Source organism: Marinibium conchae, from assembly GCF_015595035.1.
Taxonomy (GTDB): domain Bacteria; phylum Pseudomonadota; class Gammaproteobacteria; order Enterobacterales; family Alteromonadaceae; genus Glaciecola.
Genome location: NZ_JADNRN010000002.1, coordinates 749,730 through 865,072, shown reverse-complemented (window position 1 = coordinate 865,072; position 115,343 = coordinate 749,730). Strand labels below are relative to the sequence as shown.

General features: G+C 42.3%; 123 protein-coding genes, 1 tRNA gene and 1 pseudogene (2 of these 125 cut by a window edge). 19 read left to right on the top strand and 106 right to left on the bottom strand.

Annotation, left to right across the window (positions count from 1 at the left end; all coding sequences use genetic code 11):
* The 11 genes in view from secY to rplN are tightly spaced (at most 15 nt apart) and all read right to left on the bottom strand, a layout consistent with a single transcriptional unit that may run on beyond the window.
* Positions 1–321: the start of a preprotein translocase subunit SecY gene (secY, locus tag ISG33_RS11570; protein ID WP_195733730.1), read on the bottom strand. It extends 990 nt beyond the left edge of the window; 321 of the gene's 1,311 nt are visible here — the first part of the coding sequence; the start codon lies at positions 319–321; the stop codon falls past the left edge of the window.
* A 5-nt stretch (positions 322–326) separates the two neighbouring features.
* The gene (gene rplO, locus ISG33_RS11565) at positions 327–761 is read right to left on the bottom strand and encodes a 50S ribosomal protein L15 (protein WP_195733729.1); all 435 of its coding nucleotides are present in this window, start codon (positions 759–761) and stop codon (positions 327–329) included.
* 3 nt (positions 762–764) lie between these two features.
* Positions 765–947 (bottom strand): 50S ribosomal protein L30, encoded by a 183-nt coding sequence (gene rpmD, locus ISG33_RS11560; RefSeq protein WP_195733728.1) that lies wholly within the window; start codon positions 945–947, stop codon positions 765–767.
* A gap of 6 nt (positions 948–953) precedes the next feature.
* Positions 954–1,457, bottom strand: a complete 504-nt coding sequence (gene rpsE / locus ISG33_RS11555; protein ID WP_195733727.1) for a 30S ribosomal protein S5 — start codon at positions 1,455–1,457, stop codon at positions 954–956.
* A gap of 9 nt (positions 1,458–1,466) precedes the next feature.
* A complete protein-coding gene (gene rplR, locus ISG33_RS11550) occupies positions 1,467–1,820 on the bottom strand; it encodes a 50S ribosomal protein L18 (RefSeq protein ID WP_195733726.1) in 354 nt (117 codons plus the stop codon).
* A gap of 12 nt (positions 1,821–1,832) precedes the next feature.
* Positions 1,833–2,366, bottom strand: a complete 534-nt coding sequence (gene rplF / locus ISG33_RS11545; protein WP_195733725.1) for a 50S ribosomal protein L6 — start codon at positions 2,364–2,366, stop codon at positions 1,833–1,835.
* A 12-nt stretch (positions 2,367–2,378) separates the two neighbouring features.
* Complete coding sequence (rpsH, locus tag ISG33_RS11540) at positions 2,379–2,771, bottom strand: 30S ribosomal protein S8 (protein WP_195733724.1); 393 nt, start codon at positions 2,769–2,771, stop codon at positions 2,379–2,381.
* Positions 2,772–2,783: 12 nt separating this feature from the next.
* Positions 2,784–3,089 (bottom strand): 30S ribosomal protein S14, encoded by a 306-nt coding sequence (gene rpsN / locus ISG33_RS11535; RefSeq protein WP_195733723.1) that lies wholly within the window; start codon positions 3,087–3,089, stop codon positions 2,784–2,786.
* Positions 3,090–3,100: 11 nt separating this feature from the next.
* Positions 3,101–3,640 carry a 50S ribosomal protein L5 gene (gene rplE, locus ISG33_RS11530; protein ID WP_195733722.1) on the bottom strand — a complete coding sequence of 180 codons (540 nt, stop codon included), beginning with the start codon at positions 3,638–3,640 and terminating at the stop codon, positions 3,101–3,103.
* Positions 3,641–3,655: 15 nt separating this feature from the next.
* A complete protein-coding gene (gene rplX / locus ISG33_RS11525; RefSeq protein ID WP_195733721.1) occupies positions 3,656–3,970 on the bottom strand; it encodes a 50S ribosomal protein L24 in 315 nt (104 codons plus the stop codon).
* Between the two features lie 12 nt (positions 3,971–3,982).
* Positions 3,983–4,351, bottom strand: coding sequence for a 50S ribosomal protein L14 (gene rplN, locus ISG33_RS11520; RefSeq protein ID WP_110427993.1), 369 nt, complete (start codon positions 4,349–4,351; stop codon positions 3,983–3,985).
* A gap of 457 nt (positions 4,352–4,808) precedes the next feature.
* On the opposite strand from rplN, the gene ISG33_RS11515 reads away from it, so the two are divergent.
* Positions 4,809–7,031 carry a sulfatase-like hydrolase/transferase gene (locus tag ISG33_RS11515; protein ID WP_195733720.1) on the top strand — a complete coding sequence of 741 codons (2,223 nt, stop codon included), beginning with the start codon at positions 4,809–4,811 and terminating at the stop codon, positions 7,029–7,031.
* A 69-nt stretch (positions 7,032–7,100) separates the two neighbouring features.
* Here ISG33_RS11515 and rlmB read toward each other — a convergent pair whose 3' ends face one another.
* The 5 genes from rlmB to ISG33_RS11490 all read right to left on the bottom strand — a co-directional run bounded on the left by rlmB (position 7,101) and on the right by ISG33_RS11490 (position 12,043).
* On the bottom strand, positions 7,101–7,841 hold the full coding sequence (rlmB, locus tag ISG33_RS11510; protein ID WP_195733719.1) for a 23S rRNA (guanosine(2251)-2'-O)-methyltransferase RlmB: 741 nt from the start codon (positions 7,839–7,841) through the stop codon (positions 7,101–7,103).
* 2 nt (positions 7,842–7,843) lie between these two features.
* On the bottom strand, positions 7,844–10,261 hold the full coding sequence (gene rnr / locus ISG33_RS11505; protein ID WP_195733718.1) for a ribonuclease R: 2,418 nt from the start codon (positions 10,259–10,261) through the stop codon (positions 7,844–7,846).
* An 89-nt stretch (positions 10,262–10,350) separates the two neighbouring features.
* Positions 10,351–11,016 carry a DUF1707 and DUF2154 domain-containing protein gene (locus tag ISG33_RS11500; protein WP_195733717.1) on the bottom strand — a complete coding sequence of 222 codons (666 nt, stop codon included), beginning with the start codon at positions 11,014–11,016 and terminating at the stop codon, positions 10,351–10,353.
* A gap of 32 nt (positions 11,017–11,048) precedes the next feature.
* Positions 11,049–11,246: a hypothetical protein gene (locus ISG33_RS11495; protein WP_195733716.1), complete on the bottom strand. Its 198-nt coding sequence runs from the start codon at positions 11,244–11,246 to the stop codon at positions 11,049–11,051.
* Between the two features lie 209 nt (positions 11,247–11,455).
* Entirely contained in the window at positions 11,456–12,043 is a 588-nt protein-coding gene (locus ISG33_RS11490; protein ID WP_195733801.1) for a tetratricopeptide repeat protein, read from the bottom strand.
* 311 nt (positions 12,044–12,354) lie between these two features.
* Here ISG33_RS11490 and ubiD point away from each other — a divergent pair, with 311 nt between their 5' ends.
* The 4 genes from ubiD (at position 12,355) to ISG33_RS11470 (ending at position 17,045) form a co-directional block, all read left to right on the top strand.
* On the top strand, positions 12,355–13,821 hold the full coding sequence (gene ubiD / locus ISG33_RS11485; RefSeq protein WP_195733715.1) for a 4-hydroxy-3-polyprenylbenzoate decarboxylase: 1,467 nt from the start codon (positions 12,355–12,357) through the stop codon (positions 13,819–13,821).
* 115 nt (positions 13,822–13,936) lie between these two features.
* Positions 13,937–14,644: an NAD(P)H-flavin reductase gene (gene fre, locus ISG33_RS11480; protein WP_195733714.1), complete on the top strand. Its 708-nt coding sequence runs from the start codon at positions 13,937–13,939 to the stop codon at positions 14,642–14,644.
* Between the two features lie 183 nt (positions 14,645–14,827).
* Complete coding sequence (locus ISG33_RS11475) at positions 14,828–16,183, top strand: M28 family metallopeptidase (protein WP_229333563.1); 1,356 nt, start codon at positions 14,828–14,830, stop codon at positions 16,181–16,183.
* Positions 16,184–16,238: 55 nt separating this feature from the next.
* Positions 16,239–17,045, top strand: a complete 807-nt coding sequence (locus ISG33_RS11470; RefSeq protein WP_195733712.1) for a transporter substrate-binding domain-containing protein — start codon at positions 16,239–16,241, stop codon at positions 17,043–17,045.
* 42 nt (positions 17,046–17,087) lie between these two features.
* Here ISG33_RS11470 and ISG33_RS11465 read toward each other — a convergent pair whose 3' ends face one another.
* From ISG33_RS11465 to alr, 5 genes are all read right to left on the bottom strand, one after another.
* Positions 17,088–18,344: a DEAD/DEAH box helicase gene (locus ISG33_RS11465; RefSeq protein ID WP_195733711.1), complete on the bottom strand. Its 1,257-nt coding sequence runs from the start codon at positions 18,342–18,344 to the stop codon at positions 17,088–17,090.
* Between the two features lie 254 nt (positions 18,345–18,598).
* A complete protein-coding gene (locus tag ISG33_RS11460) occupies positions 18,599–19,768 on the bottom strand; it encodes an acyl-CoA dehydrogenase (protein ID WP_195733710.1) in 1,170 nt (389 codons plus the stop codon).
* Between the two features lie 133 nt (positions 19,769–19,901).
* Entirely contained in the window at positions 19,902–20,378 is a 477-nt protein-coding gene (locus ISG33_RS11455; RefSeq protein WP_229333550.1) for a DUF2846 domain-containing protein, read from the bottom strand.
* Between the two features lie 101 nt (positions 20,379–20,479).
* On the bottom strand, positions 20,480–21,478 hold the full coding sequence (locus ISG33_RS11450) for a glucosamine kinase nucleotide-binding domain-containing protein (protein WP_195733709.1): 999 nt from the start codon (positions 21,476–21,478) through the stop codon (positions 20,480–20,482).
* Positions 21,479–22,558, bottom strand: a complete 1,080-nt coding sequence (gene alr, locus ISG33_RS11445; RefSeq protein ID WP_195733708.1) for an alanine racemase — start codon at positions 22,556–22,558, stop codon at positions 21,479–21,481.
* 112 nt (positions 22,559–22,670) lie between these two features.
* Between alr and ISG33_RS11440 the strand changes: the two genes are divergently transcribed.
* From ISG33_RS11440 to ISG33_RS11420, 5 genes are all read left to right on the top strand, one after another.
* Positions 22,671–24,287 (top strand): sodium:solute symporter, encoded by a 1,617-nt coding sequence (locus ISG33_RS11440; protein WP_195733707.1) that lies wholly within the window; start codon positions 22,671–22,673, stop codon positions 24,285–24,287.
* Complete coding sequence (gene murQ, locus ISG33_RS11435) at positions 24,280–25,245, top strand: N-acetylmuramic acid 6-phosphate etherase (protein ID WP_229333549.1); 966 nt, start codon at positions 24,280–24,282, stop codon at positions 25,243–25,245. The genes ISG33_RS11440 and murQ overlap by 8 nt, the downstream gene beginning before the upstream one ends.
* Before the next feature lie 173 nt (positions 25,246–25,418).
* The gene (locus ISG33_RS11430) at positions 25,419–26,837 is read left to right on the top strand and encodes a M14 family zinc carboxypeptidase (RefSeq protein WP_195733706.1); all 1,419 of its coding nucleotides are present in this window, start codon (positions 25,419–25,421) and stop codon (positions 26,835–26,837) included.
* A gap of 113 nt (positions 26,838–26,950) precedes the next feature.
* Complete coding sequence (locus tag ISG33_RS11425; protein ID WP_195733705.1) at positions 26,951–29,578, top strand: serine hydrolase; 2,628 nt, start codon at positions 26,951–26,953, stop codon at positions 29,576–29,578.
* 12 nt (positions 29,579–29,590) lie between these two features.
* On the top strand, positions 29,591–30,967 hold the full coding sequence (locus ISG33_RS11420; RefSeq protein WP_195733704.1) for a Na+/H+ antiporter NhaC family protein: 1,377 nt from the start codon (positions 29,591–29,593) through the stop codon (positions 30,965–30,967).
* Here ISG33_RS11420 and ISG33_RS11415 read toward each other — a convergent pair.
* From ISG33_RS11415 to ISG33_RS11395, 5 genes are all read right to left on the bottom strand, one after another.
* The gene (locus ISG33_RS11415; RefSeq protein WP_195733703.1) at positions 30,964–31,407 is read right to left on the bottom strand and encodes a VOC family protein; all 444 of its coding nucleotides are present in this window, start codon (positions 31,405–31,407) and stop codon (positions 30,964–30,966) included. The genes ISG33_RS11420 and ISG33_RS11415 overlap by 4 nt on opposite strands.
* Before the next feature lie 110 nt (positions 31,408–31,517).
* Positions 31,518–33,011 carry an aldehyde dehydrogenase family protein gene (locus ISG33_RS11410; RefSeq protein WP_195733702.1) on the bottom strand — a complete coding sequence of 498 codons (1,494 nt, stop codon included), beginning with the start codon at positions 33,009–33,011 and terminating at the stop codon, positions 31,518–31,520.
* A gap of 161 nt (positions 33,012–33,172) precedes the next feature.
* On the bottom strand, positions 33,173–34,471 hold the full coding sequence (locus tag ISG33_RS11405; protein WP_195733798.1) for an adenylosuccinate synthase: 1,299 nt from the start codon (positions 34,469–34,471) through the stop codon (positions 33,173–33,175).
* 76 nt (positions 34,472–34,547) lie between these two features.
* Complete coding sequence (locus ISG33_RS11400) at positions 34,548–34,742, bottom strand: DUF2065 family protein (protein ID WP_195733701.1); 195 nt, start codon at positions 34,740–34,742, stop codon at positions 34,548–34,550.
* A 12-nt stretch (positions 34,743–34,754) separates the two neighbouring features.
* Positions 34,755–35,615 carry a thioredoxin family protein gene (locus ISG33_RS11395; protein WP_195733700.1) on the bottom strand — a complete coding sequence of 287 codons (861 nt, stop codon included), beginning with the start codon at positions 35,613–35,615 and terminating at the stop codon, positions 34,755–34,757.
* Between the two features lie 154 nt (positions 35,616–35,769).
* Here ISG33_RS11395 and ISG33_RS11390 point away from each other — a divergent pair, with 154 nt between their 5' ends.
* From ISG33_RS11390 to ISG33_RS11380, 3 genes are all read left to right on the top strand, one after another.
* Positions 35,770–36,081, top strand: a complete 312-nt coding sequence (locus tag ISG33_RS11390) for an Mpo1-like protein (protein ID WP_195733699.1) — start codon at positions 35,770–35,772, stop codon at positions 36,079–36,081.
* Between the two features lie 27 nt (positions 36,082–36,108).
* On the top strand, positions 36,109–36,885 hold the full coding sequence (locus ISG33_RS11385) for a phytanoyl-CoA dioxygenase family protein (RefSeq protein ID WP_195733698.1): 777 nt from the start codon (positions 36,109–36,111) through the stop codon (positions 36,883–36,885).
* 101 nt (positions 36,886–36,986) lie between these two features.
* Complete coding sequence (locus ISG33_RS11380) at positions 36,987–37,901, top strand: dienelactone hydrolase family protein (protein WP_195733697.1); 915 nt, start codon at positions 36,987–36,989, stop codon at positions 37,899–37,901.
* A gap of 76 nt (positions 37,902–37,977) precedes the next feature.
* On the opposite strand, the gene ISG33_RS11375 is transcribed toward ISG33_RS11380, so the two are convergent.
* The 14 genes from ISG33_RS11375 to ISG33_RS11310 form a co-directional block, all read right to left on the bottom strand.
* On the bottom strand, positions 37,978–39,069 hold the full coding sequence (locus ISG33_RS11375) for a PQQ-dependent sugar dehydrogenase (RefSeq protein ID WP_195733696.1): 1,092 nt from the start codon (positions 39,067–39,069) through the stop codon (positions 37,978–37,980).
* Between the two features lie 75 nt (positions 39,070–39,144).
* Positions 39,145–39,612 carry a Dps family protein gene (locus tag ISG33_RS11370; RefSeq protein ID WP_195733797.1) on the bottom strand — a complete coding sequence of 156 codons (468 nt, stop codon included), beginning with the start codon at positions 39,610–39,612 and terminating at the stop codon, positions 39,145–39,147.
* Between the two features lie 79 nt (positions 39,613–39,691).
* Positions 39,692–40,168 (bottom strand): copper chaperone PCu(A)C, encoded by a 477-nt coding sequence (locus tag ISG33_RS11365; protein WP_229333548.1) that lies wholly within the window; start codon positions 40,166–40,168, stop codon positions 39,692–39,694.
* A gap of 71 nt (positions 40,169–40,239) precedes the next feature.
* Positions 40,240–41,811 (bottom strand): leucyl aminopeptidase family protein, encoded by a 1,572-nt coding sequence (locus ISG33_RS11360; protein ID WP_229333547.1) that lies wholly within the window; start codon positions 41,809–41,811, stop codon positions 40,240–40,242.
* A gap of 164 nt (positions 41,812–41,975) precedes the next feature.
* Positions 41,976–42,051: transfer RNA gene (locus ISG33_RS11355), tRNA-Thr, on the bottom strand.
* Positions 42,052–42,138: 87 nt separating this feature from the next.
* Complete coding sequence (locus tag ISG33_RS11350) at positions 42,139–43,278, bottom strand: 5-(carboxyamino)imidazole ribonucleotide synthase (protein ID WP_195733694.1); 1,140 nt, start codon at positions 43,276–43,278, stop codon at positions 42,139–42,141.
* Positions 43,275–43,766, bottom strand: coding sequence for a 5-(carboxyamino)imidazole ribonucleotide mutase (gene purE / locus ISG33_RS11345; RefSeq protein ID WP_195733693.1), 492 nt, complete (start codon positions 43,764–43,766; stop codon positions 43,275–43,277). Before purE ends, ISG33_RS11350 begins: the two co-directional genes overlap by 4 nt.
* Before the next feature lie 140 nt (positions 43,767–43,906).
* A complete protein-coding gene (locus ISG33_RS11340; RefSeq protein WP_195733692.1) occupies positions 43,907–45,220 on the bottom strand; it encodes an amidohydrolase in 1,314 nt (437 codons plus the stop codon).
* Positions 45,221–45,470: 250 nt separating this feature from the next.
* Positions 45,471–45,908, bottom strand: coding sequence for a hypothetical protein (locus ISG33_RS11335; protein ID WP_195733691.1), 438 nt, complete (start codon positions 45,906–45,908; stop codon positions 45,471–45,473).
* A gap of 72 nt (positions 45,909–45,980) precedes the next feature.
* A complete protein-coding gene (locus ISG33_RS11330; protein ID WP_195733690.1) occupies positions 45,981–51,029 on the bottom strand; it encodes a DUF4132 domain-containing protein in 5,049 nt (1,682 codons plus the stop codon).
* Positions 51,030–51,263: 234 nt separating this feature from the next.
* Entirely contained in the window at positions 51,264–51,785 is a 522-nt protein-coding gene (locus tag ISG33_RS11325) for a GNAT family N-acetyltransferase (protein WP_195733689.1), read from the bottom strand.
* A 78-nt stretch (positions 51,786–51,863) separates the two neighbouring features.
* Complete coding sequence (gene rho, locus ISG33_RS11320; protein WP_195733688.1) at positions 51,864–53,129, bottom strand: transcription termination factor Rho; 1,266 nt, start codon at positions 53,127–53,129, stop codon at positions 51,864–51,866.
* A gap of 309 nt (positions 53,130–53,438) precedes the next feature.
* Complete coding sequence (locus ISG33_RS11315; RefSeq protein ID WP_195733687.1) at positions 53,439–54,176, bottom strand: RES family NAD+ phosphorylase; 738 nt, start codon at positions 54,174–54,176, stop codon at positions 53,439–53,441.
* Positions 54,173–54,547: an MbcA/ParS/Xre antitoxin family protein gene (locus tag ISG33_RS11310; protein WP_195733686.1), complete on the bottom strand. Its 375-nt coding sequence runs from the start codon at positions 54,545–54,547 to the stop codon at positions 54,173–54,175. The genes ISG33_RS11315 and ISG33_RS11310 overlap by 4 nt, the downstream gene beginning before the upstream one ends.
* A 240-nt stretch (positions 54,548–54,787) precedes the next feature.
* Here ISG33_RS11310 and ISG33_RS17235 point away from each other — a divergent pair, with 240 nt between their 5' ends.
* A complete protein-coding gene (locus ISG33_RS17235) occupies positions 54,788–55,282 on the top strand; it encodes a prepilin-type N-terminal cleavage/methylation domain-containing protein (protein ID WP_195733685.1) in 495 nt (164 codons plus the stop codon).
* A gap of 39 nt (positions 55,283–55,321) precedes the next feature.
* Here the strand turns inward: ISG33_RS17235 and ISG33_RS11300 are convergent, their stop codons facing one another.
* The 8 genes from ISG33_RS11300 to trxA all read right to left on the bottom strand — a co-directional run bounded on the left by ISG33_RS11300 (position 55,322) and on the right by trxA (position 60,701).
* Entirely contained in the window at positions 55,322–56,080 is a 759-nt protein-coding gene (locus ISG33_RS11300; protein WP_195733684.1) for a hypothetical protein, read from the bottom strand.
* 92 nt (positions 56,081–56,172) lie between these two features.
* Positions 56,173–56,553, bottom strand: a complete 381-nt coding sequence (locus ISG33_RS11295; protein ID WP_195733683.1) for a VOC family protein — start codon at positions 56,551–56,553, stop codon at positions 56,173–56,175.
* 153 nt (positions 56,554–56,706) lie between these two features.
* Positions 56,707–56,979 (bottom strand): RHS repeat domain-containing protein, encoded by a 273-nt coding sequence (locus ISG33_RS17305; RefSeq protein ID WP_370545308.1) that lies wholly within the window; start codon positions 56,977–56,979, stop codon positions 56,707–56,709.
* Positions 56,980–57,592: 613 nt separating this feature from the next.
* On the bottom strand, positions 57,593–57,769 hold the full coding sequence (locus ISG33_RS11285) for a hypothetical protein (RefSeq protein ID WP_195733681.1): 177 nt from the start codon (positions 57,767–57,769) through the stop codon (positions 57,593–57,595).
* Positions 57,770–58,233: 464 nt separating this feature from the next.
* Complete coding sequence (locus ISG33_RS11280; protein ID WP_195733680.1) at positions 58,234–58,437, bottom strand: hypothetical protein; 204 nt, start codon at positions 58,435–58,437, stop codon at positions 58,234–58,236.
* Between the two features lie 227 nt (positions 58,438–58,664).
* A complete protein-coding gene (locus ISG33_RS11275) occupies positions 58,665–59,762 on the bottom strand; it encodes a tetratricopeptide repeat protein (RefSeq protein ID WP_195733679.1) in 1,098 nt (365 codons plus the stop codon).
* Between the two features lie 6 nt (positions 59,763–59,768).
* Positions 59,769–60,191 carry a hypothetical protein gene (locus tag ISG33_RS11270; protein WP_195733678.1) on the bottom strand — a complete coding sequence of 141 codons (423 nt, stop codon included), beginning with the start codon at positions 60,189–60,191 and terminating at the stop codon, positions 59,769–59,771.
* Between the two features lie 183 nt (positions 60,192–60,374).
* The gene (trxA, locus tag ISG33_RS11265) at positions 60,375–60,701 is read right to left on the bottom strand and encodes a thioredoxin TrxA (RefSeq protein WP_195733677.1); all 327 of its coding nucleotides are present in this window, start codon (positions 60,699–60,701) and stop codon (positions 60,375–60,377) included.
* A 99-nt stretch (positions 60,702–60,800) separates the two neighbouring features.
* Here trxA and rhlB point away from each other — a divergent pair, with 99 nt between their 5' ends.
* The 3 genes from rhlB (at position 60,801) to ISG33_RS11250 (ending at position 64,211) form a co-directional block, all read left to right on the top strand.
* Positions 60,801–62,108, top strand: a complete 1,308-nt coding sequence (rhlB, locus tag ISG33_RS11260) for an ATP-dependent RNA helicase RhlB (RefSeq protein WP_195733676.1) — start codon at positions 60,801–60,803, stop codon at positions 62,106–62,108.
* 11 nt (positions 62,109–62,119) lie between these two features.
* The gene (locus ISG33_RS11255) at positions 62,120–63,628 is read left to right on the top strand and encodes a Ppx/GppA phosphatase family protein (RefSeq protein WP_229333546.1); all 1,509 of its coding nucleotides are present in this window, start codon (positions 62,120–62,122) and stop codon (positions 63,626–63,628) included.
* Positions 63,629–63,758: 130 nt separating this feature from the next.
* Entirely contained in the window at positions 63,759–64,211 is a 453-nt protein-coding gene (locus tag ISG33_RS11250) for an acyl-CoA thioesterase (RefSeq protein ID WP_229333545.1), read from the top strand.
* Between the two features lie 18 nt (positions 64,212–64,229).
* On the opposite strand, the gene ISG33_RS11245 is transcribed toward ISG33_RS11250, so the two are convergent.
* From ISG33_RS11245 to ISG33_RS11050, 40 genes are all read right to left on the bottom strand, one after another.
* Positions 64,230–64,562 (bottom strand): hypothetical protein, encoded by a 333-nt coding sequence (locus tag ISG33_RS11245; RefSeq protein WP_195733675.1) that lies wholly within the window; start codon positions 64,560–64,562, stop codon positions 64,230–64,232.
* 28 nt (positions 64,563–64,590) lie between these two features.
* Complete coding sequence (locus ISG33_RS11240) at positions 64,591–65,298, bottom strand: hypothetical protein (protein WP_195733674.1); 708 nt, start codon at positions 65,296–65,298, stop codon at positions 64,591–64,593.
* Between the two features lie 137 nt (positions 65,299–65,435).
* Positions 65,436–66,191 (bottom strand): hypothetical protein, encoded by a 756-nt coding sequence (locus ISG33_RS11235; protein WP_195733673.1) that lies wholly within the window; start codon positions 66,189–66,191, stop codon positions 65,436–65,438.
* A gap of 403 nt (positions 66,192–66,594) precedes the next feature.
* Complete coding sequence (locus ISG33_RS11230) at positions 66,595–66,948, bottom strand: SEL1-like repeat protein (protein ID WP_195733672.1); 354 nt, start codon at positions 66,946–66,948, stop codon at positions 66,595–66,597.
* A gap of 9 nt (positions 66,949–66,957) precedes the next feature.
* Positions 66,958–67,089: a hypothetical protein gene (locus ISG33_RS17170; RefSeq protein WP_255528886.1), complete on the bottom strand. Its 132-nt coding sequence runs from the start codon at positions 67,087–67,089 to the stop codon at positions 66,958–66,960.
* Positions 67,090–67,502: 413 nt separating this feature from the next.
* Complete coding sequence (locus ISG33_RS11225) at positions 67,503–68,195, bottom strand: hypothetical protein (RefSeq protein WP_195733671.1); 693 nt, start codon at positions 68,193–68,195, stop codon at positions 67,503–67,505.
* A 13-nt stretch (positions 68,196–68,208) separates the two neighbouring features.
* Positions 68,209–68,370 (bottom strand): hypothetical protein, encoded by a 162-nt coding sequence (locus ISG33_RS17355; RefSeq protein WP_498043313.1) that lies wholly within the window; start codon positions 68,368–68,370, stop codon positions 68,209–68,211.
* Positions 68,371–68,548: 178 nt separating this feature from the next.
* Positions 68,549–68,878: an RHS repeat protein gene (locus ISG33_RS11215; protein WP_255528889.1), complete on the bottom strand. Its 330-nt coding sequence runs from the start codon at positions 68,876–68,878 to the stop codon at positions 68,549–68,551.
* Between the two features lie 14 nt (positions 68,879–68,892).
* Positions 68,893–69,753: a hypothetical protein gene (locus ISG33_RS11210; RefSeq protein ID WP_195733668.1), complete on the bottom strand. Its 861-nt coding sequence runs from the start codon at positions 69,751–69,753 to the stop codon at positions 68,893–68,895.
* 269 nt (positions 69,754–70,022) lie between these two features.
* Positions 70,023–70,880: a hypothetical protein gene (locus ISG33_RS11205; protein WP_195733667.1), complete on the bottom strand. Its 858-nt coding sequence runs from the start codon at positions 70,878–70,880 to the stop codon at positions 70,023–70,025.
* 201 nt (positions 70,881–71,081) lie between these two features.
* Entirely contained in the window at positions 71,082–71,504 is a 423-nt protein-coding gene (locus ISG33_RS11200; RefSeq protein ID WP_195733666.1) for a hypothetical protein, read from the bottom strand.
* A 229-nt stretch (positions 71,505–71,733) separates the two neighbouring features.
* Positions 71,734–72,405 carry a hypothetical protein gene (locus ISG33_RS11195; RefSeq protein WP_195733665.1) on the bottom strand — a complete coding sequence of 224 codons (672 nt, stop codon included), beginning with the start codon at positions 72,403–72,405 and terminating at the stop codon, positions 71,734–71,736.
* A 9-nt stretch (positions 72,406–72,414) separates the two neighbouring features.
* Positions 72,415–72,849 (bottom strand): hypothetical protein, encoded by a 435-nt coding sequence (locus tag ISG33_RS11190; protein ID WP_229333543.1) that lies wholly within the window; start codon positions 72,847–72,849, stop codon positions 72,415–72,417.
* A gap of 278 nt (positions 72,850–73,127) precedes the next feature.
* Positions 73,128–73,565, bottom strand: coding sequence for a hypothetical protein (locus ISG33_RS11185; RefSeq protein WP_195733664.1), 438 nt, complete (start codon positions 73,563–73,565; stop codon positions 73,128–73,130).
* Positions 73,566–73,631: 66 nt separating this feature from the next.
* Entirely contained in the window at positions 73,632–73,985 is a 354-nt protein-coding gene (locus ISG33_RS11180) for a hypothetical protein (protein ID WP_195733663.1), read from the bottom strand.
* Positions 73,986–74,135: 150 nt separating this feature from the next.
* Complete coding sequence (locus ISG33_RS11175) at positions 74,136–74,624, bottom strand: DUF4304 domain-containing protein (RefSeq protein WP_195733662.1); 489 nt, start codon at positions 74,622–74,624, stop codon at positions 74,136–74,138.
* A gap of 89 nt (positions 74,625–74,713) precedes the next feature.
* The gene (locus tag ISG33_RS11170; protein ID WP_195733661.1) at positions 74,714–75,016 is read right to left on the bottom strand and encodes a PIN domain-containing protein; all 303 of its coding nucleotides are present in this window, start codon (positions 75,014–75,016) and stop codon (positions 74,714–74,716) included.
* Positions 74,985–75,470, bottom strand: coding sequence for an RHS repeat-associated core domain-containing protein (locus ISG33_RS11165; RefSeq protein ID WP_195733660.1), 486 nt, complete (start codon positions 75,468–75,470; stop codon positions 74,985–74,987). The genes ISG33_RS11170 and ISG33_RS11165 overlap by 32 nt, the downstream gene beginning before the upstream one ends.
* 140 nt (positions 75,471–75,610) lie before the next feature.
* On the bottom strand, positions 75,611–76,054 hold the full coding sequence (locus tag ISG33_RS11160; protein WP_195733659.1) for a hypothetical protein: 444 nt from the start codon (positions 76,052–76,054) through the stop codon (positions 75,611–75,613).
* 433 nt (positions 76,055–76,487) lie between these two features.
* A complete protein-coding gene (locus tag ISG33_RS11155) occupies positions 76,488–77,348 on the bottom strand; it encodes a leucine-rich repeat domain-containing protein (RefSeq protein ID WP_195733658.1) in 861 nt (286 codons plus the stop codon).
* Between the two features lies 1 nt (position 77,349).
* A complete protein-coding gene (locus ISG33_RS11150) occupies positions 77,350–77,568 on the bottom strand; it encodes a hypothetical protein (protein WP_195733657.1) in 219 nt (72 codons plus the stop codon).
* A 327-nt stretch (positions 77,569–77,895) separates the two neighbouring features.
* Entirely contained in the window at positions 77,896–78,672 is a 777-nt protein-coding gene (locus ISG33_RS11145) for a hypothetical protein (RefSeq protein ID WP_195733656.1), read from the bottom strand.
* A 245-nt stretch (positions 78,673–78,917) separates the two neighbouring features.
* On the bottom strand, positions 78,918–79,691 hold the full coding sequence (locus ISG33_RS11140; RefSeq protein WP_195733655.1) for a hypothetical protein: 774 nt from the start codon (positions 79,689–79,691) through the stop codon (positions 78,918–78,920).
* A gap of 390 nt (positions 79,692–80,081) precedes the next feature.
* Positions 80,082–80,834, bottom strand: a complete 753-nt coding sequence (locus tag ISG33_RS11135; RefSeq protein ID WP_195733654.1) for a hypothetical protein — start codon at positions 80,832–80,834, stop codon at positions 80,082–80,084.
* Between the two features lie 814 nt (positions 80,835–81,648).
* The gene (locus ISG33_RS11130) at positions 81,649–81,990 is read right to left on the bottom strand and encodes a hypothetical protein (protein ID WP_195733653.1); all 342 of its coding nucleotides are present in this window, start codon (positions 81,988–81,990) and stop codon (positions 81,649–81,651) included.
* Positions 81,991–82,169: 179 nt separating this feature from the next.
* Entirely contained in the window at positions 82,170–82,535 is a 366-nt protein-coding gene (locus ISG33_RS11125) for an ankyrin repeat domain-containing protein (protein ID WP_195733652.1), read from the bottom strand.
* Positions 82,536–82,547: 12 nt separating this feature from the next.
* The gene (locus tag ISG33_RS11120; RefSeq protein WP_195733651.1) at positions 82,548–82,841 is read right to left on the bottom strand and encodes a hypothetical protein; all 294 of its coding nucleotides are present in this window, start codon (positions 82,839–82,841) and stop codon (positions 82,548–82,550) included.
* A gap of 160 nt (positions 82,842–83,001) precedes the next feature.
* Positions 83,002–83,397, bottom strand: coding sequence for an RHS repeat-associated core domain-containing protein (locus ISG33_RS11115; RefSeq protein WP_195733650.1), 396 nt, complete (start codon positions 83,395–83,397; stop codon positions 83,002–83,004).
* 642 nt (positions 83,398–84,039) lie between these two features.
* A complete protein-coding gene (locus ISG33_RS11110; RefSeq protein ID WP_195733649.1) occupies positions 84,040–84,576 on the bottom strand; it encodes an Imm42 family immunity protein in 537 nt (178 codons plus the stop codon).
* A complete protein-coding gene (locus ISG33_RS11105) occupies positions 84,573–85,943 on the bottom strand; it encodes an RHS repeat-associated core domain-containing protein (protein ID WP_195733648.1) in 1,371 nt (456 codons plus the stop codon). Before ISG33_RS11105 ends, ISG33_RS11110 begins: the two co-directional genes overlap by 4 nt.
* 253 nt (positions 85,944–86,196) lie before the next feature.
* Positions 86,197–87,060 carry a leucine-rich repeat domain-containing protein gene (locus ISG33_RS11100; RefSeq protein ID WP_195733647.1) on the bottom strand — a complete coding sequence of 288 codons (864 nt, stop codon included), beginning with the start codon at positions 87,058–87,060 and terminating at the stop codon, positions 86,197–86,199.
* A gap of 9 nt (positions 87,061–87,069) precedes the next feature.
* Positions 87,070–88,368: an RHS repeat-associated core domain-containing protein gene (locus tag ISG33_RS11095; RefSeq protein WP_498043314.1), complete on the bottom strand. Its 1,299-nt coding sequence runs from the start codon at positions 88,366–88,368 to the stop codon at positions 87,070–87,072.
* Between the two features lie 300 nt (positions 88,369–88,668).
* Complete coding sequence (locus ISG33_RS11085) at positions 88,669–89,613, bottom strand: leucine-rich repeat domain-containing protein (RefSeq protein ID WP_195733645.1); 945 nt, start codon at positions 89,611–89,613, stop codon at positions 88,669–88,671.
* Positions 89,610–91,466 carry an RHS repeat-associated core domain-containing protein gene (locus ISG33_RS11080; RefSeq protein ID WP_195733644.1) on the bottom strand — a complete coding sequence of 619 codons (1,857 nt, stop codon included), beginning with the start codon at positions 91,464–91,466 and terminating at the stop codon, positions 89,610–89,612. Before ISG33_RS11080 ends, ISG33_RS11085 begins: the two co-directional genes overlap by 4 nt.
* Before the next feature lie 48 nt (positions 91,467–91,514).
* Positions 91,515–92,012 carry a hypothetical protein gene (locus ISG33_RS11075; RefSeq protein ID WP_195733643.1) on the bottom strand — a complete coding sequence of 166 codons (498 nt, stop codon included), beginning with the start codon at positions 92,010–92,012 and terminating at the stop codon, positions 91,515–91,517.
* Complete coding sequence (locus ISG33_RS11070) at positions 92,009–92,374, bottom strand: hypothetical protein (protein ID WP_195733642.1); 366 nt, start codon at positions 92,372–92,374, stop codon at positions 92,009–92,011. Before ISG33_RS11070 ends, ISG33_RS11075 begins: the two co-directional genes overlap by 4 nt.
* A gap of 173 nt (positions 92,375–92,547) precedes the next feature.
* Complete coding sequence (locus ISG33_RS11065) at positions 92,548–93,054, bottom strand: recombinase family protein (protein ID WP_255528888.1); 507 nt, start codon at positions 93,052–93,054, stop codon at positions 92,548–92,550.
* Positions 93,055–93,394: 340 nt separating this feature from the next.
* Positions 93,395–93,823: a hypothetical protein gene (locus ISG33_RS11060; RefSeq protein WP_195733641.1), complete on the bottom strand. Its 429-nt coding sequence runs from the start codon at positions 93,821–93,823 to the stop codon at positions 93,395–93,397.
* 3 nt (positions 93,824–93,826) lie between these two features.
* Positions 93,827–94,069, bottom strand: coding sequence for an EndoU domain-containing protein (locus tag ISG33_RS17300; RefSeq protein ID WP_370545318.1), 243 nt, complete (start codon positions 94,067–94,069; stop codon positions 93,827–93,829).
* A gap of 78 nt (positions 94,070–94,147) precedes the next feature.
* Entirely contained in the window at positions 94,148–95,542 is a 1,395-nt protein-coding gene (locus ISG33_RS11050) for a polymorphic toxin-type HINT domain-containing protein (protein ID WP_195733639.1), read from the bottom strand.
* On the opposite strand from ISG33_RS11050, the gene ISG33_RS11045 reads away from it, so the two are divergent.
* Positions 95,525–95,686, top strand: coding sequence for a hypothetical protein (locus ISG33_RS11045; protein WP_195733638.1), 162 nt, complete (start codon positions 95,525–95,527; stop codon positions 95,684–95,686). The genes ISG33_RS11050 and ISG33_RS11045 overlap by 18 nt on opposite strands.
* Here the strand turns inward: ISG33_RS11045 and ISG33_RS11040 are convergent.
* The 14 genes and pseudogenes from ISG33_RS11040 to prlC all read right to left on the bottom strand — a co-directional run bounded on the left by ISG33_RS11040 (position 95,670) and on the right by prlC (position 108,698).
* Positions 95,670–96,113 (bottom strand): hypothetical protein, encoded by a 444-nt coding sequence (locus tag ISG33_RS11040; RefSeq protein ID WP_195733637.1) that lies wholly within the window; start codon positions 96,111–96,113, stop codon positions 95,670–95,672. The genes ISG33_RS11045 and ISG33_RS11040 overlap by 17 nt on opposite strands.
* A 24-nt stretch (positions 96,114–96,137) precedes the next feature.
* Positions 96,138–96,779 (bottom strand): annotated as a pseudogene (locus ISG33_RS11035) (RHS repeat-associated core domain-containing protein); the annotation flags it as partial.
* Between the two features lie 78 nt (positions 96,780–96,857).
* Complete coding sequence (locus ISG33_RS11030; protein WP_195733636.1) at positions 96,858–97,457, bottom strand: lytic transglycosylase domain-containing protein; 600 nt, start codon at positions 97,455–97,457, stop codon at positions 96,858–96,860.
* 180 nt (positions 97,458–97,637) lie between these two features.
* On the bottom strand, positions 97,638–98,960 hold the full coding sequence (locus ISG33_RS11025; RefSeq protein WP_370545316.1) for an MFS transporter: 1,323 nt from the start codon (positions 98,958–98,960) through the stop codon (positions 97,638–97,640).
* 52 nt (positions 98,961–99,012) lie between these two features.
* Complete coding sequence (locus tag ISG33_RS11020; RefSeq protein WP_195733635.1) at positions 99,013–99,456, bottom strand: SirB2 family protein; 444 nt, start codon at positions 99,454–99,456, stop codon at positions 99,013–99,015.
* A gap of 142 nt (positions 99,457–99,598) precedes the next feature.
* A complete protein-coding gene (locus ISG33_RS11015; RefSeq protein ID WP_195733634.1) occupies positions 99,599–100,336 on the bottom strand; it encodes an oxygen-binding di-iron domain-containing protein in 738 nt (245 codons plus the stop codon).
* A gap of 26 nt (positions 100,337–100,362) precedes the next feature.
* The gene (locus ISG33_RS11010; RefSeq protein WP_195733633.1) at positions 100,363–100,857 is read right to left on the bottom strand and encodes a hypothetical protein; all 495 of its coding nucleotides are present in this window, start codon (positions 100,855–100,857) and stop codon (positions 100,363–100,365) included.
* Positions 100,858–101,129: 272 nt separating this feature from the next.
* Positions 101,130–102,758, bottom strand: a complete 1,629-nt coding sequence (gene ubiB, locus ISG33_RS11005) for a ubiquinone biosynthesis regulatory protein kinase UbiB (protein ID WP_195733632.1) — start codon at positions 102,756–102,758, stop codon at positions 101,130–101,132.
* 1 nt (position 102,759) lies between these two features.
* Positions 102,760–103,428 (bottom strand): ubiquinone biosynthesis accessory factor UbiJ, encoded by a 669-nt coding sequence (locus tag ISG33_RS11000; protein ID WP_195733631.1) that lies wholly within the window; start codon positions 103,426–103,428, stop codon positions 102,760–102,762.
* On the bottom strand, positions 103,429–104,313 hold the full coding sequence (gene ubiE, locus ISG33_RS10995) for a bifunctional demethylmenaquinone methyltransferase/2-methoxy-6-polyprenyl-1,4-benzoquinol methylase UbiE (RefSeq protein ID WP_229333540.1): 885 nt from the start codon (positions 104,311–104,313) through the stop codon (positions 103,429–103,431).
* A 128-nt stretch (positions 104,314–104,441) separates the two neighbouring features.
* Positions 104,442–105,374: a hypothetical protein gene (locus tag ISG33_RS10990; protein WP_195733630.1), complete on the bottom strand. Its 933-nt coding sequence runs from the start codon at positions 105,372–105,374 to the stop codon at positions 104,442–104,444.
* Positions 105,367–105,945: an ABC transporter ATP-binding protein gene (locus tag ISG33_RS10985; RefSeq protein ID WP_195733629.1), complete on the bottom strand. Its 579-nt coding sequence runs from the start codon at positions 105,943–105,945 to the stop codon at positions 105,367–105,369. The genes ISG33_RS10990 and ISG33_RS10985 overlap by 8 nt, the downstream gene beginning before the upstream one ends.
* On the bottom strand, positions 105,946–106,578 hold the full coding sequence (locus ISG33_RS10980) for a DNA-3-methyladenine glycosylase I (protein WP_195733789.1): 633 nt from the start codon (positions 106,576–106,578) through the stop codon (positions 105,946–105,948).
* An 89-nt stretch (positions 106,579–106,667) separates the two neighbouring features.
* On the bottom strand, positions 106,668–108,698 hold the full coding sequence (prlC, locus tag ISG33_RS10975) for an oligopeptidase A (protein ID WP_195733628.1): 2,031 nt from the start codon (positions 108,696–108,698) through the stop codon (positions 106,668–106,670).
* A gap of 210 nt (positions 108,699–108,908) precedes the next feature.
* On the opposite strand from prlC, the gene gorA reads away from it, so the two are divergent.
* Positions 108,909–110,258: a glutathione-disulfide reductase gene (gene gorA, locus ISG33_RS10970; protein ID WP_195733627.1), complete on the top strand. Its 1,350-nt coding sequence runs from the start codon at positions 108,909–108,911 to the stop codon at positions 110,256–110,258.
* A 32-nt stretch (positions 110,259–110,290) separates the two neighbouring features.
* On the opposite strand, the gene ISG33_RS10965 is transcribed toward gorA, so the two are convergent.
* From ISG33_RS10965 to ISG33_RS10950, 4 genes are all read right to left on the bottom strand, one after another.
* Positions 110,291–111,346 (bottom strand): 2-dehydropantoate 2-reductase, encoded by a 1,056-nt coding sequence (locus tag ISG33_RS10965; RefSeq protein ID WP_370545307.1) that lies wholly within the window; start codon positions 111,344–111,346, stop codon positions 110,291–110,293.
* 34 nt (positions 111,347–111,380) lie between these two features.
* Positions 111,381–112,490, bottom strand: a complete 1,110-nt coding sequence (locus tag ISG33_RS10960; RefSeq protein ID WP_195733626.1) for a DUF2855 family protein — start codon at positions 112,488–112,490, stop codon at positions 111,381–111,383.
* A 74-nt stretch (positions 112,491–112,564) separates the two neighbouring features.
* Positions 112,565–114,634 carry a hypothetical protein gene (locus tag ISG33_RS10955; RefSeq protein WP_195733625.1) on the bottom strand — a complete coding sequence of 690 codons (2,070 nt, stop codon included), beginning with the start codon at positions 114,632–114,634 and terminating at the stop codon, positions 112,565–112,567.
* Positions 114,635–114,808: 174 nt separating this feature from the next.
* A protein-coding gene (locus tag ISG33_RS10950) for a hypothetical protein (protein ID WP_229333538.1) crosses the window boundary here: on the bottom strand, positions 114,809–115,343 show its 3' portion. It continues 323 nt past the right edge of the window; 535 of the gene's 858 nt are visible here — the last part of the coding sequence; its start codon lies off the right edge, out of view; its stop codon occupies positions 114,809–114,811.

Genomic DNA, 115,343 nt, shown 5'->3' with positions numbered 1-115,343 from the left:
ACCTTCTTTTTTAAGCTCCATCAATGGAGGGTACATATGCGATAGCAACTGCACAATAATTGAAGCTGTAATGTAAGGCATTATCCCTAATGCTAGTACTGAGGCTCTCTCAAGAGCACCACCAGAGAACATATTCATCATCTCTACAATGGTGCCTTTCTGTTGCTCAAACAATTGAGCTAACACGTTGCCATCGATACCAGGGATAGGCACATACGAACCCAGCCTAAACACGATAATAGCTCCAAGAACGAACAACAAGCGCGACTTAAGTTCACTTAGTCCGCCACCCGCTCCTGGATTTAGTCCTGGTTTTGCCATTTAGCTTATTCCTCTACTTTACCGCCAGCCGCGTTAATCGCTTCAAGCGCACCTGCAGACACTTTGATACCACTTAAAGTAACAGGACGGTTGATTTCGCCACTCTTCATCACTTTTACAAACAGGATCTCTTTCTTGATGAGACCAGCTGCTTTCAAAGTTTCTAAAGAAACGATATCGCCTTCTACTTTAGCAATTTCACTAAGTGTCACTTGATCAGATACGAACGACTTACGTGACGTAAAACCGAATTTCGGTAAGCGGCGTTGAATTGGCATTTGACCACCTTCAAAACCTGGCTTAACAGACCCGCCTGAACGAGACTTTTGACCTTTGTGACCACGACCACCAGTTTTGCCTAAGCCAGAACCGATACCGCGACCTACGCGCTTACCTGAATGTTTTGCTCCTTCGGCAGGAGCTAGAGTGTTAAGTCTCATGTCTTACTCCTCAACTATCTCAACCATGTAATGTACACGGTTGATCATGCCACGAACTGACGGAGTATCTTCCAACTCACGTACTTGTCCGATTTTACGTAAACCTAAGCCAACAAGTGTTGCTTTGTGCTTAGGAAGACGCCCGATTGAGCTTTTAGTTTGCTTTACTTTAATCATCTTAGACATGTTCGATTACCCCAAAATATCTTTGACTGACAAACCACGTTTCGCAGCAACCTTCTCTGGAGAGTTCATCTCTACCAAAGCATTGATTGTTGCACGAACAACGTTAATTGGGTTTGTAGAACCGTAGCATTTTGAAAGTACGTTCTGAACACCAGCTACTTCAAGTACTGCACGCATTGCACCACCGGCAATGATACCAGTACCTTCTGATGCTGGTTGCATGTAAACTTTAGAGCCTGAATGACGACCTTTAATAGGATGCTGTAAGGTGTTGCCGTTTAAATCAACGTCAACTAAGTTACGGCGAGCCTTTTCCATTGCTTTTTGAATCGCAGCAGGTACTTCACGTGCCTTACCGTAACCAAAACCAACGCGGCCATTGCCATCGCCAACCACTGTCAAAGCTGTGAAACTAAAGATGCGACCACCTTTAACAACTTTTGATACGCGATTTACAGCGATTAACTTTTCTAACAAGTCACCCTGTTGTTGAACTTCTACTTTAGCCATTTTAAACTCCTAGAACTGAAGGCCGGCTTCACGAGCGGCCTCAGCCAGTGCTTTCACACGACCATGATATTTAAATCCACTTCTATCGAAGGCAACTTGCTTAATGCCTTTATCGATAGCACGTTCTGCGATCGCTTTACCTACTGCCGCTGCTGCCTCTGCGTTGCCTGTAGCTTTCAAAGAACCTTTAAGGTCTTTTTCTACAGTAGAAGCTGCTGCCAATACTTCAGAACCACTTGGAGCGATTAACTGAGCATAGATGTGGCGAGGTGTACGGTTAATAACCAAGCGATGTGCACCTAACTCACTGATTTTCTTACGGGCGCGAGTTGCGCGACGTAAGCGAGCTGATTTCTTATCCATCGTATTACCTACCTACTTTTTCTTAGCTTCTTTACGACGCACAGTTTCATCTGCGTAACGAACACCCTTACCCTTATAAGGCTCTGGTGGACGGTATGCGCGGATATTCGCTGCAACCTGACCTACAACCTGCTTATCGGTGCCTTTAACAACGATTTCAGTTTGTGTAGGGGTTTCTACGCTGATGCCTTGTGGCATTTCGTAGACGACAGGGTGAGAAAAGCCCAACGTAAGGTTTAGTTTGCTACCTTGTGCCTGAGCACGGTAACCAACACCATTAAGTTGAAGTTTCTTTTCAAAACCATCAGTAACACCAACTACCATTTGATCTAACAATGCGCGAGCCGTACCAGCTTGAGCCCAATTATTAGCGAAACCTTCACGAGGAAGTGCTTTTAACTGACTCTCTTCTTGTACAATTTCAACAGCATCATTAAATATACGAGTTAATGTACCTTTACTACCTTTTACTGTGACTTCTTGGCCGGCGATTTTAATTTCAACGCCAGATTTGATGTCGACAGGTGCTTTTGCTATACGTGACATATTATTCCCCTGTTACGCTACATAACCGATGATCTCACCACCCATGCCAGCTTTACGCGCTGCACGGTCAGTCATCACACCTTTTGAGGTAGACACGATAGCAATCCCGAGTCCGCCCATCACTTTTGGCAACTCATCTTTTTTCTTGTAGATGCGTAAACCAGGACGGCTAACTCGTTCGATTGTATCAATTACTTTTTTACCTTCGAAATATTTCAAAGTAACTTCTAAAGTAGGCTTTACACCTTCAGTTACTGAGAAACCTTCTACATACCCTTCTGCTTCAAGTACTTTTGCGATTGCAACACGTACTTTAGACGAAGGCATAGAAACCGAAACTTTTGAAGCCAATTGGCCGTTACGTAATCGGGTAAACATATCTGCGATTGGATCTTGCATGCTCATAGTCTGCTCTCCTTACCAGCTGGCTTTTTTAAGGCCAGGGACTTCACCACGCATTGCAGCTTCACGAAGCTTAATACGAGAAAGACCAAATTTGCGAAGGAAACCATGTGGACGACCCGTAATGCGACAACGATTATGTTGACGCGACGGTGACGAATCACGTGGCAGTTTTTGCAGCTTAAGAACAGCATCCCAACGCTCTTCTTCAGAAGCGTTAACGTCACTGATTATCGCTTTAAGCGCTAATCGTTTCGCTGAATACTGTTTTACCAGCTTGGCACGTTTTGCTTCGCGTGCCTTCATTGATTCTTTTGCCATAACCCTACACCTTATTTTCTAAACGGGAAGCTGAACGCGCTTAAAAGAGCGTGTGCTTCGTCGTTAGTATCTGCACTGGTAGTGATAGTAATATCCATACCGCGTACTTTATCCACTTTATCGAAATCGATTTCAGGGAAGATGATTTGTTCACGAACACCCATGCTGTAGTTGCCTCGACCATCGAAAGATTTCGGGTTAAGACCACGGAAGTCACGGATACGAGGAATAGTGATTGAAATTAATCTCTCAAGGAATTCCCACATACGTTCGCCACGTAGGGTTACTTTACAGCCAATCGGATAACCTTCACGGATTTTGAAACCCGCTACAGATTTTCTAGCAACAGTGACAATTGGTTTTTGACCGGCAATCGCTGCCATATCAGCTTGCGCTGCTTCAAGAACTTTTTTGTCTGCTACTGCTTCACCTAAACCCATGTTTAGAGTGATTTTTTCGATCCGAGGGACTTGCATAACGCTTTTGTATCCGAACTGCTTAGCAAGTTCAGCTACTACTGTTTCTTTATAGAAATCATGCAGTTTCGCCATCGTACTCTCCACTAATTATACTAAGTCGCCGTTAGACTTAAAGAAACGAACTTTCTTCTCATCTTCAACACGGAAACCAACGCGATCAGCTTTACCCGTTGCAGGGTTAACTAACGCGACATTAGACACATGAATGGTTGCTTCTTTCTCAATGATACCGCCAGGCTGCTCAATCTGAGGATTGGCTTTCTGGTGTTTCTTGATGATGTTCACACCTTCAACTACTAAACGGTCGTCAGACGCAAGAACTTTCAAGACTTTGCCTTGTTTTCCTTTGTCTTTACCCGCTAATACGACTACTTCATCATCACGACGAATTTTTCTAGCCATTATCGTGACTCCTTAAAGTACTTCTGGGGCCAATGAGATGATCTTCATGAATGAATCTCCACGAAGTTCTCTTGTGACCGGGCCAAAAATACGCGTACCAATTGGTTGCTTGTTTGCATTAAGCAAAACAGCTGCGTTGTTGTCGAAACGAATGGTTGAACCATCTGCGCGACGAACGCCTTTTCTAGTACGCACCACCACTGCATTCAGAACGTCACCTTTTTTAACTTTACCGCGAGGAATTGCTTCCTTCACAGTAACTTTAATGACGTCACCGATATGTGCATAACGGCGATGCGAGCCACCAAGAACCTTAATACACTGAACCCTGCGAGCTCCCGAGTTATCGGCAACATCCAGGTTAGTTTGCATTTGGATCATGTTTAGTGCTCCGCTGTTAAATATTATGACTCATATGAGCCCCTAAGCTGCTATTTCGCCATTGATTTCAAAAGAAATTTTAGAAAAAATAGACCACACCCCCACAAAAAGGGCGCGAAACTATAACAGAAAATAAGCACGAACGATAGTTTAATTTTAACTTCGAGGGCTTTAGCTGCTCGCTTCGTGAAGGAATCCAATTTTGTTTCGATTCTCCCTGTGACTAGATATATGGAGACGATGCATGAAAATACAATCACGACTCTCTATTCAATCCAAATTAGCCAATGTTGTTAGGTGTATTTCCCATCGTATTCACCTAACCACATTAAATAGCTCAAGAGTTTCGCGCTTCATCGTCATGATTTGCAAGGAAGTGTAAAGTACCGGTAAAGATGCTTTGGCTTAGTGACAATTCTAGTTAGTGTGTGTTACGAACCAATAGCTAGGAATATCGATGCAATTCACCCTCTCACTATTATTTAGAACATTGGCAGTCGCGGCACTCGCGATATTTTTCTTACAAGCTTGTGGTGGGGGCAGCTCGCCTGCCAATAATGGAAGTACTGAGCTTATTGATACGCCCCCCTCGCAAGAAGAGCCTATCAGTTCGATACCCAAGAATATTCTATTGATTATCTCGGATGACCAAGGCTTGGACGCTTCATCACAGTATGATTTGAGTAATGACACTCCGATAACGCCACACATCAATGCGCTGGCAAGTAACGGATTGGTGTTCGAAAATGCGTGGGCGACACCCGCATGTACTACTAGCAGAGCGAGCTTATTAACCGGGCTTTATCCACATAATTCAGGGGTAAGCTACGTACCAGCCGTGCTTGCAACTGAACATCAAACCTTGCCGCAATTGCTCAAGCAGCACACTGAAAGCGAAGAGTATCAATCCGCCGTTTTTGGAAAGTGGCATTTGGCAGGAGGAAGTGATGAGCCAAGTCACCCTGAAAGTGTTGGAATCGAGTATTACGCTGGTAATTTATTTAATATGGATGACTACTATAACTGGGAACTTACCATCAATGGAAACACGACAGTCAGTAATGAATATCATACGAGCAAAGTAACCGACCTAGCTATTGATTGGATATCACAACAGAGTACTCCTTGGTTTGCTTGGCTTGCTTATTCAGCCCCTCACAGCCCTTTTCATCTCCCACCAGAAGCCCTTCACAGCCAAAATTTGAGCGGTAGTGCCGATGATATCAGCCAGAACCCTAGAAAATATTATTTGGCTGCGATAGAAGCAATGGACAGCGAGATTGGTAGGCTCATCGAGTCTTTAAGCATCGAAGATCAAGAGAATACCTTAATTATATTCATCGGCGACAACGGCACACCACAGAGAGTGGTTGATACCGAAGCCTATTTAGCTGACCATGCAAAGGGGACATTATATGAAGGAAGTTTAGCGGTTCCCTTAGTCGTTAGTGGCGCCGGTGTGAGTCGGGTCGGAGAGCGAGAAGCACAACCAGTAGTAATTACAGATCTTTTTGCGACAATCGCCCAAGCAGCGGGCGTGACTCATACGAGAATCAACGATAGCAATAGCTTTTATGAGTTACTATCAAATAGCGCAGTCACACTTGCTCCTTTCATCTTTACCGAGTTTGAATCAGCTCAAGTGACCGGCGCAGCGGTGCGATCCAATGATTACAAACTGATACGATTTGCTAATGGCGAAGAGGAATTTTATTCGTTGCGAGACGATAACAAAGAAGAGCAAAACATACTGCAAAGCGATAACACTCTTGTCCAAGAGGAGTTGCTTGCACACCGAGTATTTCTCGAAAGCATAATACCTAGTCAAGACGTTACCAGCATCGATATTACTAATGCGGTGCTCTCTAATACCAGTGGCGATTGCGCTGACTACCTATCAACTTATCGTTCTACAGCAAGCGACATCGGCAGGAATCTAGACTTTTCTGGTGCACTAAGCATTAGCATTAGCGACACTGAGTGCTTTTTCGAAACCAACGCTATACCAAATCATAATTTCAATGATGGTTCTGAAAGCTTTCCGAATCCAGTATCTGAACAAAACGATATATTTAGAATCACCCGTTCACCAACTCTCGCCGCAAACAAAACTGCTTTGAGCTTGAGCATTGATAACGCAATACTTCTCAATGGTGTGAAGGTAGATATTATTGCTGCAGCTTGCTTTGGTGTGGGTAATGGTAAAGTTGGTTGCAATGATATGTCGCAACCATGGCGCTACGATCCCATGCATTCAGCAAATGGCTTTAGAGTCGATTCTCATCATGCCCATGCTCAGCCAGATGGCACCTACCATTATCATGGTTCCCCAATGGCTCTTTTTGTTGATAACAATAGTGAAGTTTCCCCCGTGATTGGTTTCGCTGCTGACGGTTTTCCAATTTATGGGCCCTACTTTATGAGTAGTGAAGGAGTTATTAGGAAAGCGCAAAGTAGTTACGCATTAAAAGTCGGGGAAAGACCCAGCGGGGATGGGCAGCCTGGTGGCAATTATGATGGAAGCTTCAGAGATGATTACGAGTTTGATGCAAACTTAGGTGACTTGGATGAATGCAACGGCATGACCCGTGATGGAAAGTATGCTTACTATCTTACCGACACCTTCCCCTATGTACTGGGTTGTTTTTCAGGAACAATAAACGATAGCTTTAGAAAATAAGTTATGAATTAGGAGCCAAGCTTGGCTTGGCTTTACATCATACTAATAGCTGTGACCAATTTACGTACTTTAAGCTTGGTTTTGACGCAGAATTTCGTATAAACAGATACCTGTGGCTACCGACACGTTGAGGCTCGAGACCGAGCCGGCCATGGGAAGCTTTATTAAGTCATCACAATTTTCGCGCGTTAGCCTACGCATACCTTTACCTTCTGCCCCCATGACCAAAGCGGTCGGGCCAGTTAGCTTACAATCGTAGATAGACTGATCAGCTTCACCGGCGGTACCAACTATCCAAACACCGGCTTCTTGCAAGGTTTTCATGGTGCGAGACAAATTCGTTACCTGAATGAGTGGTATTACCTCGGCAGCGCCACACGCAACTTTTCTGACTGTGGGTGATAAGGCTGCACTTTTATCTTTTGGTACAATCACAGCATGCACACCCGCGGCATCCGCCGTGCGCAAACAAGCCCCTAAGTTATGCGGGTCAGTAACGCCATCTAACAATAACAAAAAGGGAGTTGATTGCTTTTCAAGAATGCTATCAAGGTCGCTTTCGTCGAGTATCTTACCTGGTTTTGCACGAGCAAAAACGCCCTGATGTTGTTCGCCTTTAGCTTTATCATCAAGAGTTTTACGTTGGCAAAATTGTATGCTGATCCCGTGTTTACGAGCTTGATTAATAATATGAGTGAGGCGCTCGTCATCGCGTCCCTTAAGCACAAACAACTCAATCACACGCTCAGGCTCTCGATCAATTATCGCGGTCATTGCGTGCAGACCGTAAATGTGTTCTTGCTGAGCCATGCCTATCTCCGTTGTTTGTTCTTAGATACTTTGGTGCCCTTGCTCTTGGGGCCGTTTCTTTTGCGGCCAGCACTCGGCTTCGCTTTACCTTTATTCTTCGGTGGTGTTTTACTCGGCGCTTTGGTCTCGGGGGTAGCCTTTCCAGTGTCTTTTGCCTTCGCCGTTTTTTTACTCTTCGCTCCAGCGCTCTTCTTTGCTGACTTTTCGCTGCGTTTACGAGGCTTTTTGAGCTTTCCACGAACCTTCGTTGTGCCCTCGATAAGAAGATCGATTTTTCTATCATCTAAATTAACGCCAGCAACTTTAATCTTAACTTGGTCGCCAAGATGATATACCAAGCCTGCGCTTTCTCCGACTAAGCACTGTTTTTGCTCATCAAAGTGATAATAATCACTTGGAAGTGCGGTGATATGCACAAGGCCGTCGATTTGGAATTCGGTAATTCGAACAAACAAACCGAAGTTAGTTACTGAGGCGACAACACCGTCGAACACGTCGCCAACGTGATCTTGCATGAACTCACATTTGAGCCAATCCGATACGTCTCGTGTTGCATCGTCCGCTCTGCGTTCGGCCATTGAGCATTGTTCGCCAAGTTGCTCTACTTCATCGATGGAGTACGACTTACCACCGGTTTTAGATTTACGGCCTTTTTGCGCATCAACTATCGCTTTGATCGCCCGATGTACAACCAAGTCGGGATACCGGCGTATTGGAGACGTAAAGTGTGCATAAGCTTCAAGGGCTAGCCCAAAGTGACCTACATTATCAGGCGCATAAACCGCTTGTTTCATCGAACGCAATAACATGGTTTGAATAAGCTCTTTATCGGGTCGGTGCTGAATTTTTTTCATCACCGATGTAAAGTCGGCTGGCGTTGGCACTTCGTTAACCGTGAATGGAATGCCTACTTCAGCCAAATAACTTTTAAAAGTCGTTAACTTATCTTCATCAGGTTTGTCGTGAATTCGAAATAGTGCCTCTGCTTTATTCTTCTCAATAAATTCTGCGGCACACACATTCGCCATAATCATGCATTCTTCAATTAGCATATGTGCTTCATTACGCTCTATAGCAATAATGTGCGAGATTTTGCGCTCGGCATTGAAAACAAACTTACTTTCTATTGTCTCAAATTCAATTGCACCACGGCTTTGTCTAGCACTTTTTAGTGCCTTATAAAGCGTATGTAAATCCTTGAGATAGGAAACATGTTCTTTATATCTTTCATTGAGGGTTTCGTCGCCCTTCAGTATGCCCCAAACCTTATTGTAGGTGAGTCGCGCATGTGAGCGCATCAGTGCTTCATAAAATTCGAATTCTTGTAGCTTGCCATGAGCCGAAATGGTCATTTCGCATACCATGCACAAACGGTCAACGTCGGGGTTTAAGGAGCATAGTCCGTTCGATAATACTTCTGGAAGCATGGGAATCACTTTTTCCGGGAAGTACACTGAAGTTGCCCTGTTCTGAGCTTCAGCATCCAATGCTGTACCTATTTTTACGTAGGAGCTGACGTCTGCTATTGCTACCCAAAGTTGGAAACTACCATCATCGTTTGGTCGGCAATAAACCGCGTCATCGAAGTCTCTTGCGTCTTCACCGTCAATAGTAACTAAAGGTAGCTGTCTTAAATCAACTCGTCCTTGCTTGGCGGCTTCTGGCACTTCTTCAGCCAAATTAGCAACCTGCTTCGAGACTGCCTTCGGCCAATTGTGGGGAATATCAAAATTGCGCAAGGCCATCTCAATTTCCATACCCGGGGCCATATGCTCACCCAATACTTCGGTAATTTTACCGATGCCATTCACTTGTCGGCGTGGTCTTTGCGTAAGCTCGACAACCACAACATGGCCCTGACGAGCACCATTTCGTGCTTCAGGTGGAATGATAATTTCGTGGCAAATACGATTATCATCAGGAATAACAATCGACACACCTTGTTCCATAAAAAAACGACCCACAATAGGGTCTTTTCGTGGTTCAAGTACTCGATTTGGACGAAATTCGATGCGACCTCTGCGATCTGTTCCACTTTGTATACCTTCAACGATATCGTCGTGGATGAGTGTTTGCATCTGTGCTTGGTGTATGAACAAGTCTTTTTCTGTATCGGAATGCTTCAAAAAGCCAAAACCATCTCGGTGCCCGATCACTCGCCCACGTATCAGTTCCGCAGCTTTTTGGACTTCGTATTTTTTCTCTCGCGTAAATTTTACTTGCCCTTCTCTTTCCATAGCGCGAAGTCGGCGTTGTACGCCAATTCGGCTATCTTCGTCTTCTGCATTTACTAGTTTGCAAATATCTAGGAAGGAAAGTGAGGTTTCAGCTGAGGAGAGTGTTTCTAGGATATATTCACGGCTTGCGACCGGATTTTCGTATTTTTCTTGTTCTCTGGAGAAATGTGGATCTTTAGACATTCATTCTTATCGTTATTAAATTCTTTCGTAGTATAGCAAGTTATTCATGACAAGTCTGTGACAATTATTTTAATGGGTGAAAGACAAGCCTAACGCGGCTTGTCATCGGAAAATAGTGTCTTCATTTGGTTTGCAAATGCAACAAACTTCTCTTTTAAGTTGGTTTTTAATTTTACGTTTACACCGCTCATTAACATTATGCCTTCAATTGTAATCGTTGGTGCGTTCTTGCCTGCCAATGAAGGTGCTTTGTTGTCTATGCCAGCCATAATACATACCGATTTACTCACCACGTTAATATCCTCGGAAACGAAAATATCCGTCCCTCCCCAAAGGCTATATACTTTTATTTTAGTATTGGGGGAAGAAAAACGTGCATCGGTGAAATCTAGTTTGGCACCACCGCATAAACAAAACACTCGAATTTCTTTAGGAACTACCCACTGACCCGCGCGGTCGGAGCCTCCCAGAATGTTGACCATAGTGTCAACTTCTTCGGTCTCATCACTGTCGGTTACATAATTGACCGCAAATTTCTGTTCTTTTTGATGTTTGATCACCTCGTCGGTAGGTCGGGAATCCAAATCAGCAATCTGATCCATCATTTGCTGATTTGTCGTTGATGCAATTACTGCATCGAGCCGTCTTTCAAATGCCTCATTTGAAATAATACTGTGACTGAAGTTATGTACTAAAATGTCAATCACTTCTTCTTTAACCTGCTCACTGGGTCGATCTTCAATTGCAACGGGCATTATCATCTCCTTATTTTTAGTTCGGCAACAACTTAGCTTCTGGCTCGGTTATCGGAAAGTGGTGCTAATAGCATATAAAATATCCAAGCAAACCACGAGATAAATAGCATCGCAAGCACCCAGGCCACTTTCTCACCGCCACTTGTTCTTGATGATACGCAAATGGCGATCACAGGAATGGCCCACACTATGGCGATTGGAATGAAAAACAAAAAACTAATAATTTCCATCTGACTCTCCTCAAACAACACAACAATCAAATGCCGTGCTTAAGTAGCGCGTTAATTGCGCCACTAAAACACAAACATTTACTATAGATTAGTATTAGCAAAGAAATTGCAAGGGGAGTGCCAACTATTAAATCGTTGTAAAACAGATAGTTAATTATTTACCCAAACATTGCGACTGAGTGCTTTAGTCAATTTCACTAAATAATGGTTTAATTGATGAGAGGTTTTCGGGCATTTCGCACGGCACGAGGGTGCATCAAGGCTTCCAACTCACCCATGTACATCGCAATACGTTGGTGCGTTCTGCGGTCATCTGTGATGGCGTTATAAAGCCAGTGGTAGAGATCTTCAAAATCATAAGGGCTGCCGTAACCATCAATGAATAATTCGGCAAGTTGCATTTGCGCCTTTAAATTACCAAGCGCTGATGCTTCGCGTAAATAAATTACTGCACGCTTTTTATCTTCTTGAACTAACTTTCCAACCGAGTGATAGCGGCCTAACTGCTCTAACGCGGCGGCTAAGCCTTGCGCCGCGGCCTCACGCATATAGTAGATTCCGCGTTTCGGTTCAGCATCAACACAAACACCCCAAGCTAGCATGTCGCCCCACAAAAATTGATACGCGGGAACACGCAGTACTTCAGCTCTCGCTTCAATATCTTGCACAAGTTGGCACCGGTCAGCAACAACTCGCTCGAGGTGTTCGTTGGCATTGATCAGTCTAATAAGCTCATCTTGCTTATAAATTTGAACGGCTTCTAACTGCTGCGCATGGACTTTGCCGAAACCGAACATGGCAACAAACACAGTGCTGAACAGAGTAATCGTTAAGAAGTTTATGAGCGTTCTAAGTGCCACGGCTGAGCCTCTTGGATCAAATTTTCGTTATATGCTGATATCGACAAGTTTACCAAAAAGTAAATAGTGAATTTATGTTAAATTTGTCGTTTTGCGTATGGTAAATAACACGCTGTTGTTGATCAAAGTCGCCTAGCAAACAGTAAGGACTAAGTCGGAACTAACAGTATTAAGTAATTATTCACTACTTTGCTACAATGTAGTTTGACGATGTGGCATCTAACCTAGATCTAACCCATGGAGTATTGATGAAATACAAAGATCTGCGTGACTTTATTGACCAACTTGAAAAGATTGGTGAGCTTAAACGAGTATCGATGGAAATAGATACTGAGCTTGAAATGACTGAAATAGCGGATCGAACGCTTCGGGCTGGCGGCCCAGCCATACTTTTTGAAAACCCTAAAGGCTCAAACATGCCAGTACTGGCTAACCTTTTCGGTACACCCAAGCGTGTAGCCTTGGGCATGGGCCAAGACTCAGTAGAAGCACTTCGTGAAGTGGGCAAGTTACTCGCCTTTCTAAAAGAGCCCGATCCCCCTAAAGGTTTAAAAGACCTGTGGAGCAAAATTCCAGTATTCAAGCAAGTACTGAATATGCCAGCGAAAGTGGTCAAAAAAGCGGCTTGCCAAGAAAATGTCATTAGCGGAGACGACGTTGATTTAGGCAAGCTACCTATACAGAGGTGTTGGCCCGGCGATGCGGCCCCTCTCATTACTTGGGGTTTGTCGGTAACTCGTGGGCCTCACAAAAAACGTCAGAATCTAGGAATTTATCGTCAGCAAGTTATCGCAAAAAATAAGGTAATAATGCGCTGGCTATCACACCGAGGTGGTGCCTTGGACTTCAAAGAATGGTGTCAGGAACATCCTGGTGAAAATTATCCTGTATCAGTCGCCTTAGGAGCAGATCCCGCCACAATATTAGGAGCAGTGACACCTGTGCCAGATACTCTATCTGAGTATGCTTTCGCCGGTTTATTGCGCGGTGATAAAACTGAAGTTGTCCAAAGTATTTCCAACGACTTACAAGTGCCGGCGAGTGCTGAGATTGTTTTAGAGGGTTACATTGCACCCGGCGAAACCGCGCCTGAAGGGCCATACGGCGACCACACGGGTTATTACAACGAAGTAGATGAATTCCCTGTGTTTACCGTGACACACATTACACACCGCAATAACCCCATCTATCATAGCACCTACACAGGCAGACCACCTGATGAACCAGCCATATTAGGCGTTGCGCTAAATGAAGTTTTTGTGCCTATATTACAGAAGCAATTTCCTGAAATTGTCGACTTCTATCTTCCGCCAGAAGGTTGCTCATATAGAATGGCGATAGTCACGATGAAGAAGCAATATCCTGGGCATGCTAAACGCGTGATGATGGGAGTCTGGTCTTTCTTACGTCAGTTTATGTACACAAAATTTGTTATTGTTTGTGATGACGACGTAAACGCACGCGATTGGAATGACGTTATTTGGGCAATTACCACTCGGATGGACCCAGCTAGGGACACTACCTTAGTTGAAAATACGCCGATTGACTATCTCGACTTCGCCTCGCCAGTTTCTGGGCTTGGCTCGAAGATGGGGATGGATGCAACGAATAAATTGCCTGGGGAAACTGACAGGGAATGGGGTGAACCCATCGTGATGGATGATGCCGTAAAGCAACGCGTTGATGAGATTTGGGATGAATTAGACCTGATGTAACTCAGGAATTTTCATAAGCGCTGAAAAAATAAATATTAAATAGAGTTCGATAGCTTCCCAAGCAATAGTTTAAGACACTTAGGAAGCTGTTATTAAAAAGGTATCAAGGATATTCATGAAAGTAGTAAATTGCACAGTTAAAAGCATCGAATCGTTAACCACAATTGTGCACAAGGTAGTGTTAACCCCGCAAAGCGACATTACGTTCAAAGCAGGACAATACTGCCAAGTAGTGATGGGGCCAGAGGATAAACGCCCTTTTTCAATAGCAAACCCGTCGCATGAGCTAAGTTATATTGAGCTCCACATTGGTGCAGACCCGGTGAATACTTATGCCTACGAAGTACTTGAAAAATGTAGGCAAGAGGGTGAATTAGCACTTGAGGTTGCACTTGGCGATGCCTTTTTAAGGGAAGACGAGAAGCCAGCAATCGTAGTTGCAGGGGGAACGGGCTACTCTTATGCAAAATCAATTGTGTACACTTGTTTACACGAGCAACCGAAAAGAAAGATCAGCTTGTATTGGGGAGCTAAAAACGCCCAGGATCTTTATGAAATACAAGAGCTTACTGCGCTATCGGCCTTACATGAAAACTTCAGCTTTCATCCTGTGATAGAAAACCTCGATTCCATTGAAAACGATACATGGCACGGGCACATTGGCTTTGTGCACAAAGCCGTTATGAAAGATTACCCGCAACTAACAGGCAATCAAGTGTATAGTGCAGGTCGCTTTGAAATGTCGGCAACAATTCGAGATGAATATTTACCGATTGGCTTAGATAGGAATGACTTATTTGGCGATGCCTACGCATTTATCTAAGCCGCTAATGATGATAGTAGTGCAGTAAACATTTATGCCAAGCACTACGACTCAGTATCAAGCTGAGCCTTATAAAAATAACAACAATTAAGGGAATATATGAAAAGCTCATATTATACTTTACGAAAGGTATCACTTGGCCTCATTACTGGCAGCTTGGTATTTGCTGCGACAACAGCATCGATGTTGAGCAGCAAGGCTGTGCAAGCCATTGAAAATACATCGACCTCAGCGCTTCAATTTACCGACCAAACAGACCTGCACAATATCGCTCAGGCAATGTCTGCCAAGCGAATAGAAACAGACATTCGGACCTTAGTGAGCTTCGGCACTCGTCATACCCTTTCTGAAACCGAGTCTGATGTTCGTGGAATTGGCGCAGCGCGTCGGTGGATTAAAAGCGAATTTGATAAAATTTCCGCCGAGTGTGGTGGTTGTTTAGAAGTGTTTTATCAGAGCCAAGTAATATCTGGGGAACGAAGAATTCCGAACGCAACTGAAGTTGTGAATGTTATTGCGATACAAAAAGGCACAAGCGACCCTACTCGCTATGTGATGATGAGCGGCGATATTGATTCGAGAGTATCAGACGTAATGGACTTTAGCTCAGATTCTCCCGGCGCCAATGATAATGCATCTGGTGTTGCTGGTACTCTGGAAGCCGCAAGAGTGCTGAGCAAGTATAAATTTCATGGCAGCATCGTATATGCAGCACTCTCAGGTGAAGAGCAAGGATTATTTGGCGGGAAAATATTAGCCGAACACGCCCAGAAAAATAATTGGCGCTTAAAAGCTGTTTTAAATAACGACATGATCGGCAACATTGAAGGCGTTAACGGCGTGATCAATAACACCACCGCTCGAATTTTTGCTGAAGGTACACGCCAAACAGAAAGTGCAGAAGAAGCTCGGTTACGCAGATTTACCGGTGGTGAGGTTGATAGCCCATCACGTAATCTAGCGCGTTATATCGATCTGATGGCCGACCGCTACATAGCAAACCTCGACACAATGGTCATTTACCGCCTTGACCGTTTTCGTCGGGGAGGTCACCACCGCCCCTTCAACGATTTAGGATATGCTGGCGTTCGAATCATGGAGACAAACGAAAACTACAACCGTCAACATCAAGACTTGCGCACTGAAAACGGCATCGTATACGGTGATACTATTGACGGTGTAGATTTTGACTACGCAGCAAAACTAACAGCACTCAATGCAGTCTCTTTAGCAGGCATGGCAAATGCCCCGACACCACCCGCAAAAGTAAGTATTTCGGGTGCGGTGCAACCATCAACCACCTTAAGTTGGGCTGCAGCTGATGCAGATCAAAACCCCCAGCTTAAAGGCTACAAAATATATTGGCGACTAACCGATGCCCCGCAATGGCAATATAGTAAATACGTCGGCAAGGTAACTGAAGCTACTCTTGAAAACGTAGTGATCGACAACTATTTTTTTGGCGTGGCGAGTGTTAGCGAAGATGGTTATGAGAGTCCTGTTGTATATCCAGGTGCTGCCGGCGCTTTTGGCGAATAAACCAAAAGCCTAAGTAGTTTCGTATAAGATGTTATCGAAATAAAAGGGTATCAACATGACATTAAGTTTGGTGAAGGGAAAGTATTGGTCGCTGCGAGTTTGCGCACTGTTTTGCTTAATGTTGACTGGTGCTAGCACTGCTCAAGCAGAGTCATTGCAACTTGTAGGTAATAAAGTAGCTACGTACATAGATGAGCATGAGTTACCTGCTCGACAAATGGATTTGGTTAAGGCCGCGTTTACTGAATCGGACGTTAACATCACAGCAACTACTCAAGCCTGGTCTGGAAGTGGTCTTAAATCAGGCCGCTTCAAGGGCTATATTGATCATTACTCATTAAATGATACCAAAGATAATTACCTATATAGCGAACCCTATATGAAAGTTGATCTGCACGTAGTATCGCGAGATAAGCGTGCTGAAAAAGTTGTTCGGCTAGAGCAAATGTACCGTGAACGAGTAGGCATAGAAAATCGATTTGCTAACACCGATGCGTTGCGAGCAGAACGAAATGTTCGCTGGGCGAGAGGCCCATCGTTTTTCGATACAATAAAACAACTTGCCGAATACCGTGTTGATTTTCTGCTCGTAGACAAGCGCATGGCAAATGAAATGAATAAACTGCTGGTAGCTGCTGGAGAAAAGCCCATTTACATCTCGAAAGTGGCAATCATCTCGATAGATGTTAGCTTGGCGATGAACGCTAACTATGCTGGCGCGGCCGACGCCATCACAGAATTTAACAACGGCATAATGCTGTTGAAAGAGAGCTCAAAGCTAGCTGAAATTATGGACGAAGGTATCGAGCGGCCAAGCTTGCTTGATGAAAACATTTACGATGAGATGATTACTCGCTGGTAGTGAACACTCACTCTGTGCAAATTGGGGCTATAAAAATGGAAATCAAGAACGCTTGCTAGACTTCTTCCTTCTTACTTTATTGCCAGTAATTTTTGTTTTGCTGGCTTTATTAGTTTTACTAGCTCGATGATTTTTAGAAATACTTTTAAGCAGACTTTGACGGTCACTTACTTCGAAACCTTTCTTCACTACTCGCTTAATCGAAGCGCCAATAAGGGCTTCGATTCGACTAACCGTTCTTTCTTCTTCTCTGCTTACAAAGGAAATTGCGTTGCCTGAATTGCCCGCTCTGCCAGTTCTACCTATTCGATGAACATAGTCTTCAGGCAAATACGGAAGATTATAATTCACTACGTGATCAAGCCCCTGAATATCAAGCCCTCGAGCCGCAACCTCAGTCGCGATAAGCACTTGCAACTTCGCCGATTTGAAATCAGCTAATGCGCGTCGTCGTGAACCTTGGCTTTTATCACCATGACAAACGGCAGCATCTATTTTGCTTTGTTTAAGCGCTGCCATAAGCTTGTCGGCTTGATCCTTGGTGCTCGTAAATACGAGTACTTGAAACCAATTATGCTCTTTCAATAAGGCTTTAAAGAGATCGATTTTACGCGACTCCTCTACCGGATACATAATATGGTTCACAGTGTCAGCGGTAGCGTTTGCTTTGCTCACACGGATTTCTTGGTGGTTATTTAATATTTGATGGCAAAGTTCATTTACCGCTGGCGCACTGGTTGCCGAACACAATATGGTTTGGCGCTTTTGCGCAGTGTGTTGCATTATTTTACTTACATCGGAAATGAAACCCATATCGAGCATTCGATCAGCCTCATCTAAAACGACGTACTCAGCATTGCTAAGCGTTAGGTTATTCAACGCCATGTGCTCAAGTAAACGTCCTGGCGTAGCGATCAAAATATCAGTCCCCTGCCTTAGCTTGCTGCTTTGTCCACCCAATTTAACGCCACCGTATACCGCACTTACACTCAGGTCAGTAAACTGAGCATATTGACCAACCGTGAAAGCTAGTTGTTCTGCAAGTTCACGCGTCGGAGTTAGTATGAGCGCTCTGGGGCTTGCTCCAAGCCTTTCTTTTGGTTCATCCAACATTTGTTGCAGTATGGGTAAGGCAAATGCTGCTGTTTTACCCGTGCCGGTTTGTGCATGCACTAGCAAATCTTTACCACGACGAGCAGAGGGAATCGTCTTTTCCTGAACACGCGTCATATGTACGTAGTTACATTCACTGAGAGACTGCTCTAACCTGGGGTCTAAATCGAGAGATGAAAATTTCATGTTGTATCCTGTGTAGCGGGTTTTCTGTATTTTGGTAGTTTGTTAGATCAATAAGTCAAAACAGCCCCAGACTACAGTTGGAAAAAGCGAGCGCGGAATATACCTTATTACGCAACATTTTGTGCGACTAAATACATTGATTAACATAATTCGTTTCCGGTAAACATATCAGTAATCGTACTCGTTTTGCAAAAATGAGACTTAGCATGAGCTGCCAAGCCTGCGAACTGTTGTCCTTTGCACTATATGTCTACTTAGAAAAAAGCTTGTAAACCTGTTTGGGCCCGGCCTAATATCAAGCCATGTATATCGTAAGTCCCTTCATAGGTATTAACAGTTTCAAGATTTATCATGTGTCGGATAACATGAAACTCATCGCTAATACCATTCCCACCATGCATGTCTCTGGCTTGTCTTGCTACATCTAGTGCCTTTGAGCAATTATTGCGTTTCACCATCGATATCATTGTTGGCTCGAAGGCGCCCTCATCTATCAAGCGACCTACTCGCAATGATGCCTGTAGTCCGAGGGTTATTTCAGTTTGCATATCCGCGAGTTTCGCTTGAAAAAGTTGGGTTTGAGCGAGCGGTCTATTAAATTGTTTTCGGTCAAGCCCATACTGTCGAGCTGCGTGCCAGCAAAACTCTGCAGCCCCAAGCACCCCCCACGAAATACCATAGCGTGCCATATTTAAACAACTGAATGGGCCTTTCAGACCAGATACTTTGGGTAGAATTTGCGCATCAGCTACAAATACCTCGTCCATCACGATTTCACCCGTAATTGATGCTTTTAATGACTGCTTACCTTTAATTTTTGGCGCAGACAAGCCCTTCATACCCTTCTCTAATATAAATCCGTGTATCTTGCCGCTTTCTTCTAATTTGGCCCAAACCATGAACACATCTGCAATGGGAGAATTGGTGATCCACATTTTACTACCACTTATGGAATAGCCACCCGAGACCTTTTTTGCTGAGGTTTTCATTGCAGCAGGATCGGAGCCAGCATCAGGTTCAGTTAAGCCAAAACAGCCAATCCATTCGCCGCTCGCTAGCTTGGGCAAATATTTGTCTTTTTGTTCTTCGCTACCAAATTGAGCAATAGGATGCATTACTAACGAAGACTGAACACTCATCGCGCTGCGATAGCCGCTATCAACGCGTTCAATTTCGCGAGCAAGCAAGCCATACGACACATAATTTATACCTGCGCAGCCATAGCCCTGAATAGTAGAGCCAAGAAAACCAGCCTCACCCATTTTTCGCATAATGGTTTTATCAAAATGCTCATTCCTATTTGCCATTAAAATACCCGGCATGAGTTCACTTAGAGCAAACTCTCTTGCCGAACGCTGCACTAAGCTTTCCTCTTCGCTGAGTTGCGTCTGAAGAAGGAGTAAATCATCCCAATGGCTAAGCATAAATTGCCTCGATGTCTTTATTTTATAGATAGGTGGACTTTTGCTAACGCTTATTCCTATCTTAGATTTAAAATAGGCAAAAAAAAAGAGCCCAACACAAGGTGCTTAGCTCTTTCATGTTCATAAATAAAAGCTACTTTTCAGTTTTTATCACTGTACCAAGGCTGTTGGTCTTAACGTGATACTTTCCTTCATACTCTTGTAGCTTGAATAAGCTATTGCGAGCCATAATAATACCCATCTGCGGCTCTTGCTGAATGAAAATAATATCACCAGCTTCTGCGCTTATGTTAGTTTCAGCCCAGTTTTCGGCTTTTGATAGTATTTGATGTTCGCCCGGCTCGACAAAAAAGTAAATGTACTGGCTAGAACGGGTATAACCCATTTCAGACTCAGCTTCTTTGTCGTTTACGAATACGTTAAAACGAATTAAACCACCAAGTGATGATGGGCGCACAACGTAGACTACAGCTTTGCCTTCTGGCGGTAGGTGAGGAACTTCATATCCTGCCACAGCTGCTTGCATTTTTTCAGGAGAAGGCAAACTTGCACAACCACCTAAAGCAAACGCCACAACAAGTAATGCCAAAAAGCCTTTAAAATTTTTCATATATCTTCCTTAATTTTGTATTTGTAGGCACAAAAAATACGTGCCCTAAAACAGATCATAAAAGATAAACAAGAATTGAACAATAAGCCGTAAAGTATTGCTCACCGAAATCGCCTCGATCCGTCCTCTAGCCTGAGATACAAAAAAGCACCATATTCTGCGCAATACTCTGGCTGACAAATGGAGATATTTAATTGTTGCGATACAAGCTTTTGATATACATAGGATAAACCACCAGTCATAAAAACTGAACGTCCTTTGTGTAATTCATTTGCCTTTATAATATGGGTGAGATAATCAGCACCTTGGCCAATAAGACTTGTCGCGAGCTCGCTTCCGTTTTCGAACAATTTTACAACAACTGGGGCTAACTCTGCATAGTCTTTCGCTTGTTTTGAAGACCAAATAGCGACAACTTCCTTAGCCGCATTACGATTGTTAGCAATACCCATGGCAGCTAAGAGCTGCTCAGTGAAAAACACATCTGTTAGTATTCCGTCTAGTGTTTGTAGCAACAATCTAATGGCATGCAAGCCTAAAAACGCCCCACTTGCGTCGTCTCCCAAGCGAAAGCCATGCCCTCCATATTGAATAAGCTTAGCGGTATTGCGGTTTACTGAAGAGTGAGGCAATAACTGCCCATGACGTTGCCCATGAAAGTGCCCTATCACCGAGCCTGTACCCACAATAATTAAAACGCATTCTTCACCTTTATTAGCGGCTAAGCACGCGGCCTCTAGATCACTAATCAGTGTAAAAAAGTGATATTGCTGATCAAGCTCAAGTGATTTTTGCGCTTCTAAATATTGTGCAAAATTACCTTGTGCAATACTGGTCTCAGCACCTGCACAGGCAGCACAAACCATTATTCGATTTTTACTTAAGTGTTCATACCCTCTAAGTCGTGCCGATGTGATTAGCTCATTCAAGACGAACTCGATATTATGAATTGCCGAGTTAAAGTCAGAGAATACATTTGCTGGCCCAGCTAAAGCTTCAGTAACAACAACCCCACTTGCGGTATACAAAATACCTTTGCATTTTGTGCCACCGGCATCGATACCTGCATACAACAATTCGCTTGAGTCATGCGTGCTCATTTAACGATAAACTCTCGGAACCCTTGCCGATACGCGGGTCATGAGCTCATAAGCTATTGTACCTACAAACTTAGCAACATCATTAATATTGAGTTTTTCACCCCACAATTCTACTCGTGTGCCTACCTCAACCGTATCGAGATCGGTAACATCGAAGGTAAGCATATCCATCGAAACTCGACCAACCAGTTTAGCGATATGCCCGTCGAAATAAGCTGGTGTTCCTGAAGGTGCGTGTCGAGGGTAGCCATCAGCATAACCCAGTGCAACGGTTGCAATTCTACTTGCTCTTTTCGCCACCCATGTAGCACCGTAGCCAACAGCTTCACCTTCATCAATCTCTCTGATGGCAATTACCTGAGACTCCAATGTCATTACGGTTTTCAAATTCGGCACAATTTGTTTGTTTTCAAATGGAGAGCTGCCGTACAAAGAGATACCCATGCGGTTATAATCTAGCGCAGCGCTGGGAAGGGCAATATTGCCAGCAGAGTTAGCAATAGAGAAATGTTGATGTCTATTTGCCATCAGTGTCAGAAATGATTGAGTTCGCGTTAAAGCATCGTCAATCTCGGGTTCGTCAGCTCTCGCTAGATGCGTTGTTATAACGGTATTTGCAGAAAATATGTGAGGATAAGCTTTGGCCAGCTCATCATACTCTGCGCACGGAAGTCCTAGTCTATGCATGCCCGTGTCGAATTTTACCCAATGACGGTCGTCAGTTAGCTCACCGTTTTCAATGCGTTTGTTTACCCAATTGAGTTGTTGTTCCAGATGTAACATCCACACTACATTCAAATGCTTAGTTAGCTCACATTCGTGTTCTTCATGTGGCCCTTGCAAAACAAGAATGGGGGACTCAATGCCAGCCTCTCTTAGCTCAAACACTTCGTCTAAAAACGCGACCGCAAACATACTGGCTTTAGCATCCAGTTTTTTTGCAACTTCCACAGCGCCATTGCCGTAAGCATTTGCCTTAACAACGACGACTTGCTTGCTGTTCGGCGCATGCGCGCACATCGCTTCATAATTGTCTTCGAGAGCACTCAAATTAATAATTGCTCGAGTTTGTCTGGCCAAAAATCACTCCCTTTCTTTCAAGTCAAGATACTAAGCTATTGCGACTTGTTTTTCACCCTGAATAATGGGTTAATGAATCACATAAATAGATAATAAAAATAACAACATTACTATGATTGACCAGTTCTCATTAATAGATTGGCTCATTTTTGCAGCTTACGCACTAATCCTTATTGTTAGCGGCTATATTTATAATCGTCGAGCGGCTACTGCAAACGACTACTTCCTGGGTGGTAAGTCAATGCCAATGTGGGTTGTAGCCATTTCTGTACTGGCTACCTCGCAAAGCGCAGCGACTTTTTTGGGTGGCCCAGACCAAGGATATCGTGGTGATCTTAGTTACCTAGCTACAAATATTGCTGGCTTCATTGCAGCCTTCTTTGTTGCCGCGTTCTTAATGCCGAAGTTCTATCAGCACAAAGTTTATACAGTATATGAGCTACTGGCTCAGCGCTTTGGAGACAGTGCAAAATATCAAGCCGGCTTGGTATATCTTATGGGAAGGTTATTTGCCAGTGGCGCTCGTTTATACATGGCTGCTATCGCCATCGCTATGATCTTATTTGGTGATATTGAGGCATCTAGCGTCATAATATCCATCATTCTTATCGCTACAATTGGTTTGCTATATACAGCTTACGGTGGTATTAAAACGGTTATTTACAGTGATGTAATCCAGTGTTTGGTGTATGTGAGTGCTGCCTTACTGGTACTAGGCTATCTGCTTTACAGTATTCCTGCAGACTTGAGCAGTATAATTGCTGCACTTGAATCTCCTGTCGATGGCTCGGCGTCTAAGCTCACCTTTATTAACTTTTCACTCGACTTTTCACCCTCGGGCGTATTTGGCTTTTGGTCAATCATCACCGGCTTTGTGCTACTCAATATTGCAGCATTTGGTATGGATCAGGACGTTACCCAGCGCATGCTTACCTGCAAAGACTCAAAGCAAGCAACCAAAGCCTTAACCTCATCTATTATCATGGGGATACCGGTTGTGCTTATTTTTGTCATTATTGGTATGTTGCTGTATGTCTATTACCAGCGCCCAGACCTGATGAGTGCCGCAGTGGCAAACGGCGAGGCACCAACACCGGAGTTTGTTGGACAAACCGTTACAATATTTATGTATTACGTTCTTACCGACCTTCCCAACGGGATCAAGGCTATTGTTACCATTGGTATCATTGCGGCGGCCTTATCCACTCTTAACTCAGGCTTAAACTCAATGTCGTCGGTTGCCGTGCAGGATATTTATCGAGGACTCATGCAACGTAAGGGTAAGCATTTGAGTGAAGAGCAGATGGTCTATGCTGGCAGAATCAGCATGATAATTGTTGCTCTTTGCTTAAGCGCAATGGCCGCATTGTGTTTTTATTGGCAGCAACACAGTGATATGCCACTTTTAGCTTTTGCTCTTAGCGTGATGATATTTTCATATAGCGGTTTATTGGGTGTCTATTTTACTGCGTTATTTAGCGAGCGTGGTTCACCAACATCAATACTTTTTGCCCTGATTATCGGCTTTCTCATTCCTGTTCTAATGCAACCCTACATTATGACCATTTATCTTCCTGAGCAATATCACTTTAGCCTCGGTTTTTCATGGCAACTCTTAATTGCAAGTACTGTTGCTACATGCATATGTTTACTAGGAAATAAGCGTATTCCTTCTGATGCAGACTCTGCGAAAAGCACAAGCTCGAAAAAGGATGCGTCTCATGCCTAAGTATGCGAAAACCCCCATTGATAAAGCGCAAATTGCAGCCGTAACACCGAATAAACTAGGCGCAATTGGTACGGAAACTCGAAATAACCTGTCGAATAACATTGATTTAATGACAACAGAAGAGATGCTTAGACTTATTAACAGCGAGGATGCAAAGGTTGCTTTGGCCGTGGAAAAAGCCATCCCCGACATCACTAATACTGTCGACCTTGCTGTTACGTCACTACAAATAAATGCACGAGTGATTTATGTAGGTGCAGGAACAAGCGGCCGCTTAGGTATCTTAGACGCTGTTGAATGTAGGCCAACATTCAGTGTTGATGATAATATTTTTGTTGGACTGCTTGCTGGCGGCGAGAAGGCATTGATACATGCGGTGGAAGGCGCCGAGGATAATGCTCAAGCCGGCGCAAACGATCTTGCTAGCATCAATCTTTGTGAGGATGATCTCGTGATTGGTTTGGCGGCTAGTGGCAGAACACCCTACGTAATTGGTGCTATAGACTATGCCAACAGTCTAGGCTGCAACACAGCATGTATAATCTGTAGTCCAAATGGAGAACTATTAAAGCACGCCAAAGTAGGCATAGTCGCTGATGTTGGTGCAGAGGTACTTACCGGGTCAACTCGCATGAAATCGGGAACAGCGCAAAAGCTCATATTAAATATGATCAGCACGGCGAGCATGATTAAAATGGGTAAGAGCTTCGGGAATCTTATGGTTGATGTAAACGCCACCAACGACAAACTAGTTGCTCGCGCGCAAAGCATTGTAATGCAAGCAACGGATTGCGACGTAACGCTCGCTAAACAAGTACTTTTAAAATCAGACAATAACGCGAAATTGGCAATTCTTAGCATCCTTACAGATAGCGATATTGATACCTGTAAAAATTTACTTAAACAAGAAAATGGCTTTTTAAGACAGGCCTTAGCGCAAGTAAAGCTTAGGCGCTAAAAATTCGAAGCTGTATAAAAAGCCCTATTTTTCATAGACTAAGACTTTAGCGACACAAAAAGTCATACGTGGCACTGTGTAAAATTAAGTGCTCTTTTTTGCGTATTTATACTTGCTTAATAAAAAAGCAAAGCATAGATTGGTATTACAATTCGCGGCTTCATATAGAGGGAATGATGGCAACCGACGAAAATTCTATATATACCGATTTACGACATTATCAGTTACCTGAGCTCAACAAACAAATACTAAGGCCCGACGATATACAAGTACATTTAGCTGATTTAAGCGCTAGGAAAAAGCTTCGCTCTGGCGTTATCGGGCATTCATTTCTAAATCAAGATATTACTCAATACTCGATTGGTCATGGCCCACTTACTATCTGTGCTTGGAGCCAAATGCATGGCGATGAGGCGACTGCAACCGCTGCTTTGCTCGATTTCTTGAACTTACTCACTAGCGAGCAGTCGTTGTTAAAGGATGATTGGGCAAATAAAATCACCTTGCACATACTTCCCATGGTGAACCCTGATGGCGCAGCTCAAGGCACCCGAGAAAATGCTCAAGGCATTGATATTAATCGAGATGCATTGAACTTGCAGACACCAGAGGGGCGCTTGCTAAATAAATTTATCGATGTGAATAAAGCTGACTACGCATTTAACTTACATGACCAATGTGATTACTATGGCCACAAAGCTGTAGATGCTGTAACAACGAAGGAAGCTAATCATGCCAACGAACTGATTAGCCCTGTGAGCATTGCTTTTTTGGCTCCTCCCTATAATGCTGAAAATAGCGTAGACCACTCGCGTTATAATGCCATGCAACTTATAGCAGCGCTCACGCAATCTTTAAACCCATTAGTGAGCGGGAATATCGCCAAATATGACGATGAATACTCTGAACGATGTTTTGGAGAACAGACTGCAGCCAAAGGTATTAGCACTATTCTCATCGAGTCTGGGTATTGCGCCAATGATCCAAATCGCCAACTTGCTCGACTTGCCAATTTGTATGCACTGGTATTTAGCTGCAACTACTTATGTGAGACGCTCCCTAAGGCAAAACAATCCGCTCCTGAAGGCTACACAGCAATACCGCATAATATAGAAAATGCTTGGGTAGACCTCGCTTTACGAAAACTTACCCTTTACTCTTATTTGAAGCAATCATATAGGGTGGACCTCGGTATTAGAAAGCTTTCACGCTTTGACGATTCGAGGGTTGTATACGACATTGGTGATTTGCGAAATTATGGCGCTGAGAGAGACTTCGATGCTAGCGAATATGAGTTTCAAGCAGGTCAATCCCTCTTAGTTGAAGACGAAATTCACTTAGACAAAGCATCCTATATAGCGCTTCTAAAGAAAGGTCAAAATCATTTTGTGGGCAACAGTTCGCTCATTAATAATGTAAGTGGCCTACCCATTGTTTGTAACCCGAAGGAGTGGCATGAAGACGAACGACTATTGCGAAATGTGCAAGCAAACGGATTACTCTTGAAAGACAAGCGTATTACCCATGCTTTAATCAACGGTACCTTAATAGACTTAGAAGACGAGGAGCTTTTTAAACATCCGGGAAATTAAGCCTATTATTTGCTAAGTAGCCCTGCCCTTGCTAGATTTAGCGTGCATATTTGCATAAGAACAGAGCCAAACCAAAACATTCATGCGCAGCAAGGGAATTACAGGGAATATTGATGCTACATAAGGTAAGTACTTCACGCATTTTGACTATCATCGCAACGCTCGGCATTTGCCTAATGCTTGCCAGTTGTCAATCTCTATCGCAGAAAGCAGCGATTGAGCAGATGCCCTCGAAGAATTACAGTTATCGCGTAAAATCACTGATAATGCATTTCACTGCTGTGGATTTTCAGCAGTCGGTAGAGGCTTTGGTGAACGAAGGTAACGTGAGTTCTCATTATCTCATCCCTGCATTAAACGACCCTACGTACCATCAAAAAAAAATCAAGATATTTCAATTGGTTGATGAAACTGAACGAGCCTGGCATGCAGGCGTCAGTTATTGGCAAGGACGTTCTGGCCTGAACGATCACAGTATCGGTATAGAAATAGTCAACCAAGCTAGTTGTGAAGAGGCAACCGTAATTGATGCCTCAGATGATTCGATAGCACCACGCATTTTAGGTGCTGAAAAAGACCGCGACTTGTGCACATTCCCTGATTTCGAAGAAGCACAAATCCAAGCTCTGATTGAATTGACTAAAGACATACTGAGTCGCAACCCGGATATTACACCTACTGCTATCATTGGGCACTCAGATGTTGCGCCGTCACGCAAAAACGACCCCGGGCCGCGTTTCCCTTGGTATCGATTATATCAAGAGGGCATTGGCGCTTGGTACGACAAAGAAAGTTTTACACGGCATTGGCTTGAGTTTAATCAACAGCCGCCTAGTCTGTCGCTAGTACAGAAAGCCCTGTCGAGCTATGGCTACGGCATCACGGTAACCGGTATCAATAATCAAGAAACAATAGATACGCTCTCGGCTTTTCAGATGCACTTTTTACCTTGGCAAGTTACAGGTGAACTGAATAATCAAAGTGCGGCGGCAGTATTTGCCTTGCTTGATAAGTATTTTCCACTGCACTATCAAAATATTTATTCGCTTTACCAAGATGAATTATCGGCTGGCCAAAGAGCTCGTGGTAATGCCATCGGTGATAATGATGCCATAACCGAGAGCCTGCAAGAAGACAACTCACAAAATCACCTAGCTTTACAAAGTAGCTCGGTCAACAACGTGCTGGAAGGTCTGCAAGGTCAGATAAATCAAAGCTTTTACAATCAGCCGGATGAGGCGATGGACGCTAAAGGTCAGACGAATCTGCTGCGAAATAAGGCGATCTTTCTAGCTTATGAGGGCCAAGGTGAGCTATTCCTTAGCTCTGACTCAGCAATTTCAGCCGATGTTCACATTAACGGCGAGAAAATCCAACTTGGTACGATAAATAACCAAGACATTAATCGCTTGCCATTGGGCAAGCGCACAAGAAATGGCGTGAATATATTTAGTATTCGTAATATCAAACCTCAAGATGCAAGCATACATGTTCGCATACCCTTTCCTACTGTAAATGCTCTTGGCAAGAGTCAAAGCTCGCATAAAGCGATTTTTGACGGCGTTGATAGCTATATCAAGCAAAGTATCTTGCCTGTATTTCCTGGTATCAACATAGCAGTAGTTCACGAGGGTAAGCTGATAAAACATGAGAGTTATGGTGTCGCGCGCCGTTTCGATGACAATGGGGCGCTGCTTGCAAACAGCGAAGTACTCACTCAGCAACACATGTTCGATCTGGGGGAAACTACACAAGCCTTCGCAACAAACCTAGCGATAATGAAGCTTGTGAGCGAAGGTAAAATAGACCTAAATAAGGCCTTGCACTATTATCTACCTGAATTTAAAGGTAAGCATCGTGAAGCCATAAGTGTTAAAGACTTACTAGCGCACACATCTGGCTTTAGGGAAGCCCCCGACTTTTACCGCGCTGATAACGATTATGGTCCCTACTTTTATTCTCAGAATCCAGCCAAGACCAAACGTTTATTGCTCACAGCCGTCGCACCAAGCGCACCTTTGGGTAGCGCTCAAACTGAGAGTGAAATTAATCTTATGCTGCTAGGGCTGTTAATAGAAAGAGTCAGTGCAGCGCCGCTGGATGATTACCTGCAAAGCAACATTTACCAAGCTTTAGGATTGCAACATACGCTCTTCAGTCCACTGAAAAAAGGCTTCGAAAAATCTCAATTTGCAGCCACAGCGCCAGCAACTCAAATGCCTAATGGCACAACTCGCTACCCAAATCAGCGAGAGTACACCTTGCAAGGTGAAGTCGAAAACCCAAATGCTTTCTATGCCATGGGCGGTGTTTCAGGGCATTCAGGGCTTTTTTCAAACACTCACGACTTAGCTGTACTCGCGCAGGTACTATTGAATGGCGGTGGATACGGAAATATCGAAGTATTCACCCCCAGCACCCTTCAAGTATTCACATCAGCTTCTGCGCGTGCAAATACGCTTGGCCTGGGCTGGCAACTTTACGGAAATGCAGAGCGGACAGCGCAATTTGGTCCCTTTGCGAGTAACGCAAGCTTTGGATATGCCAGCCCCAATGGCACATCAGTTCTTATTGATCCGAAGCACGACTTAGCGATTATCATACTCAGCAATAAGCATCATTCAATAAGGCAGCTAGCACCTGACAACAGTGGTTCAGACGCAAGTTTGAATGAGCAAACGTTCTTCGGCGAATTACATGGCCTCATTTATGAAGCTTTATTAATAAATAACAAAAAATAAAAGGTGTTACACATGGATTGGCTCACAATATTGCCACCGCTGGTAGCGATTAGCGTTGTACTTTGGAAAAAAGAGGTTATTTTAGCGCTATTGTTGGCTGTGCTTAGCTCCGAGCTGCTACTCGCCATAACTACTAATCAAACGCATTGGCTAAATACCCCAATAAATACAATAGAACGTATTATTACTACCGCAGGCAATGGCAGCACAACCCGTATTCTTGTTTTCAGCTTGCTGGTTGGTGCACTTTTAGCCTTCATTCGCGACTCTGGTGGCGTAAGCGCAACAGTAAATCGTTTAATTGGCAGCGGCTTCGTGAACTCCAAGAAACGTGTCGGCGGCGTCACCATGTTTACAGGTATGGCTATTTTTATTGAATCGAACTTAAGTGTGCTGACTGCCGGTATCTTTGCAAGAGGCCTATTTGACAAGTATAAAATGAGTAGAGCTCGACTTGCCTATATTATAGATTCAACTTGCGCTCCTATTTGTATACTCATCCTCCTTAACGGATGGGGAGCCTATGTTCTGGCTTTAATCAGTACTTACGATCTTAAGCAAGACGCCATTTCAGTTCTTTGGGGCACTTTACCTTACAACATCTATGCATGGCTTACCTTGGTTGTTGTAGGCTATACTATCATCAGTGACAAAGTGCATGGTCCGATGAAAGAGGCCGAACAGAATCTCGAATCAACTAACACCCAGATAGACGCTAGTCCCGCTACTAAATCGAGATTTATGATTGTGCCCCTATTGGTCATGGTTATTGGCATGTTTGCTTTTATGTTACTTACTGGTAATGGCGATATAACTCAGGGGAGTGGCAGTAAATCAGTGCTCTACGCCACCTTTCTAGCCGGTGTAGTTGCCTACCTACAATTACTATGGAATAAGCGCTTTAACCATCAAGAGTCTTTAAAAATTGGCTTTAATGGCATGGGGGAATTGCTTCCACTGGTCACAATCGTGTTATTGTCAATTGCGCTTGGTGCGAGCTTGAAAGAACTGGGTACAGGCCTATTTGTATCGAGTATTGTTGGTGAGCACCTTCCTCTGATACTTGTAGTGCCAATGCTTTTCATTGCTGGTGCCATAATGTCATTCACTACTGGAACGTCGTGGGGAACCTTTGCGATACTCATTCCAATTGGTATGCCATTGGTAGCAAGCCTAGGGCTACCGCCATCACTGGTATTAGCCGCTATTCTAGGTGGCGGGATATTTGGCGACCACTGCTCGCCTATCTCAGACACTACTGCCGTGTCGTCCTTAGCTGCAGGCTGCGACATACTTGAGCACGTAAAAACGCAAATGCCCTACGCGCTATTTGTCGGTGCAATTACAATTGCCGCTTATCTTTTATTGAGTGTGCAAGTATTCTTCTAGCTCGCAAACAATTGGGTTTTATCTGCAAAGCCTTTGAACTCAAGAGCATTGCCAGAGGGGTCAAGTAAGAAGAAAGTACCCTGCTCGCCTACCTGCCCTTTAAAACGGATATAAGGTGCTACAACGAAAGATTGACCTTTTGCTGACAAATACGCGGAAACACGCTCTGCGAGAGACTCCCATTCAGGCATATTTAACACCACACCAAAGTGAGGCACTGGCACCGCTTTACTGTCTACTTGATTGTAATTTGGTTGAGGCGGCATTTTTGCAACTAGGTGCGTAACAAACTGATGACCAAAAAAATTCCAGTCTATCCAATGCTCACTGCTGCGTCCCATTTCGCAGCCCAACATGCCAGCATAAAATTCTCTGGCATGCTCTAAGTTTGTCACTGGTACCGCAAGATGAAAGGGTGTCAATTCTTCGTTCTTCAACATCAGGTGTTCCTTTAACGGTGGAGATTACAGAGTTGATAAGCTTATAAAATAAGTCTCGCCAAGCACTTAAAGCTACATAACTACATACCTACACAAAAGTCATCTTATCACTATAAACGCTTTAACATCATCAGCTTAAGCTTACTAAACGGGGCATAACGCACAGCAAAATCAAAACGAAAACCACGCTTCATCACTGCTTTTTGATGGCTGAAAGTATCGAAGCCAGCCTTACCGTGGTAACTGCCCATACCACTTGTGCCAACGCCACCAAAAGGAAGTTCGTGGTTAGCCAAAAATATATTGGTATCATTAACACAAATAGAGCCGGCACTGATATCTTCAATAAAACTTGTTTCAAAGGCTTTATCAGATGTGAACAAGTAAGCAGCAAGCGGCTTTGGTCGTGATTTTATGAAACTCGTCATACTTTGTTTCGACTTAAAAGTAAGTATTGGTAGCAAGGGTCCAAATATTTCTTCTTGCATGATACTCGCATCCGTCGCGGGCTGAATCACCACTGTTGGCTCAATATAGCAATCAGCAACATCATGTTTGCCACCGTGAATTACATTTACACCGTCAAGATAACTGATCAATCGAGCACAATGGCGCTGATTTATAATTCTTCCGTAGTCTTTGTTAGCTTTAGGCTTTTCAGAATACTGCTTCTTTATTTCTGCAATGAGAGCTTGGCTAAAGTCGGCCAAATACTTTTCTTCAATCAACAGATAATCAGGTGCAACACAGGTTTGCCCCGCGTTCATCCACTTACCCCAGACAATACGGCGAATTGCTACTTCGAGGTTAGTTTCGCCGTCAACAACACAGGGGCTTTTACCACCTAACTCTAAGGTAACAGGCGCAAGATGTTTTGCAGCAGCAGTCATCACAATTCGACCCACCTGCTCACCACCCGTATAAAAGTACTTGTCGAAGGGCATCGCAAGCAACTCAGTAGTTTCGTCTTTCCCACCTTCTTGTACTCTAAAGGCTGTGTTATCGAGATATTTAGGTATTAATTTGCTCAAAAGCTCTGAGGTAGCTTCCGATAGCTCTGAGGGTTTTATTACCGCGCAGTTACCTGCGGCAATAGCAGCAATTAATGGGGTGACAACTAACTGAAAGGGATAATTCCAAGCCCCTATTATTAAGGCAACTCCTAGGGGCTCAGCTATAACAAAACTCTTACTGGGCCATGCAACCATGGGGGTAGAGACTTTTTTGGGTTTCATCCACGACTTCAGCTTTTTAATGTTGTCATCAACGTCGTGTATTGAATAACCAATTTCTGTAAGCCATGCCTCTGAGTCACTTTTTCCAAGATCGCTGTGCAGTGCCTTTGTGATTTCTTTGGTATTTTCAGTAAGAAGTTTCTTTAAGGCCGTCAGCTGAGCAATGCGCCAATCGTAAGCTTTAGTTCTGCCGGAGGCAAAGGTACGCTTAAGCGGCTCAATACTCTCTACTGAAAGCGACTCAGCACTTGCGAAAAAGGAAGCGTCGAGGGAGCTCTCACTGTGTATATCATTTGAGGCTTTCCCACTAGAAGCATCGCTGTCGGTATGATTGTGAGTGGAAGATGATGTTGACGCTGATTCCGTCATGAACGTGTCCTTAAAGTTACGTATATGCTTTGATAGTAGCAAAGCTTCTGCACTTCATAAAGGATAGCTGTAGAAATAAAAAAGCCGACTTTTAATACTCAATAGACTGAGGTAAAAATCGGCTTATTGCTTTTCAAATATTGAATAGCACGCTTGTATACTTACTCAGAAAATGGGTTTCTCAACACCATTGTATCGGCACGATCTGGGCCAGTTGATATAATATCGATAGGCACACCGGTAAGCTCTTCTAAACGTTTAATGTAGTTTTTGGCTGCCTGCGGTAAACCTTCATAGGTAGTTACGCCATAGGTGTTATCCGACCAACCTGGCATTTCTTCATACACTGGCGTTACTAAGTCGTATCCTTCAGCGGCTAACGGCGGAATAGTGCTTATGTTACCGTCTTTATCTTTATAGCCCGTACAAATGCTCAAGGTTTTTAAGCCGTCTAATACGTCCAGTTTAGTTAAACAAAATCCCGTTACCGAGTTAAGTTGAACCGCTCTGCGCATAGCAACCGCGTCGAACCAACCTGTTCTGCGCTTACGCCCAGTAGTTGCCCCAAATTCATGGCCTTTCACACCTAAATGTTGCCCAACTTCACAGTCTAGCTCGGTAGGGAAAGGGCCTGATCCGACGCGCGTGGTGTAAGCTTTAACGATGCCAAGGACATAATCGATGTTCAATGGTCCGAAACCTGCACCCGTTGCAACACCGCCTACCGTAGTATTAGATGACGTAACGTAAGGGTAAGTACCATGATCGATGTCTAATAAAGTGCCTTGGGCGCCTTCAAACATAATTGACTGTTTATTCTGGCGAGCCGTTTCGAGAAGGTCAGTTACATCAACCACCATAGACTGAAGTAAGTCGGCTACTGAAAGTGCTTCTTGCAATACTTCGTCATAATCCACCGCCACTTCTTTATAGTACTCGGTAAGCATGAAGTTGTGATAACCCAATACTTCTTTAAGCTTAATAGCAAACTCTTCTGGATTGAACAAATCACCCACTCTCAAGCCGCGACGAGACACTTTGTCTTCGTAGGCTGGACCAATTCCGCGCCCAGTAGTGCCGATCGCTTTGTTACCACGAGCTTTTTCGCGGGCAACATCCAAAGCGATATGAAAAGGTAGAATAAGCGGGCAGGCTTCACTTATCACTAAACGCTCTTTTACAGGAACGCCTTTCTCTTCGAGCATTGCCATTTCTTTCAGCAAGGCTTCTGGGCTAAGTACCACGCCGTTTCCAATCACACATTTTACGTTCTCACGTAAAATACCTGACGGAATAAGATGGAGGACGGTTTTTTCACCATCGATTACTAAAGTGTGCCCCGCATTGTGTCCGCCTTGATAGCGAACAACAAAAGAAGCTTGTTCTGTTAAAAGGTCTACAACCTTTCCCTTTCCTTCGTCACCCCATTGGGTGCCGAGTACAACAACGTTTTTAGCCATGGAAGATATTTGCATCAAAAAATTAGGCCGCGATTTTAGCAAAATTATGAGGAAAAAATCACCCCAATTTTGCTATTTATGCCTGCTTTACCAAGAAATATGCACTTACCGCGCCCACAACTACCATTACGCCGCCAATTCTTCGTAATGACTCTTTTGGCTGAAGCGCCATTTGCATCAAATATTGCTTCCATTTGCTGGGGATCAACAAGGGCATTGCACCCTCGATGATCAACAAAAAGCAAAGCGCTAACAAAAACGCGTCTAACATTCTTATCCCCGTTTAGTACAAAAGACTATAAATTTTACGGCGATATTGCGACTTCAATGGTTCACCATCGGGTAGCGCATTAATTATATCGAGGGTGATTTTTCTTGCATCGCCAAAACTCAGGTCCTTTTTCAATACACTCAACAACAATTCTAGGGCTTCTGCCGTTTTGTGAGCCTGATGTAGCTGCACCGCTAACTTTACCTTAATGTCTAGGTTTTCTGGATCTGCTTCTAAGTCAGCTTGAAGCTGTTTTAGTTCAGGTGATTCCGACGCCTGTTCTGCTAACTCAATTTTACCAACGATAATATTGTATTGAGCATCTTGGTCTACCAAAGTGATTGGCTCAAGTAACTTTTTCGCTAATGCACTTTGCCCTACTTCAACATAGCAGTCGGCTAATACTAAACGAATATCAACCCGTTCGTTATTCGCTTCAAAGGCTTGTTTGGCAAAACTAAAAGCACTGTGGTAATCACCATTTTGAATGCATTGAAGAGCTTCGTTTAAAAAACCATCTTCTGCTTTAGGAAGATGCTTTTCGAGCACATCACGTATTTGTTGCTCACTTTGTGGGCCAGCAAAGCCATCTATTGGTTGGCTGTCTTTCACCAAAATAACCGTAGGCAAGCCGCGCACTCCGAACTGTCCCGCTATCTCCTGCTGCTCATCGCAGTTTACTCGGGTATATAGGAGGCTTTCAGTGTACTCACTAGCAATCGCTTGTAAGACTGGCGTTAACTCGGTACAAGGCTCACTCCAAGGCGCCCAAAATTGCACCATCACAATTTTGCTCTTCGACTCTTCCAAAATGACTTGTTGAAAGTTTTCGAGGGTAATATCTAAAGGACTGTTATTCGCGCTAGCTAACATGCAATTTCTCGTTAATCGTTAATTACTAGCTAGTATGGGATTTATCGATAAGAAAACAAGACCAAAGAGCAGACAAGACACAATTGTTTGCTGATTTAAATGTGATAACATCAACGTTAATACTGGAAAAAAGCACTTAGAAAAGGAAGGAATAATGGAGAAGAAATACAACAGTTTCAGCGAGTTCTATCCTTATTACTTGTCGGAGCACGAGAATAAAACTTGCCGCTTATTACACTTTATCGGTTCATGCTTAGTTTTGGTGGTGATTGTCGCGGCGGTGCTTACGTCGACGTACTTGTATTTACTTTTGATCCCCCTTATTGGTTATGGCTTTGCATGGGTTGGTCACTTTTTTTACGAGCATAATAAACCCGCTACTTTTCAGTATCCCTTTTACAGCCTAATGGGCGATTGGGTGATGTTTAAAGACATTCTCATTGGTAAAATATCCTTAAGACAATAACAACTAAGTTAATTCTGAGGCTCGTTCATGCACGCTATCAGTGATAGTTACAACGCTAATGGCTATGTTGTTCTGAAGAAATTCTTTTCAGCGCATGAATTAAAGGCGCTACACGAGTGCGTATCTACTTTTCATGAACTATGGTTGATAGACAACGCCGACTTTTATCAGCAGCGGGCTATTAACTCTGCCTACCTAAGCTCGACGAAGTATCTTAATACTGCACAGCGAAGCGAATTATTCGCTTTTGTCTCTTCACATAAAATCATGCGGCTAGCCCATCAGGTATTACAAGGCAATTTCGCTTTTCTTAATACCCAATTATTCTTCGATCCAGCAAACAGCACGCAAAAAAACTACTGGCACCGTGACGCGCAATATCACTTAACACTTGAACAACAGAAAGCCATGCTTACACAGCCTGATGTTGTGCATTTCAGAGTGCCATTGGTTGACGAACCAGGTCTGGAGCTTGTGCCCGGCAGCCATAAACGGTGGGATAGCAAGGAAGAACTCGATGTTCGACTGGAAAGGAATGGGAAAACGCATCCAGAGCCTTTGAGTTCGGGCCATGTTCAAGCCCTTGATGCAGGTGATCTCATGATTTTCTCAGCAAACCTAATCCATCGAGGACTTTATAGTAAGACCAATAATAGGCTTGCTTTCGATTTTCTCTTCTGCCCTAACGACATAAAATACGCTGAATTTATTGATAGTGATTGCCTACCTACACATGAGCAACTTGACAACTTAGAAGCACCTCAAGTATTTAAAAATGCAATCGACCTTAAAGCCCGAATGTAAATTTTCTTTTGCTACTGCAAAGCTGTTCTATACTCTGAACTCATAGTAATTTTATGTAAATCAGCAGCAGTACTCTTCAAATGATCAATAAGGACATTCGTATGACTACAGACAATAAATCAAATTCCGAGCAACTTCCGGCAGAGCTTATTCCACAACAAGCCTTCGATTGGTACGACGAATATGCGCACGGTGATATTAATCGTCGAACCTTTTTATCTCGATTGGCAAGCCTTTCTATTGTGGGTTTATCGATGGGCGCTGTGTCGGGAGCACTGATCCCCAATTATGCTCAAGCGGAGCAAGTGAGTTTCAACGACCCGTCGATAAAAGCAAGTTACGAAGAGTTTGAATCGCCAAAGGGCCATGGCAAGGGTAACGGCTATTTAGTTGCACCTCGTGAAATGGAAAAAAACGCAGCAACAGTGCTCGTTGTGCACGAAAACCGCGGGCTCAACCCTTATATCAAAGATGTCGCTCGCAGACTCGCAAAAGCTGGTTTTATCGCATTTGCACCCGACGCCCTCTTTCCACTTGGTGGCTACCCAGGGAACGACGACGATGGCAGAAAAATGCAACGTAGCCTAGAACGCGACAAAATTGAACAAGACTTTATGGCGGCAGCATCATGGTTAAAATCTCATAAGGCTGGTACTGGAAAGTTGGGTGTCGTCGGCTTTTGCTTTGGCGGTTATATTAGCAATTTGCTAGCAGCAACGATGCCAAATGATATCGATGCCGCCGTGCCTTATTACGGCACGCCTGCAAAGGCAGAGTTACAAAGTGCAGTAAAAGGGCCTCTACTAATTCATTTTGCTGAGCAAGACAAAAGAGTTAATGCGAGTTGGGCTTCCTATAAAGCGGTGTTAGATTCAAATGAAGCCGACTACGATGCTCATATTTATGCTGGTGCTCAACATGGTTTTCACAATGACTCTACTAGCCGATATAGTCCAAAAGATGCCGAACTCTCTTGGCAACGAAGTATAGCATTTTTCAATAAACACCTTGCTTAAGCGTAGCTCGGTTCTCAAATAAAAAAAGCGAGTCACTTTGCAATGGCTCGCTTTTTCTAATGCAATCGAAGGTAAATTAGCTTTTCTTCTTGGTCAACCTCAACACTTTACCCTCAGTACTATCGGTTAGTAAGTAGATACTGCCATCGGGTGCTTGTTTCACATCACGAATGCGTTCGTTCAAATCTTTAATCACTTCGTGCTGACTAACCACTTTGTCACCATCTAAAACAATGCGATTAAGGTATCTAAACTTCAAAGAGCCTACAAGTAGGTTGCCCTTCCACTCTGGGAATTCGTCGCCATCGTAAAAAGCCATACCGCTGGGTGCAATTGATGGGTCCCAATAGGTAAGAGGTTGCTGCATGCCTGGCATTTCAGTCTTATCGGTAATAATACTGCCATTATAATTCACACCGTAGGTAATCGTTGGCCAACCGTAGTTATTACCTTTTCCTAGAATATTAATTTCATCGCCACCTTTTGGCCCATGCTCATGCGTCCAAACCTTACCTGTTTTATGATGAACAGCCATACCTTGAACATTTCTATGACCATAACTAAACAACTCAGGTGCGGGTCCAGCAACAAATGGATTATCATCAGGCACTGAGCCGTCATCATTTAATCTAACGACAGCGCCAATGTGATTACCCGTACTCTGGGCTTCCTCTTTCATCGAACCACGATCGCCAAGGGACACATAAAGGTGCTTGTTTCCGTCGAAGGCCAAACGACATCCAAAATGGTGCGCACTATCTACTTTTGGCAATGCTACAAAGATTTCTTTCACCTCGGTGAGAGCATTGCCAACTAATTTTCCGCGATGTACTTCACTGCCGCGCACTTTGCCATCAGCGACCGATAAGCACACATATACGTATTGATTGTTTTCGTAGTCTGGGTGTAGGGTAACGCCCAACATACCACCTTGGCCGAATACAGCCGCTTCCGGAAGGCCAAGGATAGGTTCGCTAAGCTCGCCATTGGCAGAGAGTTTACGAAGGCCACCAGCGCGCTCAGTAACAAGGGCGTCGCCATTGCTCATGAAAGCAATACTCCATGGGTTTTTTAAACCTGTGGCTATTTCGTCAACCTGCAGTTCAACGGCTGCTATATTTGCGCTCAATGCAATGCCAGCGCTTAGGCCAATAATTTTTTTCAACATGGACGTTTTCTCAATATTTAATGTAAATTTCACTTAATTAGAAACTATACGACGTAGCGCACACTTTGTATCAGCCTAAAGCATTGCTCTTAGCATCCAAGATGTCTTTTCGTGAATTCTCATGCGATCACCAATGAGAGCTGAGCTTGATTCATCGTCAAAGTCTTGCGCCATTTTTAATGCAACTCGGCAAGTACGCACCACGGCTTCATGGGCTTGCGTTAAAATGCTTATCATTTCGCTAGCATCAGGAACACCATCAACTTCTTTTACTGAACTCAGCTCAGCAAAGGCACGATAAGTGCCAGGAGCAGGAAAACCCAGTGTACGAATACGCTCGGCGATTTCGTCTACGGCAAGGGCTAGCTCGTTGTAATGCTCTTCAAACATTAAATGTAGCTCACGAAACTGTGGACCCGTCACATTCCAGTGAAAGTTGTGTGTTTGTAAATAAAGGGTATAAGAGTCGGCTAGTAAGCGACTCAGTTGGTGGGCAATTTGCGAACGATTCTCTTCGCTAATACCAATATCAATTTGACTCATGAGGCTCATGTGACTCTCCAAACAAATTTGACAAGGATGCGCCGAACTTGCCAGCGCAATAAGATATGACTGTAATAAACTAACGACCGTCTTTAACGGTTACGGGTACTCGTATGACTACGTTTCTCTCGAATATTAAGCTCAGAGTGAAAGTATCGCCTACCGCTAGCGGCTTCGACAAGCCCATTAACATCACGTGCTTACCACCAGATTGAAGTGATAACTTACTTCCTGCGGCAATCAGAAAGCCCTCTTCAGACTCTCGCATTTGCATCATGTCGTCTTTCATTAAGGTTTCATGCAGTTGTGCAGCGCTCGCTACCGTATCGGCTACGCGCACTTTTAAAAGCTTAACATCTCGTTTACTGTCATTGGTAATATCAAGGTAGATCGCGCCAGTTTTCGCCAACGCAAACGTAGCACGCGCCCACGCATCAGACACCGTAACTTTACCTTTAGGGCTTTTATGATCATGTGCGCTCACTTGAGCAGTAAACGCAGCAAACATGAGCATGAAAGACATTGCCCAAGCCAGTTTACAACAGCGTTTTTCCAAAATAACCCCTTTCATTACTATGAATATATTTATTGTTGGAAAAGTGTAACTTGGTCTGGGCATTAATCAAGTTATTTGGCCTGATCGCGTACCAATTGATCCATGAATCTCACTCCCCAACCTTGACTGCCTTTTGGCGCGACGTCGTTTCCAGCGTCTAACCAATCTACACCCGCAATATCAAGATGAACCCAAGGGAGGTCTTCATCAACAAAGGTTGCCACCACCGCAGCACCGATGCTAGCACCAGGGTTACCTGCTCCTGAATTCTTTATGTCTGCGATAGGCGATTTTATTTGCTCAAAATGATTTGGGTGCAGCGGAAGCGGCCATACGTGCTCTCCCGATTTCTTACCTACTTCCATCATTTGAGTAGACAGCTCAAAATCGCGAGTAATCACAGCAGCGTACTCATCGCTCAATGCTCTTGCAGCTGACCCCGTCAATGTAGCTATATTTAGCAACATTTTCGGCTTGTACTCCTGCTGAGCATAATGCACTGCGTCGGCTAAAATTAAACGACCTTCAGCGTCAGTGCTCATGATCTCAATGCTCACGCCTTTCATAGTTTCAAGTACATCGCCTGGGCGAATAGCATCTTGACTTGGCATGTTCTCGGCTAAAGGCATGAATCCGACTACATTAATGCTCTCTTCGCGTTTAGCTGCAGCATAAACTGCCCCTGCCACCGCTGCAGCACCCGATAAATCTGACTTCATTGCCCACATGCCGCTATTTGATTTTAAACTAATGCCGCCGGTATCAAAAGTGATGCCCTTACCTACCAAAGCAAGCGGCGCTTCGTTTTTGGCAGCGCCACGGTAGCTGATAACTAACAAGCGAGGATCGTTGATTGAGCCCTTACCTACGCCAGCTAAGGCGCCCATTCCCAACTTTTCGATGTCGCGCATGTCGAGCACGTCAATATCGATATTTTTCACACCTTTAAATTTAGCTTTTACATGCTTAACAAAAGCTTCAGGATACATATTTTTACCCGGCTCAGTGGCTAGATCACGAGCAAGGTGTACGCCTTGAGCAACGAAGAGCAAATCCGTATTGAATTTACTTGAGGCTGCACTTGCATTTTGCGTTACCAAGTTAATTGTGGATTCACCACTGCTCTTCTTTGTTTTGTATCTATCAAAGCTGTAATGACGCAACTGGTAGCCGTATGCAATATGTGCACTCGGGGTATTAATAGTCGTAGCAAGATTGTCGATATGAATATCTGCATTGAATGTTTTTGAGCTTGATTTTAATGCACCGGCAATCTTGCCGCCGAGGTTTTGTAAATCGGGGGCATCTAACTCGCCATCTTCATCATTCGTACCCACAATTAATAGTGATTCTGTGCCGGCAACCATCTGCAAATGTAGCGTTGAGCCAAAAGAAGCATCAAAATCGTTAAGCTTAATAAGGCTAAGGATTTGTCCGTTTGACTCTTGGTTGAGTTTAGCAAGTGCGCCATCTAGCTCTTGAGCATTATCGGCGAACACCACTTTCGTATTTGCATTTTCATTGAGGCTCTGAGTGAAATCGAATGTAGCATTTGCCATCGCGTTAGCACTCATAATAGAAGCAATACTAACGATACCTGTTGTTTTAACGACCTTGTTAAACAGTCCGGACACTTTTTTCATAAATATAATCTCAGTTGTATGGTTGATTAAGTTATTTATGAAAAGTGTAGTCTGGATTAACACCAATAAAAATACTGTTTAAATTGCAAATAGCATCGTGTTTTCCGATGCTTTAACAACATTCTTGGTGAACGAAAGGCTGATAAAGATAAGCTTGGGGAAAATGGTGCCGACTACCGGAATCGAACTGGTGACCTACTGATTACAAGTCAGTTGCTCTACCAACTGAGCTAAGTCGGCACACAAAGAGTGCGCTTTGTTAAGGAAGACTCCTAACAAAGCGATGCGTATTTTATGGATTAAGCGCTGCAAGTCAAGCTCTTATGATCAATTTGCTTGTAGTCTAGCTGCTTCCGCTTTAAGTTCCGGGAAGTGCTCAAGAGGTAAAAAGGCCAATAGATTATTAAGCTTATCGCCTAGCGCCTTATGTGAACTAGCCACGACGTTAATATGCCCCATTTTACGTTTAGCTCGCACTTCCTTTCCATACCAATGCAGGTGAGCACCCGGAATACTGATTAAATCGCGGCTGAAAGATGTGCAACCAATAATATTTACCATTGCACTAATGCTATGCGCATCTGTGCTTCCTAGGGGAAGATTCAATACAGCGCGTATGTGTTGTTCAAATTGACAGGTATCAGCGCCCTGCTGAGTCCAATGCCCCGAATTATGTACCCGCGGCGCTATTTCATTTACCAGCAGTTCATCGCCACATTGGAATAACTCGACAGCAAGCACACCAACGTAATCCATGCCTGTGGCTAGTGTATCGAATATCTTATTGGCTTTTTCTTGCAAACTTTCCGTTAGACCCGTAATAGGTGCAACCGATACATGTAACTGCCCTTGATGATGCAAGTTTTCAGCAAGGCTAAAACACTTAACATTGCCGTCTTTGTCTCTTGCGCCGATCAATGAGATTTCTCTATCAAAATCTTGCATGGTTTCGGCTACTAACGGTACTTTTTTCAAATCGAGGGCAGCAAACTCCGTACGCAGTTTGTCGAGGTCGGAAGCATCAGCCATGCGCCACTGACCATAACCATCATAGCCGTCGCGACTTGCTTTAAAAATAACTCTCTCACCCAAAGTACTGAGCACTTGATCAAGCTGACTCACATCGTTAATGATCATGTGCGGGCAATTCGGAATATTGTATTTCGATAACAAGGCTTTTTCACGAACGCGATCAGCGCCAGCCATAATAGATGCAATATTTGGATAGAGCTTTTGGCTTTTATCAGCGTCGACTAATAAGTGCTCTGGAACATGTTCGAATTCAACCGTGATTGCTTGGGCTTCTTCGATTGCATTGGCCAAGCTAATGCCGGTTGGCTTTTTAGAGACCGGATTGACCACAGTTTCCGTAGCCACGTCGACAGCGCTGACGATGACACCCAAGGGTGCTGCAGCAAGATACATCATTTGTGCAAGCTGGCCTGCGCCATAGACTAAAACTCTCAATCGTCTAATTCCAATGTTTGGTTTTGCATTACGGTATCGGTTTGTTTATTTCTAAAAGCGATAATAGCATCGCGAACTGCGGGTTCTTGTAGCGCTATTACCTGAGCTGCCAACAAACCTGCGTTCGCAGCGCCAGCTTCGCCAATAGCCAAAGTGCCTACTGCAACACCTTTAGGCATTTGCACGATCGATAGTAGAGAATCAAGACCATTCAGTTGACTTGAGCGGACAGGACAACCAAATACAGGAATATGAGTGTGAGCGGCAATCATGCCTGGTAAATGCGCAGCACCACCAGCTCCAGCAATGATAACTTGTATACCTTTCTCTGCTGCGGTTTCAGCAAACTCAACTAGCAAATTTGGAGTACGGTGGGCGGAAACAACCTTAGCTTCAAAAGACACACCAAGCTCTTTTAACATTAGAGCTGCTTTTTGCATTGTAGGCCAATCAGAAGTTGAGCCCATCACGATTGCGACTTGCGCCATTTTAAATACCACTTAGTTAGGTAAGCCAAAGAGCAGAAGTTTTTCTTGGCCATTAAAAAAGCACGATATTATACGCAATATCGTGCTTTTTTATAGCAATAATTGACGCTTAATTTGGCGCCTATCACTCTTTTTACACTCTATTTACTCGCGTTCATGTAGTCTAGCGTCATATTAGTCAGTAACTTAACGCCTAGTTTCATGCCACTATCATCAACAAAGAACTCTGGAGTATGGTGAGCTGGAGAATCTTCTTCCGAAACATCAAGAGGTTTTCCACCTACCCAAAGATAAACGCCTGGCACTTCTTGCTGGAAGAAAGAAAAATCTTCCGCGCCAGTCACCGCTTTGGAGTTAATCACGTTTTCTTGGCCTGCTGTGCGCACTAAGGTCGGCAGCACTTTATCCATCAAATCATGATCATTGAAAGTAATTGGGTAGCTATAATCCAAAGGCAAAGTCACCTCAGCTTCGGCTCTCATACTATCTGCTATTCCTTTAACCTTGCGTGGGATTGCTTCATACATATGGTCGCGCGCCGCTTTGTTAAGCGTACGAATAGTACCTACCATCGTTACTTCGTTTGGAATAATATTCGAGCGATTGCCGCCATGAATAGAGCCAATCGTTACCACTGCAGCGTCGTCAATGACTTTGATTTCTCGACTCACCACGGTTTGCAATGCCATTATAATCTGCGCTGAAGTAGTGATTGGATCGACACTTTTCCATGGATAAGCACCATGCGCCTGTTTGCCTTTTACCACTATTTTGAATGGGTCGACTGCAGCCATAATACCGCCATGTCGATAACGAACCTTGCCGACATCGGTATTCGCACTGATATGTAGACCAAATATAACATCTACATCAGGGTTCTTTAATACACCTTCCTCAACCATGACTTCTGCACCACCGCGCTCTCCGGTAGGTGCTCCCTCTTCCGCTGGCTGAAAGATAAACTTCACTTTACCACGCAGTTCACCCTTCATATCGGTAAGTATTTTTGCTGCTCCCATTAGCATAGCCATGTGCGTATCGTGTCCACAAGCATGCATAACTGGCACTTCGTTACCATCCAACATGCCAGTTGCAGTAGACTTAAAAGGTAAATCGTTTATCTCAGGTACCGGCAAGCCATCCATGTCGGCACGTAAGGCAACCGTTGGTCCTGGCTTCCCAGAATCTAGCACCGCAACCACGCCCGTAATAGCAACGCCTGTTTGCACTTCAAGACCTAAACCACGCAGGTACTTTTCAATGTACTTTGCGGTTTCAAATTCTCTATTCGAGAGTTCTGGATTCTGATGCAGATGATGGCGCCACTTAATAACTTGGGGCTCAATTTTGTCGGCCATTGCGGCTACGTCAGCAACGCCGTGATTGTGTGCTGAACTGATTGTAGCAAAAGAGCCTAAACTCATCGCTAGGACTAAAGGAAGTAACGCTTTCATAATTTGCCTTATTGTTGTTTTTATCAATGCCTGGGGAGTTACGATATCGCATCTTGCTAATGAATAAAATCACAATTTGTGAGCTCTCACGTCGGCGCTACAAAGTCGTTCAAAAAATTCAATCGCCCATGTCGTCTCTATTGCTGCCAAGTGGCAGCTCCTTTAGATATATTGGTTATTCCCTTATTGACAATTTAAAATAGAACTCGCTCGGTAAACCTATACTTTATAAATGCTTGTATCCAAAAAGCTACCAATGTGTACCAGTCAAAAAAACCATTTTTACAAAGGTGAGATTCGTAGATTCCGTTAGCCTAATTAATGAGTTTAATGTTGCCAGTTCTTGGTCATCTAAGAAGACTAAAAATAGACCATCTTTGAAAGCTAATATCGCGTCTTCAATCGCCTTATTTTCATCTACAATGGTTTTATTAGTGATATCCCCAAAACTAACCTTACCATGTTCCAATTGATCAGAGATTTGCTGGGAGCTAAGAAAAGAAGTCAGAGAAGCGTGGCCCGTATCAGCAAGCTCTGATTCTCTTCTTTTTTCATTGTAACGTCTAACTTCACTTCTGACGCACGCTTCGATCAGCTCTTGCAAAGAACTTGGACTACAATCGAGTGTTAATACAATCGACAGAACTTTCTTTTTACCCAGCTTCTTTAGTTTAATCTCAATATTCATATCTACTCACTGTAATCCGTCACAAGTTAAAATAAGAAGCACCCACAAAGCTAATTCTAATCATTGTTATGTCTATTTATTAATTTGAGAAAGGATCGTCGGGTCTTGTATTTTATTGTCTTCGGCCAAAAGTTTCATTTTAGATATTAGCTCTGCCGACTTAGGATCATCATCCACAAAAGGCAAAAACACCCGTCCTCTGTGCTGACTTTGTACGGCAATAATATTCAAGTCTAAACCCCTTCGCTGCACGCGAGCACTGCCTAAGTGCAGACTATATTCTGCTAAACTGCCTTTTATAACAATATGACGCTCTTTCACCTCAACGTTATTCAACTTAAACAAACGCGCTGATTCTTTTGCTAGCACCGCGCGCATTTGCATGGTGCTATGACTTGCCTCTGGGTCAACTTGACCAACATGCGCTACGCTTACGACTAAATCAAGGTCGCGCATGACTTCACTAAAAATCACCGGCGGAATGTCTTTAAGCGGAATGTTTGTGTAGTCTTTTAGCGAATGAAACGACACGTACTCTATGGTTGGCGCTTCAATATCAGCTGGCGAAAACCAATCGGCCATGGCGTAAATAGTAGCCATAAAACCATGCTTGTGAAATACCTTTTGTAAGCCCTCTTCATAAGATACCGTCCAGCCCCTACGCCGCAGCAAAGCCACGGTTTGTGCTGGCTGAACTTGGTAGCCTTGATAGCGTTCTGAGCGATTCCCACGTTCTTTTTCATCATCAGTTAATATATACAACTCGCGGAAAACTTGCTTAAAAACTTGGCTAATTTTGTGCTCAAAAAGATATGCTTGATAATCACTCCACAAGCCAATGTGTTGCAAATGCGCGCTGTGCGCAATCACGAGTTTATCGGTTTCATCTATTTTATGATGTTGCCCTTTTGCATCTACAAGCTCGCCGTCTTGATAAAATCCAGAGCTTTGCGCGCTTTGATTAAATAACACTATTTTACCCAGCATCACTTTTACAATCGGATGCTGCATAATTTTTTCAATTTCATTGCGAGAGAACACATCCTCGCGCAGCATGGCGTTTTCTAGTGAGTCTCGCGTTCTTGCATATTGCTTAGTAAGATAGGTCTTCCCGTCTTTCAAGCTTTGCACTTTTTTGTCTTTTTTGTACTTGGCGGGTATCGACTTTTGCGTTTTATCTCCCTTTTGCACAAGGATCTGCGCTTTGCCATGCTCATCAATACAAAGCGACATACTCACATCATCAAATTCGACTTGGGCCTTATCCATTATTGCCTGTGTTGCCTTACCTTCCATTGCCCACTCAAAGCGAACGCGATCATCATAGCCAGCGTTTCTGGCTAAGTTGTCTAGGGCAATCTCACAGGCAATGCGCTCGCTTTCTTGGCGCTGGGCACCAAATTGCTTGCTCTCTTTAAGAAAGGTTTGAATAAGGTTGTAACGCTTTAATAAGTCTTTCTCAGGAACCGTCTTACTCAGTGGAATAAGCCCTAAGGCACGTAAATAGTCTTTGTCTCGTTTATCGATGACTTTTTTAGTGGTCTCGGTAATTTTTACCTCACCCAACATTACGCTTGAATATAACTTCACCTGTCGGTGACCATTGCCGTCGCTGATGTATTTTGCGGCTTCGTGAAATAACTTCCAATTTGATTTGCCAAGCGATGTATACACTTGATTGAACCAATCTATGTCAATTGCACCGTTTCTAAAATCTTGAATGCTTATTGAAGAATAGCGTGCGATCTCAGTTTCTTTTCTTGCATTGCTATAATCACTGGCATGAGCATGAAACCACCAAACCGCTTTGGTAAAATTGTCTATTTTTAAATAACGCCCTATCCAATCTGCCCATTGTGTGGCATAGCACGCAAGTTCAACAAGGCGGCTTTTGCTAAGCGCGGCTTCATCAAGACTTCTGCTAAATTGCTCAAAGGTTTCTTCTTTTGCAGGGCTGCTAGAGACCAAAATATGACTGAACGATACCTTCTTACTATCAGAGTGATAACTATAACCTCGGTCAAAGCTCTCTTTACCTAAACGAGTTAATGCTTCAAGCATATATTCATAGCTCGTAAAGTCCGTCAACCAATTGATGTATGCGGTAGCTTCGGTTTTGAGATCGCCCCGCGCTAGCTCTACCTCAAGCAACCTATGTTTAAGAGCTTGCATTTGTTGTGAGGGTAAATTCAGTCCTTTAAGGGACTGCTGGTGACGGTGTTGTTGCCCATTTAGTATTTCTAACATTTGCCGGTCGAAAAGACCTGAAAGTATTAAGTTATCTGCGTCTAACAACTGTTTATTATAAAGCTTAATTGCAAATATTGGGTCTATTGTGCCAACTCTCATACTGTCACGAAAATTCTTAGACGCCAGCGATGTCGCCAACAAATTTTCGAAGGATTTTACGGGCGACGGGAATGCAACGCGATGAGAAAACAAGTAACAGCACAAGTCATAATAGCGCAAAGCCATATCTGGAGTTTTGTTAATCAACCCATCTATGTCAACGGTAAAATTAAAGAAGTCAGAATTGGTAATAACTTCTACCCACGTTTTGTTTTCTTGCCAATAGCTGCTTTTACCCAAGTTGATTGTTTTCAAATCGCTAGGACAGCAAGCAACCATGTCTTCAACACACTCAATGCAAAAAACGCTTAGCAGCTGCTGATCGCAAAATGCTGACGCCAAGGCGCTTAAAATGTTTTTAACTGAGTTATTTTTATTGTGATAAAAGAACTCTTTGGTTTTTTCTAGCTTGATACCACTTAAATTTGGATAGTAGGACTGCACAAAGTCTTTTAATTTATTTGAATTATGATGCTGAATGCCATGTGGATCGACATAAGTGCAAGCATAAAACATTTCGTAATCATTGAGCGCTGCTTCGCGATACCACCTTTCCCACACCTCCGCCAGCGCAAAATATGAGTACTTTTCTTGCGGTGTTAATCCGTCTAAGTCATGTTTGGTGTACGAGCAATTGTTTGCGACTAAATATGTATTCGTTTCTCCTCGCCAGCTCTCGCAGGTAAATTCAACATCTCGGTGTTGTTCTAATAATTCATACAAAGCATTAACTTGTTTAACTATCTTTTTTGCATCAACAAAATCATTAATAAACGCGCTTTGTGAGCTTTTCAATAAATTTGAAAGACTCTTTTTTGGTGTTAGAGTAGGTTGCGGGTCAATAAGCGGCCTAACTTTGCTAAAATCTACGACGCCAAATGCGTTTTCAAGAGTGTAGGCGTTTGTTGCCTTTGGCTCAAAATGCGCCAGCAACACTTCTTCATTTTTACTAAAGCTTGCTCGTGATTTAAATTGCTCAATTTTTTGATCAACAAAGTTTTTTGCAAGATCTTTTTTATCCAAACTGGTCAGTATTTCAAGCCCAGCTAAACGTTGATTGACATTACTCGCACTTAATAAGTTATCGGTGACCGCAATCAAATCATCTTGCTTTTGGTTGAGTAATATTTTCAGCAAGCTCGCTCGTAGTTCTTTATTCTGGCGCGCAAGTAAATCCACTAAGGTAGAGAATTCTGCTTGGCTGATGTCAAGTTGTGACAAGCAGCTTAGCCCAGTATACATAACCGACATATTACGGTCTTTTATGGCTTGATATATTAATGCTCGCTGCCAATGGCCCGATGGAATATTAAGCGCTCTATCTTTCGATTTCTTAGCAGAGTCTTTTGCGGTAGATAAATAATCGTAAGAGCCATACGAAAAGTGCTTAGGAAATATTTTACGCATTAGTTGTTCACGAGCTTCGCTAGGTATGCGAGTAATATTTGAAGCTAATATTTGCAATTGTTCCTCAGACGCCTGCGTGACTAATAAGCTGTAAAAGTGCGCAGGACTTATTTCATAGTGTTGCCATTCAAATACGTCGCCACCGAAACGTTTTCCTTTACTTGGCAGAGCGTCGGCACTTTGTCTTACCTTATCGAAAAATTCAGGCTGCCAATTAAACGGGGGCGTATTTTCAAGCAACCAATAATCTATTTCTATATCCTCTCCCCAATTCTCAAGCATATAGTCAACCAAAGCGGGGGCATGTTGTTCTGTAGAAGAGATAAAAAACAAGGCAACGAGTTTATTGTGTTTGGCCGCGTCTTTACTTGCTATTACTGAATACGCCTTATTCACTGCTTTGACAGCATCAAAAACACCTTCCGCCCAATAAGCTACATAAGCGTCAAGGTTGTTTTTGCTAGTAAACGCTTCTTCTCGCTCTTCGCCGCACTCTAAAAAGCGTTGAGCAAGCCTAAGCGTTTGGGTCACTGTTTTCTTCTTTGCGGCTTCCCAGCCGAACCCAAACCATGCATCAACAGCACGTATGACACTGCTAAAACGGGATAAATCGTGTTCTAAAATAAGGTCTATAAAATATTTGAGTGCTGATACATTAGTTTCATCGGTCGATTCTAAAATACTTTGTCGCAAACCCTCTTGGCGCTGCGCGGCTAATAACAATCGTCCTACTAAATGCCAATGTTTTTTATCTTCACTCAACAGTAATGCTTTTAATAAATCTCTAGAGACCGCACCTAGTTCATCTTCGTTGTTGATGATATCGGTCACTACGGTCTCAAGCGCAGGTTCATTACTTTTATCTTTCAACGCCAGAGTAATTAGATATGACAAACTATGATGTGGATAGTGAGGCAACAAACGTACTAGCTCCACAAACGAACAATCGCGGAATCCAGCACAGGCGCCTATGTTAATGTCTCTTAAGCGCATGATGGCATTATTTATATGAATTTCATTCTTGGCTATTCGATATGAGCGGCGATAAAAGTGTTGTTGGTAAGGTAAGGTAAATATAAGGTCCCATAGATCTGGAATGTATGACGACCATAATTGCCCGAATAGTTTTAGGCCTAGCTTTTTACCTTCCTTGCTTTGCCAAGGGTTTATATCAAGGTTCTTTCCGAAAGCATCTTGATAGGTTTTAACAACATTAATTTCTTCATAATTTCTTAAGTACAAAGACTGTGTGATGAGCTTTCCTAAAATCTGATATTGATGCGAAAACCCTGCAAACGATTCATTTTTAAAATTGATTTTAGACTTTGCGCTTAAGATTTCTTCGGCTTGTTCTAGTGTTAGCATTATTAAATCCTTTCCTTGCCATCTTCTAACATGACTGTTCCCTGTTTGTCTGTATTTTTGCCTATTTAACCTTATCTGCAAAGTGTTTTTTGACTTTCAAAAAAAGAATATGCAAAGAGGTAAGTATCGGGCTGGGTTGGTTCAATATATAGCTTGTGATACTGCGCAAGTTAGAGAAAACCATAACGGATACTAGGGCTTCGTTATGGACGTCGCGCTTAGCGCTTTCATGAGTTAATGCGCAGGGCAAAGCGAGATTATAAAACGCGCGACACCTTCGGCGTTATTATCATCAGTACCCACAATCGAGTGTAGCTCACCACCACAACTTTTTATCATGCTCATCGAAGCGATATTGCTCTCATAACAATGAACATGTAGCGCTGATATGCCTAGCAACTTTGCTTCGTTCATACATAGGCCTAGCAATTTTGTGCTGAGGCCTCTGCCTCGATAACTAGGGCGAATCCCTAGGCCAACATGCCCGCCAATATGTTTAATATTATCGTTCAAATAATGTCGAAGGTTCACTACGCCAATAATTTCTTCGTTATGCACTAGCCACCAAGTGGAACTTGGCACGTAGCCTTGGGGAATATTCACGCCTTTGGCAAAGTCTTCATTGCGCTGCAGCATTGCAACAAAATCACTGTGGTCGAAGTCGAGGGGAAAAGGGTAACGCTCTTCTTCACCCAACTCTTGTATGTAACTTATATAGCTTTGTTTGTAACGTAGGCAGGGCTTAACAAGTTCCATGGTTTTACCTTTTATTAAAAACAAAAAAACTGGCTGCACAATGAAGTTGAGCCAGTTTCTATAATACTTTTGAAAGACTTAGCCTTTCTGGCGTTTCATTGAATCAAAGAATTCATCATTAGTTTTCGTCATCGAAAGGCGGCCAATGAGAAACTCCATGGCATCAATCTCAGACATCTCATGTACAATTTTGCGCAAGATCCACATTTTTTGTAGCTCGTCTTGAGTGGTAAGTAATTCTTCACGACGCGTGCCTGAACGGTTAAAGTCAATAGCAGGGAAAACACGCTTCTCAGCAATCTTACGGTTAAGGTGTAGTTCCATGTTACCTGTACCCTTAAACTCTTCGTAAATAACTTCATCCATTTTTGAGCCGGTGTCGATAAGTGCGGTGGCAATAATCGTTAAACTGCCCCCCTCTTCCACGTTACGCGCAGCGCCAAAGAAGCGCTTAGGCTTGTGCAATGCGTTGGCATCAACACCACCAGTAAGTACTTTACCAGATGAGGGAATAACGGTGTTGTAAGCACGTGCCAAACGCGTGATTGAATCAAGTAAGATAACAACATCTTTTTTGTGTTCGACCAAACGCTTGGCTTTTTCAATCACCATTTCAGCTACCTGAACATGGCGACTAGCAGGCTCGTCGAAAGTCGAAGCAATAACTTCACCTTGAACCAAACGCTGCATTTCAGTAACTTCTTCCGGACGTTCGTCAATGAGCAATACCATTAACTGACATTCTGGGTGATTAGCCGCAATTGATTGAGCAATGTTCTGTAGTAAAAGCGTTTTACCTGCTTTTGGCGGCGCTACAATTAGGCCACGCTGACCACGGCCAATGGGTGATGCCAAATCGAGTACACGCGCGGTGATATCTTCAGTACTACCATTTCCACGTTGCAGTCTAAAACGCTCATTAGCATGCAAAGGTGTTAAGTTTTCGAAGAGTATCTTATTGCGAGAGTTTTCAGGTTTGTCGAAGTTTACTTCACGTATCTTCAGTAGTGCAAAATAACGCTCACTGTCTTTCGGTGGACGTATTTTCCCAGCGATCGTGTCGCCTGTACGAAGGTTGAAACGACGAATTTGACTCGGCGAAACATAGATGTCGTCGGGGCCAGCTAAATAAGAGCTATCGCCTGAACGCAAAAAGCCGAAGCCATCTTGCAAGATTTCTAGTACACCATCTCCAAAGATATCTTCACCGCCTTTGGCGTGAGATTTCAGGATAGAAAAAATAATGTCTTGTTTTCTAGCGCGTGCTAGATTTTCCAAGCCCATTTCGCTAGACAGTTTTACAAGTTCGCTAATAGGTTTGCTTTTTAATTCGGTCAAATTCATATTGGTGGGTCTTTGTGTTTAGGTTCAGCACTACAGCGTATTGAATACGGTATAACGGCTTTGCCTTGTCAAAAGTAGTCTCTGGTTAGTTTTCGTTTATCGAAGTTTGATTTTAGTATTTCGAGTTCAAAGAAAGTGAAACTGATGAATGAGCACGTAAGGTGTTCACTAATGATGTATCACTAGTCGAAGAACAGGAATTTAAAAAAAGGTTCGCTCGGATGAGCACAGTGCAAAGTTAGCACTAAATATAGTTATCGTCCAGTTTTACAAAAAAATAACTATTTTTTGCCCTGCATTTCTCTTTTATTACTCACTTGGCCGCGGCAACTTACCATCAACAGTGAATTGCTGAAGCTCAAACTGGGTATTCAGCTTCGTATTTGCAGAGCAATAAAAAATGATTCGCTCAGGCGTTTGCTTCACTTCCCAATGAAGCTCATTCTCAGGTTCACCTTTGATAGCGTTGAGGTAAAACACAGCAATATGCTTTGCGTTACTCTCTCGCGCAGAATAATAAGAAAAGGCATCGATATTTTCATTTCGTAAAAACTGACCAATACGCTGCGTATAGCTGTAATCAGACTTATTCTGCAGCGCAGCTTGAGTCTCATCATCCTCAAGCAAGCAAAGGTTTGCGTAGCGCTGAGTAGATACCATAGCCGAAAACGAGGTCTTTTTATTGTTGATGCTGCCTAAAAATGGAGTGTCACTTCTACTCATAAAATAAAAGCTATAAAACGCAGATTCTAACAAGGCACTGCGTAATTGATGACTAGCATAAAACAGAGAAGGCTCAAACCTCCGGCCAAAACGCGAACCATATTTCAACGGCGGATAACGAAAAGGTGTTTTTAGTAAATAGTGTCGGTGTGCCTGATCAGCGTGAGGGGGCAATACTGGCTTAGCGTTTTCAATGATATCTTCAAGTAAGGCATGCTCTTCAAGCGTATCGACCAAGCGCATTGTTGCTACTGATTCTTGCGATTCTACCACTCTAAATACGCGCTTGGTGGCACTACTGGTAATTGATGAAAGAGGTATCAAGTGCGCCCACGCATTGAATCTAGATATTCAGCGGTATTGATGAGGCCGACAATATTTTTCATATTATCGATTGGCGGCCGCCCCATAAAGTCCTTATTGTTAGTATTTAACCAATGTTTTATCGCATCACTAGAGCCGCCCAAAATAGTATACAAAGAACGATAGATCCTGATCAGTATCACTGCCGTTTCATAAACTCTGTTTTGCTTCATATCCATGCGTTTTTGCATACGTGATACCGTAGCGGCATCTGCGCCAATAATTTGCCCAATCACTTCTTGTGACACACCCAGCTCATCTTTCACATTGAATAGGGCTTTTGTGACCACTTGCGTTGGCGTACTACTGTGCTCTTCGATAGATGCGTGCATGCGCTGCTCCTAATGATTGTTAGTTGTGAGTATAATTAAACGATAATGCATTTGCAAACATTCAGATAAAATAATGATAATGCACGAGAACAGAATCCTCAATTGTCACGATACTTGGGTATCACTCAAAATATCCATATCAAGCCTACTGACTGATAAGCTTTTACCAACTTGAGCGTAGACCCAAGCGTTGAACGACCATGTGTTTGAAATGACATATTGACAGTGAGGGCGTTATTTATGGAACAGAGTAATACAGATAATCACTTAAGTGGCCGTAACAATAAGTTGAGCACTAGTGGCTTCACGCTTATCGAACTTATGATCGTAGTGGCAATAATAGGTTTGCTTGCAGCGATTTCTTTGCCAATGTACAAAAGCTATGTATTGCGAGCGCAATTAACTGAAACGGCATCACAGCTTGGTGCATTTGCGCGCGAGTTCCACATCGCAAAACAAGTTTACGGCGATTACCCTAACGACGTTCCCGTTGGTGTTATACCCAGCGGTTTAACCATTAATAGTGCACAATGGTTAGCACCTACTGTCATCGGCGGCAATTGGAACTGGGAAGGACCAAATCAATATGCTTATGCTGGCATTTCAATTACTGGCTCAACTGCCGATGAGCAAGACTTCATCCAGTTGGATGCAATTTTAGACAATGGCGACATAAGCAGCGGTAAGTTCCGCAGAACATCGAATGGTAGGTACACTTTTATTTTGGATGAGTAGAGCGATTTAGGGATAGCTAAAACGCTCTTGAGCTGTTGGTTAGGTTTCATTTACTACCCACGAGTTCAACAGCACCTCAGCAGCACTCATAGCATTTGAGAACTTTTTAAGAACTTGCCCTTTGGAAATATCAAACGTACCTGAAGAGCCTTCACGCCAGTACCAATAACCCCTGCAAGAATATGGAACATGCATATCGAATACGTTATCTATAGTATAGCCACTTAAATCCTCATGCCTACAGGTAAGAGACGTTGGATGAACCCTTTTACTCATTGTTTCAAATTTGGGATAAAAAGGCAGAGACTGGACATTCTCATTCTTTTGGGCAGTCAGGTATGGACACATACGAAACCCAAATTCTGGGTACTCATATATTGGTTTTTTATTATCACAGTTACTCTTAGCGTCTCCGTAGTTATCTTTTTGTGGATCACGAAAATTTAAATAAAGCGTCAGAGTGTCAAAGAACTTTGGAAAATTAATATTATTAGGATGCTTTATCCCTGGATGTGGCATGAGTACCAATTTTTCATTGATATATGCAAAGTGCAATTTAAGAGAGGTAATTTCACAAGTATCTGTAAATTCATTTTCAAGTGGCAAGTTTAAAGCCCAGCTTGGCACTGACAAACTAAATTTTGCCGCTGTTTTATAGTTAATATTATCATCGGATATTTGATAGCATTCATTCAACGCGCGATTGGTTTCACCTCTTAAAATATTCTGAGATGATTGATTATCTGGGCTACATCCAAGTAAAAATAAAACTAGGATGACATAGATTGATCTAGCCATTATCAAATTCCATTTTCTGGTACATTTTCAAAAACTAACACCACGTTAAGCGGCGAAAATTGCTCTTTATTTTTGTCCGTTTCAACCTTTTGTTATTCACGTTGCTTAACTCTCCATGGTGGGTTGATCCGATTTTCGCCAGCCCAGTAAAGCTTTATTTTATTACCTGACGGGTCTTTCAGAACGGCCTCTCTCCAGAGATAACGCTGATCAGTTGGAGCTTGTTCAAAAACAACACCTTTATCAGATAAGTTTTCGAATAATTCATCAAGTGCTTCATGCTCGAAGTAAATGACAGAATGATTTTCGAATGCTTCCTCTTCAAGTGCTAGAGAAAACGTTGAATCACCATCAGGGCAAGTAAACCGAGCATAATGAGGTGTATCAACAATGAGTGTAAAACCTAGAGTAAGGTAAAATCGCACTGCTTCTTTCATATTATTTACAGGTAGAGTTATCTGATTAAGTTCCATTTACCCTCCAAGTGCATAACAATGTGAATAACCCTGTTCAGTCGCTACTGCTATCGTTTCTAGTTTAAAATCGTCTGGATAGCGTTTATATTCTCGTTTAGTCATCTTTCACCTCAAGTAGGAGTTTATCCTTTCTCGGAGCGTCCGGCTAATTCAACCACAACAGGTAGAGCTGAGTTCAATTTTGCTTACCTTACCGTTTTCTTTTGTGACCTTTATTTTTACGCTATTCTGCGACCGACTCCCCGACTTCTTCCGCCTCATAATATGCTCTTCTATTTCCGGCTTATATCCTGTTGGATCGGTTCCAGCTAGTGGATTGTTTAAAATATGAGAATATGGATTGATACCTTGGCTGCCACCATGGACTATTGGGTCAACAGAAATGAATCTGCTAAGGTTATAATAGTACACCCGACCGTTCATATGAATTAATCGGGGAGTTTTGGCAAGGCTATTTTTTAAAGAACAGGTCTAACATTTAACTTGAGCAACGTTTACGTGACCGGGCTTACAATCTATGCGATATGGATATACATAGTCTTCAACTGGCTTTCCGGTGCTTCTTCGGTTGCCAGTAACTTAAACCCATGTTGTTCATAAAGCTGAATAAGACCTGGCTCATTTTCGCATTCTAATATGATGACTCTGCCACCAATTAGCTCTCGTGCATCATGAATAATAAGGTAAATCTCGCCGAGGATATGGTCAAGCGTAATGGGATTATTTTCAAGAGCTTGGTTTTTACCAAGTTGACCAATTAAAAACGCACGAATACGCTCTGCGCTTTTACTGAAACCATCTAATCGCTTTCTTTGAGTTTTAGATACTGTATTAGTCTCTAGTACTATTTCTTTGAACGATACGGAAAAGTACGCAAGTATATTACCTTGATCATCAAGGATTAGCTGGGTTCGTGCGTTATGGGTATGTTCGAATTGAATGGCTTTGGTAAGTAGAAAGTTTTCGACGTCTTGATTTCTGGGGCAAGAAAACTTAGAAAGGAGACTTTTAGTGGCATCATCGCCAACTTCCTTTACTAAGTCTCCGAATTTGACAACTGTTGTTTTAATAGCTCAATACCTTTTTCACTATCCGCTTTTCTATCGCGCGTAACAATTGTCACTTTACGTGGGTTTTGTAAGTCATTGTGTAACTGTTTTATAGCGTCGCTATCAGTAACCACAAAACTTCTTTCAAATGATGCTGTTGCCATTGGCTACCTCCTGTCAGGATAAACAACTGTGGCTAATATAGCAGTTATCGGCCTAATGTGAAATATGCTAAAGTTTACGCACATCACTAAGCTTGATATATTTAGCGACCAACTCGGACAATTGCGCATCTCTAAACGCTTTACCGTCATTAGCTAAAAACAAGGTTTTACCTGAATACTTATTAGCTAGTGCTCCGCGTACTTCTTTAAGGTATTTGTAAATCCATAAACACGCTATTTTTGCGACAGCTAGATTAATTAGACTAGACGGGGTTTAGCCGACGGATACAAATTTACTAGGAGAAAAATACTTCTAAATCCTAAACCTTATATTTCAATTGTCGGATGCTTAACAAACGAAGAATCTTTGACATCCATATATTTGTCACCCAAGTCAATTTCAAGAGACTTCAAATATTCCTTAAATTCTAACCTACTGCTATATTCGTTTAATATTCCAGTGTCTAAATCGAGAGAAAAAATACAGGATTGAGGTCTAACTTAGCAAGAGTAAATTTGTTATTTTTCCCTTTTTGAATCCAGTCACAAATTACATCTTTTTTGGGTAGCCTATAACCATAATAATGGCCTTTTTCACTGTCGAAACCAATCACAGCAGGCTCAACAATTAGCTTACCAGTTGCTTTGTCCCTGATACCTCTCTTCATCGTTTCCAACATCTAGTTCAAATTTGGAACCCAAGCAACCTTGCAGGAGAATAAAAAAGATAACGTCATGAATAATATGATAAATTTCGTCGAAGATATGTTCAAGTGCAATGGGATTATTTTCAACATCTTAGTTTCTGGTGCCAAAAAACGGCTACGAAAATTAAAGTAGACTGAGATAAATTTAATAATGCACTGTTCATTTATTTCTATATTCGAGTCAAACCTCAATCACAGCGACTCAAGTCTAATTCTGTGTCGTAAAAGTGTTCGGTTAATTCATTTATGTAACAATCAGCTTCTATTATGCCGAAAGACGAGGCTTTTTTGAAAAATACCAAAGCACTTAGGGGATCATAAAAGCGCCCCTTTTTCAGAAGACTTTGTGCATACGCCATAGTCGCAAACGCATAACCTTCTAAGGCCGATTTTCGCATCCAATACATTGCTAAGTCTGGTTCAAGTCCAATTGAATCTTCATATTGATATGACAACGCCAGGTTATACATCGCTAACGATTCCCCAGCAATGCTTCCATCTATGAAATACTGACGAGCCTTTTTAAGATCACGAGTTACAAAGTCACCATCGCGATACATCTGACCCAAATAATTCAGTGCAACTCCATCGCTACCCGCACTTTCAAATAGAGATTTAGCACGTTCCTTATCTAACGGAACGTAAAGACCATTAAATAAGTGTTCAGCCAAAAATGAATCAACATTATATTCATATTGTTCAGCTGCCAGTTTAATTACTTCCTCCGGAGAGTTGGCGTTGATACTTGTGAAATAGCCACTTCCCATGCAATCTAAAATGTCAGTATACAGATCAGGCAAACCTTTGATAAACGCTTCTCCATAGAGTTTACAAGCGCGTTGCATGTCTTTCGATACTCCTCGGCCGCTTTTGTATCTTTCAGCTAACCGCATTGTTCCCAGTGCATCTCCGTCGGTGCGCAGTTGCTCCAGTGCTTCTATTGTTTCACTGCTTTTATAAAGAGTGGGGCCGAGCTCAAAGCTAAAGTAAGGCGAAGGAGGAAAGAGCAAACTAAGAAGCTTATCACTCACGTCTTCTATTAACGTGTTGTTATTGGCACCTTGATCAACCTCAATGTTCAGTGGCCAAGCCCCCGATTCACCCTCACTTTGGCCAGTATAAGAATCATTTGAAGAAACAGTTAGCTCGTATTCTTTTACAATTCGTTCAACATCCAAAATCAGCTTTTCCAGATTGTTCTTTTGTACTTCTGACGCTGAAGATACGGCGCTAAAAAAACAAACAACTAATAGCACTAAGAAATAAAATCGATTATTCATACTCATGTTAAATCAACCAAAAATACTAGCAAACACAAAAAACAAAATACCTACAAACGCAAATATGCTGGTGATTACGCCTACTAATTTTGAACGCAACCAGCCCGACAAGCCAATGCTAGTGAGCAAGCTCATCACACCAAGGCCGTAGCCGTTGATCATTGAAAACCACAAAAAGTATACTTGTGATTGTTCTGGCGTGAAAGGAAGGTCGGGATGCAAGGCAATGACTAGTCGTAATGAAGCGATAACTGAAATAAGAAGACTGCAGGCAGCCAAAGCGGAAGTTATAAGTATTAAGTTTGCTACTCTTCTGCCCTTTGTTAAAACAGCAATTGTCACCAATATGGTTGCTGACACGCCGCCTAAAAAAGCGCTGACAAAAGCCATCTGCTCTGCCGCTGTTAACATGTAGCTAGTTGTAATTTCCTGCATCTGCACTTTTTCATCCTTGCATGCATAAGATGTAGTTAAAATACCTTAACCAGCACCGTAATCCAATAACGTATTGAACGCTCAACGAAAAAACCGCAACTCTTTCGAATCGCGGTTTTTATACTACCTGCTTTGTAAACCTTAGCATTAAGGCACTGGCGCCTAAGTAAGTTTATAAAACACTTAGATGTTTTCGTTCAAAAACTCTTCTAATTGTGTTTTCGATAGCGCGCCAACTTTTGTTGCGGCAACGGCACCATCTTTAAATAACAACAAAGTAGGGATACCACGAATGCCGTATTTAGGAGGAGTTTCATTATTTTCATCGACATTAAGCTTGCCAACTGTTAACTTGCCATCAAACTCGTCTGCAATCTCTGATAAGATTGGAGCGATCATTTTACAAGGGCCGCACCATTCTGCCCAGAAATCAACTAATACAGGACCGCTAGCATTGATTACATCGGCATCGAATTTTTCGTCACTCAACGAAATTATTTTGTCGCTCATTCTTTTCTCCAAATTTGGTCTTTCGCTGAGAGTTTTCAGCACTGCCATATAGTGTTAATAGAAATTGTATTTAATGCAAGCAATGATAAGCTATAAGCTATGCCACAAACACATTTAACAGATACGTCTTTTTCAGATCTTCCGATCCATCCGCTCGTTATTAAGGCGCTTACGGAAGCTAATTTTAACCAGTGTACCCCCATTCAATCGATGGCTCTGCCTCAATTGCTACAAGGCAATGATATTGCAGGGCAAGCACAAACAGGGACGGGTAAAACCATTGCTTTCTTGGTGGCGACTTTTCACCACCTTTTGAATAATCCAAAACCTGATAACGACGCTAATAAACCTAGCCCGCGTGCCATCATAATGGCACCAACTAGAGAGCTGGCCGTTCAAATTTATAACGATGCCGAGCTGCTAAGCAAACACACCGAATTATCACTTGGTCTGATATATGGGGGCGAGGGATATGAAAGTCAACGGGATCAACTTACAAAAGGTGTCGATATTGTTATAGGCACCACCGGCCGTATCATTGACTACTACAAGCAAGATATTTTCTCGCTTAAAAACATTCAAGTTGCGGTACTCGATGAAGCCGACAGAATGTTTGATTTAGGCTTCATTAAGGACATTCGTTATTTGTTCCGTAGAATGCCAGAGCCAACTCAGCGCTTGAGTATGTTGTTTTCTGCCACCTTGAGTTTCCGTGTTCAAGAGTTAGCATATGAGCACATGGACAACCCTACTCATGTACAGATTGAGCCTGAAAAGAAAACGGCTACGCGCGTGTCTGAAGAATTATTTTATCCTTCTGATAAAGACAAGCCTTTGCTTCTTCTTACCCTACTCGAAGACGAGTGGCCTGATAAAGCCATTGTATTTGCTAACACCAAATTTGGTTGTGAAACCGTAACTGCCTGGCTGAAAGCAGACGGCCATCGTGCTGGCATGCTCAGTGGCGATGTTCCTCAGAAGAAGCGTTTAGGCATTTTGGAAGACTTCACCAATGGGACTATTGATATTTTGGTAGCGACCGATGTTGCTGCTAGAGGCTTGCATATTGATAAAGTGACCCATGTGTTTAACTACGACCTACCCGACGATGCGGAAGACTACGTTCACCGCATTGGCAGAACAGGCAGAGCCGGTGAGAGCGGCATCGCAATCAGTTTTGCATGTGAAAAATATGCGATGAACTTGCCCGATATTGAAGCCTATGTTGAACACCAAATACCAGTTACCGACTACAACCCCAATGAATTAGTGGATGATGTTACACCGCCGAAGTTTCAGCGTAAGCCGCGCGGCAGAACAGACAATCGCTCGGGTGGTCGTGGTGGAAGAACTGGCGGTGGGCAGCGCTCAAATGGGCCAAGAAGGAATCATCAAGGAAGAAAATAGAGGTACTGAATTTGATACAGGAAATTCCAAATACCGTTATTCAGGATGAATATTACGCCGCCGTTGATTTAGGCTCTAACAGCTTTCACATGGTGATCGTTAGAGTACTCAGCGGCAGTGTACAAATAGTCACCAAAAACAAACGAAAGGTGCGTTTAGCCGCAGGCCTCGACGAGCAGTTCAACCTTTCGGAAGAGGCTATACTTCGTGGCCTGGATTGTTTGCAAACCTTTCGCGAACAGCTTGAAGATATTCCTCCAGCCAATATTAAAATAGTTGCCACGGCGACATTACGCATTGCCAATAACGCTTCTGACTTTGTGACGCGAGCGGAGCACATCCTCAAACATAAAATTGCTGTGATCTCAGGCGAGGAGGAAGCCCGACAAATCTATCTTGGCGTGGCCTATACTTCAGCCAATCAAGGCAACACCTTGGTGGTAGATATTGGTGGTGCAAGCACTGAAATCACTATTGGTCGCGACATGCAACCGCTGCATTTAAACAGTGTGGATATGGGTTGTGTGACCTTTATGGAGCGCTACTTTTCTGGCGGTGTGCTTAGCGAGGCAAACTTTAATGCTGCGCAACGCCAAGCTCAAGACATGCTTTCACAATATGCTCCCACGTTTAAATGTTTTGATTGGCAGCAATGCCTAGGTGCTTCTGGTACGCCACAGGCCGTGGTGAGTATTTTAGTGAAACAGGGTATTAATGACGCCATTCGCTTAGAGTATCTGTATGAACTGCGAGATAAGGTGATAGCCTGTGAACACATTGACAGCTTGAAAATTGATGGCCTTGCTGAAAGTCGCAGAGTCATATTCCCGAGCGGTTTAGCCATTCTTATTGCCCTATTTGAGCAGCTTAAGTTACAAAACATGCAAATATCGGGTGGTGCTTTAAGAGAAGGTATCATTTATGGCATGTTAGACAATTACCAGCGAGCCGACAGACGCACACAAGGCATTAATCAGCTAGTGTCGCGCTTTCATATCGATACCGCACAAAGCGATAGAGTAAAAAAAGTGGCGATAAAGTTGTGTCGGCAAATGTGCGAGCAAAGTAATTTTTGTGATTTTGATACTGAAGCCCTTATTTCCTGCGCGGCAGCTTTGCATGAGTTAGGCTTGCATGTCGGCTACAAAAAATTCCATGAGCATGGCGCTTACATTCTTACCCATGTTGAATTAACAGGCTTCACCACGTTACAGCGAATGTTTATTCGGGACTTGGTGGGTATGCATAGGCAAGAAATAGACTTAAGTGTTTTCGATAATTACCAAGACGACTTCAAGGAAATGTTGATCAATGCGCTGCGAATTGTACGCATATCGGTAATTCTGTGTACTCGCAGGCGAGACGACACTATTCCTGAGGCCAGCTTAGCGGTTAACGGCCACGACTGGCTATTGCAGTTTGGGAAAGGCGTACTCTCATCACAACCTCTTGTGCATGCAGAGCTAATAAATGAAACTTGGTTGCAACACAAAGCGGGATGGAAGCTTCGGTGTGAGTAACGTGGCTGCATTGCTGAAATTACCTGCTAGCGTCACAGCAGCGATGGGTGTCTACGCTATGGTGCACACCATTGAAGCGCTCTTTAATGACGCACTCGCAATTTATAAAGCAGCTTAGAAATAAACAACCATGACGCATTTTCCTATCAACCTCGCAAACCTTTCCCAACTGACAATAGGTCGCTTCCCTTTCACTACATGCATCACGACACGGTGGATGGACAACGATATGTACGGGCACGTGAACAACGTTAACTACTATTCGTATTTCGATACCGCAATAAATGAATTTTTGATAAAAAAAGCAAACTTCAACCCACTGAATAGTGAGCAAATAGGTTTTATTGTGAAATCAAGTTGTGAGTTTATACACCCCATTTCTTATCCAGGGAGCCTAATAGTCGGTGTGGCGATAAAACGCGTGGGTAATAGTTCTGTCGATTATGTAGCCGCTATATTCGACGCCAATGAAACGCTTTGCGCAACAGGTGAACTTACGCATGTGTTTGTTGAGCGCATCTCACAGAAACCGCAAGCAATTGATGAAGAGCTTCGTGAGGTGATTTTAAATTACCAAGGTTAGAGGCAACTGCTTGGTGTCTTACTCATACTCGGTAGTGATACCGTTGATGATGCTTTGGGTGCGATTGACTGTGGCATCATAGGTATAGCTGCTGTTATGGTCACCGTTTATTGGGTCGACAATGCTTTCGTTAGTTAGGCAATACAGGTCATCGTAGCTAAAGGTCGATACTCTGCCTGTGTGCTCAGTTAACGATGTGCGTCTGCCTGTGGCGTCTAACTCGTAAGCGTAGTGTGTTAGTACATTCTCATCAGCATCAAGCGTGGTGATTGACGTTACTCGGTTCAAACTGTCAAAGGTGGATACACTGACTAAACCATTGGGGTAGCGAATGTGGGTTTGGTTGCCCACGGCATGATTGTTTTCTAAGTGTAGTGGTTCATTCCAACTCTTTTGTAAATTGCAATTGCATTGGGCCTCTGCCACCACGTTGCTCATAATAGGCAATGGTATTTTCATCTATAAACGCTATCGAGGATTTACTGTCCGCACTAAGTCCGCTGTAGTAATCATCAAATGTACCAATCAATAGTTTATCTTCTGGCATGGCTTTTTTTCCGCTTAAAAGAGCGTATACACTCATTTCGTTTAACGTGTACACTTTGTGGTAACGCACTCCCTTTGTTTTCCCAGGATTCATTGCTCTTTTTTTGTTTTCAATTACATAAGCAAATCCGGCGTCTTTGAGTTCTTCGAGTATTCCAAGTAAAAAACCGACGTCAAAATGTCTATTTGCAAATGGACTCTGCAAAAACGTCCGAAGTAGTTCATACACGATTTGACTTTTCTGGTCGTCAGTTGAGTTAAGATATTGTTCCAAATCAAAAGGAACATCGACAATAAATATGTCTAAATCACTGTCCCAGTAATAGTCCGCTTTCGCAAGATCAAAGCTCTCATTCTCTGCGGTGATTGGCTCTATCGATATAATTAATTTTCTGATACCACTCGGCACATTACGTTTTAGCTTCGCATAAAAGGCTTCGTCTATATAGCTAGTTTCTCCATTAAACTGTTTCCATCCCGCTTTGTTCTCTGGAAACATTCCGGTACCTTCAATGGTCAACTCTCTAAGATATTTTGCCATGTCAACTCCTTATTCATTCACATTTAGGCCTTGGCCGTTTATTTCCATCAGGGTATTCATTATTATTTGCGCGGAAAAAGGGGCAAATGGACTGTCATATAGCATTTTTATAACCCCACATTTGAAGCTTTAATGCACTAAAAGCTTTTTCCTTGTTTACAATAACCATTCCATAAACGTTCACTTGCATCTTTCAGACTTTCTTCGGGATTTAGCTCCAACATCCGTTCATGGAATTTAAAGTGCTCTTCGAACGAGTTTTCCCAAAGTATTGATCGCAACGACCTATCTGTCACTGTGCATAATGATGTTTCAGAGCCAAAGAAGTAAAGACTAGACAATCCACTCAGTAAACATAAATATATATATGAATCATCAACATCAAATGGACCCCAGCTTTTTACAGCTCTAGCTCTGGACCAAAAGCCTAGAACAGGCGATACAAACGATGAATTTTCAAATAATTGTTTAAAGGGAATTTTGTCTAATCTGATTTTTATTAAGGGTGAACCTATTGAATAAAGTATTGAATTTTTCAAATTCTCAGTATGAATATTGAAAGAAAAATTAGCCCAAAACTCATAAAGTGCAATATCAGCGATTTCCGGTTTTAAAAAATTTCTTCTGCCTTCACTATAAATATACTTCTCAACCACATTCGCCCATTCTGGGATATCGTTATCGTCTAAACCAGCCAACCAATTTTTCTTATACCCAGGTAAAGCTATGTACTCTGAGCACTTCAACATTGGTTTCAGAACCTCATTAAATACTACTTTTTTATTTTTATATTCGCCGTCTTCATTTAGTTGACATAATGTCCTGAAACTTAAAACACGGTGACTAACGACGGACTTTTTTACCAATTCAACGTAGATATCAAATTTATTCATTAAAAACCTTCTTAAGTATCGGATACATCGGTTCATAATCTTTTGAGCCTTTACATGCGAAATCAAAAGCCTGTGTGGTTATTAAGGGGAAGATCAATATGTACTACCTTGTAAACTTATTTTTTTATGCTAAAAATCAATATTTTAGGGTTTCTTAAGACCACAAATGTGGTCAATCACTTGTGCATACGCTTGATTTGAGTTCACAGTGGATTGTGTTGGCTTGCCATCAACGGATTTAGGCATGCGAATACCATCTGGGCTGTATTCGTAGGCTTTATTCCTTGAAGTTTTTTAACTGCTCGTAAGACTCTGCAGCATATTCAATGCCCAACTTTGCAGCGTCTGACAGTATACTCAATGCCAGTTCCTTGTCTTTAGTGTATCCATTAAGACCAAAAAATTAATACCCAGCAACAGCAACCATTGCTTTATCAAAGCCCAATTCTAGAGACCTATCCAAATATGCTTTTCCCAGTTCAATATCTAGTTCTACATGTTCACCATTCAAATACAGTGCGGACAAACTATATAATGCTTCAGGGTGTTCTTGTGCTGCAGCTTTTTTCAAACACTTTAAACGTCTCTCCTCGAACTCTTCCGCCGACTCGTTCCATTCATCTAATCCGAATTGCCTACTCAATAAGATGGCATCTCCATCATCTTGTTTCAAAAATGGTTCTAAAAAATCTAAAAGCTTCTTAAACTCTGCGTTTTCTAACATTGTGTTAGCCAACAATAACTCTGACTCCCTCATTTTTCTTCCTTATTTGGGACGTATAACTGGCCCTTTTGGAGGCATACACGCCCATTGAGTATGGTGCGTATCAACAGCGGCCACTGAAGTATTTGCCATTCTAACAGCCGCTTTTTTCGCTATTTGAAAACTCTTACTCATTCCCCATCCCCATCCAAACTTAGTTGGTTTTCCCGCCGTTCTTCTTAAATCTTACGCTTTGGCAATACAAACATACCATCCTTTCCCCCTTTGTGGTGCTGATATGAAAATACTTTGCGAAATGGGCCTAGAACCGATGTCTTTAACCTGTTGCTCTAAATCATCTTGAATGCTCTGAACAAAACCTGGTTCGTCAGGATCACTGCTAATTACCTTCCATAATGAAGAATTTCTGTCGATTTAAGCTAGTGTTGCAATCCCATGCTCGCTTTGGCTAGCGTTTTTATTCCGAGAAGCAGTAACTGCTAAAATCGAGGTTACTCCAACGGCAGCCATTCTCCGGTTGATGGCGAACTTACCAGTAGGATCAATAACCGCTGATGGATTTCCCAGGAGAGCATTTTCTCATGTAGTTATGGCAAGGTTACGTGAATTCGTTTAAAGCTTCTCTGCACTGTGCGATAGGTGAAATTATTGTCATCCAAAAAGTCCAGTTCAATTTTTGCCTTATCAATACGAGAGCCATGAGGACGGGTCATAGTAAAAATCGGAGTTTCTTTGCCTTTGGGTTTATCGCTCACTAAACCATATACATGGACACCATCGAAATCGTGCACGTATCGAATTCTCACTCGCTTTGTTTTCGATGGATTTAAGAAGCGTTTTTTAGTTTCAACGATGTACTCGCCTTGCTCATTCCATACACTGTCTATCACGCTTTGTAGAGCCTCGATATCAGTCTCGGCCTCTGGATCAAAGTTCTTTATCGCAAGCTGCAAAATTGAATAGAGGATATCAAGCTTTTCTGCTCTGGTTGCAGCTTGGCTGTATTTTTTGATATCAAAAATAAATCCGGTAATACCGATACCAGATTCTAACACAACACCTGACATAACATAGTCTGGTGCAGCATCGGGTAACCAATTTAAAAAACGTTCGGGCGTGCAACAACGGATATTCATCTTCCCGCATTTGGAGCTCACTTTGGTTTTAAGATTGTCGTCTAGCGCAGAAAACAGCCACCGCGTTTCTGTTGTAAAAATTTCATTTACAAAAGGGTCATCGCCATATGAACCAAAATCAATTTGTCTTAGATACTTATTCATGCTAACTCCTCTGTTATTGAACTTGGCACTTAGGCAGTTTGTTTCCTTCCGGATTCTGTTTTCCGTTTGCATGATAATACGCACACACCAAGGCATGCTCAACCGCCAGTGCAATAATGCGATTCTCTAAGTTTCTATAAATAACGGGGCCTGTCGAGGCTTTTATATTAAACAATCGCCTGACCGTTGGAAGTTGTCCTCGTGCCCTACGCGAGCTACCATCTTTGTTTATAATCCCACTACTGATTCCAAACTTATGAATAGTATGGTACGTATCATCGTCGATTATATAGATATGTTGCCGTTTACGGCTCAATTTACTATTCGCATTTAGATTCTTGGCCTGTTTTCGTTTATTCGATAAACGCAGTAACTTTTTGGCAGAGCCTCCTGGCATCGTAGCTAAAGGACGATACTCTACCTGTGTGCTCGGTTAACGATGTTCGCCTACCTGTGGCATCTAAGTCGTAAGCGTAGTGCGTTAATACATTATCATCAGCATCAAGCGTAGTGATTGACGTCACTCGGTTCAGGCTGTCAAAGGTGGATACACTGACTAAACCATTGGGGTAGCGAATGTGGGCTTGGTTGCCCACTGCATAGTATTCAAAAGTGGTGGATTGGCCTTGATTGTCTGTCACCGAGGTCAGGCGATTGAGTGCATCGTAGGTGTATTGCTCGATGCGAACATCACCGGCTACAAGTTTTCAACAAAACTAGACGTTCCATCTAAATAAAACGGCTGCTTGAAGAAATCAACGCCTTCTAATTCAAATTCTATTTCAAGTTCTTTTAATAAATTTGGAGAAAAGTAAAGGTTCCCATTTAACACCATTACGTCAAAGTCAATGTTGAACAATGCAGAAGCGGGCAAAATTTCCGTATAACTTTTCCCATTAAAATAATGTTGCCAATAGTATCCGCATGAATTGCATCGTTTTTCCTGCTCATCCCCAAACAGCTTTTCTCCGTTAGAAATAAAGCTAGGATGAACCAAATGCGGAAATCTAACATCCCTAATTTCATAGTACGATGTATTGCAGTTTGACTGAATTTCTACTTCAAAAAAGTTGAACCATTCATATCTTGCAAGAAAATTCATTAGCCTTGACGATATTAGGCATACCTTGGGATTGATTTTTAAGCCATTTTGCCACTTTAAAGTGACAAGTATGTCTGCTGATGTGCTGGAAAATGATAAATATTCGAGATTCACACCGTTACGTGAGCCTTTCACGCTACCGCAGTTTTTGCATGATTCTTTGGTAAAAAGTTCATCTACAGATGAGCCTAAATCCGCTCCTTCAATTGGAATACACAAATAAACAGGTTCAAAAAATCGTTCTCTTTTGTCAATTAAATTTAACGGTTCCCTTTCATAGATGTAGTAAGGAGCAAAATCACCTTTTTTATTCATCAATAATTCTGTCATATAGTGCTCACACTCACAAAGAGAATCGCCGGTTACGCTAAATTCCTTTTCATCAACCAAGCACATCGAAATTTTAGCTCCATCCTCCGTAAGCTGACATTTATAGTAACTGTTGGCTTTATTCATTTTTTCTTTCCTATGCTCCTCAGATTTCTAACTACATAACTTTCAAATGACAATTTACCACGATACCCACAGATGCTGTCTACTTTCCGAGCGGACTGAAGCATTACTAGCCTTAATTTACCAACTGCTGATGGATCTCCGGAAAGAGCATTTCTCCATACCGCTTGGCCAGCATTTGCTGGCGGCAAACCTACTTCTCTGAGCATCACGTTCTGAATTTAATGTAAAAACCTATACTGTTGGATACGATGGACTATGACCAATTCACATCACATAATCCAATCGAATCGCTTTGTGTAATCAATCCGTGGGAGTTCTGTGTCGAATTCGTCAACTACAGCGACTGGAGTTGATAACAAGGCACCGCCAATTGAAGAAACAATTTCAACCCACCGGTCACGTCGTAATGTTAAAGAGGTTCTGAGATGGTCTTTCAAGAAAAACACGGAAGGTAACACAGCTTCTCCATGAACATCCGAAGCGTTAGCAAATATAGTACCTCTATCATATTTAGGATGCTCAACGCTGAAACTAGTTGTTCCGCATACCTTACACCTCCAACTTTGCTGAAATGCAGTAGGGTAAATTGCTCCTTTCAGTCCAACATGAGGAACTACTTTTTTAGGTATGAGTTCAAAATAATCAATTTCATTTCCGTTATAAAGAACAGAGCGACAACTAAATGTTTCTTTCTCAATAGAGCTCAATAGACCAATAAGCTTGTTTGAATAAATCTGCAAAAAGGGAAAAATGCCTTGTACACTCACTATGAGGTCTTTGGGTTTCGAATCAATATTAATTGGAGCATCAGTTCTTTGGCTAAAATTATGTTTACAAGACTCACAATGAGGAAGGTCAAACAACTCATCTGTATTTATCGACTTAACTGATTCGTTGTAAGCGCAACTTCTGTATAGAGGTGGCACTGAGCCATTATCGAAAGGCGGCAGAAACTCAAGTAAAGGTTCACCATCACCATTCCAATTTGTAATTTGCCCACAAATATCCTCTATACAATAATCAAGTGAAGTGCTAGCGACAACTAGTTTGCTATTACAACCGATAGTCAGCTTGTACTCTCCGCTTTCCTTTTTCCAATGGCATAAATAAATATTTCCTTCGCTCATTTTATTCTCCCAAAAAGCCCTTTCTGTTTTAGTGCCCGGCCACTCATTTACTAATCTTTCCTGCGGTAAGTACGGTATGAGTTTATCTTCTAGTAGTTTTGATTGAATGCTGTAGTCGAAGTGATATCGCCAAGCAAAACTTATTTTTCAGCCTTAGCTTTGTACCTTAGAAATAGACTTTTTACGGTTGTAGACACAAATTTAATTCCTTTTATCAACATAAATCTCGGGGTATCCGACTGGTCCCTCTTTATTAAACGCACACATGAAATTCATATCATACTGAATCACAACTGCGCCAAAACTATTGAGTAAACTCCGATCTATGATTTCTAATTTCTCAACATGATAGCAAAAAGTGACTTGCCTATCCGAGCCACAAGTGCTCGGAAGGAATTTATAGTTGGGAAGATTTAGTATATAACCATCAAATGGCAAATTATTGCTCAAAGCTTGCAGCGCTCTTTCCCCTCTTAGCATGTTTCCGCAAGTTAAATCAAGCTCATACTTTGATCGCCACAACTTTATTACTTTCGCGTATGAAAGGTCTTTTTCAATGAAATAATTACTTGCCGCATTACTCAAATAATCTTCTATTTCCAAATAACGTTTTAAAATACCCATGACAAATACACTCTTTTACTACCATATATGGGCATCTGGCACGCCCCTAGGAGTCTCGGTTTTTGGTGATAAGATATCTAAAGCCTTTTCCGGAACCGTGAATTTCAGGTGCCCGTGCGTGCCTCATACCACTTGCGATATATGCAATTTTAAATGCCCAATCCTTAGATTTAGCCATGACGTCATCTATTAGAAGTCAAGAGTAATGGGAACCATTGTTTCAACAGCATTAGTTTAATTTAAGCGTAAATACACAGTCGCAATCTTTATTTTTTGCAAACCCAAGAGTGTTGTCGTCAATAAATTGGAGTACATTTTTATGCCGCGTGACATAGAGCGCGTCAACACTTGTATTTGGGTAACTTCCCATAAGTAACTTCTCAGTAGGGCTCGCCTTTTTACCACTTATTAAGGCGTATACATTCAAGGCAGTCAAATCATATTCTAACAATAATCGAGCGCCTTTAGTTTTAGAGCTATTCACCACTCTTTTTTTTGTTTCGAACATGTATTTGTAACCGGCCGCTTTGAAATCATTCAAAAACTCATGCAGTAGTGTGGAGTCAAGCTCAACGTCTGGGCCGGGGTTATCGAATAAGTCCTTGAGTAGTTCAAACATGATTTCATGCTTTTTAGCGGGAGTTGCGTCTATATACCTTTTGATATCATATGGGACATTTTTTACGCAAACATCACCATCGTCTGCAAAGTATGCAGTTGTCGAGTGAGATAAGGGCACAATTTTAATAACTAACTTGCCAAATTTACACAGCACGTTTCTTTTAAGCTGCTTATTGAGCGACTCAACAATTGGCCTAGCTTCTATGTTGAAGCGAAACATATCATTATGTTCATATAAGTTGCTTGCACCTAAATCACACTGTTGTAAATATTTTGCCATTATCAATCCTTATATATTGCAGATAGGCCGTTTATTGCCTACTGGGTTTACTCCATTTGCTTTTTTATAACTACAAACGAGCGCTAACTCAACTGCCAGAGCAACAACTCTATTTGCCAAATTGCGATGAAGCACCGTTCCTGAATATTTGTCTTTTTTGGTATTGTTTAGCTTGTTCACTTGCACATTCGCACGTCTTGACGAGCCATTATTATTCAATGCAGCCCCACTGATGCCAAATTTGAAAATATCGAACTGGGTCAAGTTATCAATACGATAAACATGTTGCCTATTTTTGCTGAGCTTACTGTTACCATGGTTCTGTTTTCCTTTGTTAGAAAGGCGCAAAAATTTGATGCTAGAGCCACCAGGTAACATACCAATGAGTCGACCTGCACCTATTTGGTTAACAGATACTTTTTTGTTCCCTCCATTTCCTGGCAAGCTAAAAACTTAAATAGGTGCTTGAGCCAATGTCGCAAATCTATCAACTGTCTCTAGAACCCTAAGTACCCCACCAATGGTCATTTTACCACTACGGTCAATATTGTTTATCGGGTCCGCATGAGTATACATATACTTATGCAATGTCAAAGGCTCAGGTAATCGACCTTGATAAGTATCTTGCTGCGTAAACCGCCGAACCTGAGCTAGACAACCAATCTCAGCTGCCTAGGCAAAAATAAACTTTGATGCCAAACGTTTTGCATCGATAATTTACGTCACTCTTTTTCAGCTTCCAGAATAACATCCTTTGTATTGCTAACAAGCTTCTCTAAAGAGTCGGGCTCGTCACCTTCATAAGAAATAACAGCGTCGAAGCTCGTTGCAAGCGCACAACTTGCAATCATAACTGCAGCACAGTCTTTGAGCTCACCTCCCCAACTCATCGATATGCAATAGTCATTGCCTGCTGCAACACTTTTAAATTCATCGTCGTCATCAAAAACATCCTCTGCAGGCTCATAACATATTTCAAACCCAACATCTTCATCAGTATCTCCCCATTGGCAAGGAGAAAATCCTTCATCTTCAAACGGTGCAAGCTCAGGGTCGATAGTGAGTCGAACTTGAAAATTAAGTTCGTCTATTGCTTTTTGCCATTGGGCTTGGGTTGGCACATTTTCTTTTTTCAAAAAAGCAAATTGTGTGTTTGACATTTGGTTTATCCTATTGGTTTAGATTATGTTAATTTTTACTTTTCATGAGCTTGCTGGGCAACTAAGTTAGTTACTTTTATCTGGCTTTTTCCACGCCAACACCTTTTCTATCACGGGTAAATAATTGCCACCATGCATGCTTGGGTACATAAACCCAATCAATTTTTGTCTGTCGGTTATTGAAGCAAAAAATGGGAATGCGCTGGCTACAATGCACTCTTGTATTTCTTTTAGGCACTCTACTGCTTCCTCTTCAGTTTCAATTTCCCATATATAGCTATTTTCATATGCAATGGGCTCACCAGGCTTCAGCATTCCACCGACCATTTCGCTGACATTATTAGGAAAAGCCACAGAACTTATCGGTACTAGATCATCCATCTCTTTAGTATGACAAAGGGCCTCTACTTTTAAATTCACACCATAGGAAAGGCTAAAGAAAATGACGTAATATATTTCCTCTGGGCCTTCTTTGTAGAAAAAAAGATCATTTTTAGCGCATTCAATAAAACCTGTTGTGTCGGAACCCCTCTATCTTCAATAAAGATATGAAATGAGTCTGACATTCACTTACTCCTTAGTATTAGTAATAGTGCCATGCAACACGGCATCTAAACGACCTTCCGCCTCAAGCTTTTCTTTTATATGAGGATATATTTCTCGAACGTAGTCTTCTCGCGTTTGCACAGTTTCAAACCAAGGCAAGGCATAGGATTTTATATTGCACAATACATCATCAAATACCTCCTCTATATTGTCGAGCGTATCGACTTCCCAAAGTTCTCCGGCAATAAGGCCCTCTCCCAAGTTGCCTCCACAAAAAATATTTACTTCAAACGGAAAATTTTTCATTTTCTTTGGATTATGCTCCTCTACAAAGCATGTGACCTGAAAACCGAAGTTTTCTCCATAGCTCAGATTTGCGAACAGTATATGATACACACCACCCTCAGTTTCTCTCACAAAACAAAGCTTGCCACAGTGAGAAAAACCATGTTCTTCTAGTGAAGGAATAAGTGATTTCTTCGAATGCTTTACCAGTTGTGCAATTGTCGTCATAAGTCTATAAATTCTCTATTTTCTTTTTCGAGAAGGGCCTTCCAATAGTTGCACTATAGGAATATTTCCGAATCGTGCACTTCTCTTCTTCAAGTCACCTTACTCCAAGCCTTCCCTGTTTTCAAATCAAGCGCAAACAGCGGTTTGTTTTGATGGAAAACAACAACATCAATGCCAAGCGAACCTTTAGCCCGTCTCTTTGATTCACCATTTTCAGTGAAAAACACCTCTGCTTGTATTCTAACATTGTGCTTCGCCCAGTGTTTATTGAACCCTTTCGCAAAGTTTCGTATTTTCTTCTCGAAAACTGCATGTGCTTTTGTGCCTTTTACTGCTTTTGAAGCAGAACTTAGCGCTTGGTCAGTCAAAACATCGAACAATGTTCTGGTCAAGCCCAACACCCTGATTGTAATACCTCGCCCGCAAATAATAGTTATCCAATTGCGCATCATATTGCTCGCCGGTATACAGATAGTCGTTATCAGTATCGCCCTCACTTGCCAGTAGCTCCCCAAAAGCTTCATAGAAGTATGAATCGGAGATGCTGGCGTCAGTGCTCGATAAGTTGCGCGTGGTGCCTAAGCTATCGTAGTGATAAAACGCTGTGTTTGTTTGCGTTTCGTCACCGATATCGGTCAAGCTACTTTGCGATAGCAGGTCATAGCCAAATACGTACTCTTTTTGTATATCGGTGTTATTTACCTGCTCAGCAATCACCTGTGCGTAGTCGCGGTTGCTGTCTACGATGAAATCGGTGGTAATACCGTCCACTCTTTTGCTAGTGCGAATACCATCTGGGTTGTATTCGTAGGTGATGGACTGCGTACCATCATTAAAGCCTATCATGCGCTGATTGACATCGAGCTCATTACCGTCATCCTAGGCAATATTTCAGACGCACAGATAAATACGACCGATACTTTTCTTGAATTACTAGTTCTCGGTCAACATTGCCTGTAATGAATCGCAAAAAGCACCTCTAGATCTCAGACTACATCGTCCCAACAAACCAACATTGAATTGGCATCGCTTAAAACAAGTGCACAATACTCAGTTAAGTCATCAAGCAATATATACACACTGGTTGAAGTATGTAAATTGGTATAAACTATGTTTTTAAGTTCATAGGCTTTGTTTTGCGTAGGTTCAAACTGACATTTTTTAAGGTAATCTTCAATCAGTTTGATTTTTTGCTCAATTCTAACTTTGAACTCTTCAACCCCCTTAGGCTTTATGGTTATGCCCCTTTCAAACTCTTTAAACTCTGTCTCTATCAATTTTTCGGGGTAACCATTATGATAATCTTGCGCGGTTATCCAAAGACGTTTTAGTTCAATATTAACCGATATTGGTTTGGATTCAGAAACAACTATTAGGATGTTTCCAACAAATTCTTCTTCACTTCTGAATTCTATTTCTTTTAGCTTCATTTTCACTTACTACCTTGTTGGAAAGCCTTGCAACCATTTCCCATTTTTAACATACTAATGCATGTTAATTGCGCCTAAATTTAAAGACCCTACTCCGCGCCCCTTATTTTTCATCCACGCTAAATAGAGTGCGCCAGTTATGTATGATTCGCTCCGCCGGCATTAGCAATATTTGCACTAGCCCTTGTGCTGTGAAAACCCCTTGCGGTTCGTCTTCTGATATCGCCATAAAAAATATGCTGATAGTCAATAATTGGAAACTTGCAATTAATCCTACCACAGACTTCTCGGGCTAACGATTTAAGTAATTTCCCACCATTTGGTAGGTGTTGATGATGCTTTGGGTGCGGTTGCCTGTGGCATCGAGCTCATTGCCGTCATCCTAGTTACAATTTCAGACGCACTGATAAATACGACCGATACTTTTCTTGAATTACTTGTTCTCGGTCAACATTGCCTGTAATTCGACAGCAGCATATTTATATGCTTTGCGCTTCGAATAACTCACACTTTGAAGCTTTGGAAAATCAAGTAAACACTCAATATTGTAATCCTCAACAGTTGTGCTATCACCCAACAGAATTTCTTCTAGGTTATCTCTTGGAACTAAAGACAGTGACGGGAGGGATTTGTTCTCAAATATTAGACGACGAAGTTGATGTAGGTACTTTATTACTTCAACACCTTCCACACGATTACAACAGCTTATATCTAACTCTTCTATTTGCGGGCAATATTCAAGCTCACTGATATCTGTTATCTTACGAATGTCGAATAGCACCAAACCAGTTAGATTCTTAAAGCGACGAAGCCCTTCAATTGACGTATGGTTACCAGAGGTGAGATTGATACTTGTCAAAGAGGCAACGAGTGAGTCAGAAAATTCGGTTAACGGTGCTTTCCACTTAGAGAGTAACAAGCCTTTTAATGGCGCATTACTGGTTACTAAGTTCTTTGTCGCATTAGAATACTCGATACACGCGGAGCTCAAGTTAACCAAGGCATTAAAATCAACAAAGCCTTTTGTTTTTCCTTCTACTGACAGGTGCGTCAAATTTGGCAGGTCACTTACCCAGCTAATGTCTTGAGTAATTTCAGTTGAAATGCGCAACACTTCAATACCCTGCAAGGCATCTGTGTGGGCGGCTAAGGCTGTAAAGTCACCTCTGAGCAACCACAACCCCTTGTAATTACCTTTTAAAATTTCGGCAAGTGACTCATCATCTAAACCTTTTTCTACCGTAAGTTGGTATCGGCCCAAGGCTCCATTCTCTTTGTAATTGAAATGACTCATTTTATTTTCCACATATTTTAAATTTATCCATTAACTCTGAAACCTTAGTCTTTTTACTTTGGTATCGCTTATTAGCAGAGTTACCCTTTTGGTCTTTTCTGCCGCCAGGGCCGTCTAGCTCTTTGATAAACGACTGCTCTAGTGCATCCAACACGTCATTGAGCGAGTCAAGGACGCCTGGTTTGATTGATACCGGTAAAATAGAAGTAAGATTTGCCATATCAGTCCGACTTTTGCGTATATGTTTCCTCAACCGAGACACTGCATTAACTCTAGACTATATACCTCTTATTAATTTTTGTGTCTTCGAAAACTGTCAATTCCCAAATTAACATCAACAGAGCAGCCGTTTTTTTCCCAAATTATCGTCAGAACAAAATTCTTGGCACTTTCAGTAATTTGGTAAACTAAATTTCTGTGTAGAATATTTCGTTTTGATATACATGGAATAGGTAGCACATAGCTTTAGTTATAGCCAATCAGGAGACATGCGTGGTGGTCTGCAGTCTACAACTGGACTCGATGTAGCAGACGGATAAGTCTTATATTATTTCCACCAAACATTAACTAAAGTCAGTTTCCCAGCGCAAGACTTAGCCACGGTCGGTTGAGGGTAAAGTGGCATTGAATCCGGAGCCGACAAAAAAAACACTGCCAATTGTTTCATCATTTCTACAAATGATGGCGTCCTAGCGTCGCTGGCGAGTCCAAATATCGCGGTTTCCATCTCTCCATCTTGAGTCTTTGAATCGGGATAAAGGACTATCAACTCGTAATCATCCCATCCATATTGACCAACTACAATTGCGTTTTGCTTATAACTGGTTCGTTGCTGCGCAGTATCTTGCTCGACGCCATATTTATAGTAACTTTCGTCGTCGGATTCAAAAGAGAACTCATTATTGCTCTCCAAATATTCAAGTAAATAGCTAGATAGCAATTGCACTTCTGACGGTGCAAACATTCCAATACCGTCAGCTATACTTGTTTCTCGATAAGCGCCGCCAAGCCTTTGATAGCTTTCATGGAAATCTAAGAAAGACTTAGGGAGAGGTATATCTTGTAAGTTAGGAAATTCAATAGACTTGTGTTTGACAGTTTCATTGCCAAACCTCAAGAAGTCGGCATTTCCTTGGTCAAGTTGATGGAGTCTTTTTTCTTGCCAACATTGCAGGAACACTTCCCAATCTTTGGGCTGTAGTTTATATCCTGAATGCAATTGGCTCAATTTAACACTTTTGTTCTTTTCCAAAATAGCGTATCCCCCAGCGAAAATACTGCCGATAAAAACAATAATAATTATTAACTTCACATTAATTTCCACGACAAATTCCTCCGGACCCACTAACCCCTTTAACCGGTATCATTTTGTATGTTTCCCCAACACTAATCTTACACCGAGCATGAAACCATCTTACTAAACTACCTACAGCGCCATTCTGTGATCCATTGACATTTCGCAAAGATGTTATACCAAATTCTCCTCCTTTGTGGTGCTGGAACGGAAATACCTTGCGAAATGGGCATAGAACTAGCGATGTTAAAGTAAGATACCTATTAGTTAAGCCATTAACTGATTTTCTTCAAACTAAACCGATATTTTTTCTCAAGCACCTCGGGCAATTCGTGCTCATGCTTACTCAGCATTTTAACAATGCGAGCGTAATCTTTATTACGGAAAGCATCTGACACTTTCGCCCCGAAGCTTTTTACCAAGATTTTATATCGATGCTCCATTTCCTCTTTATATAGATCGCGCCACAGCTCGTTATCCTTGTATAGTTTAACTATCATTTCAGAAGCAGAACTATTCTCAGGGTAAGCTTTATCAATTCTCTTCAGCATAGAAACAGCTAAACGTACTTCCCCAGTAATTGAAGACATATCAGATAAGACAGTCTCACAAACCAGTAGAGCTTTATCTGTGTAGTCCCGCTTAATATCTGCAGGTAATTTAGCATCAAGAATTTCATCAAACAGAATGAGCTTATCAGTGCTATCAATCTGATCGGCTTCCATTATTGCTGAAAACAGCTCCTGACCATCAACATAGTCTTGAGTCGTTAAACAGCCGATCAATGATTCCGTACTAATCTCAGAAATATGAGACTTAAGCTCACTAAATATGCTTCTCTTCTGATCTGCTTCATAACCAGAAAGAACTTTGCCTACTTTGTCTACAATAGTTCTATTTGTGTCAGTGTCTACAAGAAGAACAAGTAAACCAACGTCTTCAATGCTTAGCTTTGGAGCATCTTTTTTTAATAGCGGATCAAGGTCACTATGCTTAAGCCTTGAACGACTATTTACTTTCTTATTTGAATATAACTCAGCGATATTCATTTATAGCCAACCTTGTAATTCATATGCTTCCTCAAACATTTGCACTATTTCGGTAGCATCACTCTTTCTACCTCCCGCACCAGTCAAAGCTTTATACGCGATATGTGTTGAGTTCTTACCTTTGGCTCCCTTCTGTGCTTGGTTAGCACGATAGTGTGGGCTGCCTTTTTTAGCTCCTAGATATAGAATACCACCTCAATAAGGAGCTCAAATAAATGATAACCCAAACACGAATTTAGGTTATCTAATTTAAACGAATCTGCCCCCCAAATTCTTTTTGAAAGTTTGACGCGGTTAAAATTCACTGAGGCCATGAATAACGTCGCCATCACCGGCCAAGTGTTAAAGACCTCTGATTTCTTGTCGGCGATAACTATCATATACTAAGGGCTAGTTCATCTCCTCTTCAAATAATCGCATTGCGGCGTTTTCAAGAGACTCTCCATCATTAATTTGGAATTCATCTTCCCAATAACCTGGGCAATGCTCATCAATCTCTTCGATTAAGTTCCCTTCGATTACAACTCTATCAACAAATTTACCTATAGTACTTTCACACCCGAAGAAACGAATAGACGATAAATTGCGGTAAGGCAGAAACAGGTTTTTACTTTCTGGCATTTGAGAGTAAACCCACTTCTTAGCGGAATAATAGCCTCCAGCCCAAGGGTTAGATAACTCGCTAAAAATTTCGCTCCCTTTCATTAATCTACTAATATCAATATTCGAATAATCTATTTCAACTACAGGAATAGCTGGCCGTATAGTTTGCTTGCCAGGATTGCTATTAGAGTCAACTAGAAAATAAGGTTCTTGCCAATAAGTAAAGAGCTTCTTCATTGATTCGCTACTGTTTTTGAGAAAAAACCTACGGCCTTCCCTATAAACCAAACTATCGAAAAGCTCTGACCAGAAAGGCAAATCTTCATTTTTGTAGCCTTCTCTCCAGTCGGATCTGTACCCCACAAGCGCTATCCTATGACTTTTTTCCAATAGCGGAAGTAGCATTTCCTCAAACACTATTTCACTATTACTCCAACCTTCATCTAAATAACTCGAAATAGTAGTGCAACCAAATTGATTTATCTTCATCGCTATTTTCTTAGTAACAAGATAAAAAAGTTGTCTTTTCAGTATATCCATTTAACGTCCTAGTATTTTTCTCAATGTTGGAGCAATTGGTTCGTAACCTCGAACACCAAGACAAGCTGAATCAAATGCTTCAGTGGTCTTTATTAATAGAACTAATGACTTCGCCTTCTTGTAGTTCGAAAGTGACGCATAGTCAGCCCCACTATTTATTTTAAGTCCATTCAACCTATGAATATACCTTATAAGAGAATGTAAGCGAATATGCAGCATAGAAGCAACATCCACTACTTTTTGCTTAGGATCTCCACCCAAGTATTTAGTTCAGTTATCGGAGTACACTACTGAAGTCGCACTTGAGCTCATTTTACGCAATGCCAATAGCAACTTGAGGCTGTGCAAAAACCTCTGCTACGGCAGCTTGATGGACGCGGCCAAAAACATACAAAAGGAAGTCACTATTAATCATGTCAACGCGATCTTATTACTCCACATTGGGGCACCCACAAGGAATTAATCACCCAACAAGTCCCTAAATAGCCAGTCAAAAGCATCATAACTAGCCGTTAAACACTGCGATACCGAACCAGATCTATCATGATCTTTTTTTTTAGGTAAAAAACAACAAGGCTTACTATGAGAAGTTGGTCGAGATTATGATACAAAATGGTAAAAGTTATGATATTTGCGTGGTGGTCTACAGTTAGGCCTCGAATCGAATTAAATTGCTGATTTCGTCATAGTTTTACCAAGTCTTCCGCTAGAACGTTCCGATTTTTCTAATTATAGATTATCCTTTCGCAACAGCAATCGATGCAAAGCTCTTCGTATCGCCGTTTTCGAATTCAAAAAAAGAAACTCAACTTACCTAGTTTTGCATATATTTTTTAAGCTCAAAAGCCCATGGTTTATTGTTATCCATGCAGGTTAGTGCTGTATCTAGTTCTTTCATAAATTCAACGCTATCTGCTTTTAAAGAGCCTTTAAACCAGTCGTCACATTCAACAATCCATAAATTATAACTGATCAATGTAGATTCTTTCGTAACATGGAATCTGGCTTCATCAGCTTCGGAGATAAAGCCGAACTCATCAATTTCACCATGTTTGAATTTATTAATCGTATTTTTTACATAAGTACGATACTTAGTTAACTCAAATTCAGTTATCATTATAATCATCGCTCTATTGCCAAAGTTTAGAGAATTCATATTGCTTTTCCTAGTCTATATGTCGGGGAAAGCCGTTATTACTCTGAGTCCGCCAGAGCCATCCGGTTCCATATGGCCTGCGTACCATCACAAAACCCTCATTTGATTAAAAACACGAGTTTGCAACTGCCTGGTCAATTAGACAAGACGGGGTTTAGCGGACGGATACAGAAAAACCGCTACGCTTCTTCAATTAACTCTAGCCATTTTTTGTTTTTGGTGTTTTTAATCATTTCTATTGATGAAATTCCGTCATTATTTTCTATTTCTAAGTCAGCCCCTTGCTCTACCAAGAATTTGGTAATTTCAAAATTTTCCTGTTCAATCGATTCATGTAAAGGTGCATAGCCGTGCTCACCTTTTTGATTGATGTCAGCTTTCGAAATCAATAATACTTCTACAAAATCTAAATTATTAGACAACACAGCTACATGAAGAGGGTATTCACCAAAATTACCTTTAACATTTGGGCCAGAGAGGTCAATACCAACAAAAGCAGGTAAAAGCCGAAACTCTTCCAAAACATCTTCTAATGAAACATTCACAATGACCTTCCTTTAGATGTATTTATTTTCAAGCGATTCTCCTATTTCCATCACTAGCGGCTCAGACGCCTTATCTAAAGCCACAACTGTTAACCCTGACCAATTATCCCATTCAATACTAACTCTCATGTTACCAGTTGAGAATTCTTGAAATATTTCGTTTTCTGTTTTAACCAAATCACAGCTTTTTTTGAGACTAAATTTCTTTTTTAAACGCCACGCCACAAATCGGTACGTTAGAGCAGGCATCTTCTCTAGCTGCACTGTCAAACGTTCACTATTATCTCTGAATGTTTTGTATTCCACGTTGATCCTTTAATTACTCAAAAATATCTTTATTAATTCTTGCAAAGAACTATTTGGTTTAGAGGCTGTTTCGGTAATTTTTTCCCAACTCTTACCTTGCTTCCTCAAGTATTCAATTGACGGCCCCTTCTTGTCTCATTCTCGAAGCTATGTTTCTTAGTTAACTAACTCTGCTCATGTATTGGATTCCGATAACAGATGTTTTTCCAGTCGAAACAGTCTGCCTACCAAAATTCGATAGCGTACGTGTAACACTATTTCCCACCCTGGCTGCGGTCTGAGTAGCTTGAATGCTTCTAATTTTGATTGAAATTCCGAGTTCTCTAAGACTCAAGTAGCCAGAAGGGTCTATATGATTAATCGGGTCAGAATGGCCATATAGATACTTGTTTAAAGAAATAGGATTATTTTCCCAACCTCCAAACTCACCCATCTGCGTAAACCGCCCAACACCCTGATTATAGTAACTCGCCCTTAAATAATAGTTATCCAATTGCGCATCATATTGCTCGCCGGTATACAGATAGCTGTTATCGGTATCAACATGAATGACCATTGGATACTCGTCACACTGTCCAGTGCACTACACACCGAGAGCGTGGTGGTCTGCACTGAAGCCCCTACTTAAGAAATTTCTGCAACCTCAGTTTTTTAATATTGTCACTTTTAAATTTTTCTAGAATTGCCTCAGAGGTACCCTCTTGCATCGCGCTGAGTAGAGCTGTACATTTTTCCACGGATTCTCCAAACTCTATATTTGAGTCCACAAACTGTTTAATAAACGGCGCCGCGAGCGTCGTTTCCCCCAGCGCAGCCAAGCAACCAGTAAAGTGTTCGTAGGCACCGTCGAGTTCTTGTGTGTTGTGAACCCTTACTGTTCCCTAAGTTTCAGGAAATCTTTTCGTTACATTTCCAGAGCCAAACCAAATATCATTATGATAAACAGGATAAACGGCACACCAAAGGCGGACATCATTTTTTTCAATCAACAACTCAGCAAAAGTAACTACGTCATTATTGACTTTGACAAAACTTTTCGTTTTATATGCGCTGAAACCGTTTTCCAACAATTTTTTTCAACCATCGGAAGCAATGAATTGCTGATTTCTTTTGATGTAACCTTGTCAGCCATTTTTGTACCTTATTTTTATTCTTCCGTGTGCGCTGGATGCAAAGCACCGAGCACTTAATAGATTAACTATTTTTTAATCAAAACCTCTGTATCACAAGTTATTTTATACCAATCAAAATCAGGAAGAACATCAGTACTTAGTTGCGACAAGTAGCTTTCAAAAGTGCCTCTTTTCATAGTTGCTTCCGCAAATACATCGTTTTCATTTATTACTATTTTTTCTAAATTACCTTTGGAGATAAACCCAAAAAGCATATTGTCAAAAGCGAGCCCCGATCTAAGTATTGCATTCCAATCAATTTCGCGACTTTGATCAGCAAACTTTTTGAAAGTATCACAAAAAGGTGGAGTGAAATCTTCGTATATGCAATCAACGAGCTCAACAAACTCTTTTGGTAAAAGAGGAAATAGATCGGGAAACTCATTATCCATCATTTTGATTTCTTTTAGGATTCTAAAGAAAAATGCATCTAGTTCCTCATCGAAATCGTTTTGACCAAACCTTACTCCTTTTATATATAGAAAAATACGGCCCATGTTAGTATTCTCAGCGGATAAGATGCACTCTAGAGCAAAGCTTGCCTTATCACCTACTAGCTTCATTTCAAGGGTCCTTTTGATGGTAAATTAAATAGTTTAAGAACTTCATTCGGTATTTTAGCTTTTCTAGTTAAAGGAACCAAAGCATCTTTAGTACTGCCATTCCAATGAAATACACCGTTGCCATTGGTCTCATATCTATAAAGCGCCCCTCCTTTTCCCTTTGCCCACCACTTTTTTCCGTCAAAAACTGCATTTCTATCAAAAGCAACTTTCCAATCCGAAGGTAAGGTTCCCGCTGTCCGATTGTACCGTGGTTTACCTGGCACACGTTTATAGTTAATTTCTAGAGTCGGCTTGGGAGCGTTAGGTACGATTCCTCCGACACGACACTTCTTATTAGCATTATGCGTCAAAACCTCAGCGTCACTTACAAAATACGTATGGTCGTTGGCCACAGTCAAGTTAAACACCGAAAGCTCTTCTATGTGCGATGAAATGCGAGTTGCATCAACATTCTGTTTATTAATATCAAATAAGTCCATGTCCGCACTTATGGCATTCGCATCAAGCCAATCCCAATTGACTTGAGTGTTAACGTAGAATGGATGATTACCTGTCGCCTGGATAACGTCACCAGACAAAAGAGTAATATCCACAATCTCTTTCTCGCCTTCACTACTAATTAAGTGAATAACTGGTTGGAGCGATTTTTCTCCTGTTTGGTCATTGTAAGCCCAGACCTTGTCGCCTATTTTGATATCCTTGATTGCTTTTAGGCCAAACTCAGTCGACACCAATGTGTCGCCAGTGAAACTGTTACACGCTTTTCTGAATTTACCTGATAGCATCCTTAGTATTTTGAAGGACGCAGGTCCACCGATTGCGCTTAATCCAAGTAAAATTGCACCGTCACCAGCATTGCTTGAGGCACTGTCGGGATTGAAATACCCATCAAGCAAACTGATACCCAAATCGATTTGAAGACTCGAAAGATTCGACCTGATGTTATTGACAACTTGTAACTCTGTTATTGAGAAGTTACCTGTTGAGTCAGAAAAGTTAATAGGGTCCGCATTGCCATAAGCATATTTATTCAACGTCATTGGACTTCCCGCTGAGCCCATCCAGGTATCCATCTGCGTAAACCGCCCCACGCCCTGACTATAATACCTCGCCCTCAGGTAATAGTTATCCAATTGCGCATCATATTGCTCTCCGGTATACAGATAGTCGTTATCAGTTTCGCCCTCACTTGCCAGTAGCTCCCCAAAAGCTTCATAGAAGTATGAATCGGAGATGCTGGCGTCGGTGTTTGATAAGTTGCGCGTGGTGCCTAAGCTATCATAGTGATAAAACGCTGTGTTTGTTTGCGTTTCGTCACCGATATCGGTCAAGCTACTTTGCGATAGCAGGTCATAGCCAAACACGTATTCCTTTGCGATATCGAAGTCGATGACTTGCGCATAGTCTTGAGGTACTAAGCATCAAAGAAACAGAGATCGATCAACTGCTACCTTGGCAGTTTGCAAAAAGCTATGTGGTATGGCCAGACGGATATGCTAATATCAAACAAGCCCATGCTTGCATTGATAGAATTCGCATCAATCCAATACCATGTACCTTGGCTATTTGCATAAAACGGACTATAACCTGTCGCTGAAAATAAGTTCAAAAAACCGATTATGACTGAATATCCAACATAGATTTCACTTCATCTAGCTTCTTAAAATAGTCCTTTCGATTATAGAAACCCACGTATGTTAGCGATGGGAAATTGATGAAGTATCCAGTGTCTAAATCTTGTAATTTGGTAGATGGGCCCAGTTCAATTGACGCTAACAGTTTTGATGTAAGCAGTTGAAGTGTAGGCATCACTTTATTGTAAAAGCTAAACTTTTCTAAAACAGTTAGCAACGACAGAACACTGTAATCATCGATTTTGTTGCAACTCTCTATATGCAGGAATTTTAGTTTGGATTGTGCGGATAATCCTTCAATATTTGTCAACTTCAAATTTCGTTCTATTACAAGCTCATCTAATTCAGAAAACTCAGAAAGACCATCCAAATGCTCAAGGTTTGTAGAGCTTAGATACAAGCTACGCACTGAGTTAAGCATCGTTTTCGGCAGTTTCTCCAAATCCCCTTTAAATTTATGTAACCCCAAATATTCAGGACTGATTGATGATGTCAAAATCGACTTTGTCGTTTTACAAATATCTACGTGTACCTCTCTTGCATTTTTAAAGTTGTTAAAATCTACCGTACCTTTTAAGGGCCCGGATAGATAGATATACTCCAAGTTTGGCAGTTCATTTATCCACGTAACATCTTGCTTCTCGTATGGATTGTATCTAATAGCTTTTACATGCTTTAATTTTTCCGTTACCTGCGAAAACTTTGATGCATCATCAGCTAGAATCCAAATAGATTCGAATTTTTGAGAAAATACATCATCAAAATCATCGAAATCTAGCTTGCCGTGAATTTGTACTTCCACCAAATTAAGTGAATCTAAATATTTATGTCTTATCTTTTTAGCCATGCGTTTACTCTAGTCACAAATTTTGAATTTTTTCATCAACTTACCCAGATCCTCTCTTTTCTTTGCTTTAAATTGATTCCTTTTATTAGCAGAATTCCCCTCTGAATTTGGACCTTTTGCTTTTCCACCAGGCCCGTCCATATCATCAATAAATGACTGTTCCAATGCATCTAAAACGTCATCCAACTTATCTTCTACGTTATCTGCAATACTGACAGGTAATATATGTGTCAAATTTTTGATAGTAGCTCTTGGGCCTCGAAAATGCGTTTTTACACGCTTAGGAACATCTACTTTCGACTGCCCTACGTAAGGTTTATTTAATTTAATATCTTCGAAGACATACAAACCAATTGCATTCGAAATATAATCTTCAGCAATTTCCTCTACAATAAAACAGCCTCCATTCCAGATTAACTTTCTTCCCGTGGCGTTTGCGCCGACTCCCGAAGGCCCTCTACCAATCACATTAATATTTCGCAATATATTCTGGGTAGTCCTTGCTTCCATTATATCACTCAAGCCAAACATTCCCGAAGGGTCAATAATATTGATGCCATCGGAATAAGCATAGATGTATTTATTGAGAGTGACAGGCTCATTGTCAACCCCCATCCACTCATCCATCTGCGTAAACCGCCCAACGCCCTGATTGTAATACCTAGCCCTTAAATAATAGTTATCCAATTGCGCATCATATTGCTCGCCGGTATACAGATAGTCGTTATCGGTGTCCCCGTCACTTGCCAGTAGCTCCCCAAAGGCTTCATAGAAGTATGAATCGGAGATGCTGGCGTCGGTGTTCGATAAGTTTCGCGTGGTGCCTAAGCTATCGTAGTGATAAAACGCTGTGTTTGTTTGCGTTTCGTCACCGATATCGGTCAAGCTACTTTGCGATAGCAGGTCATAGCCAAATACGTACTCTTTTTGTATATCGGTGTTATTCACCTGCTCAGCAATCACCTGTGCGTAGTCGCGGTTGCTGTCTACGATGAAATCGGTGGTAATACCGTCCACGCTTTTGCTAGTGCGAATACCATCAGGGTTATATTCGTAGGTGATGGACTGCGTACCATCGTTAAAGCCTATCATGCGCTGATTGCCATCGTACGAGTAGGTTTTAGTGTTCACACCGTCTGTTTCGCTCAGCATGTTGCCTTGGGCATCGTAGGTATAGGTAAATGCACCTTGGCTGATGAGGCGGTCGTTAGCATCGTACTCATACTCGGTAGTGATGCCGTTGATGATGCTTTGGGTGCGGTTGCCTGTGGCATCATAGGTGTAGCTGCTGTTGTGGTCGCCGTTTATTGAGTCGACAATGCTTTCGTTGCTTAAGCGATACAGGTCATCGTAGGTAAATACGGTTCGATATTTTAAAGAGCGTGTTTGGCGTAATTATTATACTTGCCTAACAAAGTGCTAACACTGTTATTTCTTGACTATACCTTCCACTAAAAATATAAAGTTGCTACTTTTTAGCAAACTCTGTGGTGCTTAAATATGCCCTTGTTCTCTGTCAGTTGTTAAAAACGCACTCGACTTAAATATTTGGGCTATTCCGGCATCAGTTTTCCTTAACCTGCGGCCCGCAATAACCAATGACAATTATCAAAAGTAAGGATCCAATCCGAAAGTTTCTAAATAAGGAATTTTATAATCTCCGAACTGTTCATGAAGTTTATTTGATAAGGCTTTAATGTCGATATTGTAATGTCTTCTTGAATCCATGTTTAGTAATTTTAATGTGGGGATCTTTGCTACATCACCCACTTCTCCACCTTTAATGCTTATTTCGAAAACTCTCAAGACTTCTAGCGAGGGAAGAGTTAATAAAAACGCTAACGAGTCCAAATGCTTCTGGCGTAGCAGGTTTAACTCCATTAGGCTTTTCAGGCCTTCAAGGCTCTCAGGGAACGAGAGTTTATTGCAACAGCGAACATCTAGGCATAAAAGCCAACCCGCTTGGTTTAATTGAGAAATATCTTCCAACTTAGTCATTTCTATTAACCTCAAAGTAGCAAGTTGTTTGATCCTTTCAACACCTTCGAGGTTTTTGATTTGTCCCCTAACCAACTCTAATTGTTTTAAAGCAGTCATTTTTTCTAAACAATTGAGATTAAGTGTTTTTGCTCCGTAAAGCTCCATTTGTTCGATACCAGTGTGGCGGCACAAACTATCAGCGTTTTTATTATCCCACCAGTATAAAACGCGCTTCAAATTAGGCAACTGAAGGAAATCCACCTTCTGTTTGATGTGCCCATCCACTTTTAACACTTCAAGCTCTGATAACTCAAAAATGCTCGTCCAATCAATATCAAATTCCCATACGCTTACACTCAAGCTCTTGATTTTAGGATTTAACGCTTTTAAAAAAGACAAGTCTGACCATGTACCACGACCGAGCCTGATGCTTGTGCATCCTACCTCCTGTATTTTTGCTAACATCTCATCGCTTAATGAATCGTCACAATTACAATATTTTTCGTCAATATTGACGTATAAATTGGGAACTGAGTTGTCTACATTTTCAAACGAGCGATTTAAAAAATTCATAGGGCTCCTTCGGGACATAAATCTATTGTATTATTGAGCATTCTTCTTATTTTTTGACTATTAAGTGACTTGGGTTGCTTAGCTACTGAGCGCATTCGATTGGACGTCTGCGCTCCTACTCTGTCATATTCATCCATGAAGGACTGTTCCAAAGCCCTAAGCGCGTTATCAAATGCCTTTGCCTCGGTACTTTTCTTATCAATACCGAATAACTCTAGTACATTGTCCATTTTAAATTCAATCTTCGCCAACATCTTACCAATACGAGCGTTATGCTGCGTCTCTCGTCTCTTAAAATTGTCAGTTTTTCCAATATATGTTTCGCCACTTAGTCTTTCGGAGAAAAGGTATACGCCAGCAGCAGCTTCTGATATCGACTTTACAGCAACCTCTTTGATAGATGCACATACTAGTTCTTTTCTCAGTTTTTTAAACGTAACTCTGTAACCAGCAGTCTGACCTGCTCTATTTTTAGCTTGCAGAGATGAAGTAAACGAAATGTCGGTCAGGAACATAAAACCCGAAGGATCAACACCGTTCAGCGGCTCGGAATGACCATATAGGTATTTATTGAGAGTTATGGGCTCAATATCCTTACCCATCCAAGTATCCATCTGCGTAAACCGCCCAACGCCCTGATTGTAATATCTAGCTCTTAGGTAATAGTTATCCAATTGCGCATCATATTGCTCGCCGGTATACAGATAGTCGTTATCGGTGTCCCCGTCACTTGCCAGTAGCTCCCCAAAAGCTTCATAGAAGTATGAATCGGAGATGCTGGCGTCAGTGTTCGATAAGTTGCGCGTGGTGCCTAAGCTATCGTAGTGATAAAACGCTGTGTTTGTTTGCGGTTCGTCACCGATATCGGTCAAGCTACTTTGCGATAGTAGGTCATAGCCAAATACGTACTCTTTTTGTATATCGGTGTTATTTACCTGCTCGGCAATCACTTGTGCATAGTCGCGGTTTGAGTCCACGATGAACTGAGTTTGCGTGCCATCAACGTTTTTAGACACGCGAATACCATCTGGGTTGTATTCGTAGGTGATGGACTGCGTACCATCATTAAAACCTATCATGCGCTGATTGGCATCATACGAGTAGGTTTTGGTGTTCACACCGTCTGTTTCGCTCAGCATGTTGCCCTGGGCATCGTAGGTATAGGTAAATGCACCTTGGCTGATGAGGCGGTCGTTAGCATCGTACTCATACTCGGTAGTGATGCCGTTGATGATGCTTTGGGTGCGGTTGCCTGTGGCATCATAGGTGTAGCTGCTGTTGTGGTCGCCGTTTATTGGGTCGACAATGCTTTCGTTGCTTAGGCGATACAGGTCATCGTAGCTAAAGGTCGATACTCTGCCTGTGTGCTCAGTTAACGATGTGCGTCTGCCTGTGGCGTCTAACTCGTAAGCGTAGTGCGTTAGTACATTGTCATCAGCATCAAGCGTGGTGATTGACGTCACTCGGTTCAAACTGTCAAAGGTGGATACACTGACTAAACCATTGGGGTAGCGAATGTGGGTTTGGTTGCCCACGGCATCGTATTCAAAGGTGGTGGTTTGGCCTTGATTGTCTGTCACCGAGGTCAGGCGATTGAGTGCATCACAAGTATATTGCTCGATGCGAACATCGCCGTTTTTGTACCTTACTGTTAGGCTAGTTTTGTTGCCAACGGCGTCGTAGGTGTAGGCCAGAACAGCGCCAGTAAGCTGTGTCTCTTTTATCCTATTGCCAACATCGTCATATTCAAACCGTTCGACGTTTCCATCGGAATATCTGATTTCAGTTGTACGGTTAAGTTCGTCGTAGTCGTATTGCGTTAACTGACTATTAAAATCAGTATGCGACGTCATATTGCCCACGTCGTTATACACCATTGACACTGTAACTAAAACATCGGACTAGGCTTTGCCATTATTGTCTATTCCACTTAGCCTAATTGCTCTTTCACTTCCTTGAAATCTTAGCGAATAACTATCATGCAACTTCTGGTTTGTATCTATTGCTGAGAACCATGGCTCTGCTTTTTTTTTAAATACATTGGCTAAGTCATTTAAGGTGTTAATTGCTTGTTGCTCATCTTGCATCTCCCAATTTTTTCCTTTGTCTAAATCTCTCGTCTGCACTGTTTTATCAAATAAATTGGGAATCCCTTTCATGAAGCCTTTAGGGAACAAACTCATGTCACAGTGCTCAACATGCGCTTTATGTAAGCAATAAAGCGGGACTTCAAACCAATTGCCACTGGATTTTATCCAAAAAGTAAACAAATCGATAAAATCACCTCGCTCACGATAAAACCAAAATGAGTCAGGACCGAGTGTAAATCCAACATCTCTCATTTGCTCAACAAAGCCGCTTTGTTTTGCTATTTTTTTTAACTCCGTTAATCGCATCATTTCCTCCTTACATAAACATCAATTATTGGTGCACCATTAAACCGCTTTCCAAATTCACCAGCTTTTGACTTCGATGTGCCTGTTTTACCTGTTTTCAAATCAAAGGCAAATATCGCTTCATTAGTGATTGTATTTAACACAACCACATCCAAGCCTATGGAGCCTTTTTCTCTAATTTTTGCCTTATCACCATTTTTATCCCGAAACACCTCGGCGATAACCTTAGCATTAAATTGCTCCAAATATTCGTTGAGGCTGCCCGTCTGATTATCAATTAACTCCTGTAGCTGTCGGTGAGCAGTCGAACCAAAAGATTGAGCTGATTGCCCATAATCAACAACTGAAGAAACGGCAGTGACCATATGATTAACAACCTGCTGACCAATTAGGCCAAACGCTTGCTCTGTAATTTGGTCTTTAGCAAAGTCCTTAACTTCCCCCCAAAGTGCTCTTGAAAATGTGTGCTTAAAGTTAACACCAGCAATGGTTGAAGCTCTTGCCCTTATATTTGAAGCGAATCCAATGCTACTTAAGCCTACATTCCCTGATGGGTCGATTCGGTCTTAGTCATCTCTGGGTCCATCAGCATGGCATTGGCTTTCTTAATTTGATTCGTGGATAACTTAGATGGTCGTCCACCTTGCCGACCTCTGGCACGAGCCGCTGCTAATCCTGCTGATGTCCGTTCGCGTATTAAATTCCGTTCGAACTCTGCCAGCGATGCGAAGATATTGAATACCAATTTGCCAGTGTTGCTTCGAGTGTCGATGGATTCCGTCAAAGATTTAAACCCGATATTACGTTCTTCCAAATCATTGATAATGTCGACAAGGTTCTTCAGTGAACGTCCAAGACGGTCCAGTTTCCAGACAACTAAAGTGTCGTTCGGCCTTAGTGATTTGAGTGCGGCTTCTAATTCGGGTCGGTGGCGTTTAGCACCTGACATGGTTTCTTGGTAGATGGTCTGACACCCAGCTTGAGTAAGGGCATCGATTTGTAAATTGTGTGATTGGTCTAATGTTGATTTTCGTGAATAACCTATAAGCAGGTAGTCTCCTTGGTGATAAGAAACTCAATCCTATACTAAACATTGAATTCTTTACAAGTTTCTTTACGGATTATCGGCTGTTTTAGTCGTGATTTGTGATGATGATGGCAGTAGTAAAATAACGGTGGTTTTCTTTATACGGGTAAAATTGCTAGTAATGCCTGTGTCATGTTGTTGGGGTTGAGTGTGATGGTATTCCCGCTGGGAAGATACTCACGACGTTTTCATGAGTGCGTATTGATGATTGGGAAGCTACTTTTGACAGTGGAAGATTGCTAGTAATGGAAGACGGGTTTAACCATCGATCGAAGATCGATGGTTAATAAATGGTCGTTTATTTCAATACGGCTCTAAGGTCTTTTGCACCCTGATTCAGGTTTTCTGATGCTTCTTTTAAACCTGCGTTGTAAAACGTTCTTGCTGTTTCATTAGCTGATTTTATTAGGGTATTGGCGAAGTCATGCGCGTTGACCTTCCATGACACTTTTCCATCCTCAGAGTCTAGAATAAGGTTGTCACCATCTAATTTTGCATTAATAAAAAAAGGTCCTTCCATAAAACTGAGCCCTTGGCCCTCATTGCCGTTGAGTAGTTCTTTAATGCTGTATAACCACCAGCCCAATACTGTTGCAGGATTATCAATCCATTCGTCATCAGGGTAGTGCTCATTGTTGCATTCTAAGTAAATCCAAGCAGGGGCAAGCCCCTGCTTGTTTTTATACTCTTCAAGCCATTCATTTTTAAATTTAAGTTTTATATTCATAAGTTATTTCGGAAATGCTGTGGTTACCATTTTTGTTGCACTATCAAACCATATACCAATTTTGGACCCGCTTACAGGGTCTACTCCTTCGTAGTAAAGATTTGTGTTCCCAGTAACAGGGTCAACTTGAGAGCGCCTTAGTTCTCTGTTTTTCCATGCCCCCTTAACTCTGGCTTGAATTTGCTTATTGGTCAAATTAGATGGAAATACGGTGTTGGCATAATTTCTCGTCCTTTGCTGCGCAATATTTCCTGTAGCTGAATGCCTATCAAAGATATGTTTCCAATCAAAACCTTTTGCTTTTGGTCCTCTGAATTTGCATTGTTAATTTTTGTTGGTGTTATGAACTAGTGCTCCATTAACACCAACAAAGTAAGTATGAGCGTTGGCTACAGTTATATTGAAAACTGCTCCTTTATGTTTTTCCGAATCAATACTTGAAATGTCTTTTGAATCACCTTTAAAAAGCAGAGAGTGATTTGATGTAATTTCATCAGCCTCAATCCATGAGTCGCCAGTATAGAACGGATGCTCTCCTGTTGATGTTATTACTTCTCCATCATCCAGAGTAATGCTAATAAGGTCGTAATCATCCTCATGTTGAATGAGGTGCGTTATAGGATTCAAGCTAGTTTGCTTGGTCTTTTCGTCATAGGACCACACCACATCACCTATTTTAAGGTCTTCTATAGGAATCAATCCTTTATCGGTATGAACTAGCGTCCCTGCTGGAAAACTATTAAAGAAACAGGGTACTGAGTCGAAAAGGTTTTCCGCAATGTTCTTTGCCTTTTTTGAAAGGAAGCTGAACATTTTTCCTCCGCCAGCACGACTCATGATTATCATCATTCCAACATCTTTGGCAGTTATTTCGCTTTCGCCTGTCGCGAACCCATACACGTCAATTGCAGTTGAGACGATACTCATAGTGGTCAATATTCCACTAATCGTTTGTCCAGCAGTTAAACTACTCAAGCTAAAATTACCAGTCGGGTCTGTATAGTTCACAGGGTCAGCATTAGCATACAGATACTTGTGCATTGTTACTGGGTCATGGTTGTGGCCCATCCAAGTATCTTGCTGAGTAAACCTTCCAACACCCTGGTCATAATATCTGGCTCGTAGATAATAATTATCTAATCCAGAGTCATACTGCTCACCCGTAAACAAATAATCATTCTGAGTATCACCGGTTAAGTTCAGCAGGTTACCGAAAGCATCATACTTGTGGGTATCACTGACATTACCACCAGCATCAGTCAAAGCACGAGTTGAACCTAAACCATCATAAAGATAATTGAAAGTTCCACCGTTTCGGCTCATGGATAGCAAGTCATCACCATAAGTGTACGATGCTTTGATGATGCGATTTGCATCGCTTTCAGCTATCACTTGCGCGTAGTCGCGGTTGCTGTCCACGATGAAATCGGTGGTAATACCGTCCACGCTTTTGCTAGTGCGAATACCATCAGGGTTATATTCGTAGGTGATGGACTGCGTACCATCGTTAAAGCCTATCAAGCGCTGATTGGCATCGTACGAGTAGGTTTTAGTGTTCACACCGTCTGTTTCGCTCAGCATGTTGCCTTGGGCATCGTAGGTATAGGTAACATTATCATCAGCATCAAGCGTGGTGATTGACGCCACTCGGTTCAAGCTGTCAAAGGTGGATACACTGACTAAACCATTGGGGTAGCGAATGTGGGTTTGCTTGCCCACGGCATCGTATTCAAAGGTGGTGGTTTGGCCTTGATTGTCGGTGACTGGGGTCAGATGTTAATTACCCAAATATCACCGAACGATCAGTCGTTTTTTATCTTCTTATCGACAACTGATATCGCTTTTACTAAGGCAGTTTCTTAACTCCTTTTAAGTTATCAGCGATGTGCGATGGCAATACTCCAAGAAATACTCTGGGTCTAAAAATAGTAAAGCTCTCAATTCTATCTGAGCCTCGCTTGTTTTCGACTTCGAATAAAACACCCTCTTTATTTATAGGCTCATATATTCGCCCTTGGGTTTCACAGTCGCCCAAATAGTCATAGACTTTGCTAATCTTATCGCCTATGCCAATTTTCCCTTCAAATTTAACGGTGCTATTTCTCACAAAAGAAATTTGTTCGATTTTATTATCACATTTCGCAACAAGAAACCAAATATTCAATGATTGGTATCTTGTATAGTTCTCTAGGAACTTCACTTCTGAGAACACTAATGTGTCATAATCAGCTTTGTTAAATAAAATATCAACGCTAAACTCTAAACTGTTGATAAAGTTAATATCCCTCATAATATTCCTTGCTTAAACTTTCTATTACAGTGTTTTTCCGCTTGTTTTGACCCAGCGACGAATTTCTCGTTTTAGATGTGACTCAAAAGATTTCTTCCCTTTGTATCCACAGAACTTATCAACTTTTTTCGCGGCTGTAATTGTTACGTTAAATGCAAGCTTTCTTGTACCTGGGTTGTTAGAAAAAAAGGCCTCAAATCTACCTGCACTTGTATTCAAAGGAGGTAATCCAGCTTCTCTAAACAGCATGTTTTGAACCGTATGAAGCAATTGATGAGTCTGTTTCGCAGTTTGCAATAGTACTTGTTTTTCAGCACCGCCAATACTTTTTTGAAGTGGGTGATGCTCTTCCACTCTATCAGTTTTTGCGTTTACATACTGTTGACCAACAAAACATCCTACCTGTTTTGTCAAATTAACAGGGTTCCCTTTAGTTTTTCCGCTGAACAATCTCACCCTGCTGCTTACTGTCGCAGTCCTAATAGTAGCTTGCCCACTGGAAGCGATACTAATATTGTCAATTCTCACGAAACCCGAGGGATCTATTCCATTGACCGGATCAGAATGAACAAACAAATATTTGTTAAGTGTTAGCGGTGTGCAGGGCTTGCCATACCAAGTATCCATCTGCGTAAACCGCCCAACGCCTTGCTCATAATACCGCGCTCTTAGATAGTAGTTATCCTATTGCGCATCATATTGCTCGTCAGTGTTCTATAAGTTGGGCGTGGTGCCCATTTGAGATTAGGAAGAATGCTCGTTACTATAGCGGGAATATAGAATATTCACTCGGCGCAGATATTCTTTGGTTTCGTTGAAGGGTGGTACGCCGTCGTAGCGTTTTACTGCGTTCTCGCCAGCGTTGTAAGCGGCAATAACTCGGTCACGATCTTTGTCAAACTCTTTCATTAACCACGCCAGATACTGAACGCCAGCACGAATGTTTTGTTCTGGATCGTGAGCATCGGTCACGTTAAATCGTTCTTGAGTCGCTGGCATGAGCTGCATAAGCCCTTGTGCGCCAGCTTTTGATAGCGCATCGGGATCAAACCAAGATTCAGCATGAATAATAGCTCTTACTAAAGCCTTATCAACGCCAAACGTATTCGCAGCATCGTCGACTTCATCGGCAAAAGCCGCCGGCTCAAGTGGGGTATTTGCCCAATCAATACCTGTACGGCAAGTACCAAAGCAACCATGATTCTTGATTGAAGCCTGTTTTTGACTAGGCTTTTTATTGGTTAATACTGTTACGCCGTTTTCATCCACGTAGGAATACACCTGCGCATAAGCAGAGGCGCTCAACGCAAATAAACCCAAGTAAAGTATTAATTGTATAGCCACATAAAACCGCACGTTTAACCACTCTATTATCATTTTTTACTATACCAACTCATACTATCGCGTTTTTATCTCTGACTCACTTATACACGGTCATATTTAGTTATAAAGATAATCGCATATATTCCACAACGACGTTCTTCGTTATTTCTCTTGTTAGCTCAGGTACTTTACACGTGTAAATTACTGCCTACCCCGCATCGCCGACACGACGCTTGCAATAATAACAAATGTGAGCGACATCATTAAGGCCAAGGAAATTGTGCTCATTAGCTCTGCGTTATTACTGGCATTAAAGGTTTCATCACCAATGTAGAAGTGCATCATTAAGTTCACAATACTCATGCCAAACAGGTTACCGATGGTGCGCGATAAATTCATAGATGCAGAGGCTACACCTACTTCCTGCTCTTTTACCGCACCCATAATGGCTGAGTTATTAGGAGTTGAAAACAAACCAAAACCCAAGCCAATGAGCGCCAGCGAAGCTGATATGTATAAGGCAGTCGTGTTGGTGTCGAGGCGAATGAGCAGTGCAAAGCCCAAACCGACAATTACACAACCTGTGGTGGCTACAATACGCGGTTCAAACCTATCGGCCAATTTCCCTGCAAAAGGCGCCACTATCGCCATGAGCAAGGCTTGCATAAGTAGTATTTGCCCAGAATAGGCTGGGCCGTAGCCTTTGATGTATTGCAGATATAAGCTTAATAAAAAGATAATCGCAAAGTTACTGCCGTACATAAAAAATGAAGTCATCAATGAAAGGCTAAACACGCGACTTTCGCGGAACATTTGCACTCGAATAAGCGGTTGCGGGTCGCGACGCTGATGCATTACAAAGCTCACTAAACTAAGCAGCGACAAGCTCAAAATACTTAGCCCTAACAAGCTAGGAAGCTTACTTAAGCCATATACTAAAGTGCATGAGAAAGTGATAAAAATACACGAACCAACCCAATCAAAACGCGAGTGCTCGTCGTTCTTCCATTCGCCCGGTAATTTTAAATATATAAAAGCGAGCAACATCAGCATAAGCGGTATTTGAAAATAAAACACCGAACGCCAGCCTAAAAATTCAGTAAGCCAACCACCTACCGCTGGCGCTAGGGTTAAGCCCACATACACGCAGGCGGCTAGTTTACCTAAGGCTGCACCGCGCTTCTCCGAAGGGGTAACTGAAGTAATAATAGCGACACCTGTGCCAAATATCATCGCGCCTGATGCTCCTTGCACAAAACGCCAAAACAAGATCCAATCAATGTCGGACGCTAGGGCACACATTAATGAGGCAAGCGCGTTTAAAAGTAAGCCCATTGCATACACACGCTTTCGACCGTAATTGTCGGCGAGCTTGCCAAACGGTAACATTAAGGCCACGTTGGCTAAAATATATAAGGTGGGTAACCACGACACTTTGATTGCGTTAGCTTGCAATTCTTCCGCAAGCGCAGGAATGGCCACATTAACGGCAGCCATGCCCATTGGCGCAATCAGATAACCGATGCATACCGCAAGTAGAGCTGCCGAGGTAAGAGAAAGCGGCTTCAGAAGGTACTCAGCTAAGCGATGTTAGGAATATTTGCGCTTGCTCTAAATAGGCGCTGGTATCTTGCTCTGCCCCTTTCACCTTGAGGTGATGAGCATAGGCAAGACGGGCACTCATGACTAACCAGAAAATGGCACTGATCAAACCAACAAAACGCCACAGATTAGTTTTCGCCCATTTCAAAGCCAGGGTGATCGACAGCACGTACAACACAAAGCCACCTAACTTCGACGAAGCCCAACCATTAACGAATGGATATAACTTCAAGGGATTCACTGAAATCATATAAATAAAGGTGATCACAAAAAGGGTGTATAGAATGTGTGGGCCAATTTTCAATACTTTATTCTGAGCCGCCGGCGACTTTCTCATCATCAACACGAAGTTGATGATGAAGAAAACAAAGGTCAGTAGAATAATGGTTAAGTGGGTATGTTTAACAATGGTATACATGCCGAGTTCCTTGCGTTTTTTATTATTATTACGAAGTACGCAAGCCTAGTTAGACCTGCGCTCTTCGTTACGATGAACAATGCTCACAACAGTATATACCACCTTATGCAGATTAAGTTTTGTTTAATCGTGCTTTTTTCTTTTAGGAACGAACTGCGGTGCCCACCTCTAGTTTTTCAAACCATTCAAGGAAGCGTTTAATATCGTCACCTTTAAATATCCGCCCGTGCTGTGGGCACATCATGTCGATGTCGAGCTGACTCACACGCTCTACCCAATCATTTTTTGCGCGATTCGATGGCATCCATCGACGATGAAAACCTTCCATTTTAGGGATGTGAGACTCAAAGTCTTCTACTTCCATTGGCGCATCGTGGGGCTCTAGTGCAGCGCCGATGTCGCCACTCATTAAAATCTTTGCCTTTGGATCGTAAACATTAAAATTGCCAGAGGAATGAAGATAATGTGCGGGTATAAATTCAATTTCAATTTGGTCTAGTTGCAGCTTTGCACCGCCATCGGGAATGCCCTTGAAAGTCATTTTGTCCATGCCGAAATGTCGCAGAAAACCTTCCCATATCTGCGGGGAATGCAGAGTCGCATTAGTAAGCGCCTTGTCCCACAAACCAAGCGAGGAAATAATGTCGGGGTCTTGATGCGAAGCAAATACCTGCGTGATATTCTCAATAGGCACTTCTCTTACTACGCTCGCCAACATTGGTGCGAATAGCTCGATACCACCTGGGTCCATTAAAAAGCCATGATTTTTAGTTTTTATCATGTATTGGTTTGTATCGATAACGCTATGAGGCTTGTCGGGATCTCTTCCAAACACAAACCATTCATGATTGTTCGCTTCAAATATCTTTTGGCTTTTCATCTGTTCTCACTTTAGTTAAGTTTTGGCTACTTGCTTCTAGGCATGAGTTTTATGGCATCACCAACATGCTTTTCTATGCGCGATATTGCGCTACCAATATTTTTGGCATTGTCGGTAAGTTGATTTGAATACTCGCTGCTTGCTTGAGAGGCTTCAACCAAAGACATAGAAGCCAGCACTTTACCTACGTCGAGCTCTTGCTTGAGCACTTCGAGGCCACGAGCAAGTTGGCGCGACAAACTGTCGATGGTTTCGGTTTCACTTTTAACTTGTTGATTAATGTCGGCGTAATTAGTTTTGAGGCTGTCTATGTGAGTAGCTTGCTGGCCTTTATCAAAGGCTGTTACATATCGTTGTTGGGCGCTTTCGGTGCGCACTGCATTGGTGGTGAGCTTGCTAATTTGCATGGCTTGTTTATTAATGTCGTTCGAGGCTTGAATGGTTTTGCGCGCAAGTTGGTCTAAAAACTCCGCCAATGCACCAAAACCTGCCGCATCTGTGCCAGCCCTTGCCGCCAACACACCGGCATTGTTCGACGCTAAAGATATTTCTTTAGCAACAACAATCGCCTTTTCTAAGTGTGCCGCTATGTTTGCTGCAACTACAAACTGCTGTGTATCTTGCTTGATGACTATCTCCTGCCTGGTTAAACACTGCGCTTATGTTTTTATCGGCCGCAGTTAACCGCTACTTAATACAAATAGCGCTATTTATTCAGTCAAGATTACAATAAACGTACCAGTTTAAAAAATAAACAGAAAATAGATGATGTGAGCATAGCTTAACGCCTTGGCTAGGAAAGTCTCCGCCATGATAGAAACCAACAGCTTAAACCGACAATGCCTATTGGAACGCTCCACCACATCGACTTGTCAAACAAGTACATAAGCACGGAAATGACGGTAAATGCGGCTGCTAAGTGGCTATAAAAACGCGCTTTTTGCGTGCTTTTAATGGCTTCTATTTGCAGCTCATGGTGTTTCTGCTGCTCTATTGGAATGCGCTTTAACTGGCGCATGCCATCATAGAGTAAGTCGGGCATTTCGGGGAGTTTCTCTGACCAAAAAGGCAGATTTTCATAAACCTTGTTCAACATGGCCTTGGGCCCAACTTGTTCCTTCATCCAGTTTTCAAGGAAAGGCTTTGCGGTTTGCCACAAATCCAACTTCGGATATAACTGTCGGCCTAAACCTTCAACGTATAATAAGGTTTTTTGCAACAACACCAATTGCGGCTGCACCACCATATTGAAGCGTCGCGCTGTATTGAATAACTGCAGAAGCACGTTGCCAAAGCTAATGTCTTCAAGCGGCTTTTGAAATATAGGTTCGCACACCGTTCTTATCGCCATTTCAAAGTCGGCGATGTTAGTATCGGCAGGTACCCAGCCAGAATCGGCATGAAGCTCGGCCACCTTCCGATAATCACGGTTAAAAAAGGCAATGAAATTTTCTGCCAGATAACGTTTATCTTCTTTGTTAAGCGTGCCGACAATGCCGTAGTCGATACCGATATACAGCGGATTTTCGGGGTGCTCTCTACTTACGAAAATATTACCTGGGTGCATATCTGCATGAAAGAAACTATCACGAAAAACTTGAGTAAAAAACACCTCAACACCACGCTCTGCAAGTAGCTTCATGTTGGTATTTTGTGCTCGCAAGCTACTTACATCCGACACTGGAATACCGAAAACGCGCTCCATAACAATCACATTTTTACGACAATGATCACTATAGAAGTGCGGCACATATAAGGCTTCCGACCCTTCAAAACTTCGCTTAATTTGTATGCCATTAGCTGCCTCACGAAGTAAATCAAGCTCATCTAATATAGTTCGCTTGTACTCCCGCACCACCTCGACAGGTCTCAAGCGCCGGCCATCAGGAAGGATTTTTTGTAACACTCGCGCGATGCTTTCTAGCAATTCTACGTCGGCTTCAATCGTTTGTTTGATTTGCGGTCGAAGCACCTTAACCACCACCTGCTTACCATTGCTTTTTAAGATCGCGCTGTGCACTTGCGCAATGGAAGCCGACGCCAGCGGCGCCGATTCAAAATCGCTAAAAAGTTCTGATAAATCGCTGAGCTCTAGCGCCTCGCGAATAGTTTGTTCGGCAAGCTCTGATGAAAATGGTGGTACGCTGTCTTGCAGCATGCTGAGTTCATCGGCAATATCTTGTGTTAGTAAGTCGCGGCGGGTAGACAGCATTTGACCAAACTTAATATATACCGGCCCTAGAGTTTCCAGCGCCAAACGGATACGTCGGCCCTCAGATTCTTGCTTGTGCTTGTTAGGAAGCCAAAATATACACTTGCGAAATAAGCGAACATACCAAGGCCTAAATCGAGAAGGGATCACCTCATCTAGCCCATGGTTTAACAGCACTTTGCCAATGTGATAGAAACGACCAATACGCAAGTTATTCACCCTTCTTTGTATTTAACTTTCGGCTCGAGGCCTTTTCGAGCAGAGCCACTCTGGCTTCCATTCGGTCGGTGCTATCACGCAATTCGTTTACTTCTTGAATATAGTTCTCAACCATGATCGGCCTCACGGCTATACGTTTTTCGTCAAGTAAGGCGTCGCTCAGTGCACCCATCGCTAATTGATGATTATGCTTAGCAAAACGCTTGAATTTATGAACTTGCTGCATAGTGGTGTGTGCTGCAATATCACCCACATATTGCGACAATACTTCTTCAATATCGATATTGATACCGTTAAATAAAGCACTCATGTTTTGTGCAATTTGCAAGTTACCATCGAAATCGAGTTTACCGTCACGAATCAAACGTGTGATATTACTGGTATCTTTGATTTCGTTGATGATAAAAAGTGATAGGTCGATACTGCACTGATCATGAGTTAGTTTAGGGCTAACTTTATGCTCACTATGTTGCTCAGCCGAGCTTACGGCCACTGCATTCTCACTAAATGAAAATACTAAGGGGAATGGCAACTCATGCAATTGAATTATGCATTGTTTCGAAACGAGTGGCGCTAGTAACTTTGAGCTGTCATCGTCGAACGATAGCAGTTTCGCTAAGGCGACTTCAATAGCAGCGCTAAGCAGTTGTGCTTGATACATTTAAAACTTGAACCCACGGTGCAATGCAACAATACCACCGGTGAGATTGGTATAGCTGGTTTGTTCAAATCCAACTTCCTTCATCATGCTCTCTAGAGTGACTTGATCGGGATGCATACGAATCGATTCTGCTAAATACTGATAACTTTCTGCGTCATCGGCAACCAATTTGCCCATTTTGGGTAAAAGATGGAAAGAATATGCGTCGTAAACTTTGCTCAGTGCTTCACTGTTGGGCTTTGAAAACTCCAATACCAATAAACGGCCACCAGGCTTTAATACTCTGAATATTGACGCAAGTGCGTTAGACTTTTCAGTCACATTACGCAAGCCAAACGCCATGGTAACTAAATCGAAATGGTTGCTGGGAAAAGGAAGTGCTTCTGCATTTGCTTGCACATAATTCAGATTCGACATGATACCCATGTTGGTCAGCTTTTCTTTACCTACCATCAGCATAGAGTGGTTAATGTCGGCCAGCGTCACCTGCCCAGTTTCACCCACAATACGACTGAATTTAGCGGCTAAATCACCCGTTCCACCAGCTAAATCAAGTACCTTATGACCTGGACGTACTCCACTGCAATCTATCGTGTAACGCTTCCACATTCTGTGGATGCCAAGTGACATTAGGTCGTTCATTAGGTCGTATTTAGCGGCAACAGAATGAAACACGTCGGCAACCATCGACTCCTTCTGCGCTTTTTCTACTTGTTTGAAGCCAAAGTGCGTTTGGCTAGCAGCCGCCTCATCACTGTTGCTGGTGTTGACGGAGCCGCCATCTGCATCGCCGGTGTCGATATCGTTTAGGTGATCAAGCAAGTTAGATGAGTTAGAAGCGCTAGCATTAGCTTCGCTTGATTGCGTTACGTTGCTTGTAGTCATGGAAACCTTCGAAGTATGAAGAAGCATAAATGATATGCGCTAAGTGTAGCGAAAAAGCCAAAATAATTCACCTTTAAGTGACTGATAATATTAGGGCCGATGGAAATTTGCTTTACAACTTAGGTCAGTTAAATTCTAGTAAGTAAATAGGCAGAAATAAAAACAAGTGGAAATAGGGAAATAAGCGCCCATTTCACTCGCTTTATGAGGCCGGTTAGCCTTGTTGGCATGGCCTGTCCTAGGCTTTGCCAAAAAATCATATCGCGATGTAGGTTTGTTTGTACTAACTTACTCAGTAGGGCAACAAAAAAGCTTCCAAGCATCATAATACTGATACCGATACCGGCTAGAAATGCAGTATCTATATCGCTTGTTGCTAGTTTTGCCATGAGAACGTACATTGCCACGACTAGCAAGGCTCGTAACCAAGCGCCTGATCTCATCAAATAGAAAAATAATTTCGTATTGAGCCTGGTCTTGGTAACTTCCTTAATTTTTTCCCCTACGCTGGCCTTTTCACCTAGACTACTTGCACTCAACCACGCGTTTAGCCGCTCTTTGAGAATAAAGGGGGAACCTGAATATAATTTGTATCGCCACAAAAATGTCGCAAACAAACTCAGATAACAAACAACAACGTAAATCATTGATTGGATGTTTATCTCGATTCTAGCAAAGGCCGCCAACACCAGGATATGAAAGATGGCGGCTTGCCGATTCAAGGCAACAAAGTGGTGTAATAAGGCTCTGCCCTTTCCCATACTGAGTTTTAAAAACTGTAACTCTGAGCTTTGCCAATACAAAAAGTAGAACTGTACGAATACTATGCAGAGCAAAGCTAAGCTACACGCCACCATGGCGAACTCAAGCAACGACACTGCATTTACGGCTAAATAGCCTAACAATGGAGCAGCAAATAGCATGGTAGCACCCGCAATTGGCCCCATAAAAATGAGAAAACCAATGAAAAACTGGTATAGCCTGCGATTATTCTGAAAAAAACGCTTAGTTTTACGCTGCATGATGGTATGCAGACTGGGTTTTGCAAACACCTTAATCATCCATAGCTACGCAAGGCAGTTCACCTAACAAACGATGATGGTCAACAATGATCTGAAAGCGCTGATCGGCTAAAATGAAGTCTTTCAGTAGATCGCGACTCTCTACATCAAGATTGGCGAAGGGTTCATCTAATAACAACACATCTGAGTGCTGAGATAGCGCAGCAATCAACAAAAGCTTCTTCAACGAGCCCGACGATAACTCGCTGACTCTACTGTGCAAATGTGCGTTGAAATTCAGTTGCTGTATCAGCGTTTCTCTTAGTTCAGTATCAACCTTTTGATAGCGCTCTATTAGCGCCAACACCTCAATCGCAGTGTAAACATCAGGTGGAAGCACAGATTCACTTGCCAGCACAATTAAGACTGTCGAGTCTGATGGCGTTGCTTGCCAATCAATATTACCTGAAGAGGTCTCTTCTAAACCCGCGATGATTCGAAGCAAAGTAGACTTGCCGCTGCCGTTTGCGCCTTGCAATAGGCTTCTTGGGCTATCAAAGCGCAGGCTAAGGTCTTTGAACACCCTCTTAGTTGCATAGAATTTACTGAGTTTGTCGCATGAAAGTATCACCTATGCCATTCCCACGTAGTTATCGCCGCAGCTATACGACACTATTTGGCTTAGCTCCTGAAGCGATAAACCGCTCTCTTGTTGCCAATGCAGAAAAGTGTCTTGAATGGCTTTTAAACTGCGCTTCGAGCGAGCCGAGCCCGTGATCAAACCATGTTCCACAAAGTAAGCTTCTACGTCACGACTTAACAAGAATGTATCGACGCCAAGCATTCTAAGGGCATAAGGACCAGTATTCCCGCCCAGTCGAGCGCCATGCTTTTTCAAATAATCCCAAAGACCAACAATATCGTCGCTAGGCCACTGGGCAACAAATTTTGCAAAACTACCATACTCACGACGAACATCGTCAATCATCATGGCGTTCTCACGGATCGTTTTCACTTTGTTAAAGTTTCGAATAATGGCTGGGTTTGTGGCTTTTTGTTCTAGCATTTCATCGGGCATCAACAATATTTTGTCAATGTTGAATTCAAAGAATACTTCTTCAAAGCTTGGCCATTTATTTCTTACCACGCGCCAAACAAAACCCGACTGAAATACTTTTTTGGTAAATTCAGCCAAAAAGCGATCGTCGGTGATCTCGAGTAACTGTTGTTTCGAAGCCGGCTTAGAAATAAGTTCTTTCACCATGGCTTCACTGACTTTGCGTTTACATACCCTGTCGTAAAGGCTGGCAAAAGCTTCGGCCTTTACGTGAGTGTCGTTTAGCTTTGCCGAACTCACGCCGCGATGCCACTGTGACGAAGCAAGGCATCAACCTTAGGCTCGCGCCCTCTGAAAGCAACAAAAAGCTCCATGGGCTCTTTACTGCCGCCCATTTCAAGAATATTCGTTAGAAAGTCCTTGCCTGTTTGCTGATTGAAGATACCTTCCTCTTCGAAGCGTCCAAATGCGTCTGCCGACAGCACTTCAGCCCACTTATAGCTGTAATAACCAGCGGCATAGCCACCTGCAAAAATATGCCCAAAGCTATTTTGGAACTTATTGAATTGCGGTGGAATAATCACTGCAACCTCACTGCGTACTTCATCAAGTATTTTTTGCACTGATTTGTCGCTATTTTTTTGCTGATGCAATTTGAAGTCGAACAAAGAGAACTCTAACTGACGCACCATTTGCATCGCCGACTGGTAATTTTTCGCAGCAAGCATTTTCGTTAACAACGACTCAGGCAAAGCCTCACCGGTTTCATAATGACCCGAGATAAAAGTAAGGGCCTCTGGTTGCCAACACCAATTCTCGAGGAACTGACTGGGCAACTCAACCGCATCCCAAGCAACACCGTTGATACCAGACACAGCGCCCGTTTCTATTTTGGTTAGCATGTGATGAATACCATGACCAAACTCATGAAACAACGTCACTACTTCATTATGTGTAAATAAAGCAGGTTTACCGTCAACTGGGCCGTTAAAGTTGCAAGTAAGATAAGCCACGGGCAATTGCAAGCTTCCGTCAGGCAAGCGGCGTCTTACTCGACACTCGTCCATCCATGCACCACCGCGCTTCTTCTCACGTGCATACAAATCAAAATAAAACGAACCTCGCAGCTCATTTGTGCTATCAAAAATATCGTAGAAGCTCACATCGTTGTGCCAAACATCTACATTATCTCTCGCTACAATACGCAAACCATACAAGCGCGATACTACCTCAAATAAGCCTTTTACCACGGTGTCTTCTGGGAAGTAGGGACGTAGCTCCTCATCCGAAACCGAATACAGCGCTTGCTTCAGTTTTTCACCATAGTAGGTGTAGTCCCAAGCATGTAAATTGCTAAGGCCATAGTTTTTCGCAGCAAATTCCTCAATATCGCGAAGCTCTTTTTGCGCTTGCGGTTTGGATTTTTGCGCTAAGTCCTCAAGAAAGCCAACGACTTGCTCGCTCGACTCCGCCATTTTCGTCGCCAAAGAACGTTCGGCGTAGTTATCAAACCCTAGTAGTACCGAAAGTTCTTGTTTTAAGGCTAGCATTTGATCAATGTTGTCGGCGTTATCAAACTCGCCAGCATTCGGGCCTTGATCAGAAGCCCTTGTACTAAAAGCGATATAAAGTTCCTTGCGAAGCTCGGCGCTATCGGCATACATCATCACCGGTAGGTAGCTGGGAATGTCGAGTGTGAACAACCAGCCTTCTTGTTCTTTGCTCTTTGCCGCTTGTTTGGCAGCCGCTTTGGCAGAATCGGGCAGACCAGCCAAATCATCCTCGTGAGTCACTAGCTTGGTGTAAGCCATTGTGGCATCCATGACATTGTTGCCAAAACTGGAGGAAAGCGCTGACAATTGACTTTTAATCTCGGCATAACGCTTTTTGTCTTCATTTTCTAAAGCCACACCTGAAAGTGTGAAATCGCGAATGGCATTGTTAACAACCTTTTGTTGAGCCTCAGATAAAGCGTCATACTCATCACTTGCTCGTAACTTTTTATATAGCTCGAACAAAGCTTGATTCTGCCCAACCCAAGTACCGTAATCGGACAGCAGCGGTAAACAGGCGTCGTGTGCTTCACGCAGCTCATCACTACTAATCACCGAGTTCATATGACTAACCGGAGACCACATTTTACTGAGGGCATCGTCGACATTTTCTATTTTTTCGACGACCTGCGCATAGCTACTGTCACCTGCATCAACCACGGCTTGAATAACCGCCTTGCAATTGTCGATGGCTTTGGTGATAGCAGGAAGAATATCGGCGGGCTTGATTTGACTAAATTCTGGTAGCCCAGACACATTTTCGATAGCGCTCATGTCGTTTTCTCTTAGTTATTGGTAAGCTGTCATGCTTGATTTGTATGTATTTATAATTGGGCACGCTTGTGCAGATCACAATACTTACAAAAAGATTTTTTGAATGAAAACTTGATAATTACGGTCTAGTAGGCATATTTATACACACCACTTTATAAGTAGCCAACTGAAAAATAGCATCGAATTAGGCTGCAGGGCACTAGGAGCATTATGAAACACTTTGATTATATCTGTATAGGCGGCGGTAGCGGCGGTATTGCGTCAGCGAATCGCGCAGCGAAACATGGGAAAAAGGCAGCTATTATTGAAGCCAAAGATATTGGTGGTACTTGCGTGAACGTGGGGTGTGTTCCTAAAAAGGCAATGTGGTTTGGTGCGCAAGTCGCTGAAGCCATTCATAAATACAGCCCGGATTATGGCTTTGACGTAACGGTGAATAACTTTAGCTGGGAAAAATTGATTGAAAGTCGGTCGGCATATATCGACCGCATCCACGCTTCTTACGACCGAGTACTTGGTAACAATGGCGTTGAACTCATTAAAGGCTTCGCTACCTTTGTCAACAACAACACAATCGAAGTAAACGGTGAAACCTACACAGCAGATCATATCACCATCGCAACGGGTGGCCGCCCCATCAAGCCTCCGGTGCCAGGTGCTGAGCTTGGCATTAATTCAGATGAATTTTTTGACCTTAAACACCAACCCAAACGTGTAGTGGTTGTAGGTGCAGGTTATATCGGTGTTGAGCTAGCCGGTGTAATGCACTCATTGGGTTCGGAAACGCATTTACTAGTACGCCGCGAAAAACCGCTGCGCAATTTCGACGACATGCTTTCCGACACATTAGTAGAAATTATGGCTGAAGACGGTCCTAAGCTACATCCTCATACCGAAGTAACTAGCATAGAAAAACAACAAGATGGCTCACTGAAAGTGAACCTAAATACTGGCTGGCATATCGATTGTGATTCGCTCGTATGGGCTATTGGCCGCGAGCCAGCAAACGATAAGATTAAATTAGAGAATACAGATGTTGAGCTTGATCAGCGCGGCTATATCAAAGTCGATAAATTCCAAAACACCAGTGCAACTGGTATTTACGCGGTGGGCGATAACATTGGCAAAATAGATCTCACACCTGTTGCAGTTAAAGCGGGTCGCTTACTCAGCGAGCGTTTATTTAACGGGCAAAGCAATGCACACATGGATTATGATTTAATTCCAACTGTTGTATTCAGCCACCCTGCTATTGGCACCATGGGTTTAACCGAAAAAGAAGCAATTGCGCAGTATGGGCAAGACAACATTAAAGTGTATAACTCAAGCTTCGCTGCAATGTATACCGCAGTAACCACTCACCGACAAGCAACTAAAATGAAACTGATTTGTGCCGGCGAGAACGAGAAAGTTGTTGGCATTCATGGTATTGGTTTTGGCATGGATGAAATACTCCAGGGCTTCGGTGTTGCACTGAAAATGGGCGCAACCAAGGCTGATTTTGATGCTTGTGTTGCTATTCACCCTACTAGTGGCGAGGAGTTTGTCACGCTCACGTAAAACAGCGTGCTCACTTTAAAGCATATTATGAATTAAAAGCGTGAGAGTATTTCTTCGGCTGACAGCTGAGGTGAACCACTCTCATCGCTTTCAGCCTGTTTTATAAGATTGACAATAGCGTGATTGGCAGGTGTATGAATACCAAACTTCTTAGCTAATACTAGGATTTCTCCGTTTAGGTAATCAATCTCAGTTTTTCTGCCTAGAGAAAGGTCTTCGTACATGGATGATCGAGCCTGTGGGTCAATTTTCAAGCTTGCACTTGCCACGAGTTTGAACAAAAAATTGGGCAAAGACATGATAAACGGCATATATTTTGGAATGACTTTGCCAGTTCTTGCAGGTTCAATGCCTGCCGCCTTCATAGTATTGAGAGCCTCTCTTAATACCGCTACCATTATCTTTCGATAGTTGGCATCGTTAAGCTGATCAAGCAACGGAATTCCCGAAAGGGCATTAACGGCATTGTTCAAATTCATGAGTAACTTGCCCCATTGCACATTGGTTATGTCCTGATATTGAGTAATACTCAAGCCTGCTTGATCAAAAAGAGCAAAGACTGGCTCTGCTCTGTTTTCTGGGTCCTCAATGGCGAGTGCGCCTTCTGTACCGCAGTGGAAGTGGCCTTTACCCATGCCAAGTACGTTAAATGGCACCATACCACGTAATACTGAAAAAGTAGGTAGGTACTGATCTAACAATATTCCATTACGAACACCATTTTGAAAACTAATCACTAGGGCTGTGGGTTTAGCATGTTTATAGATAATTTTTGCCGCTTTTTGCGTATCACCGCTCTTCACGCATAACAGGATAATATCAGCATTGTGCATCACGGCGTTAGAGCCTGTGAATTTCACTTGTTGTGCGCTGAGTGATGTATCTCGACCTTTATAATCACTTACTCGTAATCCGTTTTCCGATATCTGTGCTTGAATTCGATCTCGGCCGATTAACGTTACATTAGCGCCGACACTGAGTAAGCAACCACCTAAATAACAACCAATGCTACCAGCACCAAATACGACAATTTTTAGGCTGTCGTTTTGAATAGGAGCTTGCATGTCTTCAACCATTTCAGTGCTCAATAAGGGACAACGTGAATGTGCTCAGGGTAGTCATTTAAAGTTGAATAATCAATCCGACTTCTGGTGGCACCTTGCCATTGCATACATCATTAAAAATGCTGCTCATTTCTTCTAAGCCATTAAGCTTATTCATTTTTAGCCATTTAGCACTTTCACCAATAGAATGCTTAAGGTACGCATTGCTTAATTGCTCAAAGCCTGCCATACCATGCTCTTTAATAAGCGCTTGAAGTTGTGATGGGGCAAAGAACATCTCACTGCGCTCAGCGTTAAAATGCGGGCCAGGCTGCATATCTTCCCAGTGCGTTACACCAACGTTAGAACAAAACATCATATTGTCGCCTAAGTGCTCATGTAAATCGCTTAGCAAACTCCCATTGCCCGACATATCAACAATCAAGGTGGGAATAGACGCGTCAATCTTACTTAGTTCATTGTAGGCAAAGGTATCATCATAAACATTAAGCCCCAGCACCATATTTTTATTCGCAGACGATGTCAGCGCTATTTGTTTCGGTGCCTGCTTGTCGTTGGCAACGCCATAGGCTAAACCTGTGCTCGTTTTACTCGACGCACTTAGCATCACGATTTGTTTTGCTCCAAACCAGTTCTTAGTTTTGAAATAGTTGTAGAGTGAAAATGCGGTGATATGAAGTGGGTAAAGCAACATACGATACTGCTCAAAAGACTTATCATAATTTGCTTCCGCCTGCACCCTACGATAAATGTTATAGCCCACTGGAAGCTTACTTCTATGAACACTTGCGTCAATCCAACTGCTTGGGCTGAGCGAACTGGGTTGCATAATCAAATGACTGGAAGGCGGAAAATAACCAAATAAGCGCTCACCTATTGGTACGTCGGGATGATTTGACCTCACTACATCAGCAAAGCCCCAAACAGGAAGAATTCCCCAATGATCATTTACGGCATTACTCTGGGCTTCTTCCACGGTCAATTGTGGTGGAAAAAATTGCCAATAACCAAGTTTGTCACCGACAACGGCATAGGTAATATTATTCGCTGTTAAGGCAAAGGAATCGACCTTTAGCAGCACTTCCCCATCAGCTAGCGTGTTTTCTTGAACAGAACTGCTTACCAATCGAGTCTTGGTGTAATTCTTACGGCTTATTTGTAATTCCATCTAATTCACCTCTTATTCACAGCTGTCAACTTATAAGCTTGTTAAAAGTCTAAAGGGCGCAGACTAGTGAATTTTTAATAGCTATTAAAGGGTTGTGCGCTAGCATCTTCAATTTCAGGAAACTTAGCCGCTAGGCGCTCAAACAATAAAATATCAATGACTTTGAGTCTATGTAAGCGTTGTAGATGCTGGGAGTTGAGCCTTGTTCTCTCTAGTAATCCTTCGAGCAAAGCATCATAGTCATAAAGCGTACTTAAGCTACTCGAGTTCTTGAAATCCAAAGCAAGCATAAGGGCATCTCTACCCTTTGGATAACCATGAAATTTCAGCAGACCTTTTTTGCCCTGGCTTAGGATGTAATTAGCCGATGTGATACTGAAATTATGCAGCTCTTGTGCAAGCTCACTTGGAAAGGTATCTGGATGCGCGAAGAAATCACTTTTAATCGATGTAAAGTAACCAGCTTGACCAAATAGGCAGGTCGTTGGGTCGGTATTATTGAAATTGATATAGCGTGCAAGCGAGAATGATGCATAAACGCCATCGACGTCGTATTCTTCGCATAACTTATTCACCAAATACTGACGTTGCGATAAGTCCATATCAATTTCGGCAAGCGAGTCAGCCAATGCTTTAAAGTCGTCTCTAATATCGCCAATATTTTCAACTAAGTCGTCGATTTTGCGAGTATCAGCATCTGAGCGTAAACTTTGTTCGTAATAAAGGTCGACCAGTGTGGGTGAAACCGAGGCAAGATTATCAACTTGCGCTCTAAAACCCAGACCATCCTTTAAATAAGGAGTCAGGTCTTTCACAAAATTCATGCCTGGTAATTGCTGTGCCCAGGCCTCTTTCAACGGGCCGCACTCTCTTTGCTTCTTACTTTCTTCAGCTAGCACTTGCTGTAACTCTGCAGCGTTGCGTTCAAACAGCATGCGAAGGTCCGGATCAAGTTTCTTAGGTGTTGCTGAACTTAGCTTTAGGAATATTTGTGCCTTCAAATCCAGCGATTGAATCTGTTCACGAAGGGCTTTGGTTACACCAACGAGTGGATAGCCCATTAATTCGATCTGATCAAGCTCTTCGTTTTGATAGTATTGGGCACCATGCTCATAATCCCGCAGTAGACTCATCATTTCAACTTGGCTACTGTTGAGTTCCTCGTCATCAACCGACAACAAAACCTTCATCAACAATGTGTTTACAGGCGAGAAGGTGAATTGTGTATAGCGTAGGCCCTCTTGAGCCAAAAGTAAGCGAACGACGTCAATACTATTGTTGTCGATTGCAGCTTGTAGGGCTGTCTCACGCTTTCCATCTTTATTGAATACAGGTTCATTCTCAAAATCCATTCGGCTTAGTAAAGAGGCAACTAAGCGCGCATTGCCACCTGAACGTATTACCTGTGTAAGCATTTGATGCGTAACCTCTACTCTTCCTAAAAGTGCGTCGGCTTGAGAGCCACTAGCGTTAGCTAAGGTATTTCCGATGATAATGTCTGGAGATAAGAGAACGAGTTCTTTGCGCAAGCGGGTAGATAAGCCTCGCTTTCCGCTCAAAGCGCTAAATTCATCAATAATTCGAGGTAGCGCTGCCAGCTCATTATTTTGCAATGCTACCGAAAGCTCTTGAATTTTTTTCATCATCTCATTTTGCAAAGCCGACGGCTCGGTTCCAATTCGATGATACTCATAGTCTGTTTTAAACTGCTTGGCTTCGTTGCGTTCAATTTGAGTAACGGCATCCTGAGCACTCACTAAACCTAATGAATGCATGTGCATCATAGCGAGTGCCCACTGTTCTTTATCTCTGACTCTTGCTAATTCATTATTGTATCTTTGCCTAAGCAGCTTACTCTTACTTTTCAACTCTGTGAGATCAATATCGCAGCTTCTGTATAAGCGGCTTGCTCTATACATGAGTCTGAGCTCACTTGCAGTATATTCGTCTTTGATGGGGTTGTTTTTGATGAGCGGTTCGAGAGTAGGCCTTTCTTCCTTTTTATTTTGCTGCTCAGATTTGATAGCTTGCGCGCTTTGTGAGCTGTTAAAGCCTGAAAGGTACTCTTCTCCTTGGTAAATAAGCGCGACCAGCAAAACGCTTATCAGAACCACCATGATGACGAATTTTTGTGTACTGTTCATAGCAAATCCTTTTGTTGAAGAAAGAGTTCGTAGTGCAAAGAAAGAAAGCTCTCGCAATTGGTCATATTTTGACTATAGCAAAAAACAAAATGTTAGTAATTTATATTCTACACTGATAACACACTAACACAAAAATTCGAAGACCTAGTTCGAATACCTATCAAAATATGATATCTAACGAGGATTAGACAAGTTTTTGCCACGGCTCATGTAAATATCATCATACGCCAATCCACCATTTCCATAGGGCTTTTTCTGCGAACCGGTGTTTGAAATAGTCACGAAGTAATGCAAACTTGCCTCCCGCTTCATCCTGAAGACTGCACCTAAATACACCTGTGTTTGTTGCTTAAATTCCCCACCCTTCATATAAACAGAGTAGCGCTGACCACCATCTTTATATGGCAAATTGTTTATCACATACCAAAGTTCGTACCACTGTTTTTCAACAAGACGCTCAGCAGGCATTTTCGTAGAGGGGTTGACTACATCCGTATAAGTAGCTTTTCCCTTACTCGAACTCTGTATCACCATCAATGCACCGCGATTAACAGTGCCGTCTGACTCCGTTTTATCAGTTACCCTCAGCATAGGTTCAAAAGCATTGTATGAAAGCTCATTTATGCTTTCTGCTTGAAGGTTACTCAAGCCGAAAGAGTGATTATTAGGAAAGGCATCGACCATAATTCGAGTGTAAAGCGTGTAAGTC

What these genes read in the sequence shown, in the direction of transcription:
- rplO (WP_195733729.1), bottom strand. Translation starts at nt 761, where the DNA reads ATGAGACTTAACACTCTAGCTCCTGCCGAAGGAGCAAAACATTCAGGT.
- rpmD (WP_195733728.1), bottom strand. Translation starts at nt 947, where the DNA reads ATGTCTAAGATGATTAAAGTAAAGCAAACTAAAAGCTCAATCGGGCGT.
- rpsE (WP_195733727.1), bottom strand. Translation starts at nt 1,457, where the DNA reads ATGGCTAAAGTAGAAGTTCAACAACAGGGTGACTTGTTAGAAAAGTTA.
- rplR (WP_195733726.1), bottom strand. Translation starts at nt 1,820, where the DNA reads ATGGATAAGAAATCAGCTCGCTTACGTCGCGCAACTCGCGCCCGTAAG.
- rplF (WP_195733725.1), bottom strand. Translation starts at nt 2,366, where the DNA reads ATGTCACGTATAGCAAAAGCACCTGTCGACATCAAATCTGGCGTTGAA.
- rpsH (WP_195733724.1), bottom strand. Translation starts at nt 2,771, where the DNA reads ATGAGCATGCAAGATCCAATCGCAGATATGTTTACCCGATTACGTAAC.
- rpsN (WP_195733723.1), bottom strand. Translation starts at nt 3,089, where the DNA reads ATGGCAAAAGAATCAATGAAGGCACGCGAAGCAAAACGTGCCAAGCTG.
- rplE (WP_195733722.1), bottom strand. Translation starts at nt 3,640, where the DNA reads ATGGCGAAACTGCATGATTTCTATAAAGAAACAGTAGTAGCTGAACTT.
- rplX (WP_195733721.1), bottom strand. Translation starts at nt 3,970, where the DNA reads ATGGCTAGAAAAATTCGTCGTGATGATGAAGTAGTCGTATTAGCGGGT.
- rplN (WP_110427993.1), bottom strand. Translation starts at nt 4,351, where the DNA reads ATGATCCAAATGCAAACTAACCTGGATGTTGCCGATAACTCGGGAGCT.
- ISG33_RS11515 (WP_195733720.1), top strand. Translation starts at nt 4,809, where the DNA reads ATGCAATTCACCCTCTCACTATTATTTAGAACATTGGCAGTCGCGGCA.
- rlmB (WP_195733719.1), bottom strand. Translation starts at nt 7,841, where the DNA reads ATGGCTCAGCAAGAACACATTTACGGTCTGCACGCAATGACCGCGATA.
- rnr (WP_195733718.1), bottom strand. Translation starts at nt 10,261, where the DNA reads ATGTCTAAAGATCCACATTTCTCCAGAGAACAAGAAAAATACGAAAAT.
- ISG33_RS11500 (WP_195733717.1), bottom strand. Translation starts at nt 11,016, where the DNA reads ATGCCCGTTGCAATTGAAGATCGACCCAGTGAGCAGGTTAAAGAAGAA.
- ISG33_RS11495 (WP_195733716.1), bottom strand. Translation starts at nt 11,246, where the DNA reads ATGGAAATTATTAGTTTTTTGTTTTTCATTCCAATCGCCATAGTGTGG.
- ISG33_RS11490 (WP_195733801.1), bottom strand. Translation starts at nt 12,043, where the DNA reads ATGTTCGGTTTCGGCAAAGTCCATGCGCAGCAGTTAGAAGCCGTTCAA.
- ubiD (WP_195733715.1), top strand. Translation starts at nt 12,355, where the DNA reads ATGAAATACAAAGATCTGCGTGACTTTATTGACCAACTTGAAAAGATT.
- fre (WP_195733714.1), top strand. Translation starts at nt 13,937, where the DNA reads ATGAAAGTAGTAAATTGCACAGTTAAAAGCATCGAATCGTTAACCACA.
- ISG33_RS11475 (WP_229333563.1), top strand. Translation starts at nt 14,828, where the DNA reads ATGTTGAGCAGCAAGGCTGTGCAAGCCATTGAAAATACATCGACCTCA.
- ISG33_RS11470 (WP_195733712.1), top strand. Translation starts at nt 16,239, where the DNA reads ATGACATTAAGTTTGGTGAAGGGAAAGTATTGGTCGCTGCGAGTTTGC.
- ISG33_RS11465 (WP_195733711.1), bottom strand. Translation starts at nt 18,344, where the DNA reads ATGAAATTTTCATCTCTCGATTTAGACCCCAGGTTAGAGCAGTCTCTC.
- ISG33_RS11460 (WP_195733710.1), bottom strand. Translation starts at nt 19,768, where the DNA reads ATGCTTAGCCATTGGGATGATTTACTCCTTCTTCAGACGCAACTCAGC.
- ISG33_RS11455 (WP_229333550.1), bottom strand. Translation starts at nt 20,378, where the DNA reads ATGAAAAATTTTAAAGGCTTTTTGGCATTACTTGTTGTGGCGTTTGCT.
- ISG33_RS11450 (WP_195733709.1), bottom strand. Translation starts at nt 21,478, where the DNA reads ATGAGCACGCATGACTCAAGCGAATTGTTGTATGCAGGTATCGATGCC.
- ISG33_RS11440 (WP_195733707.1), top strand. Translation starts at nt 22,671, where the DNA reads ATGATTGACCAGTTCTCATTAATAGATTGGCTCATTTTTGCAGCTTAC.
- murQ (WP_229333549.1), top strand. Translation starts at nt 24,280, where the DNA reads ATGCCTAAGTATGCGAAAACCCCCATTGATAAAGCGCAAATTGCAGCC.
- ISG33_RS11430 (WP_195733706.1), top strand. Translation starts at nt 25,419, where the DNA reads ATGATGGCAACCGACGAAAATTCTATATATACCGATTTACGACATTAT.
- ISG33_RS11425 (WP_195733705.1), top strand. Translation starts at nt 26,951, where the DNA reads ATGCTACATAAGGTAAGTACTTCACGCATTTTGACTATCATCGCAACG.
- ISG33_RS11420 (WP_195733704.1), top strand. Translation starts at nt 29,591, where the DNA reads ATGGATTGGCTCACAATATTGCCACCGCTGGTAGCGATTAGCGTTGTA.
- ISG33_RS11415 (WP_195733703.1), bottom strand. Translation starts at nt 31,407, where the DNA reads ATGTTGAAGAACGAAGAATTGACACCCTTTCATCTTGCGGTACCAGTG.
- ISG33_RS11410 (WP_195733702.1), bottom strand. Translation starts at nt 33,011, where the DNA reads ATGACGGAATCAGCGTCAACATCATCTTCCACTCACAATCATACCGAC.
- ISG33_RS11405 (WP_195733798.1), bottom strand. Translation starts at nt 34,471, where the DNA reads ATGGCTAAAAACGTTGTTGTACTCGGCACCCAATGGGGTGACGAAGGA.
- ISG33_RS11400 (WP_195733701.1), bottom strand. Translation starts at nt 34,742, where the DNA reads ATGTTAGACGCGTTTTTGTTAGCGCTTTGCTTTTTGTTGATCATCGAG.
- ISG33_RS11395 (WP_195733700.1), bottom strand. Translation starts at nt 35,615, where the DNA reads ATGTTAGCTAGCGCGAATAACAGTCCTTTAGATATTACCCTCGAAAAC.
- ISG33_RS11390 (WP_195733699.1), top strand. Translation starts at nt 35,770, where the DNA reads ATGGAGAAGAAATACAACAGTTTCAGCGAGTTCTATCCTTATTACTTG.
- ISG33_RS11385 (WP_195733698.1), top strand. Translation starts at nt 36,109, where the DNA reads ATGCACGCTATCAGTGATAGTTACAACGCTAATGGCTATGTTGTTCTG.
- ISG33_RS11380 (WP_195733697.1), top strand. Translation starts at nt 36,987, where the DNA reads ATGACTACAGACAATAAATCAAATTCCGAGCAACTTCCGGCAGAGCTT.
- ISG33_RS11375 (WP_195733696.1), bottom strand. Translation starts at nt 39,069, where the DNA reads ATGTTGAAAAAAATTATTGGCCTAAGCGCTGGCATTGCATTGAGCGCA.
- ISG33_RS11370 (WP_195733797.1), bottom strand. Translation starts at nt 39,612, where the DNA reads ATGAGTCAAATTGATATTGGTATTAGCGAAGAGAATCGTTCGCAAATT.
- ISG33_RS11360 (WP_229333547.1), bottom strand. Translation starts at nt 41,811, where the DNA reads ATGAAAAAAGTGTCCGGACTGTTTAACAAGGTCGTTAAAACAACAGGT.
- purE (WP_195733693.1), bottom strand. Translation starts at nt 43,766, where the DNA reads ATGGCGCAAGTCGCAATCGTGATGGGCTCAACTTCTGATTGGCCTACA.
- ISG33_RS11340 (WP_195733692.1), bottom strand. Translation starts at nt 45,220, where the DNA reads ATGAAAGCGTTACTTCCTTTAGTCCTAGCGATGAGTTTAGGCTCTTTT.
- ISG33_RS11335 (WP_195733691.1), bottom strand. Translation starts at nt 45,908, where the DNA reads ATGAATATTGAGATTAAACTAAAGAAGCTGGGTAAAAAGAAAGTTCTG.
- ISG33_RS11330 (WP_195733690.1), bottom strand. Translation starts at nt 51,029, where the DNA reads ATGCTAACACTAGAACAAGCCGAAGAAATCTTAAGCGCAAAGTCTAAA.
- ISG33_RS11325 (WP_195733689.1), bottom strand. Translation starts at nt 51,785, where the DNA reads ATGGAACTTGTTAAGCCCTGCCTACGTTACAAACAAAGCTATATAAGT.
- rho (WP_195733688.1), bottom strand. Translation starts at nt 53,129, where the DNA reads ATGAATTTGACCGAATTAAAAAGCAAACCTATTAGCGAACTTGTAAAA.
- ISG33_RS11310 (WP_195733686.1), bottom strand. Translation starts at nt 54,547, where the DNA reads ATGCACGCATCTATCGAAGAGCACAGTAGTACGCCAACGCAAGTGGTC.
- ISG33_RS17235 (WP_195733685.1), top strand. Translation starts at nt 54,788, where the DNA reads ATGGAACAGAGTAATACAGATAATCACTTAAGTGGCCGTAACAATAAG.
- ISG33_RS11300 (WP_195733684.1), bottom strand. Translation starts at nt 56,080, where the DNA reads ATGGCTAGATCAATCTATGTCATCCTAGTTTTATTTTTACTTGGATGT.
- ISG33_RS11295 (WP_195733683.1), bottom strand. Translation starts at nt 56,553, where the DNA reads ATGGAACTTAATCAGATAACTCTACCTGTAAATAATATGAAAGAAGCA.
- ISG33_RS17305 (WP_370545308.1), bottom strand. Translation starts at nt 56,979, where the DNA reads ATGAACGGTCGGGTGTACTATTATAACCTTAGCAGATTCATTTCTGTT.
- ISG33_RS11285 (WP_195733681.1), bottom strand. Translation starts at nt 57,769, where the DNA reads ATGGCAACAGCATCATTTGAAAGAAGTTTTGTGGTTACTGATAGCGAC.
- ISG33_RS11280 (WP_195733680.1), bottom strand. Translation starts at nt 58,437, where the DNA reads ATGAAGAGAGGTATCAGGGACAAAGCAACTGGTAAGCTAATTGTTGAG.
- ISG33_RS11275 (WP_195733679.1), bottom strand. Translation starts at nt 59,762, where the DNA reads ATGAGTATGAATAATCGATTTTATTTCTTAGTGCTATTAGTTGTTTGT.
- ISG33_RS11270 (WP_195733678.1), bottom strand. Translation starts at nt 60,191, where the DNA reads ATGCAGGAAATTACAACTAGCTACATGTTAACAGCGGCAGAGCAGATG.
- trxA (WP_195733677.1), bottom strand. Translation starts at nt 60,701, where the DNA reads ATGAGCGACAAAATAATTTCGTTGAGTGACGAAAAATTCGATGCCGAT.
- rhlB (WP_195733676.1), top strand. Translation starts at nt 60,801, where the DNA reads ATGCCACAAACACATTTAACAGATACGTCTTTTTCAGATCTTCCGATC.
- ISG33_RS11250 (WP_229333545.1), top strand. Translation starts at nt 63,759, where the DNA reads ATGACGCATTTTCCTATCAACCTCGCAAACCTTTCCCAACTGACAATA.
- ISG33_RS11240 (WP_195733674.1), bottom strand. Translation starts at nt 65,298, where the DNA reads ATGGCAAAATATCTTAGAGAGTTGACCATTGAAGGTACCGGAATGTTT.
- ISG33_RS11235 (WP_195733673.1), bottom strand. Translation starts at nt 66,191, where the DNA reads ATGAATAAATTTGATATCTACGTTGAATTGGTAAAAAAGTCCGTCGTT.
- ISG33_RS11230 (WP_195733672.1), bottom strand. Translation starts at nt 66,948, where the DNA reads ATGAGGGAGTCAGAGTTATTGTTGGCTAACACAATGTTAGAAAACGCA.
- ISG33_RS17170 (WP_255528886.1), bottom strand. Translation starts at nt 67,089, where the DNA reads ATGAGTAAGAGTTTTCAAATAGCGAAAAAAGCGGCTGTTAGAATGGCA.
- ISG33_RS11225 (WP_195733671.1), bottom strand. Translation starts at nt 68,195, where the DNA reads ATGAATAAGTATCTAAGACAAATTGATTTTGGTTCATATGGCGATGAC.
- ISG33_RS11210 (WP_195733668.1), bottom strand. Translation starts at nt 69,753, where the DNA reads ATGAATAAAGCCAACAGTTACTATAAATGTCAGCTTACGGAGGATGGA.
- ISG33_RS11205 (WP_195733667.1), bottom strand. Translation starts at nt 70,880, where the DNA reads ATGAGCGAAGGAAATATTTATTTATGCCATTGGAAAAAGGAAAGCGGA.
- ISG33_RS11200 (WP_195733666.1), bottom strand. Translation starts at nt 71,504, where the DNA reads ATGGGTATTTTAAAACGTTATTTGGAAATAGAAGATTATTTGAGTAAT.
- ISG33_RS11195 (WP_195733665.1), bottom strand. Translation starts at nt 72,405, where the DNA reads ATGGCAAAATATTTACAACAGTGTGATTTAGGTGCAAGCAACTTATAT.
- ISG33_RS11185 (WP_195733664.1), bottom strand. Translation starts at nt 73,565, where the DNA reads ATGTCAAACACACAATTTGCTTTTTTGAAAAAAGAAAATGTGCCAACC.
- ISG33_RS11175 (WP_195733662.1), bottom strand. Translation starts at nt 74,624, where the DNA reads ATGACGACAATTGCACAACTGGTAAAGCATTCGAAGAAATCACTTATT.
- ISG33_RS11165 (WP_195733660.1), bottom strand. Translation starts at nt 75,470, where the DNA reads ATGATAGGCTTTAATGATGGTACGCAGTCCATCACCTACGAATACAAC.
- ISG33_RS11160 (WP_195733659.1), bottom strand. Translation starts at nt 76,054, where the DNA reads ATGAAGCTAAAAGAAATAGAATTCAGAAGTGAAGAAGAATTTGTTGGA.
- ISG33_RS11155 (WP_195733658.1), bottom strand. Translation starts at nt 77,348, where the DNA reads ATGAGTCATTTCAATTACAAAGAGAATGGAGCCTTGGGCCGATACCAA.
- ISG33_RS11150 (WP_195733657.1), bottom strand. Translation starts at nt 77,568, where the DNA reads ATGGCAAATCTTACTTCTATTTTACCGGTATCAATCAAACCAGGCGTC.
- ISG33_RS11140 (WP_195733655.1), bottom strand. Translation starts at nt 79,691, where the DNA reads ATGAATATCGCTGAGTTATATTCAAATAAGAAAGTAAATAGTCGTTCA.
- ISG33_RS11135 (WP_195733654.1), bottom strand. Translation starts at nt 80,834, where the DNA reads ATGGATATACTGAAAAGACAACTTTTTTATCTTGTTACTAAGAAAATA.
- ISG33_RS11130 (WP_195733653.1), bottom strand. Translation starts at nt 81,990, where the DNA reads ATGAATTCTCTAAACTTTGGCAATAGAGCGATGATTATAATGATAACT.
- ISG33_RS11115 (WP_195733650.1), bottom strand. Translation starts at nt 83,397, where the DNA reads ATGGTCATTCATGTTGATACCGATAACAGCTATCTGTATACCGGCGAG.
- ISG33_RS11110 (WP_195733649.1), bottom strand. Translation starts at nt 84,576, where the DNA reads ATGAAGCTAGTAGGTGATAAGGCAAGCTTTGCTCTAGAGTGCATCTTA.
- ISG33_RS11100 (WP_195733647.1), bottom strand. Translation starts at nt 87,060, where the DNA reads ATGGCTAAAAAGATAAGACATAAATATTTAGATTCACTTAATTTGGTG.
- ISG33_RS11085 (WP_195733645.1), bottom strand. Translation starts at nt 89,613, where the DNA reads ATGAATTTTTTAAATCGCTCGTTTGAAAATGTAGACAACTCAGTTCCC.
- ISG33_RS11080 (WP_195733644.1), bottom strand. Translation starts at nt 91,466, where the DNA reads ATGACGTCGCATACTGATTTTAATAGTCAGTTAACGCAATACGACTAC.
- ISG33_RS11075 (WP_195733643.1), bottom strand. Translation starts at nt 92,012, where the DNA reads ATGATGCGATTAACGGAGTTAAAAAAAATAGCAAAACAAAGCGGCTTT.
- ISG33_RS11070 (WP_195733642.1), bottom strand. Translation starts at nt 92,374, where the DNA reads ATGGTCACTGCCGTTTCTTCAGTTGTTGATTATGGGCAATCAGCTCAA.
- ISG33_RS11060 (WP_195733641.1), bottom strand. Translation starts at nt 93,823, where the DNA reads ATGAATATAAAACTTAAATTTAAAAATGAATGGCTTGAAGAGTATAAA.
- ISG33_RS11040 (WP_195733637.1), bottom strand. Translation starts at nt 96,113, where the DNA reads ATGAGGGATATTAACTTTATCAACAGTTTAGAGTTTAGCGTTGATATT.
- ISG33_RS11020 (WP_195733635.1), bottom strand. Translation starts at nt 99,456, where the DNA reads ATGTATACCATTGTTAAACATACCCACTTAACCATTATTCTACTGACC.
- ISG33_RS11015 (WP_195733634.1), bottom strand. Translation starts at nt 100,336, where the DNA reads ATGAAAAGCCAAAAGATATTTGAAGCGAACAATCATGAATGGTTTGTG.
- ISG33_RS11000 (WP_195733631.1), bottom strand. Translation starts at nt 103,428, where the DNA reads ATGTATCAAGCACAACTGCTTAGCGCTGCTATTGAAGTCGCCTTAGCG.
- ubiE (WP_229333540.1), bottom strand. Translation starts at nt 104,313, where the DNA reads ATGACTACAAGCAACGTAACGCAATCAAGCGAAGCTAATGCTAGCGCT.
- ISG33_RS10990 (WP_195733630.1), bottom strand. Translation starts at nt 105,374, where the DNA reads ATGATTAAGGTGTTTGCAAAACCCAGTCTGCATACCATCATGCAGCGT.
- ISG33_RS10980 (WP_195733789.1), bottom strand. Translation starts at nt 106,578, where the DNA reads ATGGTGAAAGAACTTATTTCTAAGCCGGCTTCGAAACAACAGTTACTC.
- prlC (WP_195733628.1), bottom strand. Translation starts at nt 108,698, where the DNA reads ATGAGCGCTATCGAAAATGTGTCTGGGCTACCAGAATTTAGTCAAATC.
- gorA (WP_195733627.1), top strand. Translation starts at nt 108,909, where the DNA reads ATGAAACACTTTGATTATATCTGTATAGGCGGCGGTAGCGGCGGTATT.
- ISG33_RS10960 (WP_195733626.1), bottom strand. Translation starts at nt 112,490, where the DNA reads ATGGAATTACAAATAAGCCGTAAGAATTACACCAAGACTCGATTGGTA.
- ISG33_RS10955 (WP_195733625.1), bottom strand. Translation starts at nt 114,634, where the DNA reads ATGAACAGTACACAAAAATTCGTCATCATGGTGGTTCTGATAAGCGTT.